Origin of the sequence: Oligella ureolytica DSM 18253, from assembly GCF_000373745.1 — a bacterium.
GTDB lineage: Bacteria > Pseudomonadota > Gammaproteobacteria > Burkholderiales > Burkholderiaceae_B > Oligella > Oligella ureolytica.
In genome coordinates this window covers 1-101,592 of record NZ_KB892313.1, presented here as the reverse complement: position 1 = coordinate 101,592, position 101,592 = coordinate 1, and the positions used below count along the sequence as shown (strand labels likewise).

The 101,592-nt window shown below is 43.8% G+C and carries 99 protein-coding genes, 1 tRNA gene and 1 pseudogene; 68 read left to right on the top strand and 33 right to left on the bottom strand.

Annotation, left to right across the window (positions count from 1 at the left end; translation table 11 throughout):
• Positions 1-198, top strand: a 198-nt coding sequence (locus B092_RS0109190) for an ATP-binding protein (RefSeq protein ID WP_018574948.1), incomplete at its 5' end; no start/stop codon positions are given.
• On the opposite strand, the gene B092_RS0109185 is transcribed toward B092_RS0109190, so the two are convergent.
• Together B092_RS0109185 and B092_RS0109180 are read right to left on the bottom strand one after the other, a co-directional pair.
• Entirely contained in the window at positions 180-419 is a 240-nt protein-coding gene (locus tag B092_RS0109185; protein ID WP_018574947.1) for a type II restriction enzyme, read from the bottom strand. The genes B092_RS0109190 and B092_RS0109185 overlap by 19 nt on opposite strands.
• A complete protein-coding gene (locus B092_RS0109180) occupies positions 412-1,260 on the bottom strand; it encodes a DNA adenine methylase (RefSeq protein ID WP_018574946.1) in 849 nt (282 codons plus the stop codon). Before B092_RS0109180 ends, B092_RS0109185 begins: the two co-directional genes overlap by 8 nt.
• Positions 1,261-1,746: 486 nt before the next feature.
• Between B092_RS0109180 and B092_RS0109175 the strand changes: the two genes are divergently transcribed.
• A complete protein-coding gene (locus tag B092_RS0109175; protein WP_018574945.1) occupies positions 1,747-1,926 on the top strand; it encodes a hypothetical protein in 180 nt (59 codons plus the stop codon).
• Positions 1,927-1,969: 43 nt separating this feature from the next.
• On the opposite strand, the gene B092_RS0109170 is transcribed toward B092_RS0109175, so the two are convergent.
• The 3 genes from B092_RS0109170 to B092_RS0109160 form a co-directional block, all read right to left on the bottom strand.
• Positions 1,970-3,208 carry an MFS transporter gene (locus B092_RS0109170; RefSeq protein ID WP_018574944.1) on the bottom strand — a complete coding sequence of 413 codons (1,239 nt, stop codon included), beginning with the start codon at positions 3,206-3,208 and terminating at the stop codon, positions 1,970-1,972.
• A 62-nt stretch (positions 3,209-3,270) separates the two neighbouring features.
• Complete coding sequence (locus tag B092_RS0109165; RefSeq protein WP_026253702.1) at positions 3,271-4,509, bottom strand: MFS transporter; 1,239 nt, start codon at positions 4,507-4,509, stop codon at positions 3,271-3,273.
• A 132-nt stretch (positions 4,510-4,641) separates the two neighbouring features.
• Positions 4,642-5,427 carry a transporter substrate-binding domain-containing protein gene (locus tag B092_RS0109160; RefSeq protein WP_018574942.1) on the bottom strand — a complete coding sequence of 262 codons (786 nt, stop codon included), beginning with the start codon at positions 5,425-5,427 and terminating at the stop codon, positions 4,642-4,644.
• Positions 5,428-5,633: 206 nt separating this feature from the next.
• Here B092_RS0109160 and B092_RS0109155 point away from each other — a divergent pair, with 206 nt between their 5' ends.
• The 14 genes from B092_RS0109155 (at position 5,634) to B092_RS0109085 (ending at position 21,214) form a co-directional block, all read left to right on the top strand.
• Entirely contained in the window at positions 5,634-6,341 is a 708-nt protein-coding gene (locus B092_RS0109155) for an ABC transporter permease (protein WP_018574941.1), read from the top strand.
• Entirely contained in the window at positions 6,334-7,047 is a 714-nt protein-coding gene (locus B092_RS0109150; protein WP_018574940.1) for an ABC transporter permease, read from the top strand. Before B092_RS0109155 ends, B092_RS0109150 begins: the two co-directional genes overlap by 8 nt.
• Before the next feature lie 192 nt (positions 7,048-7,239).
• Positions 7,240-10,284 (top strand): formate dehydrogenase-N subunit alpha, encoded by a 3,045-nt coding sequence (fdnG, locus tag B092_RS0109140; protein WP_147277838.1) that lies wholly within the window; start codon positions 7,240-7,242, stop codon positions 10,282-10,284.
• Positions 10,285-10,377: 93 nt separating this feature from the next.
• A complete protein-coding gene (gene fdhE / locus B092_RS0109135; RefSeq protein WP_018574937.1) occupies positions 10,378-11,328 on the top strand; it encodes a formate dehydrogenase accessory protein FdhE in 951 nt (316 codons plus the stop codon).
• A 23-nt stretch (positions 11,329-11,351) separates the two neighbouring features.
• The gene (selA, locus tag B092_RS0109130; protein ID WP_018574936.1) at positions 11,352-12,773 is read left to right on the top strand and encodes an L-seryl-tRNA(Sec) selenium transferase; all 1,422 of its coding nucleotides are present in this window, start codon (positions 11,352-11,354) and stop codon (positions 12,771-12,773) included.
• 18 nt (positions 12,774-12,791) lie between these two features.
• Positions 12,792-14,723, top strand: coding sequence for a selenocysteine-specific translation elongation factor (gene selB / locus B092_RS0109125; protein ID WP_018574935.1), 1,932 nt, complete (start codon positions 12,792-12,794; stop codon positions 14,721-14,723).
• Between the two features lie 19 nt (positions 14,724-14,742).
• Positions 14,743-14,838: transfer RNA gene (locus B092_RS0109120), tRNA-Sec, on the top strand.
• A 26-nt stretch (positions 14,839-14,864) separates the two neighbouring features.
• Positions 14,865-15,938 carry a selenide, water dikinase SelD gene (gene selD / locus B092_RS0109115; RefSeq protein WP_018574934.1) on the top strand — a complete coding sequence of 358 codons (1,074 nt, stop codon included), beginning with the start codon at positions 14,865-14,867 and terminating at the stop codon, positions 15,936-15,938.
• A 15-nt stretch (positions 15,939-15,953) separates the two neighbouring features.
• Positions 15,954-16,790 (top strand): pyrroline-5-carboxylate reductase, encoded by an 837-nt coding sequence (gene proC / locus B092_RS0109110; RefSeq protein ID WP_018574933.1) that lies wholly within the window; start codon positions 15,954-15,956, stop codon positions 16,788-16,790.
• Positions 16,791-16,817: 27 nt separating this feature from the next.
• Complete coding sequence (locus B092_RS0109105; RefSeq protein ID WP_018574932.1) at positions 16,818-17,393, top strand: queuosine precursor transporter; 576 nt, start codon at positions 16,818-16,820, stop codon at positions 17,391-17,393.
• A 197-nt stretch (positions 17,394-17,590) separates the two neighbouring features.
• On the top strand, positions 17,591-18,514 hold the full coding sequence (gene livH, locus B092_RS0109100) for a high-affinity branched-chain amino acid ABC transporter permease LivH (protein WP_040608390.1): 924 nt from the start codon (positions 17,591-17,593) through the stop codon (positions 18,512-18,514).
• Entirely contained in the window at positions 18,514-19,743 is a 1,230-nt protein-coding gene (livM, locus tag B092_RS0109095; protein ID WP_018574930.1) for a high-affinity branched-chain amino acid ABC transporter permease LivM, read from the top strand. Before livH ends, livM begins: the two co-directional genes overlap by 1 nt.
• Positions 19,743-20,504 carry a high-affinity branched-chain amino acid ABC transporter ATP-binding protein LivG gene (gene livG / locus B092_RS0109090; RefSeq protein WP_018574929.1) on the top strand — a complete coding sequence of 254 codons (762 nt, stop codon included), beginning with the start codon at positions 19,743-19,745 and terminating at the stop codon, positions 20,502-20,504. The genes livM and livG overlap by 1 nt, the downstream gene beginning before the upstream one ends.
• 8 nt (positions 20,505-20,512) lie before the next feature.
• The gene (locus tag B092_RS0109085; protein WP_026253698.1) at positions 20,513-21,214 is read left to right on the top strand and encodes an ABC transporter ATP-binding protein; all 702 of its coding nucleotides are present in this window, start codon (positions 20,513-20,515) and stop codon (positions 21,212-21,214) included.
• Positions 21,215-21,294: 80 nt separating this feature from the next.
• Here B092_RS0109085 and B092_RS0109080 read toward each other — a convergent pair whose 3' ends face one another.
• The 6 genes from B092_RS0109080 to B092_RS0109055 form a co-directional block, all read right to left on the bottom strand.
• Positions 21,295-22,113 (bottom strand): glutathione S-transferase family protein, encoded by an 819-nt coding sequence (locus tag B092_RS0109080; protein WP_018574927.1) that lies wholly within the window; start codon positions 22,111-22,113, stop codon positions 21,295-21,297.
• A gap of 142 nt (positions 22,114-22,255) precedes the next feature.
• The gene (locus B092_RS0109075; RefSeq protein WP_018574926.1) at positions 22,256-22,876 is read right to left on the bottom strand and encodes an SCO family protein; all 621 of its coding nucleotides are present in this window, start codon (positions 22,874-22,876) and stop codon (positions 22,256-22,258) included.
• A gap of 13 nt (positions 22,877-22,889) precedes the next feature.
• Positions 22,890-24,953, bottom strand: a complete 2,064-nt coding sequence (locus B092_RS0109070) for a M3 family metallopeptidase (protein ID WP_018574925.1) — start codon at positions 24,951-24,953, stop codon at positions 22,890-22,892.
• Positions 24,953-25,822: a bifunctional methylenetetrahydrofolate dehydrogenase/methenyltetrahydrofolate cyclohydrolase FolD gene (gene folD / locus B092_RS0109065; RefSeq protein ID WP_018574924.1), complete on the bottom strand. Its 870-nt coding sequence runs from the start codon at positions 25,820-25,822 to the stop codon at positions 24,953-24,955. Before folD ends, B092_RS0109070 begins: the two co-directional genes overlap by 1 nt.
• Before the next feature lie 24 nt (positions 25,823-25,846).
• Positions 25,847-26,455 (bottom strand): response regulator transcription factor, encoded by a 609-nt coding sequence (locus tag B092_RS0109060; RefSeq protein ID WP_018574923.1) that lies wholly within the window; start codon positions 26,453-26,455, stop codon positions 25,847-25,849.
• Positions 26,456-26,484: 29 nt separating this feature from the next.
• Positions 26,485-28,212, bottom strand: a complete 1,728-nt coding sequence (locus tag B092_RS0109055; RefSeq protein WP_018574922.1) for a PAS domain-containing sensor histidine kinase — start codon at positions 28,210-28,212, stop codon at positions 26,485-26,487.
• 412 nt (positions 28,213-28,624) lie between these two features.
• Between B092_RS0109055 and aceE the strand changes: the two genes are divergently transcribed.
• From aceE to purF, 7 genes are all read left to right on the top strand, one after another.
• The gene (gene aceE / locus B092_RS0109050; protein ID WP_018574921.1) at positions 28,625-31,321 is read left to right on the top strand and encodes a pyruvate dehydrogenase (acetyl-transferring), homodimeric type; all 2,697 of its coding nucleotides are present in this window, start codon (positions 28,625-28,627) and stop codon (positions 31,319-31,321) included.
• A gap of 15 nt (positions 31,322-31,336) precedes the next feature.
• Complete coding sequence (gene aceF / locus B092_RS0109045; protein ID WP_018574920.1) at positions 31,337-33,049, top strand: dihydrolipoyllysine-residue acetyltransferase; 1,713 nt, start codon at positions 31,337-31,339, stop codon at positions 33,047-33,049.
• A gap of 10 nt (positions 33,050-33,059) precedes the next feature.
• A complete protein-coding gene (gene lpdA, locus B092_RS0109040; protein ID WP_018574919.1) occupies positions 33,060-34,826 on the top strand; it encodes a dihydrolipoyl dehydrogenase in 1,767 nt (588 codons plus the stop codon).
• An 88-nt stretch (positions 34,827-34,914) separates the two neighbouring features.
• Positions 34,915-36,213, top strand: coding sequence for a bifunctional tetrahydrofolate synthase/dihydrofolate synthase (folC, locus tag B092_RS0109035; RefSeq protein ID WP_018574918.1), 1,299 nt, complete (start codon positions 34,915-34,917; stop codon positions 36,211-36,213).
• Positions 36,214-36,232: 19 nt separating this feature from the next.
• Complete coding sequence (locus tag B092_RS0109030) at positions 36,233-37,207, top strand: SPOR domain-containing protein (RefSeq protein WP_018574917.1); 975 nt, start codon at positions 36,233-36,235, stop codon at positions 37,205-37,207.
• A 23-nt stretch (positions 37,208-37,230) separates the two neighbouring features.
• On the top strand, positions 37,231-37,719 hold the full coding sequence (locus B092_RS0109025) for a CvpA family protein (RefSeq protein ID WP_018574916.1): 489 nt from the start codon (positions 37,231-37,233) through the stop codon (positions 37,717-37,719).
• 37 nt (positions 37,720-37,756) lie between these two features.
• Complete coding sequence (gene purF, locus B092_RS0109020) at positions 37,757-39,187, top strand: amidophosphoribosyltransferase (RefSeq protein ID WP_018574915.1); 1,431 nt, start codon at positions 37,757-37,759, stop codon at positions 39,185-39,187.
• Between the two features lie 66 nt (positions 39,188-39,253).
• On the opposite strand, the gene B092_RS0109015 is transcribed toward purF, so the two are convergent.
• Genes B092_RS0109015 through map form a run of 4 tightly spaced genes read right to left on the bottom strand, consistent with a single transcriptional unit; the run spans position 39,254 to position 43,834 of the window.
• Positions 39,254-39,727: a disulfide bond formation protein B gene (locus tag B092_RS0109015; RefSeq protein ID WP_026253695.1), complete on the bottom strand. Its 474-nt coding sequence runs from the start codon at positions 39,725-39,727 to the stop codon at positions 39,254-39,256.
• 16 nt (positions 39,728-39,743) lie between these two features.
• Complete coding sequence (locus B092_RS0109010) at positions 39,744-40,427, bottom strand: MarC family protein (RefSeq protein ID WP_026253694.1); 684 nt, start codon at positions 40,425-40,427, stop codon at positions 39,744-39,746.
• Complete coding sequence (locus B092_RS0109005) at positions 40,427-43,048, bottom strand: [protein-PII] uridylyltransferase (protein WP_018574912.1); 2,622 nt, start codon at positions 43,046-43,048, stop codon at positions 40,427-40,429. Before B092_RS0109005 ends, B092_RS0109010 begins: the two co-directional genes overlap by 1 nt.
• A gap of 6 nt (positions 43,049-43,054) precedes the next feature.
• Positions 43,055-43,834: a type I methionyl aminopeptidase gene (gene map / locus B092_RS0109000; protein ID WP_018574911.1), complete on the bottom strand. Its 780-nt coding sequence runs from the start codon at positions 43,832-43,834 to the stop codon at positions 43,055-43,057.
• Between the two features lie 271 nt (positions 43,835-44,105).
• On the opposite strand from map, the gene rpsB reads away from it, so the two are divergent.
• The 16 genes from rpsB to B092_RS0108920 all read left to right on the top strand — a co-directional run bounded on the left by rpsB (position 44,106) and on the right by B092_RS0108920 (position 60,122).
• Positions 44,106-44,879 carry a 30S ribosomal protein S2 gene (rpsB, locus tag B092_RS0108995; protein WP_018574910.1) on the top strand — a complete coding sequence of 258 codons (774 nt, stop codon included), beginning with the start codon at positions 44,106-44,108 and terminating at the stop codon, positions 44,877-44,879.
• A 136-nt stretch (positions 44,880-45,015) separates the two neighbouring features.
• Positions 45,016-45,891 carry a translation elongation factor Ts gene (tsf, locus tag B092_RS0108990; RefSeq protein WP_018574909.1) on the top strand — a complete coding sequence of 292 codons (876 nt, stop codon included), beginning with the start codon at positions 45,016-45,018 and terminating at the stop codon, positions 45,889-45,891.
• A gap of 152 nt (positions 45,892-46,043) precedes the next feature.
• A complete protein-coding gene (pyrH, locus tag B092_RS0108985; RefSeq protein ID WP_018574908.1) occupies positions 46,044-46,763 on the top strand; it encodes a UMP kinase in 720 nt (239 codons plus the stop codon).
• A 24-nt stretch (positions 46,764-46,787) separates the two neighbouring features.
• A complete protein-coding gene (gene frr / locus B092_RS0108980) occupies positions 46,788-47,348 on the top strand; it encodes a ribosome recycling factor (RefSeq protein ID WP_018574907.1) in 561 nt (186 codons plus the stop codon).
• Between the two features lie 19 nt (positions 47,349-47,367).
• Positions 47,368-48,144 carry a polyprenyl diphosphate synthase gene (uppS, locus tag B092_RS0108975; protein WP_018574906.1) on the top strand — a complete coding sequence of 259 codons (777 nt, stop codon included), beginning with the start codon at positions 47,368-47,370 and terminating at the stop codon, positions 48,142-48,144.
• Between the two features lie 34 nt (positions 48,145-48,178).
• Positions 48,179-49,060: a phosphatidate cytidylyltransferase gene (locus tag B092_RS0108970; protein ID WP_018574905.1), complete on the top strand. Its 882-nt coding sequence runs from the start codon at positions 48,179-48,181 to the stop codon at positions 49,058-49,060.
• Between the two features lie 21 nt (positions 49,061-49,081).
• Positions 49,082-50,257, top strand: a complete 1,176-nt coding sequence (gene dxr, locus B092_RS0108965) for a 1-deoxy-D-xylulose-5-phosphate reductoisomerase (RefSeq protein WP_018574904.1) — start codon at positions 49,082-49,084, stop codon at positions 50,255-50,257.
• Between the two features lie 20 nt (positions 50,258-50,277).
• Positions 50,278-51,705: an RIP metalloprotease RseP gene (gene rseP / locus B092_RS0108960; protein WP_018574903.1), complete on the top strand. Its 1,428-nt coding sequence runs from the start codon at positions 50,278-50,280 to the stop codon at positions 51,703-51,705.
• A 169-nt stretch (positions 51,706-51,874) separates the two neighbouring features.
• Complete coding sequence (gene bamA / locus B092_RS0108955; protein ID WP_018574902.1) at positions 51,875-54,265, top strand: outer membrane protein assembly factor BamA; 2,391 nt, start codon at positions 51,875-51,877, stop codon at positions 54,263-54,265.
• A 117-nt stretch (positions 54,266-54,382) separates the two neighbouring features.
• Positions 54,383-54,955, top strand: coding sequence for an OmpH/Skp family outer membrane protein (locus B092_RS0108950; RefSeq protein ID WP_018574901.1), 573 nt, complete (start codon positions 54,383-54,385; stop codon positions 54,953-54,955).
• A gap of 12 nt (positions 54,956-54,967) precedes the next feature.
• The gene (gene lpxD / locus B092_RS0108945; RefSeq protein WP_018574900.1) at positions 54,968-56,044 is read left to right on the top strand and encodes a UDP-3-O-(3-hydroxymyristoyl)glucosamine N-acyltransferase; all 1,077 of its coding nucleotides are present in this window, start codon (positions 54,968-54,970) and stop codon (positions 56,042-56,044) included.
• A 76-nt stretch (positions 56,045-56,120) separates the two neighbouring features.
• Positions 56,121-56,573: a 3-hydroxyacyl-ACP dehydratase FabZ gene (gene fabZ / locus B092_RS0108940; protein ID WP_026253692.1), complete on the top strand. Its 453-nt coding sequence runs from the start codon at positions 56,121-56,123 to the stop codon at positions 56,571-56,573.
• Between the two features lie 57 nt (positions 56,574-56,630).
• Entirely contained in the window at positions 56,631-57,425 is a 795-nt protein-coding gene (gene lpxA, locus B092_RS0108935) for an acyl-ACP--UDP-N-acetylglucosamine O-acyltransferase (RefSeq protein WP_018574898.1), read from the top strand.
• Between the two features lie 12 nt (positions 57,426-57,437).
• The gene (gene lpxB / locus B092_RS0108930; protein ID WP_018574897.1) at positions 57,438-58,610 is read left to right on the top strand and encodes a lipid-A-disaccharide synthase; all 1,173 of its coding nucleotides are present in this window, start codon (positions 57,438-57,440) and stop codon (positions 58,608-58,610) included.
• 39 nt (positions 58,611-58,649) lie between these two features.
• On the top strand, positions 58,650-59,288 hold the full coding sequence (gene rnhB / locus B092_RS0108925) for a ribonuclease HII (RefSeq protein WP_018574896.1): 639 nt from the start codon (positions 58,650-58,652) through the stop codon (positions 59,286-59,288).
• 12 nt (positions 59,289-59,300) lie between these two features.
• A complete protein-coding gene (locus tag B092_RS0108920) occupies positions 59,301-60,122 on the top strand; it encodes a TrmH family RNA methyltransferase (protein WP_018574895.1) in 822 nt (273 codons plus the stop codon).
• On the opposite strand, the gene ppsR is transcribed toward B092_RS0108920, so the two are convergent.
• Positions 60,119-60,949 (bottom strand): posphoenolpyruvate synthetase regulatory kinase/phosphorylase PpsR, encoded by an 831-nt coding sequence (gene ppsR / locus B092_RS0108915; protein WP_018574894.1) that lies wholly within the window; start codon positions 60,947-60,949, stop codon positions 60,119-60,121. The two genes, B092_RS0108920 and ppsR, sit on opposite strands and share 4 nt — an antisense overlap.
• 342 nt (positions 60,950-61,291) lie before the next feature.
• Here ppsR and ppsA point away from each other — a divergent pair, with 342 nt between their 5' ends.
• The 4 genes from ppsA to B092_RS0108890 all read left to right on the top strand — a co-directional run bounded on the left by ppsA (position 61,292) and on the right by B092_RS0108890 (position 65,519).
• Positions 61,292-63,667 (top strand): phosphoenolpyruvate synthase, encoded by a 2,376-nt coding sequence (ppsA, locus tag B092_RS0108905; RefSeq protein WP_018574892.1) that lies wholly within the window; start codon positions 61,292-61,294, stop codon positions 63,665-63,667.
• A 128-nt stretch (positions 63,668-63,795) separates the two neighbouring features.
• A complete protein-coding gene (locus B092_RS0108900; protein WP_174222139.1) occupies positions 63,796-64,125 on the top strand; it encodes an FKBP-type peptidyl-prolyl cis-trans isomerase in 330 nt (109 codons plus the stop codon).
• A 27-nt stretch (positions 64,126-64,152) separates the two neighbouring features.
• Positions 64,153-64,587 (top strand): NfeD family protein, encoded by a 435-nt coding sequence (locus B092_RS0108895; RefSeq protein WP_018574890.1) that lies wholly within the window; start codon positions 64,153-64,155, stop codon positions 64,585-64,587.
• 2 nt (positions 64,588-64,589) lie between these two features.
• A complete protein-coding gene (locus B092_RS0108890; protein WP_018574889.1) occupies positions 64,590-65,519 on the top strand; it encodes an SPFH domain-containing protein in 930 nt (309 codons plus the stop codon).
• 70 nt (positions 65,520-65,589) lie between these two features.
• Here B092_RS0108890 and smpB read toward each other — a convergent pair whose 3' ends face one another.
• Positions 65,590-66,045, bottom strand: coding sequence for an SsrA-binding protein SmpB (gene smpB, locus B092_RS0108885; protein WP_018574888.1), 456 nt, complete (start codon positions 66,043-66,045; stop codon positions 65,590-65,592).
• Between the two features lie 133 nt (positions 66,046-66,178).
• Between smpB and B092_RS0108880 the strand changes: the two genes are divergently transcribed.
• The 3 genes from B092_RS0108880 to B092_RS0108870 are packed head-to-tail and all read left to right on the top strand — an operon-like array spanning position 66,179 to position 68,140.
• Positions 66,179-66,619, top strand: a complete 441-nt coding sequence (locus B092_RS0108880; protein WP_026253691.1) for a type II toxin-antitoxin system RatA family toxin — start codon at positions 66,179-66,181, stop codon at positions 66,617-66,619.
• An 8-nt stretch (positions 66,620-66,627) separates the two neighbouring features.
• Entirely contained in the window at positions 66,628-67,005 is a 378-nt protein-coding gene (locus tag B092_RS0108875; RefSeq protein WP_018574886.1) for an RnfH family protein, read from the top strand.
• Positions 66,998-68,140 carry an enoyl-CoA hydratase/isomerase family protein gene (locus B092_RS0108870; RefSeq protein WP_018574885.1) on the top strand — a complete coding sequence of 381 codons (1,143 nt, stop codon included), beginning with the start codon at positions 66,998-67,000 and terminating at the stop codon, positions 68,138-68,140. The genes B092_RS0108875 and B092_RS0108870 overlap by 8 nt, the downstream gene beginning before the upstream one ends.
• Positions 68,141-68,195: 55 nt before the next feature.
• Here the strand turns inward: B092_RS0108870 and ygfZ are convergent, their stop codons facing one another.
• Positions 68,196-69,188, bottom strand: coding sequence for a CAF17-like 4Fe-4S cluster assembly/insertion protein YgfZ (gene ygfZ, locus B092_RS0108865; protein ID WP_018574884.1), 993 nt, complete (start codon positions 69,186-69,188; stop codon positions 68,196-68,198).
• Positions 69,189-69,395: 207 nt separating this feature from the next.
• Here ygfZ and mltG point away from each other — a divergent pair, with 207 nt between their 5' ends.
• The 6 genes from mltG to moaA all read left to right on the top strand — a co-directional run bounded on the left by mltG (position 69,396) and on the right by moaA (position 74,750).
• Positions 69,396-70,409, top strand: coding sequence for an endolytic transglycosylase MltG (mltG, locus tag B092_RS0108860; protein WP_018574883.1), 1,014 nt, complete (start codon positions 69,396-69,398; stop codon positions 70,407-70,409).
• Complete coding sequence (gene tmk / locus B092_RS0108855) at positions 70,409-71,038, top strand: dTMP kinase (RefSeq protein WP_018574882.1); 630 nt, start codon at positions 70,409-70,411, stop codon at positions 71,036-71,038. The genes mltG and tmk overlap by 1 nt, the downstream gene beginning before the upstream one ends.
• A 15-nt stretch (positions 71,039-71,053) precedes the next feature.
• Entirely contained in the window at positions 71,054-72,106 is a 1,053-nt protein-coding gene (holB, locus tag B092_RS0108850) for a DNA polymerase III subunit delta' (RefSeq protein WP_040608380.1), read from the top strand.
• A 34-nt stretch (positions 72,107-72,140) separates the two neighbouring features.
• Positions 72,141-72,926 carry a TatD family hydrolase gene (locus tag B092_RS0108845; protein WP_018574880.1) on the top strand — a complete coding sequence of 262 codons (786 nt, stop codon included), beginning with the start codon at positions 72,141-72,143 and terminating at the stop codon, positions 72,924-72,926.
• A gap of 26 nt (positions 72,927-72,952) precedes the next feature.
• A complete protein-coding gene (locus tag B092_RS0108840) occupies positions 72,953-73,588 on the top strand; it encodes an ankyrin repeat domain-containing protein (protein ID WP_018574879.1) in 636 nt (211 codons plus the stop codon).
• A gap of 187 nt (positions 73,589-73,775) precedes the next feature.
• On the top strand, positions 73,776-74,750 hold the full coding sequence (gene moaA, locus B092_RS0108835; protein ID WP_018574878.1) for a GTP 3',8-cyclase MoaA: 975 nt from the start codon (positions 73,776-73,778) through the stop codon (positions 74,748-74,750).
• Positions 74,751-74,829: 79 nt separating this feature from the next.
• On the opposite strand, the gene mog is transcribed toward moaA, so the two are convergent.
• Entirely contained in the window at positions 74,830-75,441 is a 612-nt protein-coding gene (mog, locus tag B092_RS0108830; protein ID WP_018574877.1) for a molybdopterin adenylyltransferase, read from the bottom strand.
• Between the two features lie 122 nt (positions 75,442-75,563).
• On the opposite strand from mog, the gene moaC reads away from it, so the two are divergent.
• The 4 genes from moaC to fdhD all read left to right on the top strand — a co-directional run bounded on the left by moaC (position 75,564) and on the right by fdhD (position 78,630).
• On the top strand, positions 75,564-76,046 hold the full coding sequence (gene moaC, locus B092_RS0108825) for a cyclic pyranopterin monophosphate synthase MoaC (RefSeq protein ID WP_018574876.1): 483 nt from the start codon (positions 75,564-75,566) through the stop codon (positions 76,044-76,046).
• Between the two features lie 171 nt (positions 76,047-76,217).
• Positions 76,218-77,135, top strand: a complete 918-nt coding sequence (gene fdxH, locus B092_RS0108820) for a formate dehydrogenase subunit beta (protein WP_018574875.1) — start codon at positions 76,218-76,220, stop codon at positions 77,133-77,135.
• 2 nt (positions 77,136-77,137) lie between these two features.
• Complete coding sequence (locus tag B092_RS0108815; RefSeq protein ID WP_018574874.1) at positions 77,138-77,809, top strand: formate dehydrogenase subunit gamma; 672 nt, start codon at positions 77,138-77,140, stop codon at positions 77,807-77,809.
• Positions 77,810-77,838: 29 nt separating this feature from the next.
• Positions 77,839-78,630: a formate dehydrogenase accessory sulfurtransferase FdhD gene (gene fdhD / locus B092_RS0108810; protein WP_018574873.1), complete on the top strand. Its 792-nt coding sequence runs from the start codon at positions 77,839-77,841 to the stop codon at positions 78,628-78,630.
• Positions 78,631-78,646: 16 nt separating this feature from the next.
• On the opposite strand, the gene B092_RS0108805 is transcribed toward fdhD, so the two are convergent.
• From B092_RS0108805 to B092_RS0108780, 6 genes are all read right to left on the bottom strand, one after another.
• Positions 78,647-79,858, bottom strand: a complete 1,212-nt coding sequence (locus B092_RS0108805) for a molybdopterin molybdotransferase MoeA (RefSeq protein WP_018574872.1) — start codon at positions 79,856-79,858, stop codon at positions 78,647-78,649.
• On the bottom strand, positions 79,858-80,478 hold the full coding sequence (locus B092_RS14110) for a molybdenum cofactor guanylyltransferase (protein WP_018574871.1): 621 nt from the start codon (positions 80,476-80,478) through the stop codon (positions 79,858-79,860). Before B092_RS14110 ends, B092_RS0108805 begins: the two co-directional genes overlap by 1 nt.
• Positions 80,466-80,924 carry a molybdenum cofactor biosynthesis protein MoaE gene (locus tag B092_RS0108795; protein ID WP_018574870.1) on the bottom strand — a complete coding sequence of 153 codons (459 nt, stop codon included), beginning with the start codon at positions 80,922-80,924 and terminating at the stop codon, positions 80,466-80,468. The genes B092_RS14110 and B092_RS0108795 overlap by 13 nt, the downstream gene beginning before the upstream one ends.
• A gap of 5 nt (positions 80,925-80,929) precedes the next feature.
• Complete coding sequence (locus tag B092_RS0108790; protein WP_018574869.1) at positions 80,930-81,181, bottom strand: MoaD/ThiS family protein; 252 nt, start codon at positions 81,179-81,181, stop codon at positions 80,930-80,932.
• A gap of 32 nt (positions 81,182-81,213) precedes the next feature.
• Positions 81,214-81,906, bottom strand: a complete 693-nt coding sequence (locus B092_RS0108785) for a glutathione binding-like protein (protein WP_018574868.1) — start codon at positions 81,904-81,906, stop codon at positions 81,214-81,216.
• Positions 81,907-82,089: 183 nt separating this feature from the next.
• Positions 82,090-82,776, bottom strand: a complete 687-nt coding sequence (locus B092_RS0108780) for a M23 family metallopeptidase (protein ID WP_018574867.1) — start codon at positions 82,774-82,776, stop codon at positions 82,090-82,092.
• Between the two features lie 80 nt (positions 82,777-82,856).
• Between B092_RS0108780 and B092_RS0108775 the strand changes: the two genes are divergently transcribed.
• Genes B092_RS0108775 through B092_RS0108765 form a run of 3 tightly spaced genes read left to right on the top strand, consistent with a single transcriptional unit; the run spans position 82,857 to position 84,624 of the window.
• Positions 82,857-83,258 (top strand): hypothetical protein, encoded by a 402-nt coding sequence (locus tag B092_RS0108775; protein WP_018574866.1) that lies wholly within the window; start codon positions 82,857-82,859, stop codon positions 83,256-83,258.
• Positions 83,251-83,613 (top strand): hypothetical protein, encoded by a 363-nt coding sequence (locus B092_RS0108770; RefSeq protein WP_018574865.1) that lies wholly within the window; start codon positions 83,251-83,253, stop codon positions 83,611-83,613. The genes B092_RS0108775 and B092_RS0108770 overlap by 8 nt, the downstream gene beginning before the upstream one ends.
• 21 nt (positions 83,614-83,634) lie before the next feature.
• On the top strand, positions 83,635-84,624 hold the full coding sequence (locus B092_RS0108765) for a Bug family tripartite tricarboxylate transporter substrate binding protein (RefSeq protein ID WP_018574864.1): 990 nt from the start codon (positions 83,635-83,637) through the stop codon (positions 84,622-84,624).
• Between the two features lie 19 nt (positions 84,625-84,643).
• Here the strand turns inward: B092_RS0108765 and B092_RS0108760 are convergent, their stop codons facing one another.
• Entirely contained in the window at positions 84,644-85,429 is a 786-nt protein-coding gene (locus B092_RS0108760; RefSeq protein ID WP_018574863.1) for an SDR family oxidoreductase, read from the bottom strand.
• An 82-nt stretch (positions 85,430-85,511) separates the two neighbouring features.
• On the opposite strand from B092_RS0108760, the gene B092_RS0108755 reads away from it, so the two are divergent.
• Genes B092_RS0108755 through B092_RS0108725 form a run of 7 tightly spaced genes read left to right on the top strand, consistent with a single transcriptional unit; the run spans position 85,512 to position 92,900 of the window.
• The gene (locus B092_RS0108755; RefSeq protein WP_018574862.1) at positions 85,512-86,882 is read left to right on the top strand and encodes a sigma factor; all 1,371 of its coding nucleotides are present in this window, start codon (positions 85,512-85,514) and stop codon (positions 86,880-86,882) included.
• Positions 86,883-86,896: 14 nt separating this feature from the next.
• Complete coding sequence (locus B092_RS0108750) at positions 86,897-89,824, top strand: monovalent cation/H+ antiporter subunit A (protein ID WP_018574861.1); 2,928 nt, start codon at positions 86,897-86,899, stop codon at positions 89,822-89,824.
• Between the two features lie 18 nt (positions 89,825-89,842).
• On the top strand, positions 89,843-90,187 hold the full coding sequence (locus tag B092_RS0108745; protein ID WP_018574860.1) for a Na+/H+ antiporter subunit C: 345 nt from the start codon (positions 89,843-89,845) through the stop codon (positions 90,185-90,187).
• Positions 90,184-91,797: a monovalent cation/H+ antiporter subunit D gene (locus tag B092_RS0108740; RefSeq protein ID WP_018574859.1), complete on the top strand. Its 1,614-nt coding sequence runs from the start codon at positions 90,184-90,186 to the stop codon at positions 91,795-91,797. The genes B092_RS0108745 and B092_RS0108740 overlap by 4 nt, the downstream gene beginning before the upstream one ends.
• Before the next feature lie 13 nt (positions 91,798-91,810).
• Positions 91,811-92,302, top strand: a complete 492-nt coding sequence (locus B092_RS0108735; RefSeq protein WP_018574858.1) for a Na+/H+ antiporter subunit E — start codon at positions 91,811-91,813, stop codon at positions 92,300-92,302.
• Positions 92,302-92,580 (top strand): K+/H+ antiporter subunit F, encoded by a 279-nt coding sequence (locus B092_RS0108730; protein ID WP_018574857.1) that lies wholly within the window; start codon positions 92,302-92,304, stop codon positions 92,578-92,580. The genes B092_RS0108735 and B092_RS0108730 overlap by 1 nt, the downstream gene beginning before the upstream one ends.
• Entirely contained in the window at positions 92,577-92,900 is a 324-nt protein-coding gene (locus tag B092_RS0108725; protein WP_018574856.1) for a monovalent cation/H(+) antiporter subunit G, read from the top strand. Before B092_RS0108730 ends, B092_RS0108725 begins: the two co-directional genes overlap by 4 nt.
• Before the next feature lie 41 nt (positions 92,901-92,941).
• Here B092_RS0108725 and B092_RS0108720 read toward each other — a convergent pair whose 3' ends face one another.
• The 6 genes from B092_RS0108720 to B092_RS0108695 all read right to left on the bottom strand — a co-directional run bounded on the left by B092_RS0108720 (position 92,942) and on the right by B092_RS0108695 (position 99,549).
• Positions 92,942-93,868 carry a LysR substrate-binding domain-containing protein gene (locus B092_RS0108720; RefSeq protein WP_018574855.1) on the bottom strand — a complete coding sequence of 309 codons (927 nt, stop codon included), beginning with the start codon at positions 93,866-93,868 and terminating at the stop codon, positions 92,942-92,944.
• A 26-nt stretch (positions 93,869-93,894) separates the two neighbouring features.
• Positions 93,895-95,958 (bottom strand): ATP-dependent DNA helicase RecG, encoded by a 2,064-nt coding sequence (gene recG / locus B092_RS0108715; protein ID WP_018574854.1) that lies wholly within the window; start codon positions 95,956-95,958, stop codon positions 93,895-93,897.
• 80 nt (positions 95,959-96,038) lie between these two features.
• Positions 96,039-96,431: a Rid family detoxifying hydrolase gene (locus B092_RS0108710; RefSeq protein WP_018574853.1), complete on the bottom strand. Its 393-nt coding sequence runs from the start codon at positions 96,429-96,431 to the stop codon at positions 96,039-96,041.
• 104 nt (positions 96,432-96,535) lie between these two features.
• On the bottom strand, positions 96,536-97,609 hold the full coding sequence (gene aroC, locus B092_RS0108705) for a chorismate synthase (protein WP_018574852.1): 1,074 nt from the start codon (positions 97,607-97,609) through the stop codon (positions 96,536-96,538).
• A gap of 67 nt (positions 97,610-97,676) precedes the next feature.
• Positions 97,677-99,149 carry a protein adenylyltransferase SelO gene (locus B092_RS0108700; RefSeq protein WP_018574851.1) on the bottom strand — a complete coding sequence of 491 codons (1,473 nt, stop codon included), beginning with the start codon at positions 99,147-99,149 and terminating at the stop codon, positions 97,677-97,679.
• Between the two features lie 16 nt (positions 99,150-99,165).
• Complete coding sequence (locus B092_RS0108695) at positions 99,166-99,549, bottom strand: DUF2069 domain-containing protein (RefSeq protein ID WP_018574850.1); 384 nt, start codon at positions 99,547-99,549, stop codon at positions 99,166-99,168.
• Positions 99,550-99,659: 110 nt separating this feature from the next.
• Between B092_RS0108695 and B092_RS0108690 the strand changes: the two genes are divergently transcribed.
• A complete protein-coding gene (locus B092_RS0108690; RefSeq protein WP_232244189.1) occupies positions 99,660-100,922 on the top strand; it encodes a YihY family inner membrane protein in 1,263 nt (420 codons plus the stop codon).
• Positions 100,923-101,005: 83 nt separating this feature from the next.
• Here B092_RS0108690 and B092_RS0108685 read toward each other — a convergent pair.
• Positions 101,006-101,308: pseudogene (locus tag B092_RS0108685) on the bottom strand (class I SAM-dependent methyltransferase); the annotation flags it as partial.
• A gap of 67 nt (positions 101,309-101,375) precedes the next feature.
• On the opposite strand from B092_RS0108685, the gene B092_RS0108680 reads away from it, so the two are divergent.
• A partial coding sequence (locus tag B092_RS0108680; protein ID WP_018573577.1) for a transposase occupies positions 101,376-101,592 on the top strand: 217 nt, incomplete at its 3' end.

Here is a 101,592-nt window from a genome sequence, read left to right as displayed (position 1 = left end):
ATAGCACATCGTTATGAACGCTTTAGTTTAGCCATTACGTCTAACAAGTCGTTTGAAGAGTGGGATGAGTTATTTGACGATACCACGATGACGGTAGCAGCCATCGATCGACTAGTACACCATGCCACGATGATTCATTTTACAGGAGATAGTTACCGCAAAAAAGAAGCACTGGAAACTCAACAGAACGGGCAGTAAAAAACCGGCCAAGTTAATTGACGCAAAACCGGACAAAGTAGTTGACGTTCTATAGGAAGCTGAGAGCGATGATCAAATTTAGTCATTAGCCTAGCTTCTCTAAATTCATTTATCTCTTTAGATGTGATTTCAAAAAAACCATTTTTTTTAATTTCATCGAGGATTTTATATTTTAAAAAAATCTTTTCCCAATTTTGGTCTAGTTTTGTATTGCTACTCATAGTTTCGTATTAGTACTTCCTCAACATCGCCTCTTTTAACTGCATTTGAGTTAATAGCTCTTTTAGCTTTAATGATGTGGATATCATAATTTTGGTATTGCTCTAGAATAAAACTAGATGCTGAGTTTGAAAGTAAGAATTTGACCCCTTTATTATTGAGTTCATCGCATGCTTCTCGTAATCTTATTTGGTCTTCAATATTAATTCCCCCTTTTACATATCCAGTAAAATTTGAACTTTCAGAAATAGGGTGGTAGGGAGGATCTAAGTAAACAAATGAGTTGTTTGTCGTGTTTTTTAATATTTCTAAATAATCACCACTCATGATCTCAATATTGTTCGCGTTTAAGTAATGACTAACAGCTTTAATAACAGGCTCATTAACAATATTAGGATTTTTATATCTTCCGAAAGGTGCATTAAACTCTCCGGCATTATTAACCCGATACAAGCCATTAAAACAAGTTTTATTAAGAAAAATTATTCTTGAGGCCCTTTCTATAGGACTAAGATTAGAAAAGCTTTCAGTCCTATCAAGACCACGTATTGCATAAAAGTAATCAGATTCATTTTTATGTTTTTTAAGGTCTTGAATTAGTTCTGCAGCGTTGTTTTTGATGGTTAAATATACATTTATTAATTCTTCATTAAAGTCATTGATAATTGCATTTTTTGGTTGAAGATGAAATAAGACAGAACCCCCACCAATGAAGGGCTCAACGTACATATGTCTGTTAATTGTATTTGGCAATAACTTAACAATTTCAGACATTAATTGTCTTTTACCACCGGCCCACTTCACAAAAGGCGTGACCAATTTATTTTTCTGTGTGTTTTTCATGAGCTTTAATATTTTAGATTTAAATTTTAACTCTTAAATTACAATAATATTAGTACCAACGTATTAGTTTAATAGCGGTATAACTAGTTTTTTCTTGTTATTGAGCTGTGATTTTTATTTAAGAGTAGATGTATAGATTGTAACTGTATAAGTATACAGTTAATTGGGTGGTTTTGTATAGTGAATGCACTCTAGCTAAATTGCTTGATTAGTTTAAACTTATTTAAGTTAGTAAAATCAATGAGTAATTTTTATGTTGCGAAATTATGAATATGAAAGACTATAAATTACCATTACGTTTTGTGTGGGGCTTGTTCTTTTTAGCAATACTCTGTTTATTAAGCAGTGAAGCTTTAGCACAGGGAAGAAAATCCTGTGGGTAACCACCCCCTAAATTAACACAGCACGAATTTAGAATTTTCCTTTATAGTTAAATTATCGTTTGTTAGTCTAGCTCAAAGCATTAAGTCTCATCCTGATTTTAAAATGAAGTATCAAGATGAGCCGGATGCACAAAATCGTCGACTCGCCTTTGATCGTATTTTAACCGAGGTTATGCTGGACCGCCGTCGCAGTGACCTTGAGATCTACCGCTTATTTGCGGTTGATGAAGCATTTAAAGCTTCGCTGGGTCAGTCTTTGCAGAATATGCTGGGAGAGTACTAAGCTTTAAAAAATAGGGGTGATCGTAAAATCACCCCAATCCCCATCACCTAATATGCTCCGCCTCTTCAAACTTATCCACCGTTCTCAGTGGCTTAAAGCGCCAGGCCATGGCAGCAGCCACCCCTAAGGTGCAGAGACCTCCAAAGACAGCAGCAGGCACGGCACCGATTAAAGCAGCGCTGGTGCCCGCTCTGAAGGTGCCCAATTCATTAGATGAGCTGATAAACAGCATATTGACTGCGTTGACTCGACCACGTAAATAATCAGGAGTAGAGAATTGTACGAGTGCCGAGCGTATGTATACGCTAATCATATCGCCGGCACCGGCAACGACCAGTGCAGCAAAAGACAACCAGAAAATTGTTGAGAAGGCAAAGACCAGGTTGGCAATACCAAAGACGGCAACGGCCGTAAACATGACTTTACCGACATGGCGATTAAATGGTCGACGGCTCAGGTAAAGCCCGGTACCGATTTCACCAATGGCCATGGCGCTACGTAATAGCCCCAAACCGGTGGAGTCAACCTGTAAAACTTCCAGAGCATAAATAGGTAAGAGAGCGACGACACCGCCAAGTAATACGGCAAATAAATCTAAGGTGATCGTGCCTAAGATAATCGGATTCTTCCAGATAAAGCACAGGCCTTCTGAGAAGCGTTGAAGTACCGTGGTGGAGTTACTTGCGGGGGTGCTATGTTGCTCACTGAATAAGATCGGCACAAAGGTTAATAAAAATATAGCGATGACAAAAAATAGGCAACAAACGGCATAGCTTAAACCACCGATATAAGCATAGAGTAAACCGCCGAAGACAGGGCCGATGATGGTGGCTACTTTCATTAACATGCTATTGGTAGCCAGTGCTTGAGCTAGTCGTTCACGCGGCACAATTTGCGGTAATAAGCTTTGTAGTGCCGGTCCGTTAAAGGCACGTCCCACTCCAAAGAGTAATAAAACAATGTAGAAAGCATAGACCTTATCGTTTTCACTATAAGAGAGCCAGACCAATAAAGCACTACAGACTGCTAAAACAGCTAAGCTAATTGAGAGAACTGTTTTACGATTAAATCGGTCAATGAGGTCACCGGCATAAGGCAAAAACACCAGCATCGGGATAAATTGAGCCAAGCCGACATAGGCTAATGACATAGGGTCGCGAGTGATTTCGTAGATTTGCCAGCCAACCACGATAGCCTGAATTTGCATGGCAAAGACGGCACACATACGTGCAATCAGAAAGGGTAAAAAACCAAGTGTCGCGAAAATATTAGAAGGCTTCAATTTAATACCAATAATGTGTTTTTTAATTTTTTTAATTTTTTAATACGCCGAAAGTACATGTGTTAGCTAGGTGTAACTTCATCAAAGCGATCAACTAGTCTAAGCGTTTTAATGCGGTTAGTAATGAGTGCGACGACAACTAAGGTGCAAAGACTACCCAATACCGCCGTCGGTACAGTGCCTATGAGTGCAGCACTTGTACCTGCACGGAAGCTGCCGAGCTCCGTTGCTGAGTTTGAAAAGAGCGAATTAACGGCATTAACGCGTCCACGTAGATAGTCTGGCGTGGCATATTGCATCAGCGCCAAACGCACATACACGCTCACCATATCTGCCGCACCGGCCACCATTAGGGTGGCAAATGATAACCAGAAGATACTTGATAGTGAAAAGGCTAAGTTGGCACAACCAAAAATTGCTACGGCTATCAGCATGGCTTTACCCACATGGCGTTCAAACGGATAGCGACTCAGATAAATACCGGTAGCGATTTGACCAATTGCCATAGCACTTCTTAGCAGTCCGAGCCCGGCTGAATCCGTATGCAAGATATCTTGCGCATAAATGGGCAGAAGAGCAATAACTCCTCCTAAAAGCACGGCGAATAGGTCGAGACTTATACTACCTAAAATAATCGGCTGCTTCCGGATAAAGCGGATACCTTCAGAAAATCGTTGCCACACGTTACTGCCATTGTTTGTCGGCTTTTTATGCTGATCCCTATACAGAATCGGTACGAATTTGAGTAATAAAATGCCAAAAAGATAAGCGATACAGCAGACCAGATACGTCAACACACCGCCGGCATAGGCATAAAGTACCCCACCAATCATAGGGCCGCTGATGGTAGCTATTTTTACCGTCATGCTATTGGTTGCAATGGCTTGAGCCAAACGTTCACGAGGAATAATTTGTGGCAAGAAGCTTTGTAGAGCAGGCATCATAAAGGCACGGCTGGCACCAAAAAGCAGCAGTGCCACATAAAAACCCATCACATTCGTACTGTTTGTCAAAGACATCCAGACCAATATGCCGCTGCAAAGGGCCGCAACAAACCAACTGATTGCAAGAATGGCTTTACGGCTAAAACGATCAATCACATCCCCTGCATAGGGTAATAAAAGTAGCATGGGGATAAATTGTACTAAACCGACATAAGCTAAAGATAAGGGATCGCGAGTGGTATCGTATACTTGCCAAACCACAACAATGGCCTGTATCTGCATGGCAAATACAGCGCATAGTCTAGCTGCTAGAAAAGGCAGGAAACCAGGCGTGGCGTAAATAGTAGTCGACTTCAAGTGATGGATGGCCTGATGAAGAGGGTATTTTTGATTTTGAGTTTAGTTGCTTGATCTTAACCGATGATGGTCATTTTAGCCATAAAAAAACGGCACCCATAAAGTGCCGTTTTAAAAACATTCGTTTTTTAATTACTCATCATAGACATCATAATCAAAGTATTCTTTGGCGATTTTGTCATAGGTGCCATCGGCGCGAATCTCATCAAAGGCACGATTTAAGTCGGCTAATAAGTCTTTATCCTCCTTACGGACGGCAAACGCGGTACCTTTACCAAAGATAGCCTCATCAGCTGAGGTGGGAATAGGATCACCTAAGACTTCATACTCTGCACCCCGTGGGCTATTTAAAAACTCGTCGGCTACACCACTATCGGCAAACACAGCATCTAAGCGACCGGTGACCAAGTCGTTAGCGGCATCTTCAAAGGTTTTATAGCGGCGCAGGGTGGCGTCAGTGAAATACTTTGTCGCGTAATTATCCTGAATAACGCCTTGCTGCACGCCGATGGTCAATCCCTTAGTACCTTCTTTGGTAGGTTCAGCTTGGGTGCCTTTTTTACCAAATAAAGGGTTGGGCGTAGACCATACTTTTTGAGTAAAAGCCACAGCCCGCTCACGCTCCGGAGTGACACTCATTGAAGACGCAATCACATCAAATTTTTTAGCACGAAGGGCAGGGATAATACCGTCCCAACCTTGGTTTTGGAAAGTGCAGGTGGCATTTAAACGCTCACACATGGCCTTGGCCAGATCAATGTCAAAACCGACAATGTCGCCGTTCGGCGCAGTGGACTCAAAAGGTGGGTAGGTCGCATCGGTACCAAAACGAATGGTACGATCCTGTGCGCTAGCTAAGCTACTGGCAAGTGCAAAGCTGAGTAACGTAGCACCAAATAGCTTTTTAGTTATTGCCATTATTAACTCCTTTTTATTTGAAACTTAGAAAAATAATGTGTAAAACTATAGCCCTGTTTTGCCCTAATTTCTATAGGGGATAAGCATAGGTTTAAGAAAATAGGCTGCATTGTGTCCAAATTGCGCTTTATATAGTGAGCTTACAAGGTTTTTAACGATCGATTGCTTCTTTTCGGTAAAATCACTGCAATAAGAGAAGAGGTCCTATGTTTAATTTAGAAATTATTTGGCAATACATGCCAAGGATTTTGCAAGGCGCTGTTTTAACAGTTGAGCTTGCGGTTATTTCAGTGCTTTGTGCGATTCTGATCGGTCTGGTGGCTGCGTTGATGCAGCTATCCGGTAGTCGTTTGCTTAGTGCGATTAGTGTGGCTTATTCTACGATCGTGCGTGGCGTGCCGGATTTGATTTGGATGTTGATGGTCTACTACAGTGCTCAGCTTGGGCTTAATGCTGTGACCACCGCCTTGGGTTGGAGTTATTTTGAAATTAGCCCCTTTGCCGCGGGTGTCTTTACCCTAAGCTTTATTTTCGGGGCGTATTTTACAGAGACGTTTAGAGCGGCGATTTTGGCGGTGCCTAATGGGCAGATTGAGGCCGGCCATGCCTATGGACTGACATCTTTTCAAGTCCTCAAGGACATCACCTTTCCTTTAATGATGCGCTACGCCTTGCCTAGTGCAAAAAACAACTGGTTAGCCTTAACCAAGTCGACCGCTTTGGTGTCTATTATCGGCTTAGACGATATGACACGTGTTGCCCAACAGGCGGGTAGTTCCACCCAATCTTCTTTTGCCTTTAATTTGATTTCAGCCTTACTTTATTTACTGATTACCTATGTTTCATTAAAGGTGTTTGTGTTTGTTGATAAGCGCTATCAGCGTGGTGTGATAGCAGGAGGGGTCAATGAGTGATACTTTAGCGCTTTTTTGGCTCGCCTTATTGCAATGTCTAAATGCATTGCCTATCACCGTCATGCTCACCGTGGTGTCTGTGTTAATCGGATTCATCATTGCTTTGCCATTATCTGTTATTTCTTTAAACACCGGTTCGTTGAGTGCCCGATTAACCAATGGCTTTGTATTTTTCTTTACCGGTACGCCATTATTAGTACAGCTATATATCTTTTATTATGGGATTCCCAGTCTTGAACCGGTGCGAGACCTGATGCAGCTGCCGGGTTGGGGCTTTTTAAAATCCGGCTATATTTGGGTGTTAACTGCTCTGACGCTAAATACAGCGGCTTATTCAACCGTGATTTTTGCTGGTGCGATCAAAAACACCGATCGTGGTGAAATTGAGGCGGCAAGGGCCTATGGAATGAGTAGAGCGCAAGCACTTAAACAAATTATTATTCCGTCCAGCTTGAGACGTGCTTTGCCTGCCTATAGTAATGAAGTGATCATGACCATGCATGCCACTGCCTTAGCGTCGACGGTGACAATTGTTGAGATTACCGGCGCAGCGAGTTACTTCAATAGTACCTACTATGAGCCATTTATTGCCTATTCGGCAGCGGCGGTGCTTTATCTAATTCTTAATACGCTTTTAGTGGTCACGTTTAGGCGAGTTGAGAGGAGATATCTGGCACACCTCCATTATCGCCGTGGAACAGCCTAGGTTTTACCCTCGCAGTGTCTTAATTATGCAGTTTAAAGACGTACTTCCCTTGTGTAGTCTATTCAATTTGCTAAAAAAACGTTACACTTATTATAAGGGGTAGTGTTTTTAGCACTACCAAGTTTTTAACATCAGTATTGCCTGTCAGAGGTGATACTGACGTTGCTTTACATTAACTGTCTGGAGGCTCGTATGGTAAAAATTACTAGACGACAATTCTTCAAGGCAACCGGTACAGCAGCGGCAGGGTCTAGCTTAACGCTACTTGGTGCGGCGCCAACGTCAGCCGTAGCTGAAGTTAGACAATATAAATTATTGCGCATGACTGAAACGCGCAATACCTGTCCGTATTGTTCGGTAGCCTGTGGATTATTAATGTACGGTATAGGTGATGGTGCTAAAAATGCCATCGATACTATCGTACACATTGAAGGTGACCCTGATAACCCTGTTAACCGCGGCGCTCTCTGTCCTAAGGGTGCAGGTTTAGTTGACTTCATCCATAGTGAGAATCGCTTAAAGTATCCTGAGTATCGTGCTCCGGGTTCTGATGAGTGGGTTCGCATCTCATGGGAAGAGGCAATTGAAAAGACTGCCCGTCTTATGAAGGATGACCGTGATGCCAACTTTATCGAGAAAAATGAAAAGGGCCAAACGGTCAATCGTTGGTTAACTACAGGAATGTTAGCAGCATCTGCATCACCGAATGAAGTGGGTTATATCACTCACAAAGTCGTTCGTCCGATGGGGATGGTAGCATTTGATAACCAGGCTCGTGTTTGACATGGTCCGACGGTGGCAGGTCTTGCCCCGACGTTTGGCCGTGGTGCGATGACGAACCATTGGGTAGATATTAAAAATGCTAACGTTGTATTAGTTATGGGCGGTAACGCCGCTGAAGCACACCCTGTAGGCTTTAGATGGGCAATCGAAGCAAAAACTCGTAACAATGCGACATTGATTTGCGTGGATCCGCGCTTTAACCGTACAGCCTCAGTAGCCGATGTTTATGCGCCTATCCGTACCGGTACGGATATTGTCTTCTTGGGTGCGATGATCAAGTACTTACTTGATAACAACAAGATCCAGCATGAATACGTACGCAGTTACACTGACTTCAGTTACATCGTTCGTGATGACTTCGATTTTAATGAGGGTATTTACTCCGGCTATAGCGAAGAGACCCGTACTTACGATCGTAGTACGTGGGATTACGAGCTTGATGGCGATGGTCAGGTTAAGTCCGATCCGAGCTTAAGACATCCGCGCTGTGTTTATCAGTTGATGAGAAAGCACTATGAGCGTTATACGCCTGAGATGGTTGAGCGTGTCTGTGGTACGCCCAAGGATAAGTTCCTTGAGATCGCCGAGATCTTGGCATCAACTCATGTACCTAACCGTACGTTGACTATTCTCTACGCGTTAGGCTGGACTCAACACTCTATCGGTTCGCAGATTATTCGTACCGCTGCGATGATGCAGTTGTTATTGGGTAATATCGGTATGCCGGGCGGTGGTGTTAATGCCCTACGCGGTCACTCCAACATTCAAGGTCTGACTGACTTAGGATTGATGTCTGACTTATTGCCGGGTTATCTGAGCATCGGTAGAGACGGCGAATCGTATGAGGACTACATCTCGGCACGCGCGCCAAAAGCGATGCGTGATAATCAGCTAAATTACTGGGGTAACTACAGAAAATTCTGGGTCAGCCTAAGTAAAGCATGGTTTGGTAAAGCAGCTCAAGCAGACAATGACTTCTGTTATGACTGGTATCCTAAATTAGACAAACCATACGATATGTTGCGCGCCTATGAGATGATGACTCAAGGACAGATCAACGGTTATATCTGTCAGGGCTTTAACCCATTAGCTGCTGCACCTCACAAGAAGAAGCAATCAGAAGCTTTTGCTAAATTGAAGTTTATGATTGTGATGGATCCGCTACGTACTGAGACATCCGAGTTCTGGAGTAATCAAGGCGAAGAAAACGATGTTGACACAGCTTCAATCCAGACTGAGGTTATTCGTTTACCGACGACTTGTTTCGCTGAAGAAGCGGGTGCTTTAGTTAACTCCGGTCGCGTTTTACAGTGGCACTGGAAGGGCAAAAACCCTCCGGGCGAAGCCAAGAGCGATATTGAGATCATGGCGTTGATCTACAACCGCATTAAAGAGCTTTACATTGAAGAGGGCGGTGCCTTCCCTGACCCAATCGTTAACCTTAATTGGCCATATGCCCAACGTTTAAATCCAACGGCGGATGAACTGGCCAAAGAGATGAACGGTAGTGCGCTCGAAGATATCAGTGCTACGCGTAAAGCCGGTCAGCAATTAGCTGGTTTTGCTGAGTTGCGTGACGATGGCTCTACGGCATGTGGCTGCTGGATTTACTCTGGCTCATTCACGGAGCAAGGCAATATGATGGCGCGTCGCGATAACAGCGACCCGACAGGTATTGGTCAAACCCTTAACTGGGCTTGGGCATGGCCTGCTAACCGTCGTATTCTTTACAACCGTGCATCAGCTGATGCCAGTGGTAGACCATGGGATAAGGATCGTGCCTTAGTTTACTGGAATGGCAAGGCGTGGGTAGGTGCTGACGTACCTGACTACAAAGCCGATGAAGCACCAGAAAACAATATGGGTCCGTTCATTATGAACGCAGAGGGATCTGCTCGATTCTTTGCCCGCAAGGCAATGGCCGAGGGTCCGTTCCCTGAGCACTATGAGCCGTTTGAGACGCCGTTGAAGACTAACCCATTGAACCCGAATCAACCTCGTGCTTTAAATAACCCGGGTGCCCGTGTGTTTAAACGCGACTTGGAAGATATGGGTAAGGTAGAGGACTTCCCTTATGTCGGTACGACCTATCGTATTACTGAGCATTTCCACTATTGGACTAAAAACGTTAAGTTAAACGCTATCGCTCAACCTGAGCAGTTTGTTGAGATTGGTGAGGGTTTAGCTAACAAGCTTGGTATTAAGGCAGGTGACCGCGTTAAGGTATCATCTAAACGAGACTACATCAAAGCCGTTGCTGTGGTAACTAAGCGCCTCATGGCGCTTAATATCGATGGCAATGAAGTGCACCAAGTCGGTATTCCAATTCACTGGGGCTTTGTCGGTGTGGCTAAAAAAGGCTTCTTAGCCAATAGCTTAACCCCTGCAGTCGGTGACGGTAATACTCAAACGCCTGAGTTCAAGTCCTTCTTAGTCAATGTTGAAAAGATTTAAGTTAATTATTTCTTATTAAAGAAGCTAAGTAGGTAGCTCTAGTAAACTGCTCTACAGTAAAATGTAGAGCAGTTTTTCTATTGGAGTATAAAATTGAAAAATATAAGATCGAAAGAAGAAATTCTGGACGATAGTATCGGTTCTTTTCCTCGGATTATTTTGCCCGAAGGCAAGGCAACCTTTACCTCACGTGCAGCGCGTTTAAAGCAACTGGCGCCTGGCAATGTATTAGAAGATTATTTGCAATTAGTAGCGGTTTTATCGGAAGCACAGGCCGATGTTTTTGGCAAATACGCTGTGCCCAGTTTAGATGAGGCACGTATTGACTCATCACAAAAACATGGCATGCCGGCACTGCAACCGGATACCGTCGAACGCGATGGGGTCTGGCTTACTATCCTTGATGATATTTTGCAGTACTTTATCAAAGCCGAAGGCGTACCGGCTGCCGCTCTTGATGTGGCTAATAGCTTAATCAAGCAGATCAAAGAAAACCCCGCTGCGATCGAAGCGATTACCGATCGAATTTTAGCTGATCAGGATACGGATCCTGCGATGGCGCCAGTGATTATGGCTGCTTTGCAAGTCTATTGGACTCAGATGGCACTTGATCTGGGTGTTGACAACTTGCCGGTCGTACAAAAGGAATCCGGTGTTTGCCCGTGCTGTGGTTCATTGCCTGTGAGCAGCGTAGTGCAAATCGGATCCAATCAGGGGGTTCGCTATTTGAGTTGTAGTTTGTGCTCAACATTATGGCATATGGTTCGGGTTGTTTGTACAACGTGTCAATTAACTAAAGACATTAATTACTATCACCTCGAGGGTGGGTCAGAAGCGATCAAGGCAGAATCATGCCCTAGCTGTAATAGCTATCGTAAGATTTTCTATCAAGAAAAAGATCTCTTTGTTGATCCTGTCGCAGATGATTTGGCCAGTTTACAGCTTGATATTCTGATGGGTGAACAGGGTGTCAACCGAGCCAGTGGTAATCCTTTCTTGTGGCAAGCGGCAGATGACGCTGACGAAGCCGAACAAGAATCGTAGCTCATAGAGGAAGTTAGGGATTTATGACGCAGCTTACTAATCAATATTCGTTTCGCGATCTGCCATCGGTTGATAAATTACTAAGTAGCCCGTTTTTTGAAGCGCTTTTAAGTGACTATGGGCATAGCTTAGTCAGTCAGACGGTGCGTGATATGTTAAATGATTTGCGTCAGCAGATTCGACATCAAGCGCCTTTAGGCATTGACTTAAAAGCTGACGACAGCATTAATCAGTTTGCTGAGTTGACTAAGCAACGCCTTCAGCAAGGTAGTCAATCTGCCCTGCGCTCAGTCTTTAACCTGACCGGCATCGTATTGCACACGAATTTAGGTCGTGCGTTATTACCTGATGAAGCGGTGGAAGCCGTGGTAGAGGCCATGCGCAACCCGATGAATTTAGAATATGATTTAGCAACGGGTGGCCGTGGTGATAGAGATGATCTCATCGAGGGACTGCTGTGCGAATTAACAGGTGCTGAGGCAGCAACCATTGTCAATAACAATGCGGCGGCAGTACTTCTCATGCTCAATGCCTTGGCTCACGAAAAAGAGGTGGTGGTATCGCGTGGTGAATTAATTGAAATTGGTGGTGCTTTTAGAATTCCTGACGTGATGACACGGGCTAATACGAGGTTAGTCGAGGTGGGCACTACGAATCGTACGCATCTTCGTGATTACGAAGAAGGCATAACTGAAAATACTGCCATGCTGATGAAGGTGCATACCAGTAATTATAAGATTACCGGTTTTACCAAAGAGGTTGATATTGCTGAGTTGTCAGCCCTGGCAAAAAAACATGGCTTGATGGCAACTGTCGATTTGGGCAGTGGTACCTTAGTTGATTTCTCTAAATGGGGATTGCCGGAAGAAGTCACTGTTCGAGAAACAATCGAAGCAGGGGCGGATTTAGTCACGTTTAGTGGTGATAAGTTATTAGGGGGACCGCAGGCCGGGTTGATTGTTGGCCGTACCGATCTTATCGCTAAGATCAAGAAAAACCCATTAAAACGCGCGTTGAGAGTGGGCAAAATCACCCTTGCCGCCTTGGAGCCGATTTTGCAACTCTATCGACGTCCGGAGTTGCTGGCAGAAAAGCTCACTACCTTGCGTCTTTTTACTCGTTCACAAGCTGATATTAGTCGGACGGCTAATGAGTTATTGCCGAGTCTGCAGCAATGGCTTGGTGAGCAGTTTAAGGTGAGGGCTGAAACCATGATGGGGCAAATCGGTAGTGGGGCCATGCCTGTGGAGCAGCTGCCAAGTTATGGTTTAGCAATTCGCTATGTGGGCGATGGGCGTTCCGGCCGTCATTTGAATGCCTTAGAAGAGCGTTTGCGCCAACTGCCTAAACCGGTGATTGGCCGTATTTCAGATGACGCGTTGTTATTGGATTTGCGCTGTTTAGAAGAGTCACAAAAAGCTCAGTTCTTAGCGCAACTGAGATAGATTGATTAGGTAGTCATCATGATTGTTGGTACAGCGGGTCATATTGACCATGGTAAAACCACCTTAATTCGAGCCCTGACAGGGGTTGACACTGACCGCTTGTCCGAAGAAAAAAAGCGCGGTATTACAATTCAACTAGGCTATGCTTATACCCCGTTGGCTAATGGCGAGATCTTGGGTTTTATTGATGTGCCTGGACATGAGCGACTTGTTCGTACCATGGTCTCGGGTGCTACCGGTATTGATTATGCCTTATTAGTGATTGCGGCTGATGATGGGGTGATGCCGCAGACACGAGAGCATTTAGCGATTTTGTCCATCTTAAATATGACAGCCGGAGCGGTGGTCATTACTAAGGCCAAGTCGGTTGAAGCCGAACGCATTGAGCAGGTCAGACAAGACATTCAGCAGGTAGTCAGTGGCAGTTTTTTAGAAAATGCCCCTGTGTTTGTGACTGATGCCTTGGATTCGGATTGTCAGGGTGTTGACCATTTGCGTGAGCACCTTTTTAATGAAGCTTTAGTGCGTTCAGCACTCAATACAGAGGGTTTATTCCGTTTGTCTGTCGATCGTGTCTTTACGCTAAAAGGGCAGGGAACCGTAGTGACGGGCACTGTGCATGGCGGTAAGCTGGATCTTGATGACCAAGCCGAGGAGTCTTTAGCCATTGATTTACGGCATTTCCCGTCCGGGCGGGTTGTACGTGTGCGTTCTATTCATGCACAGGATCAGTCCTCACGTACCGGGTTGGCAGGTCAGCGCTGCGCTTTAAATATCGGTGGCATGAGTACCGATGACATTGAGTATGGTGATTGGGTTGCCGATGTTCGTGCCTTTACACCCTCTCATCATGTGGATGTTGAATTGCAATTAATGGAATCCTCTGAGCAAGTTATTCAAGCTTGGACACCCTTGCATTTGCATATTGCGTCAACCCATTATCATGTGCATGCGGTTCCTTTAAGTACCGATAAATTAGAGCCCGGACAGCGGGCGAAAGTGCAATTGGTTTCTGACAAGCCTATTTGCTGCATGACGGGTGATCGTTTTATTATTCGTAATCCACAAGCCACACAAACCATTGGCGGTGGCCGAGTTTTACACCCCAATGCGCCTGATCGTAAGCGACGTTCGGCTGAGCGATTAGACTGGCTTGATACGGTACAGGACTTTTTAAATGGGGCCGGTATTGAGGTATTGCTTGAAAAGTCGCCTTTTGGTCTAAGCGAAAAAACACTGTTACGCTTAACCGGAAAAACCCTTGATAAGCTGGAAAGGCCGGTCGATGTGTTTGAGTTGGTTCCCACCGGCTTGCACTCACAAGTGACTTGGATCTTAGCGTCGCACTGGCACGATTTGGCAGCTCAGGTGTTGGCTCGTCTTGCTCAGTTTCATGAGCAATTTCCTGATGAGGTCGGGGTGGAGGTGTTGCGCTTACGACGCATGGCGCTAGCAAAGATGCCCGAACCTTTATGGCAATTACTAGTACGCTATTTGGTTGATCAGGGTTTGGCAGGTCGAACTCGTAGTTTGTTGCATTTGCCTGAGCATATTCCTGTCCTTTCTGAAAAAGAAGCGGTCTTAGCAGAGCAGATCCTGCCTTTGATTGAAGAGGGGGATGCCAATCCGCCTTGGGTGCGCGATATTGCTAAGCAATTAGAGGTCGAAGAAGAAGATGTACGCCAAGTGTTGCGACGTTTAAGTCGTCAGGGTGAGGTTTTTCAAATCGTTAAAGATCTTTTTTATCATCGCAAAGCCTTGCAATCACTGGCTCATACTGTGTTGGGTTTAGTGCCTCAAGATGATATTATCACGGCAGAATTTAGAGATGCCTCAGGTTTAGGTCGGAAACGGGCTATTCAACTCTTAGAGTTTTTTGACCGCGTTGGCTTAACCCGTCGTGTTAAGGAGCGTCGATTAGTGCGCAACCGTTCCTTAGATTGGTTATAATAGTCTGTTAAATTCTTTCGGAAGGTATGCGTAACCGGTGTTGCGGCTGGGCTTCAAATCCAGTTGGGGATGTCAGACATTCCCAGGTAGGTTCGACTCCTGCTACCTTCCGCCAATTAATATTTCCGGATGGTGAGTTTCATGGCCGAAAATAGCTCTACTCAATTGATTGATACCCCTCGTTTAACCTCGTTGTCACATGGTGGCGGTTGTGGTTGTAAAATTGCGCCTGACGTCTTGTCAAAGTTAATGTCTAATATGCCGCAGGGCAAGGCTTTTCCTAATCTTTTAGTGGGTAATGAAACGGCTGATGATGCAGCTGTTTACAAACTAAACGATCAACAGGCCTTAATTGCAACGACTGATTTTTTTATGCCGATTGTTGACGACCCTTACGATTTTGGTCGAATTGCAGCGACTAATGCCTTATCCGATATTTACGCGATGGGCGGTACGCCTGCAATGGCTTTAGCGTTGGTGGCAATGCCTATTAATGTACTACCACATGAGCAAATTGCCGAGATTCTCAAGGGCGGGGCAGATGTGTGTCATCAGGCAGGTATCCCTGTGTCAGGCGGTCACTCGATTGATTCAGTGGAACCTATTTACGGTCTTGCCGCGATGGGGACGGTTCATCCTGAGCGTATCAAGCGTAATTCCTCAGCTCAGGTGGGTGATGTATTAATTTTATCTAAGGGCATAGGTATCGGTATTTTCTCTGCTGCCCTTAAAAAAAATGCCCTATCAGAAGCTGCTTATCAGCTCATGATTAACTCAACCACGCAATTAAATACGCCCGGTGCTAAGCTTGGCCCCTTAGATAGTGTCCATGCGATGACAGATGTCACCGGCTTTGGTTTGTTGGGTCATTCCTCTGAAATTGCTCGCGCCTCGGGTGTTGAGCTGAGCATTGACGTTGCCAAGGTTCCTTTTTTAGAGGGAGCTCGTGAATTAGCACAGCAAGGATTTATTACCGGCGCTTCCGGTCGCAACTGGCATGCCATTTCTGATTATATTGATTTGGCTGATTCCTTGACTGAAGTTGACCGTGCTTTATTGACCGATCCTCAAACATCCGGTGGTTTGTTGTTGGCCGTTAGTCCTGATGCGGTTGACGAGGTGCTGGCTCTATTTGAGTCCGAGGGCTTTGCTCTAGCCACAGTCATAGGGGAAGTGACTCAATCGACTGACACCCCTAAAGTCATTGTGACTTAATTTTATTTGGTGCATATGAAAATAGCGTTTATTGGCGGTGGCAATATGGCTGCCGCTATTATTGATGGAATGTTGGCGCAGGGCAGTTGCACTGCTGATGACTTATTAATCTCAGTTAGCTCCGACGCATCGGTACTCAGATGGCAGTCCAAGGGTGTGCCAAATGTGCAAATTGGTGCCGACGACGCCTTTGCTGATGCCGATGTTTGGATCTTGGCGGTTAAGCCTCAAATGATGCAAGAGGTATTGCAAGATTATCAGCGCTATTTTTCAAGTGATAAATTAGTCATCAGTGTCGCCGCCGGGTTGACAGTTGATAGCCTAGCTTATTTCTTACACGGCCCATGCGATGAGGACTCATTAAAAATCATCAGAACCATGCCTAATACGCCTTCTCTGATTGGAGAGGGGGTGATTGGGGTCTTCTGTTCGGCTGCGGTCACGGATGAAGAGCGTGAGCAGTTTGTTCAGATGTTTAACGCGTGTGGTCGCATCGACTTCTTTGAAGATGAATCCATGCTCGATGCAGTGACCGGATTAAGTGGTAGTGGTGTGGCTTATGTTTATCTGTTTGCTGAGGCATTGGTTGAAGGCGCCATGGCTTTAGGCTACGATCAGGCCACTGCACGAGCCCACGCAGTGCAGACGCTTAAAGGCGGTGTGCTGATGATGGAGCAGTCTACCGAGGAAATTGCTTCTTTACGACAAAGTGTCACCTCTAAAAAGGGAACGACCGAACAGGCCTTGTCCGTATTTGAACAGCGCGACTTAAAAGTCATTGTGGCATCTGCTATGAAGGCAGCTCATGATAAAGCCCAAGAGTTGGCCGTTGAGCTGGCCCCCGAGAAATAACTATTATTCTATTTTTATACTGACAAAATGGATCACTCTCCGGACATTCATATTAAGGCAATTGAGTTTGAGCCACTGGCGAACTATCAACGCATCATTGCACTAGTGATTATGTGTAGCTTAGTGGCTGCTTCAAATTACTTTGTGCAACCGCAGTTTCATATCAATGAGTGGCTAACCATTGGTGCATTAACTTATCCTATTACTTTTTTGGTGACTGATTTATTGAATCGTCGATTTGGCCCACAGGCCGCACGTCGTATTGTGTATTGGGGTTTTGCAGCAGCGCTCATTGTTTCTATCTTTTTGTCTACGCCTAGAATTGCCATTGCCTCAGCCTCGGCTTTTTTAGTTGCCCATGTATTAGATATCTATGTCTTTAATCGTTTGCGTCAACGCTCTTGGTGGTTAGCACCGATGGTGGCCGGTGTATTGGCTTCGATTATTGATACTTATGTGTTTTTTGCCACCAGCTTTATTGGTACGCCGGTTCCTTGGGTGACACTGGCGTTGGGCGACTCAATTATTAAAGTCGGTTTATCACTTTTATTGTTAGCGCCTTTTAGAGCCTTGATGTGGAACTTAGGTGCACAAAAAAATTAAACAACTCAACTAAAGCTGCTAATGACTGAAAATAAAGTCGTTAGTTCTAGAGGTGCCACCACAGTCACGCTGATATACATCATAAACATAGATTTTTTTGGTGTAATGTATCAATAAATAAGTGTTTGTGCCAATAGATAAATCACTTGCTTAAGATTATTATTGGCAATTGTTTTATTTTTGAAGGGCACGAACTTATGGATTTTCTGCCTCAGCTTATCCAGCAATTATTTAATGGGCTTTCACTAGGAGCCATTTATGCATTGATTGCCATTGGCTACACCATGGTTTATGGCATCATAGGTATGATTAACTTCGCCCACGGCGAAGTCTATATGATTGGTGCCTATGTGGGTCTAGTCACCTTGACTGCTATCGGGGTTAATGGTTTTTTACCATTACCTCTATTAATTCTCTTCATGATTTTAGTGGCTGCTGTCGTCACCGGGATTTATGGCTATAGTATTGAGCGTCTGGCATATCGACCGGCACGTAATAGCCCACGCCTTGTCTCGTTGATTGCCGCCATCGGTATGTCAATTTTCTTGCAAAACTGGGTTGCCTTAGGTCAGGGCGCTCGTGATATGGCCGTGCCAAACATCATTTCAGGCGCGTTTAAGCTTGACCTGGGGGTTGGTTATCCCGTTATGTTCTCTTATTCACGGCTCTTGATTATTGCTGTCGTGTTTATCTTAATGATTGCCTTGACGTTATATATCAAGAATTCGCGCATGGGGCGTGCGTCAAGAGCGTGTTCTCAAGACATGCATATGGCTAACCTGCTCGGTATTGATACAAATCGTGTGGTGTCATTTACTTTCGTCTTGGGCGCCATGCTCGCCGCGGTAGGGGGTGTCTTAATTGCACTTTCCATTGGTAAGTTGAATCCGTACATTGGTTTTATTGCCGGAATCAAGGCGTTTACTGCCGCTGTTCTTGGCGGTATCGGTAGTGTTCCTGGCGCTATTTTAGGGGGCTTATTACTCGGGGTAGTTGAGACATTAGCAGCAGCCTATTGGTCCTCAGAATATAAGGATATCGTGGCCTTTGGTTTGTTGATATTGATTCTATTATTCCGTCCAACAGGCCTGTTAGGTAAACCTGAAGTGGAGAAAGTCTAATGGCTGAGAATTTAAAGAGTGCAATTTTTGCAGCGGTACTGACAGCCGTGATGGTTATTCCGATTTTTGGTTTGCAACTCATACGTCAAGGAGCTCAAACAATTATTGTTCCTGATTGGGAATTTGTGATTATGGGGGTTGCGGCTGTATTTGTGGTGCAATTAGTTAAACCGTATATTTTTAAAAATATCGCGAGTGCCGGCAAGAAGTCGCGCTGGGCACTACCTGTTTTAAAACCGCGCACCATTAATTTGCTGCTTTTATTAGTGGTTGTTTTGGCTGCTATTTGGCCTTTTTTCAGCTCGCGATCGCATGTTGATATTGCTACCTTAGTATTGATTTATGTGATGCTCGGCTTAGGACTCAATATCGTTGTCGGTTATGCAGGGTTATTAGACTTGGGTTTCGTCGGTTTTTACGCTGTCGGTGCCTATACTTATGCCTTGTTATTCCATTGGGCCGGTTGGGGATTCTGGGCTGCCTTGCCGATGGCCGGTGCCATGGCGGCATTATTTGGCTACATCTTAGGCTTCCCGGTGCTGAGGTTACGAGGTGACTATTTAGCGATCGTCACCTTGGGTTTTGGTGAGATTATTCGTCTCTTATTAATTAACTTAAGTCAGTGGACCGGTGGGCCTGACGGTATCGCTAATATACCAAAGCCGACCTTGCTTGGTCATGTGATGGCTCGTAGAGCACCGGAAGGTGAGCAGACTTTCCACCAAATGATGGGTTGGGTATATAACTCAAATCATGTGGTTATCTATTTGTATTTATTAGCCTTGGCCTTGGCAGTGATTACGCTCATAGTCTCTAATCGTCTCATTCGTATGCCGATTGGTCGAACTTGGGAAGCATTACGTGAGGATGAAATTGCCTGCCGCTCTCTCGGCTTAAATCCGACCAGCATCAAGCTTTCAGCCTTTACCTTGGGTGCGATGTTCGCTGGTTTCGGTGGCGCATTCTTTGCTGCACGCCAAGGCTTAGTTAATCCGGAATCCTTTACCTTTATTGAATCCGCTCTGATCCTTGCGGTGGTTGTATTAGGTGGCATGGGATCACAACTCGGGGTGATTTTAGCGGCTATCCTGCTAACTGCCTTGCCGGAAGTGGCACGTCAGTTTGCAGAATATCGTATGCTTATTTTTGGTTTGATTATGGTGCTGATGATGGTTTGGCGTCCTCAAGGCTTATTGCCGGCACAACGACCGCAGGTGGAGATTAAGTAATGAGTGATGTTATTTTAGAAGCTCGTGATATCTGCATGCGATTTGGTGGCCTGCTGGCAGTTGATCATGTGTCATTAGATGTTAAAAAAAATGAAATCTTCGCCATCATTGGTCCTAACGGAGCGGGTAAGACTACTGTCTTTAATTGTATTAGTGGTTTTTATAAACCGAGCTCGGGCAGTATTGTTTTAAATGGACAAAATATCACGGGTTGGACGAGTCATTTGGTCGCTAAGCAAGGGCTGGTTCGTACCTTCCAAAACGTTCGTTTATTCAAAAGCTTGACCGTCTTAGAAAACCTATTGGTGGCGCAACACAATAAAACAGCTGGTTTTTTACCCGGTTTACTCAATCTGCCGAGTCATCGCCGCGCTGAAAAAAAGGCCTTAGATAAAGCCGTTTTTTGGCTTGAGTTTATGGGCATCAAGGAGTTTGCCAATCGCGAAGCCGGCAATTTGGCTTATGGTCACCAGCGTCGTTTGGAAATTGCACGCTGCATGATCACTGACCCGAAATTATTGTTATTGGATGAACCGGCCGCCGGCCTGAATCCACAAGAAAAAATTCAATTGGCAGAATTGATCGATCAACTTCGCCGAGATTACAATTTGGCTGTTTTATTAATTGAACATGATATGGGATTAATTATGAATATTTCCGATCGTATTTTAGCGATGGAATACGGTAAACCTTTAATTATCGGTACACCGGAGGAAGTTCGTACGGATCCAAACGTAATTAAGGCGTATCTCGGAGAGTAATGATGGCCATGTTAAAACTGGAAAATATCAATTCGGGCTATGGGGCCATTCAGGCTTTGTATGACGTCAACCTTGAGATTAATCAGGGCGAAATCGTTACGCTGATTGGCAGTAATGGCGCGGGCAAAACGACCACTCTAATGACTATTTGCGGCAATCCTCGCTTACGAACCGGGACGATCAGTTTCGAAGGTGAGGATATTTCTGATCTTCATACGCACATGATTATGCGTAAAGGCATAGCGATTTCTCCTGAAGGTCGCCGAGTTTTTCCGGATTTAAATGTCTTGGAAAATCTTAAGATGGGGGCTTTTTTTCTAAATCGCGAAGAAATTGAGGCCGGTGTTGAGCATGTGTTTGAGCTCTTTCCTCGCTTAAAAGAACGTGCAGGACAACGTTCCGGTTTGATGTCCGGCGGTGAGCAGCAGATGCTGGCCATTGGTAGGGCCTTGATGAGTAAGCCAAAAATGTTGCTATTAGATGAGCCGACACTAGGTCTTGCTCCGCTTATCATTGAGCAGATTTTTGAAATCATTAGAACCATTCGAGATGAAGGGATTACTGTTTTCTTAGTCGAGCAAAACGCTAACAAAGCTTTGCAAATTGCTGATCGCGGCTATGTGTTAGAAACTGGCCGCATTGTATTGCACGACACGGGTGCTAACCTATTACTCAATGATGAGGTGGGTAAAGCCTACCTAGGCCACTAAAAGGATAACGCAGAAGCCCATATATTAATATGGGCTTCTGCTGTTATGGTGAATGGTTGGCGGGTGCTAATGAGACAGTATTAGTTTGGTGTTTTGTCTGTCTTGGTTTCTACTTGTTCAAGATCGGAAGGTGCTTCGTCTACCGCTTGTTCTGAAGCTTGCTCGCTTAGGGTAGGCTCGTCATTGCTTTTTTGAAGGTCTTGTTGATCTTCACCAGCTGCGCTTTGCTCTTCATAACTCAGTGTGGCGGCTGTGATTGACGCCTTTTCTTGTGCCAATTGATAGGTACTACGCTCTTTTACAGCGTTTAAAAACATGTCAATATTTTTGTGATCTGCCTGTAGCTTACCCTCGGACTCTAAACCTAATAAGATGTAAGCAAGATCAATATCAGCGGCACAGAATTGACTGCCACAGGTCCACCCGCTTTCGCCTAGGCTTTCATTGATATAGTTCAGCTGGCGATTAATTTCAGGTTCGATATTGTTAGCCGCGTAGTTCAGTACCGTTTTTTTCATGATAGAACGTGCAAAAAACGGCACTCTGGATTGCCCCAGTTTGTTAATAATACGCTGCTGATCGACTAGCGGAAGAAGGGTACCTTCAAGGTAGTGAACCCATTGTAAATACTGAATATAGTCGGGGTGTGCCATGGGTGGACGCATACCGGAGCGGTCGTAGCTGCTTAAGAGATATTCGCGAGCGGCCCCGTGTGTGGCAATACTGATAGGACCATCTAAAAGCATGGGTGCTTTGCTTAGAGGGTGTGTATTGCTTGCTTCTGAGTCCTTAGTGTCCTCACGGCGATTTATTTTAAAGGTTAGACCAAGTTCACAAGCTAGCCAGATACTACGAAATGAACCTGTAGAAGGGAGGTGGAAAAGAGTGAGCATGGCCATTATCTCCTTTAAACGTTGAAGTGTTGATTGATTTAATGATAAAAATCAGTGTTTTAATTAGTTATCAATGAGGTTGACATAAAGCTTAGCATTGATTATTGCTTTTATAAGCTTTTTACCTACTAACTTTGGGTTAAATTAATTAATTTAGTAACTCAATGATACGATCACGCATCGTCTCGATATCATGACTATTTGAGGCTAGGAAGCTTGCTCGCCCCTGCTGGTCAAAGACATAAATACCTTCTGCATGCATGACATCATACATTGTCGGATACTCAGGGTTTTGAGGTTTCTCGATTTGATAGGCTACTCGGTAACGCTTAGCAATATCGGCAATTTCTCTTTCAGTACCGGTGACGCCGAGGGCACCCATACCGAAGGCCTCTAGGTATTGCGCCAGACGCTTAGGTGTATCACGGTGGGGATCGACACTAATCATGAGAACTTGTACTTGCTCTTGTTGTTGCGCTGTTAGCGAGCTTTTCATAAGCGCCAGCTCAGCCATTGTCGTGGGGCAAACATCCGGGCAGTAAGTATAACCGAAATAAACTAAAACAACTTTACCCTCTAAGTCTTTTGCGGTCAGGCGCTGATTATCGCCAATGGCCAAATCAAACTGTAGTTTAGGCAAATGATTGCGGGTTGAGTAAAAAGAAGTTTCTGCGCTATAGGCCAGTGTACTGTGTGTGCTTGCCACTACCCCCAGACAAGCTAGGGATAGTGACAGAGCAATGCGCGTTTTTTTTAAAAAAATAGTCATTGTTGCTCTCTTCTTAGGCCTCAGCACCTTCTTCGAACATGCCGTAGTGACGCAATAAAGCACTTGCATCTGCTGCACGACCTCGGAAGTTTTCAAAGAACTCTGTCGCAGGGATTGAACCGCCGACTGCCAGCACTTCTTTTTTAAAGTGCTCACCTGATGCAGGGTTGAGAGTGCCTAATTCCTCAGTCGCATTCTCTTCAAAATAGCTATAAGCATCTGCTGAGAGTACTTCAGCCCATTTGTAGCTGTAGTACCCTGCAGAGTAGCCGCCTGCAAAAATATGTGAGAAATTATGCGGGAACCGGTGCCAACTCGGTGGAATAACAACAGCGACTTCCTGGCGTACATCGTCCAATTGCTTTAGGACATCGCTAATGTTGAGCTTATTAACCTGTTGGTGAAGCAACATATCAAATAGTGAGAACTCCAGTTGTCTCACGGTTTGCATACCTGTCTGGAAGTTTTTAGCTGCAACAATTTTATCGAAGAGCTCACGAGGTAGTGTCTCGCCCGTCTGGTGATGGCGGCTAAGCTTTTGAATGACCGGCCACTCATAACAGAAGTTTTCCATGAACTGAGAGGGTAGTTCAATCGCATCCCATTCCACACTTGAAAATGGAGAGGCAGAGGGATCATCAACTTTTGAAAGTAAGGCATGCAGGGCATGACCCATTTCATGGAAGAGGGTGATGACATCATCTAGGCGTAAAAGGCTGGCTTTGTTATTTTGGGGTGGCGTGAAGTTACACGTTAAATACACCACGGGGGTAATTAACTGCTCACCGTGAAGGTGACGTGTACGCTCGTTGGCAACCCAAGCACCGCTTTGCTTGCCACTGCGAGCATGTAAGTCGGTATATAGATGGCCGATTAAGGTGTCACCCTCTTTGAGTGCATAGACCTTGGCGTCTTGGTGCCAAGTCTCAGCGTCAACCGCTTCAAACTTGACGCTAAAGAGCTGTTCAATGATGTCAAAGCAACCCGCAATGACTTGGTCTTCGGGTAAGTATTGCTTTACGTCCTCGTCGGAGTATGCATATTTCTTTTCTCTGAGAATTTCAGACACATAAGCAAGATCCCAAGGCTGTAGATCGCTCATGTTAAGCTCTTTGCTGGCAAATGCTTTGAGTTCAGCAATGTCTTTTTCTGCAAATGGTTTAGCACGCGCAGCCAGACCGCGGATAAAATCAATGACCTCTGCCGGACTATCGGCCATGCGCTTTTCCAATTGCATTGTCGCAAAATCTTTGAAACCTAAGATCTGCGCAAGCTCGGTTCTTAAGGCCAAGAGATTTTCGATGTTTTGAGAGTTGTCATATTTTTTGTCGCCTTGCTCTGAAGCAATGGTAGCATACGCTCTGTACATGCGTTCGCGTAAGGCCGAGCTTTGAGCGTATTGCATAACTGGCAAATAAGATGGCATCTTTAAATTAAAGGTCCAGCCCTTGCCGTCTGCTAAAGCCTTGGCGGCCTCTAATGCCTGCTCTGGAATGCCTTCAACTTCGGTTGCATCTTCAGTCGTATAGGACCAGTTATCTGTTGCGTCAAGTGCATTTAAAGCAAATTGCTGGCTAGTCATCGCCATTTGCTCGCTAATCTCAGCGTAACGCTCTTTAGCTTCTCCCTCTAACTCTACACCACCGAGTTTAAAATCCTTTAAGGCCTCGGTGATAATGCGTTGGCGGGTTTTATTTAACTGTTGAAACTGTTCGCTTTCGTGTAGCTTTTTGTACTGATTAAATAACTCTTTATTTAGACCGATCCAAGTGGAAAATTCAGACACTTGCGGTAATAACGTATTGTAAGCAGCACGAATTTCGTCTGTATTTTGAACGCTATTAAGGTGATTAACAACGTTCCAAGCACGCCATAAGCGGCTTGTGCCATATTCCATCGGCTCAATGAAGTTGTCCCAAGTAGGCTCTTCGATCGACATGGCTTGCTCAATGAGTGCTTTCACCTCTTTGAGCAAAAACTCTAAGGCAGGAACAATATGTTCGGTCTTAATCTGTTCGTAAGCAACGAGTTGCTCAACAGGGTTTAGTAATGGATTATTAGTTAGTTGTTCAGTCATTATTTAAAAAGGTCCTCCAGACCATGTTGGTGCATGGTGGCTTGTATGGTGTTGACCAATAACATGGTGATGGTCATGGGACCCACACCGCCCGGCACAGGGGTAATGGCGGAAGCTACTTGCAGTGCTTCATCGAAATTAACATCACCCACTAATTTGCCGTTGTCTAAGCGATTAATACCGACATCAATCACCACAGCACCCGGTTTGATCATATCGCCGCTAATCATACCGGGACGACCGGTAGCAACGACCAGCACATCAGCTCGTTTGGTGTGTGCTGCTAAATCTTTGGTTTTTGAATTGCAGATAGTGACAGTTGCGTCTGCTTTTTGTAGGAGAAGGGCAATCGGTTTGCCTACAATGTTACTGGCTCCGATGATAACTGCCTCTGCACCTCTTAATTGTACTTCCTGATCCTCGAGCATTTTCATAATCCCATAAGGGGTACAAGGAATTAACTGAGGATCGCCGGTCATTAGAGCGCCGGCATTTAAACGGTGGAAGCCGTCAACATCTTTTTCGGCTTTGATATGCTGAATGACTAGTTGGCTATCTAAATGCTTAGGCAATGGCAGCTGTACTAAAATGCCATTGACCTTCGGGTCCTCGTTTAGTTCATTGATTTTTTCTAGGAGCTCATCTTGCGTGATATCAGCAGCTAAGCTGACAATCGTTGAATCCAGTCCCATTTTATGGAAGGTATTGTGCTTATTGCGGACATACACTTGAGATGCAGGATCTTCGCCAACTAACACGACAGTCAGAGAAGGGGTGATGCCCTTTGCTTTAAGAGCGTCTATCGTGGGTGCTAAGTTTTGTTTGATTTTTTCGGATAAGGCTTTGCCATCAATGATTTTAGCGTTCATTTGAGATTTGGATCCTGTGTTTAACTATTTCTTTAAGACAATTTTCATTAAATCAGCAACGGTGCTGACTTCTAGTTTTTCCATAATATTGGCTCGGTGAGCTTCTACTGTTTTGATACTGATGCTTAAATCATCAGCAATTTGCTTGTTTAAACGACCGGCAACAATGCGTTCAAGAACTTGTTCCTCACGGCCAGTTAGGCGAGCAAGCAAATCGTCAACTTCTTGCAGTGAAAGCGCTTCTTGCATTTGTTCATAGGCTTGGTCTAAGAAACGGGTTATAACCGGGTTGATCTCATCAAGATTAAATGGTTTTTCAATAAAATCAACGGCACCTTTTTTCATTGTAGAAACAGCCATATTGACATCGCCATGACCAGTGATAAAAATAATTGGTAAGGTGGCCTTACGCTCAATGAGTTGCTCTTGTAACTGTAGTCCGGACATGCCTGGCATGCGTACATCAGTAATTAAGACGCTCACAAGATTTGGATTGTACTGCTCAAGAAACTCTTCACCGCTAGCAAAGGTTTGTACTTGATAGTTTTGAGTTTCAAGAAGAAGACGTAAGGAGTCTCTAACTGCATCATCATCGTCTACTACAAAAATCACACTGTTACTATGGTCTATCATAATTACTTTGTTACTCCATGTTGTGAGGATTAATTCTCTGCTTTGCGATAGCAGGGAACTCTAAACGAAAATATGGTGCCGCCGCCCGGATTGTTTTCAGCCCAGAGCCTGCCTCGATGAGCCTCAATCACTGAGCGACAGATATTTAGGCCAATGCCCAGCCCCTCTTTTTTAGTGCTATAAAATGGCTCAAATAAGCGCTCTGCATCTTTGAGGCCATGGCCGCTATCAATGACCTGAACTTGCATTTCTTGACCGACTTGTGAAATATGTACATACAGCTTGTCATGCTCACTCTGAGCCATCGCTTCTAGGCCATTTTTAATGAGATTGAGCAACACCTGTTCAATTAGAATAGGATCAACATAAACCTCAGGCAAGTCTTCGGGTAGATTGACTTCAATTTGTTTATTGTATTTGCGACTCTCTAAAATGGCTAAATCCATGGTGTTGTCGACGATTGTATCTATTTTAACCGCTTGTTGTTCAGGATCATTGCGCCGAACAAATTCACGAATACGAGAAATGATACGTCCGGCTCGTTCAGTCTGAGAAATAGACTTGTCTAGGACTTGCAACAAACGCTCTTTGTCCAGTTTGTCACTTTTAATTAACGCTGCAATGGCTGTATTGTAATTGACAATAGCGGTTAGTGGTTGATTCAACTCGTGGGCTAAGGAGCTTGCCATTTCTCCCAACGTACTGAGGCGACCGCTGAGCTGTACTTTTTCTTGCTGAGCGAGCAGCTTTTTCTCATACTGACGGCGTTGAGAGATGTCGCGAGCAACTTGTAGCCGGACCTTACGGCCATCGGTCCAGTTAAGCGTGCGATGATGCACTTCAAACCAGCTATCAATGTGAGGAATATAAAATTCATTGTTGTCTTCATATTGCTCATCGTGATGATTGGTAGCGGCATTGTAGAGCAGAGCGTGTCCATGCGCTTCGGAACCCCAAAGCCGACGATAGGTGCGGTTGGCAAAAAGCAATTCCGGTCCATTTGCGGTGTCAGCAACGACAGAGATGGTGTCCTCTAAACTTTCCAATACTGTCATAAAACGCTCATGGGCAGCTGTGAGTGCTTCTCTAATGCGCTTTGGTTCGGTGATGTCAGTCATTGATGTCATCCAACCGATTTGCTTACCCTGAGGGTCTCTAAGTGGCGAGACATATAAACGTGCGGTAAAAATAGAACCATCACGACGCCGAGCCTCCATCTCCATGCCGGAACTGGGGGTCTTGCCGCTCAAGACAATGTCTAAATATTTTTGGTGCTGTTCGAGCTTATCCTCGACCCAATAAGGATAAGGAAAGAGTGTCCCTAGCAGCTCCGATTCGTTCCAACCAACCATACGACAGAAGGCAGGGTTCACATAGACCACCCGACCTTGCATATCTAATACCCGCATGCCTGTGGACATAGAGTTTTCCATCGCGCGTCTAAAGGTGGTTTCTAAAAATAGCTGCTCTTCCGCTTCGGAGCGAATTCGAGTGTAATGCCATAAGGTCAATAAACTGATTACGATAGTGAATGACATGGCAACGACTAAGAAAATAAGTAACTGGTGACGAACTTCCTCAGCGTTTGAGTAGAGAATTGCATGCTGATGCTGGATATTTTGAATGGCTATAAATGCAAAAATAACCAGTACATATAGAACGAGCACGAAAACAGGAATGATCCAATGCAGTCTGCGTTTATTATCATCTTTTAGAGCTTGTGGCAGAATAAAAGAAAGATCAGAATGAGTAGACATAAAGAAACCTGTAAAAGCTAAGCGAATGGATCGCAATCTGCAACAACCTTTGTTTATTGCATGGTCCATTTTAGCAATATTAATTATCCTTACAGGATAAAGGTTATCAATCTATTAAATAGATGACTGGTGTGATCCTATTGAATGTCGTATTATTTGTATTTAACCCTATTTGTTTTACATTATGAAAAATAATATTACCATGTGAAAATATCTTGACAAAAAAGGTGTGTTTTCTAGAATTTGCAATGATGGATAAAAATACCCTAATCAAAAGAAACAATTTGTTAATTCATTTAAGTAACTAATTGTTCGCATTTAGCTTTGAACTTGTTTATCCTATGGATATGCAGTTAAGTCACAACATATTAACTATATGACAATAGTTTAACCACTAATTAAGGAGTCTCGAATGAGCAATGATTATTCGGCAACCAGTATTCCAGACATTGACGAAGTCGAAACCCAGGAATGGTTGGAGTCTTTGGAGGCGGTGCTTGATCGTGAAGGCACGGAGAGAGCACATTTTCTAATTGAAAAGCTAACTGATTTGGCTCGTCGCTCAGGATCTAATATTCCTTACTCGCCTTACACAGCGTATGTGAATACGATCCCTCCAGGTCATGAACCAGCTAACCCGGGTAACCTAGAATTAGAAGCGCGTATCCGTGCTTATATTCGATGGAATTCGGTAGCGATGGTCGTCAAAGCCAATCTTCATGAAACAGAAGGTGGTGGTGGTCTTGGTGGTCATATGGCGTCTTATGCTTCATTGGCTACGATGATCGAAAGTGGTCAAAACCATTTCTGGCATGCAGAGACAGAAGATCATGGTGGTGACTTAGTTTATTTCCAAGGACACTCTTCCCCGGGTATTTATGGTCGTGCTTATTTAGAAGGCCGTATCACCGAGGAGCAACTAGATCATTTCCGCCAAGAGGTTGACGGAAAGGGTTTATCATCCTATCCACACCCTCATTTAATGCCTGAGTTCTGGCAGTTCCCAACAGTATCAATGGGCCTCGGTCCAATGATGGCTATTTATCAAGCCCGTTTCTTGAAGTACTTACATGCTCGAGGCATTGCTGACACGACAGATCGTAAGGTTTGGGTTTTCTGCGGTGACGGTGAAATGGATGAGCCGGAGTCTTTAGGTGCTATCGGCTTAGCTGCACGCGAGAAATTAGACAACTTAATTTTTGTTGTTAACTGCAACCTACAGCGCTTAGACGGCCCAGTACGCGGTAACGGTAAGATCATCCAAGAACTCGAAGGTGAGTTCCGCGGTTCCGGTTGGAATGTAATTAAGCTAATTTGGGGTAGCTATTGGGATCCTTTATTAGCACGTGATACCGACGGCGTATTGCGTAAAGTGATGGAAGAAACCATTGACGGTGAGTATCAAGCGTATAAAGCCAATGACGGTGCCTATGTACGTAAGCACTTCTTTGGTAAGGACCCACGCCTTTTAGAAATGGTTAGTCGCATGAGCGATGAGCAGATTTGGCGTTTAAACCGTGGTGGTCATGATCCTAACAAGGTCTATGCAGCGTTTGATGCTGCCATGAAAACAAAAGGTCAGCCGACAGTGATCTTAGCAAAAACCATTAAGGGTTATGCTTTAGGTGAAACCGTTCAGGGTAGAAACCCATCGCACCAGCAAAAGAAATTAGAAGAAGAGTCTTTACGTGACTTACGCGATCGCTTGAATATTCCAATTCCTGATGAGAAGATTGCGGATATTCCTTATTTTAAGCCATCAGAAGATTCTGCTGAAATGCGTTATTTGCGTGAGCGTCGCGAAGCTTTAGGTGGTTTTTATCCACGTCGCCGTACTGACTCTGATGAGCGCCTAACAGTCCCCGGTTTAGAGTACTTTAAGACAGTTACTGATCCGACGCCTGAGGGCCGCGAATTATCAACGACTCAATCGTTTGTTCGTTTCCTAAACCAATTATTGCGTGATAAGCAATTAGGTCATCGCGTTGTGCCTATCTTATCTGATGAAAGCCGTACCTTCGGTATGGAGGGTTTATTCCGTCAAATCGGTATTTATTCTCCTGATGGTCAAAAGTATGTGCCTGTAGATAAAGATCAGGTCATGTATTATCGCGAAGTAGAAAACGGTCAGCTATTACAAGAGGGTATTAACGAAGCCGGTGCTACTTGCTCATGGATTGCCGCAGCGACTTCTTACTCCACAAGTAACCGCATTATGATTCCGTTCTTTGTGTACTACTCAATGTTCGGTTTCCAACGTGTAGGTGATTTACTGTGGGCTGCCGGTGATATCCAAGCTCGAGGTTTCTTATTAGGTGGTACTGCCGGTCGTACGACGCTTAATGGTGAGGGTCTACAACACGAAGACGGTCACAGCTTATTATTAGCTTCTACTGTTCCTAATTGTGTTTCTTATGACCCAGCCTTTGGTCATGAAGTCGCTGTCATTATGCAGCATGGCTTAAAACGCATGGTTCAAGATCAAGAAAACGTGTACTACTACTTGACGCTAATGAACGAAAGCTACCCAATGCCTGGTCTTAAAGAGGGTGATGAAGAGGGCATCTTAAAAGGAATGTATCGCTTTAGCGAAGGTGCCGCAGGTGAGCATAAAGTCAACTTACTTGGTTCAGGTACCATTTTACGTGAGAGCATTGCCGCTCAAGAGTTACTCGAAAAAGACTGGAACATCAGTGCTGATGTTTGGAGTGTAACGAGCTTTACTGAGTTACGTCGCGAGGGGCTTGATGCCAATCGTGAAAACTTACTCAACCCAACAGCGACTCAAAAAGTGCCTTATGTCACTCAATTGTTAGATGACTCTCAAGGTCCTATTATTGCGAGCACGGACTATATGAAGGCAATTGCTGATCAAATTCGTGAGTTTATTCCTGAGGGTCGTTCTTATCGTGTTCTCGGTACTGATGGTTTTGGTCGTTCTGATTTCCGTCATCAGTTACGTAAGCACTTTGAGGTTGATCGTTACTTCATCACACTGACTGCATTAAGAAGTTTGGCTGATGAGGGTAAGATTTCAATGGACAAGGTTGTTGAAGCAATCGAAAAATATGGCATCGACCCTAACAAAGCTAACCCACATTACGCCTAATGGAGAAGCATCAAAATGAGTAATTTAATTGAAGTTAAAGTTCCTGATATTGGTGATTTCGACGAGGTTGACGTAATTGAAGTGCTGATATCGGAAGGCGACCGCATCGAAGAGGATCAAAGCCTGATTACTGTAGAGTCAGATAAAGCTTCTATGGAGATACCATCGAGCGCTGCCGGTATTGTTAAATCTTTAAAAGTCCAAGTGGGCGATAAAGTAACAGAAGGTACTGTTTTATTAGAGCTTGAAGCAGCGGATGGAGCTGCTGCTTCAGAGCCGCCTGCAGCCACTGAGGAAGCACCTACTCCTACAGCAGCACCGGTAGCTGCCGAAGAGCAGAAACCTGCTCCTGCGCCTGCAGCAGCAGGTGGCGGTGTGGTTCAGGTTGTCGTACCTGATATTGGCGATTCTGATGAAGTCGATGTGATTGAGGTGATGGTCTCTGTTGGTGATACGATCGAAGAAGAGCAAAGCCTAATCACCGTTGAGTCTGACAAGGCATCAATGGAAATACCCAGCAGTCACGCAGGTATAGTGGTTGCTGTAAAAGTCCAGGTGGGCGATAAGGTTGCTCAAGGCACTCTCATCCTTGAGGTTGAAACTGCCGGCGCGGCTGCTGCCGGAGCACCTGCTGTTGAAGCCCCGGTGACGGCTGCTGTCGAAGCTGAAGTAGAGCCGGCGGCTACGCTTAGTCCAGGCGTAGAAGCAACTCATGCTTACCCTGTACAACGTGCAGAGCTCTCTGACGACAAAGAGTCGCCAACAGCTTCATACGCTTTAACAGCCAAAGAAATTCGTAACTTACCGCACGCTTCTCCTTCCGTGAGAAAGTTTGCCCGTGAGTTGGGTGTGGACTTGGCTTCTGTCAACGGTACAGGCACTAAGGGCCGTATTGTCATTGATGACGTACGCCAATACGTTAAGAAGGCCTTGTCAATTGGCTATAGCCAACCTTCTGCGACGCCTGCTGCAACTAAAGCAGTTGACGGTGGTGGTCTACAGGTATTGGATTGGCCAAAAATTGATTTCAGTAAGTTTGGTGAAATCGAAACACAGCCATTATCACGTATCAAGAAGATTTCAGGCGCCAACTTACACCGTAACTGGGTGATGATTCCTCATGTGACTAACAATGATAAAGCAGATATAACTGATTTAGAAAATTTCCGTAAATTATTAAATAAAGAGCATGAGCGCGAGGGCATACGCTTTACGATGCTGGCCTTTTTAATTAAAGCAGTGGTAGCCACGCTTAAGAAATTCCCTGAGTTTAATGCCTCTCTCGATGGCGATAACTTGGTTCTTAAGAAGTACTACAATATCGGTTTTGCCGCAGATACACCACATGGTTTAGTCGTGCCGGTGATTCGCGATGCTGATAGAAAGTCAATTATTGAGATTGCCCAAGAAATGGGTGAGTTATCCAAAGCAGCGCGTGACGGTAAATTATCACCGAGCCAAATGCAAGGCGGATGCTTTACCATTTCTTCTCTAGGCGGTATTGGTGGTACTGACTTTACGCCGATCGTTAATGCACCTGAAGTTGCTATTTTAGGTGTATCCCGTTCAGCGATTGAACCTGTGTGGAATGGTACTGAATTCAAGCCGCGCTTGATGTTGCCATTGTCATTGTCTTATGATCACCGCGTTATTGACGGTGCAGCAGCTGCCAGATTCAATGCTCACTTAGGCGCTTTAATGACGGATTTCCGTCGCGTGGCACTATAAGGGGTTAGTAATGAGTGAAATACAAGTAGTAGTGCCTGATATTGGTGATTTTGATGCAGTGGATGTGATTGAGGTGTTAGTTGCCGTCGGTGATGTAATCGAGGTCGATCAAAGCTTAATCACAGTAGAGTCTGACAAAGCCTCTATGGAGATTCCTTCATCACATGCAGGTAAGATCACCACTTTATCTGTCAATGTGGGTGACCAGGTTTCTCAAGGTTCGGTTTTATTAACGCTAGAAGCAGAGGCTGCCCCAGCAGCTGAGGTCAGCGAGCCGGCCAGCACTGAATCAGCACCGACACAATCTGCCGCTCCAACCGCTTCAGCTGCTCCGGCTGCTGCTGCAGGTATCAGTGCTAAGGCCGGTGATGACGCCTATGATGTGGTTGTTTTAGGTGCCGGTCCCGGCGGCTACTCAGCGGCATTTAGAGCGGCTGATTTAGGATTAAAGGTTGCGTTAATTGAGCGCTACTCCACACTGGGCGGCGTTTGTCTCAATGTAGGTTGCATCCCTTCCAAGGCGTTATTGCACAATGTCTCTGTTCTTGAGGCGGCTAAAACACTAAGCACCGCAGGTATCTCATTTGCGGAGCCTGAGGTCGATTTAGATAAGCTGCGCGACGCTAAGGATCAGGTAATTACTAAACTGACCGGTGGTCTGGCTTTTATGGCTAAATCCCGCAAGGTTGATGTGATTGTCGGTACGGCCAACTTCAAGGACGACCATCATTTTGTTGTCGCAAAAGAGGATGGTTCAAGTCAAGAAGTTGCTTTCCATCATGCAATTATTGCGGCTGGTAGTGAGTCAGTTAAACTGCCTTTCCTGCCGGAGGATGAGCGTATCGTTGACTCGACAGGTGCATTAGAATTACGCCAAAAGCCTGAAAAAATGCTTGTTATCGGTGGAGGCATTATCGGCCTGGAAATGGCGACTGTCTATTCAGCGCTTGGTGCACGCATCGATGTTGTTGAGATGATGGATGGCCTATTTGCGGGTGCTGATAAAGACTTAACCAAGGTTTGGGAAAAGCGTAATAAGCATCGTTTTGATAACTTGATGCTTAAAACCAAAACCGTGAGCGCTGACGCCAAGGAAGATGGTATTTATGTCAGCTTCGAAGGGGACAAAGCGCCAACCGAACCTCAACGTTATGATCTCGTCCTTCAGGCCGTTGGTCGTCGTCCAAATGGAGCAAAGATCAGCGCTGATAAGGCAGATGTTCATGTGGACGAGCGAGGCTTTATCCCGGTTGATGGTCAGATGCGCACCAATGTACCGCACATTTTTGCTATTGGTGACATTGTCGGTCAACCCATGCTGGCTCACAAAGCTGTGCATGAGGCGCATATAGCCGCGCAGGTGATTGCCGGTCAAAAGAGTGTTTTTGATGCTCGCGTGATCCCATCGGTGGCCTATACTCACCCTGAAATTGCTTGGGTTGGCTTAACCGAAGAGCAAGCCAAGGCAGAAGGCATCAAGGTAGAAAAGGGCCTGTTCCCTTGGGCGGCCTCCGGACGTGCCATTGCTAATGGCACAGAAGATGGCTTTACTAAGTTGTTATTTGATGCTGAAACTAAGCGTATCTTAGGCGGTGCGATTGTCGGCGATCATGCCGGTGATTTAATCTCTGAGGTTTGCTTAGCCATTGAAATGGGTGCTGATATCGATGATATCGCGTCGACCATTCATCCTCACCCGACCCTTGGTGAGTCGGTTGGTATGGCAGCGCAAGCAGTACATGGTGTTTGTACTGACTTACCGCCCGTAAAGCGTTAAAATAGTCTTTGTTTAGGCTAAGCGTAGAGTGCTTTAATTAAACGCACTCTACGCTTTTTTTATGTTTATTTTCTGTAGTTGCAAATCAATGAGTATCGTCCCCACATCCAATAGCAGCCTTAATCAATGGCTGAGTTATTTAGAACAATTGCATAGCCAAGAAATTGATTTAGGTCTTGACCGTATTAAACAAGTCGCTGAACGACTCGATACCGATTGGGACGCAGTCAAAATAGTTGTTGGTGGGACAAACGGCAAGGGCTCAACATGTGCCATGCTTGAATCGATTTATCTGGCAGCAGGTTATCAAGTAGGCCTGTATACCTCTCCACACTTGATACATTTTAATGAGCGCATTCGTTTAAACGGTTGCCAAGCATCAGACGAACAGATTGTTGAGCAGCTGGATCGTATTGAAAAGGCAAGAGGGGAAATTAGTCTCAGCTATTTTGAATACACGACCTTAGCCGCTATTTTGTTATTCAAAGAGAGCCAAACACAGGTAGCTATTTTTGAAGTGGGCTTAGGCGGTCGTTTAGATGCTGTTAATCTGATCGATGCAGATTGCTCAATCATCACGTCGATTGCTATCGATCACGTCAGCTACTTGGGCGACACTCGAGAGCAGATTGCTTGGGAAAAAGCGCATATTTACAGGAAGGGCAAACCGGCCATTTGTGCTGATCCGGAACCGCCACAGACATTAATAGACTATGCCAAAGAGATTGGTGCGGACTTGCAGTTATTCGGTCGTGACTTCAATTTTAGTGGCGATCAGGTGCAATGGACCTTTGCCGATAGACATCAGCGACGCAATGCGCTGGCCTATCCGTCGCTTAGAGGTGCTAATCAACTCATCAATGCAGCGGCTGCTTTAGCTGCGATTGGCGCATTGAAAATGTCGGTACCTGTACCCAACCAGTCGATAAGACAAGGCTTGTTACAAGTGGATTTACCGGGGCGTTTCCAAATCCTACCGGGTCAACCGACCACTGTGCTTGATGTTGCCCATAATCCACATGCCGCCGCCGTGTTACAGCATAACCTTCATGTTATGTCGTATTTCCCTTATACGACTGCGGTATTTGCTATGTTAAATGATAAGGATGCGGATGAGGTAATCAAAACCCTAGCTAAATCGATTGATTATTGGTATTGTGCTACCTTATCTGGTGGTCGGGGACTCTCAGGACAGGAATTAGCTGATAAAATAAATAGCTTAATACCAAAAGACAAAGACGGCTTACCACAGGTGGAAGTATTTGACGCGCCCAGATTAGCCTATGATGCAGCTAAAGAGCGTAGTCAGCTCGAAGACAGAATAGTCGTTTTTGGTTCATTTTTAACGGTAGCAGATGTCTTAGAACATCTACAATCATCGAATTAATCTAAGGATTATAAGAAATATGGCATTATTCGGTTCAGGTAAAAATCAACGCCCAAGTGAGCAATATGAGCAAAAGCGCAGCAGTTCACGTCAGCAGCAGCGCTATCAGAATGAGCGTGAGATGAAAGAGCAGCGCGTCAGATCACGCAATCGCTTAATTGGTTCAGTGATTTTAGTATTAGCAGCAATTATTATTCTGCCATTGATCCTTAAAACGGGCGATGACTCAAGTAATCAGACAGTTACTAACGCACCGCTTATTTCTCCCGGTTCCAGCATTGGGCAGGGTGAGTTGGTCGTTGAGCACTCATCGGGTACACAAACGCCAAGCGACTCAGAAGAGCCCGGAATGACCCCACAAGGTGCTGAAGAGGGGCTGTCTATCGCTGAAGGCGGCGTATTGTTTGAGGATGATGAAGAAACGCCTTTAGCCGTTGATGAGTCCTTACCCGAAGGTGAAGACGAAGCGGCCTTTGCAGGCACCTCAGGTCTTTCTATTGCAGAGTCAACAGCGGAGCAGAGCGCCATTGAAGCCTCTGAGGCAAGAGAGCGTGCAGAGCGAGAGGCGGCTGCAGCGGCAGAGCGTAAAAAGCAAGAGCAAGCAAGAGCTGCAGCAGCTAAAGCCGAGCAACAAAAGCAGCAGCAAGCCGCAGCGGCCAATAAGAAGCGTACAGACGATGGCAGTAAGGCCTTAGCGATTCTAGAGGGCAGAGCAGCTCAACCTTCTGCTAGTGCGCCCGCACCGGCTGCCAGCAATACAGGTGAGTTCAGTCTACAGGTTGCATCGTACACAAACGCCAATGATGCACGTACTCAACGTGACCGCTTGAGAAGCTCCGGCATTTCTAATGCCTATATTCAAAGTGCTACTGTTAATGGTAATCAAGTCTTTCGCTTGCGTGTCGGTCCCTTCTCTAGCAGAGAGGCTGCGCAAGCTGCGCAAACCCGTGTAAGAGCGTTAAACTTTAGTGATAGCTTTGTGACCGGTCGCTAGCCTTTACAAAAGTTTTTTAAGTTATGACGGCTTTCGATTACGTTATTTTAGGGATTATCCTCGCCTCAGGTCTGTTGGGCCTGTTGCGAGGATTTCTCAAGGAAGTTTTTTCTCTATTAGCTTATATCCTGAGTTTTTTAGCGGCTATTTGGTGGGGACCCAATTTAATCCCTATGCTGGCTCGCTATATTGATCAGGCAGTATTAACCGTAGGTTTGGCTTATTTTCTTGTTTTTATAGGCAGTTTATTAGTGCTGGGACTTCTCAACAAAACCTTAGGTGCTTTGTTGGATGTCACCGGACTGGGCTCTGCCGATCGGGGCTTGGGTTTTTTATTCGGAATTTTTCGTGGCGTAATCATTGTTTTAATTCTCGTTTTAATCGCCGGTTGGAGCGCACTGCCACGAGAGCTTTGGTGGATAGAATCTCACTTTGCTCATATGGCAGTGGATACAATTCGTCAAATTAAAATTTGGTTGCCGGAAGGTATTGCAGTTTATTTACCTTATTAATTTGTTTTAAAATTTAGTATTTTTTAGGCGTATTTTCATGTGCGGTATTATTGGTATTCACGGTTGTTCACCAGTTAATCAATTGCTTTATGATGGTTTGTTGCTTTTACAGCACCGTGGTCAGGATGCCGCAGGTATAGCCACGTACCAAAATAATCAATTCCATCTCTACAAAGCCCAAGGCTTAGTTCGCGATGTTTTCCGAACGCGTAATATGCGCTCTCTGCCGGGAAATAGTGGCATTGGCCAAGTAAGATATCCCTCAAGTAGTGCCACGGGTGATGCCGATGAGGAAGCACAGCCTTTTTACGTTAATGCGCCTTATGGTATTACCTTTACGCACAATGGCTATCTGACGAATTCAGATGAGTTGAGAGAGTCTCTATTTAAGCATGACCGACGCCACATTAACACCAGTTCTAATAGTGAGGTGTTATTAAATGTTTTTGCTCATGAACTGCATGAAGTAAGCAAAAGCAGCACCCTCCAGGTTGACGAGGTATTTAATGCGGTAACTGCTGTCCATAAGCGTGTTAGGGGTGCTTATGCTGTGGTTGCGCAAATTGCCGGCTACGGTATTTTGGCTTTCAGAGATCCCAATGGTATTCGACCGCTTTGTTTAGGTACCCAAGAAACAGACGAGGGAGTAGAGTGGATAGTGGCTTCTGAATCAGTCGCAGTCGAGGGTATAGGTTTTCATTTTGTACGTGATATCGCGCCGGGTGAGGCTGTGTTTATCGACACCGAGGGTAAATTGCACTCACGTCACTGCGCAGACAATGCAATATTAAGTCCATGTATTTTTGAGTATGTGTATTTTGCACGTCCCGACTCTACGATTGATGGCGTTAATGTCTATAATTGCCGCTTGCGTATGGGTGAGTTATTGGCTCAGAAATTAGCGCGCGAACTACGCCTGTCAGAAATTGATGTAGTGATGCCTATTCCCGACTCGTCCAGACCGTCCGGCATGGAATTAGCTTCAACCTTAGACTTGCCGTATCGAGAGGGTTTTATCAAAAATCGGTATATCGGTCGAACCTTTATTATGCCGGGTCAAGCAGTGCGCAAAAAATCCGTGCGTCAAAAACTGAATCCGATGCGCATTGAGTTTAAAGACAAGAATATTCTCCTAGTAGATGATTCCATTGTTCGTGGTACCACCAGTCGTGAGATTGTGACAATGGCTAGAAATGCCGGCGCTAATAAGGTGTTTTTTGCTTCTGCCGCGCCTGCTGTTCGCTATCCTAATTTTTATGGGATCGATATGCCTGATCAAAACGATCTCATTGCGCATGGCAGAACAAAAGAGCAGATCGCAGAAGAAATCGGTGCTGATGATTTAGTCTTCCAAGATCTAGATGATCTGAAGTCATCCATCTTAGAGTTAAATCCCAAAATTGACCGTCTTGATGCCTCTTGTTTTGATGGGGATTACGTGACGGGTGATATTGTATTGCCGGCTTAAATAGGGGTTTAAGGGTGCTTGCATTTCTCGGGGCAGTCAATAACCCCGGGAGTGCCGAAATAAATTTTAAGCTCTTTTAAATAAACTTAAAATCAACACAATAGCAATGACGGCAAATAGTAATAAGGCCCACATTGCATACTCTACACCGAATAGCTCAACCGCAGCATCCATGCACGTTGTGTAAATCCCAAAGAGCCAAGGCAATGCAGCATCAAGCCCGGTTTGACGGGACATAAAGACATCTGCAAAGGTCATGTCGCAAGAAAAACTGGCACTGGCAACGGAGTACTGATACCATGCAGCGACGACACCGCTGACGGATAATCCGGCTGCGATAAATGTGATGATTTTTTGGTAAATAAAAGAACCGGAAAAATTAACCAGTATGCAGACAAGCGCAATGACGATAAAAATCAGTCGCTGAAGCACGCACCAAGCGCAAGGGAGCATACCAAGCACGTGCTGACTGAATAAGGCAAAAGCCACGGCAGCTAGGCAGATAAAAGCGATGATATTGAGTAATTTACGTTGTGTCATGTTTAAATCACTAAAACTAAGCATGTGCAGAAAATCTTAAACTTATCACTAGCTCAACAATACCATTCCACATAATTTGTATCCCGATACAAATCAATAAGAAAGCAATTAGACGCATCACGACAGCCATACCGGTCTGGCCCATTTTAGTCATGATCTTAACCGCGAAACGATTGGACATATAGAGTAAAAAACCAATTAGAAAACACCCTAGCGTGATCCCAATGACTGAAAAGAACTGCTCGCCATTGACACCCCTTTGTAAAGAAGCTCCCACTGTAATGGCCGCGGCAATGGAGCCGGGGCCGGCAGTAAGAGGGAAGGTGAGCGGATAAAAAGAGTTGGCCTTTGCTTTTTCAATATTAAAGTCATCGGCAAGCTTTTCGTGATGTCCGCTATCGGGGTCTTCAGCGTTTAATAGCTTCCATCCGGCGTGCACAACAATCATCCCACCGGCTAACTGCACGATAGGAATGGAAATGCCGAACATTTTTAAAAACAAATTACCGAATAAAGTAGAAACTAATAAAATACAAAACACATAAATGCCCACCTTGCGGGCAATAATACGTCGACCTTCTTTGGAGGCACCCGCTGTCATGCTCCAGAATATCGGCGTGACATAAAGCGGATTAAGTATGGGCAATAAGGTACCGAGCACCAAGAGAAAACTACTTAGTGTAGTAGCGATATATATCATCAATTCGTGACTGATTTAGAAGTTGAAGGAAGTAGTTCATTTAAAACATCAATAATAGCACGTTCAAAGTTGAGTTGTGAGTGTTGGCCCTCTAGGAATTGCCCCTCGATAATAAAAATATCTTCTACCCGCTCACCCAAGGTTAATAAACGTGCCATTCGTAAATTGATTTTAAATTGGCTAAAAATATGGGCTAAGCTATATAGGATACCGGGCGTGTCGGTGGTGTTAATCTGTAGTCGCCAATAGCGTCCACTCTCTTCGCGATCTAATTGCACTCTCGGTCGAACAGGAAAGCTTCTTGAGCGGCGTTGACCGGGGGACGTGGTTGGTAGATCGGCATTATCAATATCCGGTGCGGATAGGGGATAGGCTAAATCCAGTTTACGTGCCAGATTTTTTTCTATGCTTTTTTCAAAGGTCGTGGAGTCACCAATAAAACGAGGACTTTCGACTAAAAAGCTGTCTAGTGCATAGCCATTTAGGCTTGTGTGAATTTGAGCTTCGTAAACATTAATTTGTTGCTCGTGAAAATAGGAAGCAATACGTTCAAATAAGGCTTCTTGGTCTTTAATAAACACCAAGATCTGCATGGCATCCGCTCTATCTGTGGCTCTAGCCCGAACAATTGCTTGCTCCGTGTCTGTGTGCTCAAAGAGGTTGAGTGTATGCCAAGCAATGTCGTCTGCCTCATGCCTTAAAAAATAGGCATTATCCATTTTCGACCAAAACAGATCGCGTTGCTCATCGGTCATGCCCTTAGTTCTAATTAAGGCTTTTGCTTCTTTTTTGCGTTGTTCCAAAATTTGGCTACGATTAAAACTATTATCACCCAATGCACTTGAGCATAAGTAGTATAAGTTTTCTATTAATTTGGCTTTCCAGCTATTCCAAACTTTGGGACTGGTGCCGCGAATATCTGCCACCGTCAGTAGATAAAGCGCTGCCAAACGACTTTGAGTATTTACTTTTGCAGCAAAGGCACGAATGACTTCCTCATCAGAAAGGTCTCTTTTTTGAGCAACATTAGACATTAGTAAATGCTCAGCCACTAAGAACCTCAGAAATTCAATGTGCTTTTCTTGTAGGTTGTGCAGCCTGGCAAACTCGACCACTTCAAGAGCTCCCAGAGCAGAATGATCGCCGCCTCGTCCTTTGGCGATATCATGAAATAATGCGGCAATATACAGTAACCATCGATCTTCAAAGTTCTCCATGACTTGATGAGCTAAGGGATTTTCATCAGCAAACTCACTCAGTGTAAAACGGCGAATATTGCGAATGACCATCAACGTATGCTCATCTACCGTGTACACATGATACAAATCATGCTGCATTTGTCCCACTACTTTATTAAAAGCAGGAATATACGCAGGAAGAACGTTTAAAAAACTCATCAAGCGAAGACTTTGCACAACACGCGTTGGTTGCTGCAAGATTTGTAGAAATAACCAGTGATTAATCGGGTTGTTTCTAAACTGCTCATCAATACGGTCTACTGAGTCCCAAATAAGTCGTTGGGTTCTGACGGAAATGGTTTGAACTTGGTGGTTTTGTTGAAAAACTAAAAAGGTTTTTAATAGTAGTTGAGGTTTACGTTGAAAAATATCATCATGTATGACATCGAGCTCTTCATCAATAATTTTAAAGTCTTCACCTAGCAGCTGCTCATCTACTTGCTGGTTTTCAAAGAAGTAGCTTTCAAATATTTGCATCATAAAGCCGCTGATCACGTACACGGTGCGCGCATCTTGATAGTACATTTGCATGAGTAATTCGCTTGATCGTTTGCTTTGCTCAGCTTGAATACTTAGCTTACGTGCGAGTGCGATTTGGGAATCAAACAGCAAGCGGTCATCATTTTTTTTATTTAATAAATGAAGCTCAATGCGTAAGCGCTGATAATTACTTTCCGCGGTCTTCATTTGTAGCGCTTCATTTTCAGTCATGAAGCCGGCACTGACCAGACGGTGCCATGATGGTGTAATGCCCGCTGCCCGAGCAATCCAATGGATAAACTGAATGTCACGGATACCACCGGGAGATTCTTTGCAGTTGGGCTCCAGTGCGTAGGGCGTATTGGCATAGCGCTTATGTCTTTGCTTGTACTCTAAGGCTTTGGCACGATAAAAAGATGAAGGATTTAATTGCTTCTTGAAGCGTTTTTGCAGTTCTTGAAAATTGCTTTTATTGCCGAGAATAAAACGTGATTCCAATAAACCGGTTTCTATTGTAATGTCTTTGCGCGCTTCTTCAAGACACTCAGTGATGGTGCGTACGCTATGACCAACTTCCAGCCCGAGGTCCCAAAGTGCGGCAATAAAAACTTCCAACAGCTCTTGTTCTGCCAGTGTGGGGAATTCTTTAATTAATATTAATAAATCAATGTCCGAGCTGGGGTATAGTTCACCGCGACCATAGCCGCCAACAGCACATAAACAAGCGTGTTCGGGCAGGGGGTGGTCGGTAGCTACTTCTTTTAAAATGCGATCAACGATCTTACGCAAACTGATCAGCAGTTCATCAGGCCTGCTACGATCGTGCGTGTAAAGTTCAATCGCTTGATCGTATTGTTTGCGCAGTTTTTCTTTGAGTTGAAAGCTTTTCGCGGTGAAGTTCATAGCAGATTATTCAGCTGGTGGTTCCGGCATACCCGGTGAGGCGGATAGGATCTCATAACCATCATCGGTGACGATTAGTTGATGCTCCCATTGGGCAGAGAGGCTGCGATCTTTGGTGACTACTGTCCACTGATCACCCAATAGGGAAGTGTGGTGTTTGCCGGTATTGATCATGGGTTCAATCGTGAAAACCATGCCTTTCACTAGTGTCAGTCCAGTACCAGGTTGGCCGTAATGAAGAATTTGCGGATCTTCATGCATGACCTGACCAATGCCATGGCCGCAATAATCGCGTACCACAGAGAAGCCTGCCGCTTCAGCGTGTGTCTGGATGGCATGACCAATATCACCCAAGGTAGCACCGGGTTTAACCGCACGAATTCCTTTCCACATACACTCATAGGTCGTTTCGACTAAGCGGCGAGCGAGGATTGATGGCTTGCCAATCATAAACATGCGGCTTGTGTCACCAAACCAACCATCTTGCTCAATCGTAATGTCTAAATTAATGATATCGCCATCTTTGAGCTTTTTGTCACCCGGTATGCCGTGACAAACCACGTGATTGACTGAGGTGCAAATAGCGCCGGGAAAAGGAGGGTGACCATAGCCAACAGTTGCTGAGCGAATGCCTAATTCCTCAATACGCTCGCGAGTTAAGCGATCAATTTCGCTTGTTGTTATACCGGCTTTTATATAAGGGGTTAAGTAATCCAAAATGCCGGCAGCTGTCTGCGCGGCGCGACGAACTTTAGCAATATCGTTCGTGTTTTTTAAAGTTGCCATAAAATCGTTTCCAATATGTTTAACAATCGTATATAATTATACACTTTATTTTCTTAGCTAAAACCGTAGCCAAATAAGTTACAAGCCACTCGTTAAGTTACAAGCCACTCGTTCAAGTAATGGGCTGTAGCTGGTGCTAGCGGAAAGTATTCTTTTTATTTTATTTGAAATCGCGTGTGTACCACCCAGGGGTGTTGGTGTAGGCATTTTATTTATATGCGCTACGCTAATCCTGAGTACACACAAGACCAAACCCTTTGGAGATAATCACATGTCATTATTACGTGAAATGCTAGAAGCAGGTGTGCACTTTGGCCACCAAACTCGTTACTGGAACCCGAAAATGGCTCCTTACATTTTCGGTCAACGCAACAAAATTCACGTTGTTAACTTAGAAAAAACAGTTCAAAAGTACCTTGAAGCCATGGAGTTCCTACGTGCCTCAGCTGCTCGTGGCGAAGAGATCCTGTTTGTAGGTACAAAACGCGCTGCTCGCGATATCATCGCTCAAGAAGCAGAGCGCGCTGGCTCTCCTTATGTTAACAACCGCTGGTTAGGCGGTATGATGACTAACTTTAAAACAGTTAAGTCATCAATCAAGCGCTTAAAAGACATGGAAGCAGCTGAAGCTGACGGCAGCACTGAGCTAATGAGCAAAAAAGAAGCGCTTATGTTCAGCCGCGAGTTAGATAAACTGGAAAAATCAATCGGTGGTATTAAAGACATGGCTAGATTGCCTAGCGTTCTCTTTGTTATCGACGTTGGTTACCACAAAATTGCGATTCAAGAAGCGCGTACTTTAGGTATCAAGATTGTTGGTGTTGTTGATACTAACCACTCGCCTGATGAAATCGATTACGTTATTCCTGGTAATGATGACTCTGCTAAAGCCATTGCTTTATATGCTCGTGGTGTTGCTGATGCAATTATTGCCGGTCGTGAGGCTCGTGATGGCGCGTTAGTTGAAATGCTTCAAGAAGAGCAACAGGCTGAAGACGCTGCTGACGAAGTAGCTCAAGATGCCGAGGAAACTACTGAAGAGTAATTTCCTCAATCGTTATTTGCCTTAATACTGTCATTTTATTAGGGTAAATTCACATGAACAGTTGGGCTGTTCTGACTAGAGACATGAATAGCCCCGTCATTAATTAACGGGGCTTTTTTTATATTTGGAGAATTACATGGCTGCAATTACCGCTGCAATGGTTAAAGAACTTCGTGAAAAAACTGATGCACCAATGATGGAGTGTAAAAAGGCTTTGACTGAAGCTGATGGCGATATGGCACGTGCAGAAGAAATTTTACGTGTTAAATTAGGTAGTAAAGCCAGCAAAGCTGCTAGCCGCGTTACCGCAGAGGGTCTAGTAGGCCTTTTTGTTGCTGATGATGCAAAAGTGGGCGCTTTAGTAGAAGTTAACTGTGAAACTGACTTCGTTTCTAAAAACGATGATTTCATCAACTTTGTTAACGACGTTACTAAGTTAGTTGTTGATACTAACCCGGCTGACCTCGATGCTTTAAATGCAACAGAGTTCCGTGATGGTACAGTTGAGTCTGTGCGTGCTGCTTTGGTTGGTAAAATCGGTGAAAACTTATCTGTTCGCCGCTTCCAGCGCTTCGAAACTGAAGACAAATTAGCTTCATACAACCACGGTGGTCGCATTGGTGTGTTAGTTGACTACAGCGGCTCTGACGAGGTTGGTAAGGATTTGGCTATGCATGTTGCGGCTACTCGCCCACAAGCCTTAGATGCTGATGGCGTTCCTGCTGAGTTAATCGAAGCTGAGCGTTCTGTAGCAAAACAAAAAGCTGAAGAAGAAGGTAAGCCTGCAAACATCATCGAGAAAATCGTTGAAGGTTCTGTTGCTAAGTACCTAAAAGAAGTTGCTTTAGTTTCTCAGCCTTTTGTTAAAGACGATAAGCAAACCGTAGAGCAAATGCTCAAAGCTAACGACGCTTCTATCAAAAACTTCGCTCTCTTTGTTGTTGGCGAGGGTATTGAGAAAAAAGAAGAAGACTTTGCTGCTGAAGTTGCCGCTGCTCAAGCTTCTTTATAAACTCCAGCTGGCGAGTTATTAGAGCAACTGCTTTGCGCAGTATCTGATAACAGTAAAACCGAGGTCGATTAGATCTCGGTTTTTTTATGCATGCTCCTATTAGCCATCTAAACTTTGATAAAATAGGGCGATTCTTTTTATATGGTGCGAACATGACAAGTGAAATTGCTTATAAACGAGTTTTATTAAAACTTTCCGGTGAAGCCTTAATGGGTGAAGACTCCTTTGGCATTAACCGACAAACCATTTCTCGCATGACTCAAGACGTTGCTGAGATCGCCAAGATGGGTGTTGAGTTAGCAATTGTGATAGGTGGCGGTAATATTTTCCGTGGTGTAGCCCCCGGCGCTCAAGGTATGGATAGAGCGACAGCAGATTATATGGGCATGATGGCCACTGTGATGAATGCCTTAGCACTTCAGGATGCATTAAAAAGTCATGGCGTTGTTGCCCGAGTTCAGTCTGCTATCAATATCGATCAAGTGGTCGAGCCCTATATTCGCCCCAAAGCGCTTCGATACCTTGAAGAGCAGAAAGTGGTGATTTTCGCCGGCGGTACCGGTAATCCATTCTTTACTACAGATACTGCAGCAGCCTTACGTGGCGCTGAAATCGGTGCCGAGATTGTTTTAAAGGCGACTAAGGTTGATGGAATTTATAGTGCAGATCCTAATAAAGATCCCAAAGCGACACGATATAGTAGTATAAGTTTTGATGAGGCGATTTCTAAGCGCCTCGAGGTAATGGACGCTACTGCATTTGCCCTGTGCCGCGATCAAAAGTTACCAATTAATGTGTTTTCTATTAACAAAAGTGGTGCCTTAGAGCGTGTCATACGTGGTGAAGATGAGGGCACCTTGGTTCACGTTTAATATTTATAGTTTAAGAGAAAAATAATGAGTACAAGTGAGATAATTAAATCGACCGAAAACCGCATGGGTAAATCGATTGAGAGTTTATCAAATAACTTAGCCAAGATTCGCACCGGTCGTGCAAGCCCCGGTTTATTGGATCACGTTCAGGTTGATTACTATGGTTCTATGGTGCCGGTAAGTCAAGTTGCCAACGTTAACGTTATTGATGCGCGTGCACTTAGCGTACAGCCTTGGGAGAAGAACATGATCTCGGTTGTCGAAAAGGCAATTCGAGAGTCAGATTTGGGTTTAAACCCGGTACCTTTAGGTGATTTAATTAGAGTGCCTATGCCTGCCTTGACTGAAGAGCGTCGTCGTGAGTTAACTCGCGTTGTACGTGCTGAAGGTGAAGATGCTAAGGTAGCGGTTCGCAACCTGCGACGTGAAGCTAATGACTCTTTAAAAAACTTGGTAAAAGACAAAGAGATTTCCGAAGATGAAGAGCGTCGCTATCAAGAAGTTGTGCAAAAACTAACCGACAAGTTTGTTGCTGAAATTGATGATTTAATTGCTCGTAAAGAGGAAGAGGTGATGACTGTTTAGCTGATTAGCTTAAACAGTCATGATTCTGGTGAGGGGTTTAGTGTCACAGTCCAAGATTAGTTCGACTCAGGTAGTGCCTGAGGTATCAGCAACACCGCAGCATTTAGCGATCGTAATGGATGGTAATGGTCGTTGGGCAGCTAAACGACACTTGCCCCGCACGGCGGGTCATTTGCGCGGTATCGGTGCCGTACGCCGTACGGTACGTTACTGCGGCCACAAAGGTATTAAGTACCTTACTTTATTTAGCTTCAGTTCTGAAAATTGGCGCCGACCAAAAGATGAGGTGGATTTATTAATGAACCTCTTTGTGCGCTCTTTACAAAAAGAAGTTAAAACGCTGCACAAAAACAATATCTGCTTAAAAGTGATTGGTGATCTTTCGGCTTTTAGCTCGCAAATTCGTGAGTTAATTGCTAAAGCTGAAGACCTGACCAAAGACAATGACTCAATGTACCTAACCATCGCTGCTAATTATGGTGGGCGTTGGGACATTTTGAACGCTTTTCAAAATTACATGAAAGAGCAGGGGGTAGATCCTGAGCGCCGTGTTGATGAGTTGGATTTTGATAAGTATTTAAGTATGTCGTGGGCCCCGGAGCCGGATCTATTCATTCGTACCGGCGGTGAGCAGCGAATCTCCAACTTTTTAATATGGCAATTAGCTTATACAGAGTTATACTTTACACCTACCTATTGGCCCGACATTAAAGATAAGCACCTTGATGAGGCGTTGGCATGGTATTCGACTCGTGAGCGTCGCTTTGGTCAAACTAGTGCTCAACTAGTCAAATAGTCAAATAGTTTTCCCTATCCTATAGAGAGATTGTATGTTGCGAGAACGTCTGATGACGGCAGTCGTATTGTTAGTGATTTTAGCGGTGCTTTTATCACTACAGCAAAGTGTTTATTTTGCCATTTTTTGTGTCATCGCATCCGGCTTGACCTTGGCAGAATGGTGGAGAGTGTGTTTAGACGGACGTTTTAAGCGGCTAGCGTTTGGCGTGGCTACTATCTTAACGATTGTCGTCATTATCTTTAGCTTTAGTCTCGTTACGCGAGGCGATGAGGGGATGGCCAGCACGCAGCTCACGGATACGTCATTAGTGCGTTTTAATTTATGGCTATCCATTATCAGTAGTGCTATTTGGCTATTTGTCATTCCTTTTATTCTAAAAAAAGGACAAACTCAGCACAAAGAAAATCCGTTGTTCCATGGCCTCTTTGCTTTGATTGCGGTCTCTGCCGCTGCTCTCTCTCTCATATTATTTGTGCAGTATTTAGGCTCTTGGTTTGTCTTTTCTTACTTCATCCTGATTTGGTGTGCCGATACCTTTGCCTACTTTGGCGGTCGACACTTTGGCGGAACCAAGTTGGCGCCTGCAATTAGTCCCGGTAAAACCCGTTCCGGCGCTATCTGTGGTGTTCTTGCTGCGACTTTATGGCTAGTGATCAGTGCCTACATGAGCCCTACATCCTTTGGTGGTATTTTATTAGCGCATAGTAATTTACTTGTGCTTCTACTCAGTGCGATTGTTTTATCCATTTATTCAATCGTTGGCGATCTCTACGAATCACTCATGAAGCGTCGAGCAAATATCAAGGATTCAAGCAATATTTTACCGGGACATGGTGGGGTTTGGGATCGTCTAGACTCAGCGTTGGTCGTGACGCCAATGACCTTTTTACTAATATATGTTTTTTTAATTTAAAAGAAATTAGGAATCTTAGAAATGGCAAGACCTCAACGTATTTGCTTATTCGGTGCGACCGGTTCAATCGGTGACAGCACCTTGGATGTTATCGCATCCCACCCTGAGAAATTTGAAGTCTATGCCATGAGCGCGTTTAGTCAGGTCTCTAAATTAATTGAGTTGAGTCTGGTGCACAGGCCTGAGGTGTTGATTTTACCAAGCCAAGAGGCGAAGCAGCAGCTGACCAGTCTATGGCCCAGTGATCGTGCTTTGCCTGAGCTGCGTATTGGGGCGGAGGCCTTGGTAGAGACTGCCATGGATCCAGAGGTTGATACCGTCGTTTGCGCTATTGTCGGCACAGCCGGTTTGGCGTCAGCCTATGCAGCTGCCAAAGCGGGTAAACGCATTCTTTTAGCCAACAAAGAGGCATTGGTGGCTTCCGGTGAGCTGTTTATGAGGGCAGTCAGACAAAGTGGTGCCGAGTTGCTGCCTATTGATAGTGAGCACAATGCCATTTTTCAATGTTTACCTAATCCTGTCGCTCATAGCGAAATTAAGCAAATCATCTTAACAGCGTCGGGTGGTCCATTCAGAGATACGGAGGTGGGCTTATTGGACGGTGTAACACCTGCTCAAGCCTGTAAGCATCCTAATTGGTCGATGGGCCGAAAGATTTCTGTTGACTCAGCCACCATGCTAAACAAAGGGCTTGAGGTGATTGAAGCGAAGTGGTTGTTTGATCTACCCTTAGAGCAAATCAAAGTCTTGGTGCACCCGGAGAGTACGGTGCATTCAATGGTGCATTATTGTGATGGTTCCATTCTCGCTCAGCTCGGCAACTCGGATATGCGTATTCCGATTTCTCATGCGCTGGCTTATCCTAAACGCCTTCTTAATCAGGCACCGGAGTTTGACCTTAGTCAATTCTCACAACTGAATTTCAAATTGCCTGATTTACAGCGTTATCCTTGTTTGGACTTGGCTTACCAAGCATCAGAGGCTGGACAAGAGAGTACCATCGTGCTTAACAGTAGTAACGAAATCGCTGTTGATGCTTTTTTAAATAATAAAATCAAGTTTACTGATATTCCAAAGCTTATCGCCTCAATGTTGGAAAAAAGCTGGCATCAGATGATCGATTCCATAGAGGCAGTTCATGCCTTTGATGAAGAGGTCCGAATTAAATCAGCAGAACAGTTACAGCAGTTTATATAGGCTTATAGAAGAAGTTCTTCATGTTAACAACTATTATCAGTTTTTTAATTACTATCAGTATTGTCGTCGTTTTTCATGAATGGGGGCATTACCTAGCGTGTCGTCTGTTTGGCATCCATGTCGAACGGTTTTCGCTCGGTTTCGGTCAAGTCATCTATAAAAAAACGGATCGTCGAGGTTGTGAATGGGCACTTAGTTCTTTGCCACTTGGTGGTTATGTCAAGCCTCTGTCTATCGATTCTGAGCATTATGCAGCGTATTTAGACAGTCCTGAAGGCTTGCCGGGCAAACCCATCGAAGCAGTCACTCCTTGGCATCGTTTTGTTGTCTTTGCGGCCGGACCCTTATTTAGTTTTATATTAGCGATTTTAATTTATACCGGTTTAAATCTAAAAGGCGAACAGGAGGTGATTGCTGTGTTAGCGGAGCCTCAAACAGCGTCTGCTGCGGCCGATGCCGGATTGCGCCATCGCGATTTAATCATAGGGGTCAATGGTTCGTCGGTTTATAGTTGGTCTCAACTAAATGAAGCGCTATTAGAACCTATTCACTTTGGTCGTGAAGCAACATTGGAAGTGATAAGAGGGCTGGATACTCAATCGTTTCCTGGGCATATTCGTGATTTGGAGCAACAGCTAGCTTCTTATCCTAAAGAGTCGTTGCTCATTCGTTTTGATGCGGTAAACGGCAGTTTAGAAAATCGTAACTTAATGGCTGAAAGTGGCTTATTTATCGATACCTCGCGAGTTAAAGTGGTTGAGGTGATGGCAGATAGCGCTGCCGCAACAGCCGGACTTATCGAGGGCGATATTATTAAGGGCCTTTGTGCGCCACTCCCCCAGCAGCGCGAGAACTCAGCTACTACTTTCAGTCTTCAGGGTTTAATGATGGCATTTAAGGAGCATCCGGATCAAAGCTTATGCTTAAGTGTAGAGCGTAATGGTTCGAATCTATCCATGCCGCTGACGCCTGATTTGGTGAGCCAAGATGGAGAAAGTTTTGGTCGCGCCGGTATGCGCTTATCTGCCGACCTCCCAACAATGACCGTACGTTATGGCGTTATCGACAGTGTCACTAAGGCGGTAGAAAAAACCTATCAATTGGCTGCCATGTCGGTTAAGGTCGTTGGCCGAATTATCACGGGCGATGTTTCGTGGCGAAATTTAAGCGGTCCTCTGACCATTGCTGATTACTCAGGCAAGGTGGCTCAGGCAGGTGTTTGGCCCTTTATTTCATTTATCGCTCTCATCAGTCTGAGTATTGGTGTCCTGAATTTGTTACCTATACCTGCGTTGGACGGTGGACAGATGGTTATCTGTGCTATTGAGGGCGTGCGCGGCAGACCCTTACCTGACAAAATCATTCGCCATATCCATGCGACAGGCTATGTATTATTGTTGATGTTAATGGTTTTAGCATTTACGAGCGATATTTTTAGACTTTTATAAAAAATCCTAAAATAGGCGTTGATAAATGGCATAATTGAGTAGTTTTACTCGTCTGTTGACTTTATTAACATGAAGAGTAAATTTGTCATAAAATTATGTTTTTAACTTTATCGTATTGTCTTGTCGGCTTTTGTTTGTTGGCAGTTTTCTTAAAATTAAAGGATTGTTAATGCGTATACGCCAAAACTTTACCCATAACAAAAAATCCTTAGCATTGAATTTAACAGCATTTTCTTTGGCACTCTTGATGCCATTGAAAAGTTTGGCTTTTTCACCGTTCGTTGTGCAGGATATTCGTGTTACAGGGTTGCAGAGTGCTGAGCCGGGGATGGTCTTTAGCTATTTACCGGTAGGAGTAGGCGGTACTTTTACCGAAGAGCAGGCGACCGAAACTGTACAGCGCCTTTATGCGACAGGTTTGTTTGATGATGTAAATATCCATACGCAAAATCGTATTGTTGACATTCAAGTGGTCGAAAGACCGATTATTACCTCATTAATCTATGAGGGCATGAATGCATTTAATGACAAAGAATTAAATACATCCCTGTTGGCAGTAGGTTTTGGCGAAGGCCGGGCACTTAACCCGGCACTACTGGATAGAGCCAAAGACGAAATTCGTTCTCAATACATTCTCAAAGGGCATTACGGCGCCACAATTGAGCATACGTTGACTCCCTTGCCCGGTAATCGTGTAGGTGTGAGTTTCCAGGTGCAAGAGGGTGGTCGTGCCCGTATTAGCGATATTAATTTTGTCGGCAACGAAGCCTATAGCTCATCTACTTTGCGTAAGCAAATGGTACAAACGACACCGGGCTATATGACTTGGTTGACAGGTAGCCATCGTTTTAGTCGCGAGGGCTTAGAAAGTGATACTAAAAATCTACGCGATTTTTATTTAAATCGTGGTTATTTGGATTTTCATATCAGTGAACCACAAGTAAGCATTTCAACGGATCGTCAAGACATTGCCTTAAATTTTACGGTTGATGAGGGCGAGCAATACACCATCCGTAAGCAGCAACTAGCCGGCGATCTGATGGGTCTTAATGACGAACTGCATGACCTGATCGTTCAGCGTGAAGGGCAAGTCTTTAATAATAGTCGTGCTCAGGAAACCGGTCGCCGCATTGAATCTCGCTTTGGTGAATTAGGTTATGCTTTAGCAGAAGTTAATGTCGTGCCAATTACAGATCCCGAAACAAATCAAGTCGATGTGACTTATTTTGTAAACCCCGGTAACCGCATCTATGTCCGCCGTATCAACATCGGTGGTAACGTTCGTACCCGCGACGAGGTGATTCGCCGTGAGGTACGTCAGCAGGAGTCTGCTTGGTATGATGAGGCGCGTTTAAGTACGTCGAGAGACCGTATTGACCGTTTAGGTTACTTTAATACGGTTGATCTTACGCAGACTGCAGTTCCCGGTACAAGTGACCAGGTTGATATTAATATCGATGTTAAAGAAAAGCCGACCGGTTTGATTAACTTAGGTGTAGGCTATGGTTCTACAGACAAGCTATCATTTATGGCCGGCATCAGTCAGGATAATATTTTTGGTTCAGGTACTAACCTAGGCCTTCAGATTAATACCGGTCGTTATAATCGTTCAGGGGTTATTCATCATACTGATCCTTATTTCACAAGTAGTGGAATCAGTAGAACAACGTCATTATATTACCGCGAAAGTCGTCCATACAACGACTATGTTTACGATATGGATGAGCGGACCTATAGAATTCGTACCTACGGTTTTGGTATGAATTTCGGTGTGCCTATTTCTGAGTATGACCGTGTCTTTGTGGGCGCTACCTTTGAGCAAAACCGTGTCACATTACCTAAAGAAGATCATTTGGGGTATGTAGTCATCCCCGAAGCCTATCGCGAGTTTGTCAAACATTATGGCGAAACTTCTAATGTCTTTTTATTCAACGCAGGTTGGACTAAAGATACACGTGACAGTGGCTTGGCTCCTACTCGTGGCTATCGCACCAGCCTTGATGCAGTGGTTGGTGTTGGTGATTTAAGCTACTGGGTAACCAGTGCCTCCGGTCAGTATTACCTACCATTAGGTAAAAACTTTACCTTAGCATTTAATGCTTCTGTAGATTACGGCCGTTCATTTAACAACTCTAAACCATTCCCAGTGATTAAAAATATGTATGCTGGTGGTATTGGCTCAGTCCGTGGTTATGACGGTGCTTCCTTAGGTCCTCGAGACCCTGTGTCGGGTGACTTCCTAGGGGGCTCAAGCCGCGTTCTTGCTAATGTACAGCTATATTTACCATTCCCGGGGACGAATCAAGACCGCACATTACGTTGGTTCCTCTTTGCTGATGCCGGTAAAGTAAATACCACCGGTTCAGGCACATGTTCTACAGGTAATGACCGATATGGTGGTGTTGTTGAGGATCCGTGCGATTGGCGTTATTCTGCAGGGGTTGGTTTGTCATGGCAGTCACCTATGGGGCCTCTTGAGATTTCATGGGCAAACCCGATTAACTCTAAACCGGGAGACGAAAAGCAGCAATTCCAATTCCAGATTGGTACCTCCTTCTAATATCAAATGGTTACAATCAGTTAAAAAAACATGAGCGTTGATTCTTTATATTTAATATCATAGCTATTTACAAGAATCTTCGACTTTAAAATTAATTCAATCAGAGGTGTTTTTTAGATGAATAATACGTCAAATCAAAGTTTTATTTTACGCAAGTTGCGTGCTATTCTCGTCGCAGCAACATTAGCTTCTTCTGTTGTGCTGGTTCCTACGGTAGTTGCACAAGAGGCTAAAGAGGCTGAAGCACCTGTAACGGCCGACGGTCTCAAGATCGGTTTTGTTAATACTGAGAAAATCCTCCGCGATTCTAAACCGGCTCAAGAAGCTCAAAAAAAGATCGAAGAGGAGTTTGGTAAGCGCGATGAGGAGTTACAGCAATTAACTGAAACTTTACGCACTAAATATTTAGATTTTGAAAAAAATGCGCCAGTCATGTCTGACGCAGACCGCACGTCTGCACAGCGTGAACTGACTGACTTGGATACTGATTTGCAGCGTAAGCGTCGTGAGTTTCAAGAGGACTTTAATCGTCGTCGTAATGATGCTTTCTCGACCATTGTAGAAAAAGCCAATATAGCTATTCATGAGTTGGCAGCAGAAGAGTCTTATGATTTGATTTTACAAGATGCCGTTACCGTGAGCGAGCGTATTGATATTACGGACAAAGTCATTGAAGTTTTAAATAAATAATAAGTAGTAGCTATGTCAAACAACCTTAGTATTCCAATCGAACAGTTATTACAGCAGGTTGATACAGAGGGAGTCCCTTATTCTCTCATCAAGAGCGATAGTCATGCGATACCAGATATTGTAGGCTTAGGCTCTTTATCTCACGCTGAAAGCAACCAGATTAGCTTTTTGTCCAATCCTCGTATGTTTAATTTACTGATGGATACTAAGGCTGCCGCAGTTATTTTGCCACAGGCCGTTGTTGATAAACTGCCTAAAGAATTGCCTTTCGCGGTCATTGTTTGTGAGGATCCTTATCTTCTCTACGCACGAATTTCGCATTACTTTGATGACACTCGAATCGATTTGATTCCAAAAGTTATTCATCCTACTGCAGTAATCGATGACTCTGCCGACATCGCCGATGGTGTGGCGATTGGTCCTTATGTTGTCATCGAAGAGGGCGTCAAAATCGGAACAGGCAGTGTAATTGGTGCGCATTCAGTCATTGCTAAAAACTCTGTTATTGGTAAGGACACCAAACTTTATCCTCATGTGACTCTATATCGTAGCACTATCATTGGTGATCGCTGTCTTTTACATAGCCACGCGACACTTGGCGCAGAGGGTTTTGGTTTTGCTCCTGATAATACCGTCGAAAAAGGCGCATGGTGCAGAATTGCTCAATTTGGACGTGTAGTTGTAGGTAATGACGTTGAGATTGGTGTGTGTACAGCAATTGATCGTGGTGCGTTGGGTGATACCATTATTGGTAATGGCGTCAAACTGGATAATCATATTATGATCGGCCATAATTGTGAAATTGGCGATCATACCGCAATGGCCGCATGCGTAGGTATTGCCGGTTCAAGCATTATCGGTAAGCGTTGCACCCTTGCAGGTGCCGCGATGTTAGCAGGTCACTTGGAATTAGCTGATGATGTACATATTTCCGGTGCCACTGGTGTCATGTCAAGCATTAACAAGCCCGGACGCTATACGTCAGCTTACCCAATTGAAGAGCACAGTGAATGGCAAAAAAATGCTGCTGTCATCAAAAATTTATACAAATTACGCAGAAGAGTACAAGAATTAGAAAAAAAGCTCTAAAAAAAGGGCCTTTTTACTACAAAATCATAGTTTTTTAAAAATAGAGTAGTTTTCGGGAAGAAAAATGAGTAAAGAAGTGCAGTTAGATATAGCCGCAATTATGGAGCGTTTGCCACATAGGTATCCGTTTCTACTAGTGGACAGAGTTTTGGAAATTGTTCCGGGCGAAAGCATCGTGGCAATCAAAAATGTCACTATTAATGAGCCTTTTTTCCAAGGCCACTTTCCACACATGCCAGTCATGCCTGGCGTATTAATTACTGAGGCCTTAGCTCAAGCGGCTGCCTTGTTTACTTTTGTATCTGATGACGGTGAATCTTTAGACCGTGAAAAAACAGCTTATTACCTAGTAGGTATTGATGGTGCTCGCTTCCGCACACCTGTGGTTCCCGGTGACCAATTAGTACTCAAGGTAAAAGCAGATCGTATCAGCAAAGCAATCTGTAAATACACAGCAGAAGCTTATGTCGATGACAATGTTGTGGCATCAGCTAAAATCATGTGTGCTATCCGTAAAATTGAAGAATAAATTTATTCGCAATTTACTAAAGCACATTCCTTAATCCAGATTTTCAAACAGGTTCTTATGGCTAATATTCATTCTACCGCAATTATTCATGATGGCGCACAACTGCACGAGAGTGTTAAGGTTGGCGCGTACTCAATTATCGGACCTGAAGTAATTATTGGTGAGGGTACAACAGTCGGCGAACACTGTATCATTGATGGCCGTACTATCATTGGTAAAAATAATACCTTCTACCGATTTTGTTCAGTAGGTGGTATACCTCAGGACAAAAAATATCACGGTGAGGATACAGCGCTGGAAATCGGTGACGGCAATATGTTCCGCGAGTTTGTTACCATTAACACCGGTACCGTACAGGATTCCGGTACCACGCGTTTAGGTAATAATAACTGGATTATGGCCTATGTTCACATTGCTCATGATTGTCAGTTAGGCAATGAAATTGTTATGTCTAATGGAATTCAACTTGCTGGACATATTCATATCGGCGACTGGGCGATTATCGGCGGTTTGGCTGCTGCCCATCAATTTACCAATATTGGTGCTCATAGTATGACGGGTGGTATGAGTGCAATACGTCAAGATATTCCTCCTTATGTGTTAGGTGCGGGTCAACCTTACAAACCGGCAGGCGTTAACTCCGAAGGTTTAAGAAGACGCGGTTATACAGCGACGCAGATTCAAGCAATTAAAGAAGCGTACAAGTACATTTACTTAAGAAGCTTGAAAGTTGAAGAGGCAGTCGCTGCTATTCGTAACATGCAAGAAAATAGCGAAAAAGACATTGCCGATGTATTAGAGCCTTTCGTTGATTTTTTCGATAAGTCTTCTTCTCGCGGTGTAGGACGCTAACGATAAAAGCAAATGGGTTATAAAATCTCCATGGTGGCGGGCGAACCCTCAGGTGATTTGCTCGCCTCGCGTGTGATGCAAGGTCTGATCGCTCGCGATGCCAAACTTCAATTTAATGGCATTGGCGGTCCCTACATGCAAGCATCCGGTTTACAATTAAATTATCCCATGGATGCTTTATCTGTTTTTGGCTATATCGATGCACTTAAACAGTTACCACGTCTAATTTCTATCTATCATAATTTTAAAAAGCAGACTATCGCAGGGCGGCCCGATGTTTTTGTTGGCGTAGACGCACCTGATTTCAATTTGCGATTAGAAGAGCAACTAAAAAAATCGGGTATACCGACAGTTCAGTTTGTCAGTCCCTCGATTTGGGCTTGGCGCTATCAACGTATTGAGCAGATTCGTCGTGCGGTCGACCATATGTTGGTGCTATTTCCTTTTGAAGTAGAGCTCTATGAAAAAGAGGGAATACCGGTTACCTATGTAGGACATCCCTTGGCACAACAAATTCCAGCAGAACCGGATGCTCGTGCAGCACGTTTACGCTTAGGATTAGATCCTGATAAGCCTGTATTGGCTATTTTACCGGGTAGCCGAAAATCCGAGATTAATGCTTTATCAAAGGTATTTCTTGAAACAGCTCAAAAGCTTCATCAAAAGTATCCTGATTTGCAATTTATCGTACCGTTAGTTAATGAAGCTCGTAAGCAGCAATTTATGGAAATTAGCAAGGGCATTGAGCTGGCTAATTTACACCTCTATTCACAAGCAGTATCTGAACAACCCATTTCTCGTGATGTGATGGAAGCGTGTGATGCGGCATTATTGGCAAGTGGAACGGCTTCGTTGGAAATGGCCTTATATAAAAAGCCAATGGTCATCGCGTATATTTTATCGCCACTGATGGTAAAAATCATGGCATGGAAGTCAGGCCAATCTGCGCCATTACTGCCTTGGATTGGTTTGCCCAACATTTTATTACGAGAATTTGCTGTGCCTGAGCACCTACAGGAAGAGGTCACGCCGGATAAACTGATGGCTTCTTGTGTGCGTGCGCTAGAAGATCGTGAGTATATTCAAGAAGTTCAAACCAAGTTTCAGACACTTTATACGACCTTGGCAGTAGATACACCTCGTTTAGCTGCTGAGCAAATTTGGCGTATCGCCTCCACCAAATAGAACCTTTGACGATTTATTCGTTATTTTATGCAAACAACAATGGCATTTTCCCACTCTAGTTCTTTATCCACTTCATTAGTCGTAGGCATTGATGAGGCCGGACGAGGCCCTTTGGCAGGTTCAGTATTTGCTGCCGCGGTGATTTTGAATTCAAATAATATCATTGAAGGGCTCATGGATTCAAAAAAACTGAGTGAAAAGAAACGTGACTCTCTTGCTGAGATCATCAAAGAAAATGCATTAGATTGGCATATCGCCTCAGCCTCAGTCGAAGAAATAGATCGGATCAATATTTTACAGGCAACCATGTTAGCCATGACTAGAGCATGGCAAGGTATCAGTACTCCACACAGGCAAGTGCTTATCGATGGCAATCAGATACCTAAGCAACTACGTATGGAGTTGCCGGATAATCTTTTAAATGGCCAAGAGGTACAAGCAATTATTAAGGGAGATGATTCTGTACAAGCGATCGCAGCGGCTTCTATCTTGGCCAAAACAGCAAGGGATGCTGAACTATATGCGCTAGATGAAGTGTATCCCGAGTATGGATTTGCTCAACATAAAGGTTATGGTACAAAGCTTCATCTGAGTAAAATCGCGAAGCTTGGGCCTTGTCCAATTCATCGTCAGAGTTTTGCGCCCATCAAGCGCTTTTTAGCTAATACCTCATCCTGATACAGGTGTTTTATGTCTTTTGAACCCAAACTGATCGATTCAAAAAACAATCCTACTTTTAAGCATATTGTAAAAATCGCTAATAATAAAGAAAAAAAGCTCTGCTTATTGGAAGGTATTCACTTGTGTCAAGAATTTTTAAAAAATTCGAGAGGATTAAAGCTTAACTATGCAATTTTTCAGTCGAGTGCATTTAAAAAAATTAGTGAAAAAACAGCGACAACTGAATTAATAGCGCTGTACGAGCAATTTGCTTCTCAGGCCGTTATTTTCTCTGACTCGCTATTTAAGCAATTATGTACCATGCCGAGTCCGCAGGGAATTTTACTGGTCGTGGAGGTGCCTCAACGCGATGCATCAACCATTCCTTTGACAAAAGCTATGGTGCTTTTAGATCGCTTACAAGACCCGGGCAATTTAGGCACGATTATTAGAACGACTGCAGCTGCAGGTATTGAGCATATCATTTTGTCTACCGGCTCGGTAAATCCTTGGTCACCGAAAGTTCTCCGCAGTGCTCAAGGGGCTCATTTCGCATTAACCATTCATAGCGATTGTGATTTGAGGAGCTTAATCACGCGACTGCAAATTCCAGTGTATGCCACCGCACTAAATGACAAAGCAGAGTCTCTTTACGGTAGTGTAATACCCGAAAAATGTGCTTGGCTATTTGGCAATGAAGGGCAGGGGGTTAGTGATGAGCTGTTGGCGCAAGCTAGCAAACACATTTATATCCCTCAGAGTCATCAGGTTGAGTCTTTAAATGTGGCTGTAGCTTGCGGCATTGCGCTATTTGAACAGCGCCGACAGCTGTTGGCTCAAGCAGCTACTTAGTAGCTCTTACGGTCAAGATTTAATATCTTTAAAACCGTGGTTGAAATCTCTTCGATTGATTTGGTTGTGGTCGATAACCAAGAAATGTTTTCTCTGCGCATCATGCGCTCAGCCTCGGCTACCTCATATTTACACTGACTTAATTCAGCGTAGACACTACCCGGACGACGCTCTTGACGAACCTCATGTAAACGCTCCGGATTAATGGAGAGTCCAAATAGTTTATGGCGATGAGGCAACAGGGTATTAGGTAGTGTACCGCGAACAAAATCTTCGGGAATCAGAGGGAAATTAGCGGCTTTTACTGAGTATTGCATAGCTAAATATAGACTTGTCGGTGTTTTACCACAACGAGAAACACCCACAAAAATGACATCAGCATGCTCCAGATCGTGAACAAACTGCCCGTCGTCATGGGCTAAGGTAAAGTTTATCGCTTCGATACGACGTCGGTAAGCATCAGACGTGGCATTGATATGAGAGCGCCCGATCCCAGGATCAGATTTTGTATTGAGACTTTCTTCTAGTTGATGGACACAGGCAGCAAATATATCCATATAAATGCACTTACTCGTGCGTAAAAAAGTATTAATATCTTCGTCAACGATCGTACTGAAAACAATAGGAGGCAGATCGTCACGCTCTGCAACCTCATTAATCTTTTGTGCAACATCTTTGGCTCGCTCCGGGGAGTTAACAAAGGGTTCGCGTTCTTGATCAAAACTAAATTTATGAGTAAACTGCGACAACACTGAATGACCAAAAGTCTCAGCGGTGATGCCGGTACCGTCAGAAACTATAAATACTGTGCGTTTTTGTAATTCCATGGATAAAACCTTTTCCTCTGTCGTCCAGAATGGGCTACAATGTAGCCTAAAAATGTTACGGATTAATGATGGTTAAAATTTACTTTAAATGATGGTTAAAATTTACTTTAAATAGTATTACCGTTTAAGAAAGTGCCACTTAAGAAAGTACAATTTAAGGGAAAACCACTTAAGGCAATACAATTTAAGGGAAAACCACTTAAGGGAAAACCACTTAAGGGAAAACCACTTAAGGCAATACAATTTAAAAGGATACATCACGATACACCAAAAGGCTTATTTGTTTAGCAAAACAGCGTTTTTTTGAACAAATATGCTTTTTTTATCTTTGAGGTACTTTTTATGTCTTATATCCTTTCATTTGAACAATGTCGCATGTGTGATGTCGACGTCGTTGGCGGTAAAAACGCATCTCTCGGTGAGATGATCAGCCAATTAGCGTCTGCCGGCGTCCGTGTGCCCGGTGGTTTTGCTACGACAGCACAAGCCTTCCGTGACTATTTAAAGCAGTCAGACTTGGACAAGCGCATTAACGACCGTCTTAATCGCTTAAATCCTGACGATGTTCGTGAGTTAGCTGAAGCCGGCCAAGAGATCCGTCAGTGGATTATCGACACTCCTTTCCATCCTGAACTTGAAGCACAAATCCGCACAGCATTTGCTGAGCTAGACGCCGATGGCAAAGGCACATTCGCTGTACGTTCTTCTGCTACGGCTGAAGACTTACCTGACGCTTCATTTGCCGGCCAACAGGAAACTTTCTTAAACGTTGCCGGTATTGATGACATCTTAGACAAAATCCATCACGTTTTCGCTTCTTTATACAATGACCGCGCTATTTCTTACCGTGTTCACAAGGGCTTTGCCCATGCTGACGTTGCTTTATCAGCAGGTATTCAGCGCATGGTCCGCTCTGATTCTGGTAGCGCAGGTGTGATGTTTACCCTTGACACCGAGTCTGGTTTTGAAGACGTGGTGTTTATTACCTCATCTTACGGTTTAGGTGAGACCGTCGTTCAGGGTTCAGTTAACCCAGACGAGTTCTACGTATTTAAACCCACACTAGCCCAAGACAAATATTCAATTATCAGCCGCCGCATTGGTTCTAAACTCATCAAAATGGAGTTTAAAGAGGATCGTGCTCCCGGTGAAAATGCTGTCCGTGTCGTTGATGTCCCTACCTCTGAGCGCAACCGCTTTTCTCTTACTGACGAAGAGGTACTTGAGCTGGCTAAATATGCTGTCATCATTGAAGAGCACTACCAACGTCCTATGGATATTGAGTGGGGTCGTGATGGTGTTGACGGTAAGATTTACATTCTTCAGGCGCGCCCTGAGACGGTTAAATCTCAGCAATCTAAGCAAGATGTACAGCAGCGTTTCAAATTAAAAACGACAGGTGATGTCTTGATTACCGGTCGAGCCATCGGTCAGAAGATTGGTGCAGGTACTGTACGTATTGTGCATGATATTTCTGAAATGGATCAGGTACAAGCCGGTGACGTATTAGTAACTGACATGACTGACCCTAACTGGGAACCTGTGATGAAAATCGCCTCAGCGATTGTTACTAACCGTGGCGGTCGTACGTGTCATGCTGCAATTATTGCACGTGAATTAGGAATTCCTGCCGTTGTTGGTTGTGGCGAAGCGACTGAGGTACTAAAAGCAGGTCAAGAGGTGACGGTTTCTTGTGCTGAAGGTGATGAGGGTCGCATTTACGATGGTTTATTAGAAACTGAAGTCGAGGAAATCAAGCGCGGTGAAATGCCTGAGATTCCAATCAAAGTGATGATGAACGTCGGTAACCCACAATTAGCTTTTGACTTCTCTCGAATTCCTAACAAAGGTGTTGGTTTAGCACGTTTAGAGTTCATCATTAATAACAATATTAATGTTCACCCTAAAGCTGTTTTAGACTACCCTAATGTGGATTCTGAGCTTAAGCAAGCGGTTGAATCAGCTGCTCGTGGTTATGCCAGTCCACGTGCTTTCTTCGTAGAGAAGTTAGCTGAAGGCGTTGCTACTATCGCTGCTGCTTTCTATCCAAAATCTGTTATCGTTCGTATGTCTGACTTTAAGTCAAACGAGTACCGCAAATTAGTAGGCGGCTCCCGTTACGAGCCTGAGGAAGAGAACCCAATGTTAGGTTTCCGTGGTGCTTCACGTTACCTATCAGAGGATTTTGCTGAGTGTTTCCGCATGGAGTGTGAAGCGCTTAAGAAGGTGCGTGATGAAATGGGTCTGGATAACGTCGAATTAATGATCCCATTTGTGCGTACAGTAAGCCAAGCCGAACGCGTTATTGATCTATTAGCTCAAAACGGCTTAAAGCGTGGTGAAAATGGCCTACGCATTATTATGATGTGTGAAGTTCCATCTAACGCCATCTTAGCTGAAGAGTTCTTAGAGCACTTTGATGGTTTCTCTATCGGTTCTAACGATATGACTCAGTTAACCTTGGGTCTGGATCGTGACTCTGGCATGGAAATACTCATGGCGGACTTTGACGAGCGCGATTCGGCTGTTCAATTCATGCTTTCACGCGCTATTCAAGCGTGTATCAAGGCCGGTAAATATGTCGGTATTTGTGGTCAAGGTCCTAGTGACCACCCGGATTTAGCACTTTGGCTGCAACAAGAAGGCATTATGTCAATGTCCCTCAACCCGGATACGGTAGTTGATACTTGGCAGAAACTAGCTGAGCAACAAGGCTAATTACGCTATTTAGCGTTCAGCTTAAGTCCCGTTAATCTTCATTGATTGGCGGGATTTTTTTATGTGCGTGACCGTATTCAGGTAAACTATTTTCACAACATTGTATTAACCGTTAAATGGATAAATTGATGACTGAGTTAATTATCGAAGATATAAATTTAGGCACTGGCGACGAAGCCAAAGCAGGCCAAGAGGTAACCGTACATTACACGGGCTGGCTATTGGATGGTGGTCAAAAATTTGACTCAAGCAAGGATCGTAATCAGTCTTTTTCTTTTCCACTGGGTGCAGGTCATGTCATTAAGGGGTGGGATCAGGGTGTCCAGGGCATGAAAGTCGGTGGCGTCAGGAAGCTTACTATTCCTGCTAATTTAGGCTATGGTGCGCGCGGCGCCGGTGGCGTTATTCCGCCTAATGCCACACTCGTTTTTGAGGTTGAGCTATTAGCAGTTAATTGATTTATTAATTAACTAAAGGGGCTGCTTATGTGGATTTGGTTTGCCGTGGCTGCCATTGCTTTGATTCTGGAGTTGTTTAGTGGCACCTTTGTCTTATTATTACTTTGCATCGGTGCGATAGCTGCAGGTCTAGCGGCCTGGCTTGAGCAGAGTATCATTATCCAGTTAGCGTTACTGGCAATTATCCCTGTCATTGGGGTGTTTGTATTGAAGCGTATGGGTAAATTTCACTTACGTAACCCCTTAGCCAGCGAAACCGATTCAAACTTAAATCTTGATATTGGTAAATCCGTTTATGTCGACAAGTGGGTGACCGAACGCCGTCTTGCTCATGTTAAGTTTCGGGGAGCACAATGGCAAGCCAAACCTGCAGACAGTTATATTCTGCTTAGGAGTGGACAGCATCAAATCGTTGCTATACGCGGAATTATCTTAATAATAGAGCCTATAGGAGGCAGCTAGTTATGTTTGATTTTGATACGTCGCTCGGGTTTTGGGTTATTATCATTGTCCTTGCTGTTATTTTCTTATTCAAGTCAATTGCTATTGTGCCTCAACAGCATGCTTGGGTCATTGAGCGCTTAGGTCGTTTTGATCGTGCCTTAAGTCCGGGACCTCGCCTTGTCATTCCATTCATCGAGCGTATATCGTACAAGCATTCTCTAAAAGAAATTCCATTAGATGTTCCCAGTCAGGTGTGTATTACTCGCGATAACACACAGCTGCAGGTTGACGGCGTTATTTATTTTCAGGTCACTGATCCGATGTTAGCGTCTTATGGTTCTTCGAACTATATCTTAGCCATTACACAGCTTGCACAAACGACACTACGCTCAGTGATTGGTAAGATGGAACTGGACAGGACTTTTGAAGAGCGTGATTATATTAATAGTAAGATTGTTTCGTCCTTAGATGAAGCTGCTGCTAACTGGGGTGTTAAGGTCTTACGTTACGAAATCAAGGATCTCACGCCACCTAAAGAGATTCTTCATGCCATGCAGGCTCAAATTACTGCTGAGCGTGAGAAGCGAGCCTTAATTGCTGCCTCTGAGGGACGCAAGCAGGAGCAAATTAATATTGCAGAGGGTGAAAGAGCTGCAGCTATCGCTCGTTCAGAGGGTGATCGTCAGATGCAGATCAATCAGGCACAGGGGGAAGCTGAGGCTTTTGTTACGGTTGCCGACGCTACCGCAGAAGCAATTAAAAAAGTAGCACGTGCTATCAATGAACCTGGCGGCATACAAGCGGTTAATTTACAGGTAGCGGAAAATTATATCGATGCTTTTTCTCAGTTAGCACAAAAGGGCAATACGCTGATTATTCCATCGAATCTTTCGGATATTAGTGGCTTAGTTGCCAGTGCAATGACCGTTGTCAAACAATCTAAAGACTAAGTAGTTCGGGTGGCGATAGGGGACGCGTCTCACCACTCGATACTCTCATCACCCGATATAAGCAATGTATTTAATAACGAGTGTCGTTTTTCATGATGCGTGCTTTTTCACGTTCCCAATCACGGTCTTTGATGGTTTCACGCTTATCATGCTGCTTCTTACCTTTGGCAAGTGCCAAGGTCATTTTTATGCGACCTTTTTTAAAGTAAAGGTTTAATGGGACGAGCGTATAGCCGCGTTGCTCCACACGGCCGATTAGCTTATTAATTTCACGCTTATGCATCAGTAATTTGCGTGAGCGAGTAGCATCCGGCCTGATATGGGTTGAGGCTGTTTCTAGTGGGCTAATATGCATATTAAGTACAAAAAGCTCGCTGTCACGGATAATTATGTGACTCTCTGCGATTTGTACGCGACCGGCGCGTATGGACTTAACCTCCCAGCCCTCAAGGACAATACCTGCCTCAAATTCTTCTTCGATGAAATAATCGTGTCGTGCTTTTCTATTATCAGCAATCCTGGTCATTCTATTTAATTCTGTGTTTTATTTGCTATTGATCGTTAAAATATAGATCATATGTTATTAAGTACCAATCATCTATTCTAATAAGAAGTGATGATTTTCGCCATCATTCATTCAAATTATCAATTTTATTTATATGCATACCGTAAAACGCAGTGTATTAGTCCCTTATAGTGCTGAACAAATGTTTAAACTCGTCGCTGATGTAGATAAGTACAAAGAGTTTATGCCTTGGTGTGGCGGCTCTGAGGTTAAGGAGCATTTGGATAATGGGCTGATTGGCTCTGTTACCATTGCACTTTCTAAGATTAAGCACACTTTTACTACTCGTAATACGCACGATTACCCAAATCGAATTCAACTTGAATTGATCGATGGGCCATTTTCCTCACTGCATGGTGACTGGGTTTTTACTGCCTTAGCCGATGATGCGTGTAAAGTTGAGTTTACACTAAATTATGCTTTTAACAGCAGGCCACTCGAGTTTATTTTAGGTCCTATTTTTAATAAAGTCGCCAATAGCTTCATTGACTCTTTTACTAAACGAGCCGAACAGCAATACGGTGAGGCTTTTTAGCGTTGACTATGATCACAATTACAATAATATATGCGGCTGATGCCCAGACTATATGGCAGCATCAACTACAAACTTCTGCAGGCTGTACGATAGAACAGGCGCTCAAACAAAGTGGTTTATATGCTGATTTTCCTGACTTGACTAATTGCATAGAGGCTGTGGGCGTTTTTGGACAGGTGAAATCCCTGAGTGATATTGTCACGGACGGTGATAGAGTTGAAGTTTACAGAAGATTAAACTTTGATCCTATGGAATCGCGCCGGCGTCGTGCAGCACATAAGCAAGCCGGCATTCTTAAGAAAAAGCACTTTAAACCTGATCGTTCAAAGCGTTTTGATTATATAGAACATAATGACAATACCCACAAAAGGAGGGAGTATGAGTGACGTTGTACTATTTTCAACCATAGATAGTGGTGACAAGCGTATTGCCGTAGCGACCTTAAATCGGCCCAAGGCTTTGAATAGTCTCGATTTAGAGATGACTGAGTTACTAACTCAACAATTAAGAGCTTGGGCGTCAGATGACGCTATCGTCGCCGTCATTTTGGACTCAAGCGGTGACAAGGCATTTTGTGCCGGCGGTGATATTACCAGCGTGTATCAAGGCATGTTAGACAATCAGAGCGGCCAAGTGATGAACAATCACTACGCTATCGATTTTTTCAAAACAGAGTACGCGCTAGATTACTATTTACATACGTATAAAAAACCGATTATCGTCTGGGGTCGCGGTATCATCATGGGCGGAGGTATTGGTCTATTATCGGGAGGTAGTCATCGGGTGGTGAGTGATGATGCTCGATTGGCGATGCCTGAAGTTACCATCGGTCTATTTCCGGATGTCGGTGGGAGCTGGCTATTACCTCGTTTAAATGGCCAAAGCGGCCGCTTTTTAGCAGCTACCGGTGCGATTGTCGGCAGTGATGATGCCTTATTTACCGGTCTTGCTGATTATGCTATACCAACAGACACTTGGACTGATTTTATTCAGGAATTGGCAGCCCAAACATGGCCAACTTACCCATGTAAGCGACGAACCCGAATTGAGCGTGATGACTTAATTCATGATGTATTAAGTAAGTATGCGCGTATTGAGGCTAAATCGCCTGGTCCATTACAAAAGAATTTTACTTTAATTAATCAGATTTGCTCTGTGCGTGATTATCAGCGTGTTTATCGTGAAATCGAAAAGCTGGCTGATCATGAGGATGACTGGCTTGCTAAAGCAGCGACGACGATGTTACGAGGCTCTGCATTTACGGTAGGTTTGGCCTTGACCTTGCAAGATTACGCTAAAAATATGTCGCTAAAAGAGGTGTTTGAATTAGAGTATATCGTTGCGTTGCATTGTGCATCTGATGGCATGTTTCAAGAGGGTGTGCGCGCTTTATTGATTGATAAGGATAGAGATCCCCAGTGGCGCTATCAATCAATTGAAGAAGTCGATATCAATGATATTTATGATTATTTTGAAGCGCCGTGGCATGACAATGAGGAATCGCCACTACAACTGGATTAAGCTGTGACCTTCGTTTAAAAAGAGGTGCTCTAAAAGCACCTCTTGATAATTAGGATTAGTTTTCCGGTTTTTCTAAGGGATAGGGTGGTGCCTGAACGGTCAGTTCGGGACCATCTTCTGCTCCCAAACATAGGATCTCACCCGTACTGCCATCAACCGCTTCTAAGCGAGTTTCAAATAAGATCCAAGTTCCTTTGTTATCAGGTAGATGAGCAATATTTACGACTTGCCCGGTTGGTCGATCACCTTGGTAAATATCTGCACCGACATTGATATCAGCGGCGTCTTGTCCGGTGTATGCAATATAAGAACGACGCTTTAGCGTACCGCGATAGTGACTGCGAGCGACCACCTCTTGTCCGGGGAAACAGCCTTTTTTGAAGTTTACCGCACCAATGGCATCGTAATTAATGCTCTGCGGAATAAACTCTTCACGATTAGCAAGTTCCACCCAAGCAATAGCATGGATAATATCAAGTGCTGTCCAATAAGCGGCATCAGCAGAAATATACTCAATCCCGCTGCTATCGGGACGCAATTCCTGTGGATTAAATTTCGCTGTATTTTGAGAGTTTAGTACGAGAAGATAACGCTGTTCACTGCCACGTGCAGGAAAACGTATCCAGTGCTGCTCGTTTTGTTGGTGAACAGCGAAACTTGTCTTGCCTCCCAATGCCTCAGGAGCGTATTGAAGGCCTTTATCTTCAGACCACAATCCCAAAACAAGGACATTTAATTCTTCCAGCTCAACCTTATTCCTAAACACAAACATTTTTAAGCGCTTAAGTGTAGGCTCTAAGATGTCTTTTTTAATGAGTAAATAATAGCTATCGCTTGCCTCCGCATCTTGCCAAATTAGAAAACTGGCTAAGCTACGACCCTTAGCATTACACCAAGCACTAAGCTGCGCTTGGTCTGGAGTAACAAGGGTTATGTCTTGAGTGAATTGATTTTGCAAAAATTCTAAGGCATCAGCACCGCTGACTTTAAATACTGAGAAATCATCCAGTCGTGCATAATTAACTTCTGGAGAAGAAGAATTCGGCATAAATAACTCCGGTTATTTTTAAAAAAAATTCTTATTGTCATTTATTATTATGCCATGAGGCTGATTTTTCAATGCGAATAACAACATAGCGATTAAGTTCAAAGGGTTTAGATATCGACTTAACTGCTAGCAATTTTGAATACTGACTATCTATCAACTAACCTGTTAAAATCATTTTTTCGATTAAAAAATCATACAAAAATAGAGATGAAAAAATTCCTTAAGTATTTCCTTTTGCCTTTATTCGTACTGGGATTGATTGCAGCCGGAGTAGGGGCTTACTACGCTTATAACTGGTCAAAAACACCTGTTACCATCAATGGCAGTGTCTACGATTTTCATATCAAGCGTGGTGATTCCTTGCGTAGCGTGGCTACGTTGCTTGAGGATGAGGGTGTCTTAACCTTTTCTGATCTATTGATTTTATATGGTCGATACACAGGGCAAGATCGTATGATCAAGGCAGGTGCATACGAAATCAAGGCCGGTGATACGCCTCTAGATGTGCTTGAGCGCATCGCCAGCGGTGATATGAGCCAGCGTCGTATTGCCTTAATTGAGGGGTTTACGACTCAGCAGTTTATCGAAAGGATTCAGGCCAATCCTGATATTATTGTTACTTTAGATGCTGAGAAGCCTGAGGAGTTACTAGCGAGTTTAGGTAGTCCATACGAATCACTCGAAGGCCTGTTTTTTCCCGATACCTATGTATTTGTGCCCGGCGATACGGATTTTGATATTTTGCGCCGTGCCTATGTTCAATTCCAAAGCCATTTACAAGCGTCTTGGCAAAGTCGGGATCCGAGTATTCCTTTAAAAAGTCCTTATGAACTGTTGATTATGGCTTCTATCATTGAAAAGGAAACGGGCTTAGCGGCTGATAGAGAAAATATCGCGGGAGTTTTTATGAATCGCTTAGAAGCTAATATGCTTTTACAAACCGATCCGACGGTAATCTACGGTATGGGCGATAAGTACGAGGGCCGAATTCGTAAGGTCGATCTCCAAACGGACACACCTTGGAATACTTATACGCGCAAGGGCTTACCGCCTACGCCCATTGCCAATCCCAGCTTAGCCTCACTAAAAGCAGCAAGCCAACCGGCCAAACATGATTATTATTATTTTGTTTCTCGCGGCGATGGCAGCAGTGCTTTTGCAAAAAATCTGCAAGAGCATAATCGTAACGTCAGACGTTTTATTCTTAATAAAGGTGAGTAGTGAAGGGTTTTTTTCTAACAATTGAAGGAGTTGATGGTGCCGGTAAAAGTTCACATATGGAGTGTATTTCATCGTGTTTTAAAGCACATCGATATGCTATTGTGACTACTCGAGAGCCAGGTGGTACCCCCTTGGCTGAACGCTTAAGAGAGATCCTACTAAGTCAGAATATGAGTCTTGAAACAGAGCTGTTATTAATGTTTGCAGCTCGTCAAGAGCACATTAATCAGCTTATCAAGCCGGCTTTATCGGCCGGCAGGGCGGTCATCTGTGATCGATTTACCGACTCAAGTTTTGCGTATCAGGGTGGTGGGCGCCAGATGTCGCATCAAAAGATTCAATCCTTGGTTGATTTAGTGCATCCGGAATTAGAGCCTGACCTTACGTTATTATTCGACTTGCCCTTAGAGATTGCGCGTGCACGTATGTTGCGTGAGCGTCAACTGGACCGTTTTGAACAAGAACAAGCAGATTTTTTTGAGCGCGTCCGAGCGGCTTATTTAAAGCGAGCTAATGATGATCCTGAGCGTTTTGTTATTATCGATAGCAGTCAGCCCAAAGAGAGGGTTGCTAAACGGGTATGTCAGGCGATTAATGATCGGCTTAAAATTCATCTTCAGCAATCTTAAGTGTCAGGTACTATTATGAATCAAGTCTCTCAATTTTTACCCTGGCAGCAACACATCGCTCAGCAATGGTTAGAGCAAAATGATCGTTTTACTCATGCGTGGCTTATCCACGGGGATGAGGGTATTGGTAAATTCCAGTTCGCTCATGCTGCCGCAGCCTCAATGCTATGCGAAAATCGCAATGGCCATCAAGCCTGCGGTCAATGCCAAGCGTGTCGCTGGCTTAGCCTTAATCACCATCCGGACTTAAGAATTGTCGTACCTGATGCTATGTATGAGCGTTTAAGTATTGCGCCAAGTGAAGAGCAAACAAGCAGTGATTCCTCTAAAAACCAATCCAGTCAAATTCGCGTACAACAAATTCGCAATCTCGATCAAAAGAATTTCTTTACCCTGACTAGTCATCGAGGCGGTGCCAAGGTACTAATTATTTATCCGGCAGAACGACTCAATCATGAGTCGGCCAACGCTATTTTGAAAATCCTTGAGGAGCCCTTAGGGGATACGCGATTTTTATTGGTTTCCAACAATATTCGAAAGTTATTGCCAACCATTATTTCACGTTGTCAGCGGCTTCATTTACCTATTCCTGATACCGAGCTAAGCGTAGAATGGCTTAAAACACAGGGAGTTCGCGAACCGCACCTTGCTTTAACGGCAGCCGGTGGCGCTCCGCTGAGAGCATTGCAGGAGAGTGAGTCCGACTATGAGCCGGTGCGTTATTGGCTCGGTGAGTTTGTGAGAAGCCTGGCCGATCGGGAGTTGCTTGACATCCAGCCTTATATAGATAAACTTGATAAAATTGAAACTAGGCAGTGGATTGATAGTTTACAGCGTTTATTATTGGATCTTCAGCTTAACCATCATGGTCTTGCTTCTCGTTATTTTCCTAGTTTAGAAGCGCATACAAAACAAATAGCGGGTGGGCTGAGTGATATTAAAATAGCCGATTTATTCAGTTGGCTTAGCAAAGAGCAGGCTACTTCTGCTCATAGTTTTAATAAGCGTCTGTTGATACAAGCATGCTTACAACGCGTCATGCTCGTCTTCTTAGCACGCGCACATTAAGAATTATTGTATTGAGTAGTATTAAGTAAAAATTATGTTTATCGATTCACATTGTCATTTAAATTTTCCCGAACTTCTTGAAGATCTTGATAGTATATTAGCCTCTATGAAGGCCAATGATGTGGGTGCTGCACTATGTATTTCAGTATCAGAGCCTGACTTCCCAAGCGTATTGAAACTTGCAGAAGAGCATGATCATCTATGGGCCAGTATTGGCATTCATCCACAGTACGAAAACACACCAGAACTCAGTGAAGAGGATCTGGCTAACTATCTGACACATCCCAAAGTGGTCGCGGTGGGTGAGACCGGTCTAGACTATTTTCGAAGCGAAGAGCCTTTAGAATGGCAACGAGATCGTTTTAGAACTCATATCCGCGCAGCCATTGCCGCTGATGTGCCTTTGATTATTCATACGCGCGCAGCCAAAGAAGACACCATGAGAATTTTACGCGAAGAGGGGGCTGAGCGTTGTCGCGGTGTGATGCATTGTTTTACCGAGGATTGGGAGATGGCTCAACAAGCTATGGAGCTTGGTTTTTATATTTCCATGTCGGGTATTGTGACATTTAAAAACGCCAAAGAGGTTCAAGAGGTTGCGCTTAAAACACCTTTAGATCGCTTATTGATAGAAACAGATTCACCTTTTTTGGCGCCGGTTCCTTATCGCGGCAAGCGAAACGATCCTTCTTTAGTGATTCATGTGGCTGAGAAAATTGCCGAACTGAAACAAATTCCACTTAAACTAGTCAAAGAAGCGACAACTCAAAACTTTTTTGATTTATTTAAGAAAGTAAAAAAACCTGTTTCTGTCGATTAATCTTTTTAATTCACAAAGAGAAAAGTATGATTAACGCGTTTAAATCAAAAATCAGTATCCTGATCAGTGCCTTGCTGCTGGTTTTCACGATGAGTGGCACAGCACTCGCAAATGATTGGTGGGTAGACGTTCGCAATGATCGAGTGAACAACATCAATGAAGCCATCAGTCAAGGTCAGGACCCTAATATCCTCAATGGCGATGGTCACACGGCTTTAATTTATGCTTATAGGGAAGGTGCTTTAAAAAGCTTTGATGCTTTGCTTCAGCGTCCTGAAGTCGATATTAATAAGAAAAACAGCTACCATGAAAGTCCTATCATGTATCCTGCCTTAGCCGATGATGTTGAGAGAGTTAAAGCACTCATTGAAAAAGGCGCCGATTTAAATCATTTAGGCTGGTCACCCATCCACTATGCTGCCATCAAAGGCAATGCCAAGATCGTTCAGCTTTTATTAGATCATGGTGCATGGCCCAATTCACCGGCTCCCGATGGCTCTAACCCGCTAATGATGGCAGTTAGTTCGGGCAATACCAAATCGATTGAGGCATTAATCCAAGCGGGTGCAGATCCCAATGCGGTGAATTTTGATGGTGTTAGTGCACTTGACCTTGCTAAAGAAAGAAATAATCGTATGATAATAGAATTGCTAAATAAATAAAATAGCAAGCTTAATTACACCTTTCAAAAGCACCTTAATTTTACCCGACTATTACAGTCGGGTATCTGCTATAATTGAAATACCATACACGCTTTGAGTTGCATACAGATTGCACAGAACACCTGTACAAAATAGCGGAGCGATTAGATTTTGAGTTTACCATTTTAACCAGGAGGAGAACGTAATCATGTTAATTGATCGTTTCAATAGACGCATTGAATACTTACGTATTTCCTTAATTGATAAATGCGATTTGCGCTGTACTTACTGTATCCCTGAGGGGTTCACAGAGTTTGAGCACGCCGAAAATTATCTTACCTTTGATGAGATTGAGCGAGTTGTTTCTGCTTTTGCTCGTCTTGGCACCTCACGTTTCAGACTGACGGGCGGTGAGCCTTTGTTACGTAAAAATGTCGTTGATTTGGTTAGTCGTCTATCCGCTATCGATGGGGTCGAAGATCTCTCAATGACAACCAATGGCACCCAGCTTGCTCGTCTCGCACAGCCTCTCAAAGATGCCGGTCTCACTCGCTTTAATATCAGTTTAGACTCCTTAGACTCTAGCGTTGTCAAAAAAATCAGCGGTAGTGACACACTAACTAAGGTCTTAGAGGCATTAGAGGCCGTTAAAAAAGCCGGTTTTACAAGAACCAAAGTCAATATGGTGCCGCTTCCTGGCGTTAATATCCAAAGCATTGAGGATATGATCCGCTTTTGCATGGATAGCGGCTTCACCTTACGGCTTATTGAAGTGATGCCCATGGGCGTCACCGGTCAAAGCTTAGGTTATGTCAATTTACAGGGTGAGATAGAAAAAGCACAAGCTAAATTTGGTCTGATAGAATCTACCCGCATTCATGGCGGGGGTCCCGCTCGTTACTGGGAAACTGCTGACGGCAGTTTCTCTTTAGGTTTTATTACGCCACGTTCTCAGCATTTCTGCGAAACTTGTAATCGCGTACGTATGACAGCGGATGGGGTTTTACATTTATGTTTAGGTCAAAATGACAGTTTTGATTTAAAACCCTACCTACGCTCAGGCTGTTCAGACCACGAACTAGAAGAAGCCCTGCGTTTGGCGATTGAACTCAAGCCTGAAAAGCACGAGTTTAACGAAAAACCCGAACAAGTCATTCGCATTATGGCAAAAACCGGCGGCTAAAAAAGAAGAGGACTAATCAGATCAATCAACATTAGTCCTCTTTTTGTGTCTTAATTAGATATAGTACCTATCTAATTAACTATAAAGGCTGCCATTTTTCGCCCGGATACACCGCATTACAGACATCGGCTCTACATCTGACTTTTAAGCCGCTAACTGACTCAATACAAAATGGAACCGAGGCAAAAATACCATGAACTTTTTGTTTGCCAGAGTCATCTTTTAGACCCCCTAAAGTTTCAGCAATCGCTTTAGGACGACCGGGTAAATTTAAAATGACGCTACCACCGCGCAAGACACCTACTTGGCGAGAGATGATACCGGTAGGAATAAAATTTAAAGAGATCTGACGCATTTGCTCACCGAATCCTGGTATCACACGCTCAGCAACAGCTAACGTCGCTTCAGGTGTCACATCACGAGGGGTGGGGCCGGTGCCACCCGTCGTCAGAATTAAATGACATTTCTCCTCATCGGCTAATTTTCTGAGTGTGTCAGAAATAAGCTCCTGCTCATCAGGAATCAAGCGTTCAATATACTCTATCGGATTGATCACCGCAGCATCAAGCCAAGACTTAAGGCCAGGCACGCCTTCATCAACGTACTCACCTTTAGATGCTCTATCACTGACTGATACAACACCCACCTTGAGAGTTTCTAACTCAAAACCGACGTCATTAGTATTACTCATCAATTAGTATCTCCAATACTGATAATTCGAAAATTTACGCTGTTTACTATATCACGCATAGACTCAGCAGAAACCTTATAATGAATCAGTTTATAAGTAGTCAATTTAATTTCGGAATAATTATGTCGGAACAAAAACTTAGTCATTTTAATGAACAAGGCCAGGCACATATGGTTGATGTTGCCAACAAAGATACCACTAAGAGACAAGCAGTTGCAGAGGGCTCGATCCTGATGAACGAGATTGCTTATAATTTATTGGCCTCGGGACAAAGCAAAAAAGGCGATGTTTTTGGTGTTGCCAGAATTGCAGCCATTCAAGCAGCTAAACAAACAAGCAATCTAATTCCTCTCTGCCATCCCTTGGCTTTGACACACATCAACGTAGACTTTGAACTTTTCCCTGAAGAAAAAAGAGCATTTATTGAAGTGACCGTAGAAACACTCGGCAAAACCGGGGTCGAAATGGAGGCTTTAACCGCTGCCAGTGTCGGATTGTTAACCATTTACGATATGCTCAAGGCAGTAGATAAGGGCATGATTATTCAAACGGTGCAACTTGTTAAAAAAAGTGGTGGTAAATCTGGCGATTTTGAGCGCAGCTAGCAGTTAAACGGCTGTTTTTTTGTTGCTAAATAGTGTCTCATGTGTTTTTAGGGAATACATGGATTACTTTTATTGCCCGAAGATATATAATGGAAGCGATCTGCGTAATAATTATGTAATAAGCATGGTTATTATGCTTAAATGTTTTAACGATTTTTAAGGAGAAGTGTGATGGCGCTACAATCACTCGATATTAAGCGACGCTCGGCGACGTCAACTGTTACGCCTCCACCTCAAGTACGTAAGCCAGTTGTTGAAGTAGCGAAGTTAATTGATACGACAACCTGTATTGGCTGTAAGGCCTGTCAAGTAGCCTGTTCTGAGTGGAATGATCTGAGAGATGATATTGGCACTAACGTTGGTGTCTACGATAACCCAATGGATTTGACGCCCAAATCTTGGACTGTCATGCGTTTTAGCGAAACTGAGGAGTTCGGTAAGCTAGAGTGGCTTATCCGCAAGGATGGCTGTATGCACTGTGCGGATCCGGGCTGTTTAAAAGCCTGTCCGTCACCCGGTGCCATTATCCAGTATGAAAATGGTATTGTCGATTTTCATCAAGAAAACTGTATTGGCTGTGGTTACTGTGTGGCCGGATGTCCTTTTGATATCCCTCGCATCTCAAAAGAAGATCACAAAGCCTATAAGTGTTCTTTATGTTCAGACCGTGTTGCTGTTGGTCAAGAGCCTTCCTGTGTTAAAACCTGTCCGACCGGAGCGATTCGTTTTGGCTCCAAGGAAGATATGAAGCACTTTGCCGAAGGCCGCATCAAAGACCTTAATAGCCGTGGCTTTGAAAATGCCGGTTTATATGACCCTGAAGGTGTTGGCGGTACGCACGTTATGTATGTATTGCACCATGCGGACAGACCAGACCTATACAGTGGTTTACCAACCGATCCTAAAATCAGTTCTACAGTTCAAGTCTGGAAGGGTATATTAAAACCTCTAGCGACTGTAGGTATTGCTGCTGCCGGCTTCTTAGGCTGGTTACACTACATCACTATCGGTCCCAGCCGAACTGATGAAGAAAAGCACGAGGTGCTAACCGATAGCGGTAAAGTACTTGAAAGTAAAGAGGAGGCGTAATCATGACACAGCCTAACATAAAAGTTGAAACCGTTATTCAACGATATCGCAAGGTCGAACGAGTTAACCACTGGGTAACTGCCGGTTGTTTCATTCTGCTCGCAGTTTCCGGTTTGGCCTTCTTTTATCCTGCTTTCTTCTGGTTGACCGGTATTTTCGGTACGCCACAATTGGCTCGCATGATCCATCCGTGGATTGGCGTTGTCATGTTCATCAGCTTTACAATCATGTTCTTCCGCTACTTCAGACATAACTTCCTTAACAAGGAAGATAGGAAGTGGTTAACCTCCGTTGGAGAAGTCTTAAAAGGTAGAGCGGTTGGTGATGTAGGCAAGTACAATGCCGGACAAAAAGCGATGTTCTGGCTAATGAGCATCTGTATGATTTGCTTATTAATCACAGGCGTTCTAGCATGGCATACGTATTTTGGTCAGGTTGTTCCTATCCCTGTTAAGCGCGTTGCCTTGTTATTGCATGCCGGCTCGGCCTTAGTATTAATCGCAGGTATTATTGTTCATGCCTATGCTGCTATCTGGGTTCAAGGTACCATTCGCGCGATGGTCGAGGGCGTTGTTAGCCAAGCCTGGGCTCGTACTCATCACCCTCGTTGGTATCGCGAGGTGATGGCTAAGCGTGAACAAAAAGCTAGATCCGAAAGCGGTACTGCTTTATAAATCTTCTATTAGCAGGTAAAATTAGCTTCATGAATCCATTATCTGAAGCATCTATATGGCGTCTTGAGGATGGTGTAATCACACCGACTCAAGACGTTCTCATTCAAGAAACCCCTGTATCACTCGTGTACAACGGGGTGTCTCACATTGTTCTTATGGCGACGCCTCACGATCTGGAGGCGTTGGCATTAGGCTTTAGCTTAAGTGAAGGCATTATCAAAAGGCCTTCTCAACTGTATGACGTTGAGGTATTTGAGAGCGAACAGGGCATGATTGTCGATATGGAGATTGCTTCTGAAGCGTTTGTAGAGCTTAAGCATCGACGCCGTAATATGCAAGGCCGCACAGGTTGTGGACTCTGTGGTATTGAAAACTTAGAGGCGGTCAAACCTGAAATAGCCACCATTGATTATCATATAAAAATAACCTCAGACGCCATTGAAAAGGCCTTAAAGCAATTCAATCAAATGCAGCCCTTACGTGAATCCACAGGTTCTGTTCATGCTGCTGCTTGGGCCAACCAAGATGGAGAAATCAAATTAAGTTTTGAGGATGTCGGTCGACATAATGCCTTAGATAAATTGATTGGCCACGCCATGAAGCATCAAATTAACTGGAAAGAAGGCTTTGTTGTCGTATCCAGTCGTGCCAGTTACGAGATGGTATTAAAATCTGCGTTGAGTGGTATTTCTTGTTTGGTAGCGGTATCAGCACCAACTCAGTTTGCTGTTAATCTGGCAAAAGAGGCCGGTTTAACCCTAGTCGGTTTTGCCCGACCTCATCGCCAAATAGTTTACAACGGCATCGAAAACTTGATTTAGAGGTTAGTTTTGCTACTTAGTCATGCGTACCAATTAATGGATACACGTTGACTAAATCGCCACGTTTTATTGATTGTGCGGTTGGCACCTCAACCAATACATCACCATAGCTAATTCCTGAAAGCATATGTGAATCTTGAGTTGTCAGCAGTTCAGCCCAAGCCCCATACTCATCATTTTTAATGATTGCACGCCTAAAGTCTCGTCTTATTGATTTGTTATTAGGGACATCAAAATCAGCTCTTGCTTTAAAACTAACCGGTCGTGACTTTTCAATACTCACGCCGGCAATACGTTTCATTGCCGGAATAGCTAGCAATAGGCTGGTAGCATAGCTTGCGACAGGATTACCGGGTAGAAGAAACACCTTGGTACCGCTGCCTACTTTGCCCCAACCAAACGGCTTGCCGGGCTTAATGGCCATTTTCCAATGCTCAATCTCACCTAAGTTATCGAGTGCTTGTTTTAAATAGTCCTTTTCGCCGACGGAAGCGCCACCCGTGAAAATAAGTACATCCTCAGTTTCCATCGCTTCAGTAATATGTGCTTTAAGAGTCTCTAGATTGTCTTCAATTGCGCCACCGCTGCGAACTTCAAGGAATTTAAATCGCTGCAAAATACTTAAGAGCATTGGGCGATTAGAATCATAAATCTGATTGATTTCCAATGCCTGACCTAAGGGAGTCAGTTCATCGCCCGTGGAAAAGACAGTCACTTTAAGCTTTTTAAAGCAGGGGACAGTCGCATAGCCCTGGCTTGCCAACAGACCGATTGCCGCAGGAGTAATCAGACGATTCGCATCGAGTAATAAGGCACCTTTTTGGAGCTCTTCACCTTGACGGCGAATATTTTTATCTATAGCAAAGGGCTCTTCGATACGGATAACATCCTCATCGCGCGACACTAACTCTTGTTGAATTACCGTATCACAATGATTAGGAATGCCTGCGCCCGTAAAAATTCGTACGGCTTCACCGGCCTGTAAGGTAAATTGGGCGCTCTCATCGCCAGCTGAAATCATGCCGATGACTTTCCATTGGCGACGATTGACGTCATTAACTGCATAGCCATCCATTGCGCTATTATCAAATTGGGGTGCAGGGTAGTTTACTTTCAGATCTTGAGCCAACACTCTGCCTGCCGCTTCAAGTATAGGTACTTCCTCAAACGCCTGGGTCATCGTGGCATTGGATAATAAGTCATCAAGGGCGTCGTAGTAATCTCTCATTATTGTCCTTTTTGATAATTGCCTTGTAATAGGCTGGTGTCATTGATATTAGTAAATTGATCGCTATTGCTGTATTTTATCGTGCCATAATCACAGCTTTTTATAAAGGTCATCACGCGGTTAAGCTCGCTAGGACCGTCTAAAAAATCTTTTAGTTTAGTCATTACGCTCATTTTAAGCTGCATAATCACCGGGTGCTCTTTGCTTTCTGTCACCGCGATAACCATTTCTTTGTCTGGTTCATTAATAAGAAAATGGTAAAAATCCGATACTAACTCATCCGGTAAATAAGGCGTATCACAAGGCAAAACCTGTACATACTCAATATCATTGGGAAGAGTAGAGATTGCACTATAAATACCTGCTAATGGCCCACGCATCGCATAAGTCTCTAAATCGCTAACCACAGGATAACCAAAATCGCGATACTGTGCTAAGGACTTATTTGCACTAATAACAATGTGTTTAGTGTATGGCTGCACTTTATCAAGCGCATAACTCAGCAAAGGTCGTTGATGCAATGGCATCAGACCTTTTTGTTGGTATCCCATGCGTCGACCTAAGCCGCCGGCAAGAATAATAGCTGCAAAAGAGGGGAGTTCAGTCCTTAGTTCTGCCACGACTCACTGTGCTCTAAATCAGACTGCTTCATTTCTACCCAGTGCTCATCACCATTAAGAAAATGCTCTTTTTTCCAAAAAGGTGCGCGAGTCTTTAAGTAGTCCATAATAAATTCGTTGGCCTGATATGCTGCTTTGCGATGCTCGCTGGCGGTTAGTACTAAGACAATATTCTCACCACTATTGATGCGACCTACACGATGGATCACCCGAGTGTAGAGTATGGGCCATTGTATCTGTGCTTGTAGAATAATTTTCTCGATTTCTTTTTCAGTTACACCGGGAAAATACTCTAAAAACAAATGACTTAGGGGGGTTTCATAATCATGTGCACGCACACGTCCTGTAAAGCTTACTAATGCACCGGCATTATTGATGGAAGACTCGGCTTGACGAACCTCATCATCCAAATTGAAACTTTGCTCTTGAATTGAAATGCTATACATATCACTTAACCTCCGGTCACCGGCGGTAAGAGAGCAACAACGGCGTCAGAGGGTATTTGCTCAGAATGATCATGAATAATTTCACTATTAATGGCTACTTTATATACATTAGCAGCGGAGAGGGTGGACTGCCAGGGCTCACCACGCTGCCTCAAATGGACTAAAAGCTCATCAACCGTACCGCCTTGCCATTCAATTTGCTCAGTAGAGCAATTTAATTCCTCACGCAGCTTAGCCATATAATTAATAGTTAACATATTTTCTCTTATTTAAATTTAAAAAAGTGTAATTACTCAGTTCTTCCATAAAGATGCTTTCTAGCTTCCTCTGTGACCGGTTTACCCTGATCAGGATTGTATTGTGCAATCAGTGCATAAGCCGCTTTTGTGGCCGGACGCTCGTCAATACGCTTGATCCAGGCTTGAACATGAGGGTAATCATCTAAATTGATGTTTTGTCTATCGGCATACAGAGCCCATGGGTAACAAGCCATATCAGCGATTGTATAGTCATCACCGATGATAAAGTGTTTGCCCGCTAATTGATCATTTAACACACGATATAAGCGACGTGTTTCGTTTTCATAGCGCTCAATCGCATAAGGTATTTTCTCTGCAGCAAATCTATTAAAGTGATGATTTTGACCGAGCATAGGGCCAAAGCCACCCATCTGCCAATATAGCCACTGCAATGTCTCATAGCGTTTGGGAGCGGATTTTGCTAAAAACTTACCCGTCTTATCAGCAAGATATTCCAGAATGGCTCCGGATTCAAAAATAGAAATAGCGTCGCCACCGCCAATAGGATCATTGTCAACAATCGCAGGGATGCGATTATTAGGAGCGACCTTTAGGAACTCAGGATCAAATTGCTCACCTTTGCCGATATTAATAGGACGAATATTATACTTAAGATTGCTTTCCTCAAGAAATAAAGTCACTTTATGGCCATTAGGTGTGGTCCAGTAATAAAAATCTATCATTATTAAAACTCCTATCAATGATTAGGGTGCTAACCAGAATAGTTTATTGTAGCAAAAAGCCGGTTTTAATATGATATTCAATCTTGATGATTTACGCATAATGTATATTATGTAAAGTACGATATTAATAATTAAATATGATTTTTCCTTCTTTATTAAATCATCAGCCGTTCGACTCTTCTGCTACTTTAAGATGGTACGAACTCTTCCATTTGTCTGACGGTTAACACGACCATTTTTCAAATGAGATGTGCTCGTGTCATTGAGTACTAAGATATGCTCACTTGAACTTTCACCGGTTAATGGATTAAGTGATAAACCATTTTTGCGAATTTCATAATGTAAATGAGGCCCGGTAGACAAACCGGTATTGCCAGAGTAAGCCACGACATCACCCCGATTTACCCAATCACCGAGTGTGACGTTAAATCTATCTAAGTGTGCATACACCGTCCGATAAGTTGAATTGTGCTTAATCACTAGTAAGTTGCCATATCCGCCTTGCTTGCCGGCAAAGATAACCTTGCCGTGCTGAGCGGCTTTGACCTCTGTACCTACTGGTACCGCGTAATCAATCCCTGTATGCATACGCTGAACGTGAGTAATTGGATGTAAACGCCAACCATAATTAGAAGAAATGCGACCGCTGTCAACCGGTCTTTTGATAATATGTTCAAAACCAATGTCTTCTCTGAATTGTGCTGCACAGATACTTGAACGACAAGCCCCTGTGAAAGCCACATCATTATCCAGAACTGGTAAAGGGCCTAAATCGGCATCAACATCACTTGCTTCAGCCCACGAGTTATGGGCTGACAAGGTCAATAACAAAACAAGAAGAATTCTTAAAAGCTGAGCGTAGTTAAACATTAAGAAGGCGTTTTTTATGCACACATAGTCTTTAAGTATATTAAACTATGCCTACGATCGACAAGTAAAATCTTAGTTTCATGCAAGTTAAATCCTTAAAAATCATTAGCTTACTGATTGCCCCCCTGCTTTTGGCGGCCTGTGTTAAGCAAGAATACCCACTATCTGTTAAAAATGACCTGCTTTCCATGTGTATGGAAGGCATTATGTCCGGCCAAACACCGGTACTTGACAAGAAACACAAACAAGAAAATGTGTCAAAAAACTTGGAACTCTGCGAGTTTCGTTTGGCGAATTTTATAAAAGACGTAGATTACGAAGATTACCAACGCTATCAGCTAAACCTTTATCAGAGCTTCGAGAGAGCATTTCGTCAAAAGTACGTGTTAAGTGATGTCTACAATAACTTATCGGACAACGATCAAAAAGTATTTGCGAGTATTTCTAAAATCATGCTTGGCTTAGGAGAAAAAGATGAATAACCGATTCACTAAATTTATTACTACTGTCCTATTACTTTTTAACGCCCAAGCGTCTTTAGCACAAGAAGAAGCCGTAGCAACTTACAGTGATCAAGACATGCAAAAGGCTACCGTTATGTGCATGACAGCAGAGTATGTGCAATTTCATCAAGAATACCCGGCTGAAGATGATGTCATGACAATTTGTCAGGCGCGCTTTAAGCAATTAACACAAGAAGTCCCTTATGAGGAGTATCAGCACTGGGTTTTAGCCACCCCCTACAGTCCTTACCCTCCTGCTGAAACTGCAGCTATCCTCGAAAAATACAATCGCATCATGCTGGGGTTGGATTCGCAAATACCGTTTATTAATTAACCTTAGTTTTGGAAGTTTTAAATGAAATCAATTCTTGTCAAAAAAGCAATTAGCGCAACATTAATGCTTAGCAGTTTCGTTGCCTTCAGCGCCGCCCAAGCCCAAGATGCAAACGCTTGGCCAAATAAAGAGATTCGCTTAATCGTGCCCTTTGGTCCGGGCTCTACACCCGATCAGATCGCGCGTATCGTAGCGACTGAAGCTTCAAAAACACTCAATCAAAGCATCGTAGTGGATAATCGTCCCGGTGCCGGGGGTAATATAGGTACCGGCGCAATTGCAAGAGCCAAACCGGATGGCTATACCTTTGGTATCAGCATCAATGGGCCTTTGGTTTATAACCAGTTTTTATACAAAAATCTAAATTACGATCCTAATAAAGACCTTTACCCGCTTACTCTTGCCGTTACACAGCCTAATGTTATTGCTGTCTCAACTGCCAGTGGCATTGAAAGTTTGGAAGAGCTGGCTGAAGAAATCAAAAAGGACCGTAATGCACTAAACTACGCCACTCCGGGAACTGGTTCAGGCTCTCATCTGATACAAGCCCTTTTCCTACAAGCGATTGATGGTGAAGCGACAGCCATTCCTTATAGCTCATCACCACAAGCATTAAACTCATTAATTGCCGGCGATACACAATTTACCGCATTAGCACCAATAGCACTGGTACCTTTGGCTGAGGATGGTCGTTTGAAATTATTAGCACAAACGGGTGCTGAAAGAATCGAAGCCCTCGCTGATGTACCAACAATCAAAGAAACAGGCACAGCGGATATTGTGGGTGCGGCTTGGTCTGGTTTTGTTATTTCAAATAAAGTACCGCAAAACATCAAAAATCAACTACAAAAAGCCTTGTATGATGCACTTAATGAACCTTCTGTTATTAAGGCATTAAGAGCTCAATACATGGAGCCAACGCCATCCACACCTGAAGAGTTTAAAGCCTATATGCAAGAAGAAACTCATCGTTGGAAACCATTAATCGAAAGCTTGTCGCTCGAGATGTAAAGGCCTCACATAACTCTGGCTAAAAGCTGGCAGTGAGTCCCCCGTCGATCGTTAAAATCTGACCATTAACATAGGATGCAGCCTCAGACGCTAAAAAAACGGCTGCTCCTGCCAGCTCTTCCGGTTCTCCCCATCGCTTCATGGGCACGCGCGCCACATGCCTTGCTTTTTCTTCTTCCGTTGACATCATTGACAGGTTTTGTTCGGTCGCAAAAAAACCCGGCGCGATGCCATTGCTCGTAATGCCTAGGTGGGCATATTGCACAGCTAAACTTCTCACCATGCCCTCTAACCCCATTTTAGTGATCGGATACACTGTATCCCCTGCTCTAGCCAGGCGTCCGGCGATGGACGAAATAGTAATAATACGACCCCAGCCTTGCGCTGACATTAAAGAAATAGCCTGCTGTGAAAGATAGATCGCTGCACTTAAGTTTTGATGAACCATGAGCAAAATTTCATCTTGATTAAAATCATTTAGTGATTTTCTTATGCGCATTCCGATATTATTGATTAAAATATCAAGTGCGCCGTATTTGTTATTAATTTCTTTAATCGCACCGTCAATTGCTTCAAAATCTGCTAAATCTGCACATAGGTAGTCGACACTCAACCCCTCCTCTAAGGCTTGTTGCTTTAAACGAATTAAGGTGGATTTATTGCGGCCATTTAAAATAACATTAGCACCGCTTTTTGCAAAGGCCATTCCCATGGCTAGACCTAAGCCGCTGCTAGAACCTGAAATTAACGCGTTTTTACCATGGAGACTGAAGTTGTTTAAAAAAGGAAAGGCTATCTCTGCCATAGCTACTTACTCTCAACTATAATATTTTTCTTACGAGACAAACTTAAGTTTACATCTAAAAACCCAGTACAAAGCATGCCTCATGAAGTTAAACAAAAACAGTTCACAACATCTTCAAAAGTTATTGTTTGCAATCGCAAAAAAGCATAAAAAGGCGTTGCAGCAACTATTTGATTCCGAAGCTGAGTCCATGATGACTCTAGCTCGGCAATCGCTTATTCATGAGCAATCTGCTCAGCAAGTCCTATTAAAAACCTTTGTTATTATCTGGGAAAATGCGGATAGTTATACTGAGGATATTGGCTCTGCCCGAGGCTGGATTTACAGTGTTTTACGTCATCAAATTCGTGAGCATTACAGAGAAAACTATCAAACGCATGCCCTCGCCCTTGCTAAGGAGCCGGCATTTAAGCCGATAGGCATGCGAGAGGTGCAAGAAGAGTTAAATCCTGAAATTCAAACTGAAGAAACCTTTCATTATTATTTCGAACAACTCACCGAAGAGCAGCAAAGCTCGTTACTTACTGTTTATTTAAGCCCTGATTTGCAGGCAGTTACTGCTACGCGCATGGGCATTCCTTTAGGTCGTCTCAAAGAAGATCTAAGTATCGGTTTACATCATCTAGCTCGTTCACTACCACACTTACCCCGCCATGAAGAGGGTCTGTTGCTCGGTGAATTTGTATTAGGCGGCATGAGCGAAGGTGATTTGCGTCAGGTCGACGACATTATTGACAAGACAAAAGATAGTACTTATATTATTTTGTTATGGGAAGAGTTATTTACTGAGTTTATTGCTCAACTACAGCCATATTCCCTAGATTCAAGTGTTTGGAAGTCATTGAGCAGCAAGCTCAAAGCACTTCATCATCAACAAAAAGAGCAAGAGCGTAAGGAATACGACTCTGCTTATCACGATGGTCCCTCAGAAGCAGATCAAGCTCTTCAGCAAAAAGTAGCCACATTGACCAAAGACGGTAAAAAAATGCCTTTAGGTCTACGATTGCACTTTTTATGGCGATCAATTAAGTTTTGGCAATGCCTGGGCTTGGCATGTTTACTCTTTGCTTTGGCTGTTCTTTTTTGGCCTTCCTCGTCCAACTCATTACATTGGGTTGCCGTTTTATCCGATCGTTCTGCCAACCCTACGGTTGGATGGACTTTAAAAATCAACCAAAAAGGTCAAGCGTTGATTACACCCGCTTACCAACAAGTAGGCCAATCAAATGTCGATTTGCAGCTATGGAGCAGCAAAGACAAAGGGCGCACGATGCAGGCAGTTGCTATTTTGGATGCCACCAAGACCAATGCCTTTGAATTACAAAATTTAGGCGAGATTCAGCCAAATCAGATTTTTTACATCAGCCTAGAACCCAAAAACACGCCAAGTGCCAGCAAGCCACGCGGCAGCATACTTTTTCAGGGTCCAGTTGTTAGCTTAAATACAGAATAAAGGAAGTTTTTTACATGTTTTTAGTTTACATTACTCTACTTCCTTTTTTTGCTTCGCTTGTTGCTGCTTTGTTGCCAAGGAATACACGCAATCGCGAGTCTTTATTATCATTAGTGACAGCACTCGCCTGTTTTGCTCTAGTCCTTTCACAGACACAGCATATTTTAGGCGGTGGTGAAGCGCTCGTTGAGCATTACGCTTGGATCCCCTCTTTAGATCTGGCCTTTACCTTCCGTATGGATGGCCTATCTTATGTCTTTGCACTCATTGTCTCAGGCATGGGCGCATTAATTTCACTCTATGCTCGCTACTATCTTGATCCGGCTGATCCCAGAGCGCGATTTTATGCTTATTTTTTGATTTTTATGGGCTCCATGCTCGGCTTAGTTCTATCAGGAAACGTCATTCAAATGGTGGTTTTCTGGGAGCTGACAAGCATGGCTTCTTTTCTGTTGATTGCTTATTGGTACCATCGAGCCGATGCTCGTCGTGGTGCAAGGTTGTCATTAACCATCACCGCGACCGGTGGTTTTGCTCTCTTAGCTTCCGTTCTGATGATGGGCTACGTGGCCGGCAGCTATGATTTAGAGGTTATTTTACAATCCGGTAATTTAATCAAATACAGTCAATATTATCCGGTTATTCTTATTACCTTTGCGATTGGCTGTTTAACCAAGAGTGCACAGTTTCCTTTCCACTTTTGGTTGCCCAATGCCATGGCAGCGCCCACACCGGTGTCTGCTTACCTACATTCGGCGACCTTAGTCAAGGTCGGTATTTTTGCATTAACCCGCTTTTGGCCTATTTTGTCAGGCACTGATCTTTGGTTCTATGTGGTGGGTGGTGCCGGGATCATTACCTATGCCATGGGCGCCTATAACGCCTTATTTGAAAAAGACCTTAAAGGAATTTTAGCTTATTCAACCATTAGCCATTTAGGCATGATTTGTACCCTACTTGGCTTAAATAGTGCCTTAGCAGTGATTGTGGCTATTTTCCATGTGCTTAACCACGCAACCTTTAAGGCCTCTTTATTTATGGTTGCCGGTATTGTTGACCATGAAACGGGGACTCGCGATATCACTGTTTTAGGTGGGTTACGCAAATTCATGCCGATCACCACTATTTTAGCCATTGTTGCGACCGCAGCCATGGCTGGTGTACCGTTATTAAATGGTTTTATCTCCAAGGAGATGTTTTTCACAGAAACGCTATTTGTCGATACAGCGCCGATTAATCCCTACATACTGCCTGTCTTCGCGCTATTTGGCAGTATTTTTAGTGTCGCTTACTCTTATCGCATGATCGCAAGCGTATTTTTCGGTCAATCGACGATAGAAAACCTGCCCAAACAGCCTCATGAACCACCAAAACTGATGCTTGCACCTATCGCTATTTTAGTGAGTATTTGTGTGCTTGTCGGTCTCATGCCCCAATCGACTATCGGTGCATTTGTTGAAACTGCTACTGCGTCGGTGTTAGGTGAAAACCACGATGTTGAGTACAGCTTAGCGATTTGGCATGGCTTTAATTTACCACTGCTCATGAGTGTATTTGCACTAGTCGGTGGTGTGCTACTGGCCTTGATTATGAATCGTTCACTAAACGAACACACAGATATCACGCCATTTACACAGCGTTTAGATGGTCGTCGTCTGTATGATAGGCTGATGGATGCGGTTGATGCGTTTTCTTATCATGCCGTTCGATGGACATCTTCAGAACGCATGCAAGTTCAATTGCTGTGGGTTGTTCTTATTACCATCACCGTTGCCGCCTTACCATTAGTGGGACGCTATGATGCTCCAAAACCCACGTTGGCTGAGGTGAATTGGTACTTCTTGGCGCTCTGGATTGTGGGCTGCTTGGGCGCTGTGCTTGCAGCTCATCATGCTCAATATAATCGCTTCCGAGCAATTATCTTTTTAAGTGCAACCGGTATCGTCGTCGTGGCTACCTTTGTGTGGTTATCTGCCCCTGACTTGGCCTTGACTCAATTAGTCGTCGAAGTGGTGACTTGCGTCTTATTATTACTGGGTTTGCGCTGGCTGCCACAGCCTAAGAAGAGCACCAGTGAGTTAGACGAAGATCCTGTGCTGGCATTAAGACGTCGCCGTGACTTACTGATTGCCATCGTTGCCGGTTCAGGAATGACGCTATTAACCTATTTCTTAACGATGCGTCCAAAAAACACCAGCGATATTGGCAATGTGATTCTTTCCAAATCGCTACCCGAAGGCCATGGTACTAACGTAGTTAACGTCATCCTTGTTGATTTTCGTGGCTTTGATACCTTTGGTGAGATCACCGTTTTAGCCATTGTCGCGCTCGCTGTCTACGCCCTCTTACGACGATTCAGACCACCGCAAGAAATGCTTCAAGCCTTGGATCCGGCAAGCGATGAACTGACCACGGACCTTCGCCGTATTAAAGAAGACGGCAAGCTGCCAAAAGGCACTATGCTTGTGCCTAACGTTATCGCTCGTATGTTGATGCCTATTACCACCTTAATCGCTTTTTATTTCTTCTTCCGTGGTCACAACTTACCGGGTGGAGGTTTTGTGGGTGGCCTGATTTTTGCTACGGGTGTTCTAACTCAATTTATTGTTAGCGGTATGCTTTGGGTCGAAGATAAATCTAGAATTAGACCACAAAACTGGCTGGGTTTTGGTTTGGTTTTAGCCCTTTCTGCCGGCGTTTTACCCATGCTATTTGGTAAACCTTTCTTAACAGCCATGATTTGGGAACCCGCACTGCCTTTCTTCGGCAAAATACAGTTATCCTCTGTCTTAATCTTTGATTTAGGTGTGTTTTTAGTCGTTGTGGGCACGACAACTTATATGTTGGTCGCGTTAGCTCACCAATCGCTACGCTACTTCCGTAAAAATATTTATGGTGAAGCCGCTGCAGAGCATATCACTCCATCAGTCACAAGAAAATAACAAAGGGAACGTTTTAAAATGGAAATAGTTTTTGCCTTATCCATTGGTGTTCTTACCGGTTCCGGAGTATGGTTAATTTTACGCTCACGAACTTTTCAAGTGATTATGGGCTTATTACTTTTAAGTTATGCGGTGAATTTATTCATTTTTGGCGGTGGATTACTAAGTGTCGGTTTACCTCCGCTAATTGATCCTGATGTCGCGTTTAACAGCGAAGATTATGCAAATCCCGTCCCCCAAGCCTTGGTGTTGACAGCGATTGTGATTGGTTTTGCTACAACCGCCCTTTTCTTAGTCTTATTATTGGCTCAACGTGGTTTAACAAATACTGACCATGTCGATGGCTCGGAGGGCAAGGAATGAATGACTATGTAGGACACTTTCCTATTCTATTAATTATTATTCCGCTGTTTGCCGGTGCCTTAATCATACTTCTAAAAGAAAAAAGACGTGAATTAAACACTTTAATTTCTTTTGTTTCTGTACTGGCTCAATTGTTTATTTCTATTAACTTACTTATTTACACAAGCAGTTATTTAGAAGATGAACTCAGCAATAATATTGCGGTGTATCTATTAGGTAATTGGCAGTCGCCCATCGGTATTGTTTTAGTTGCCGATCAGCTGGCGACACTCATGCTTTGCCTGACAGGATTCTTAGGACTTGCGGCTTTAATCTATTCTACTGCCATGTGGAATCGAGTGGGGATCCATTTTTATTCCCTATTTCAGTTTATTTTAATGGGCCTTAATGGTGCTTTTTTAACGGGTGATTTGTTTAACCTATTCGTATTTTTTGAAGTCTTTTTAGCTGCCTCCTATGGTTTGCTATTACACGGCTCCGGCGAAAGACGAGTAAGCTCCAGCATGCTCTATGTCACCGTTAATATGTTGGGAGCATCGCTATTGTTAATCAGTATTTCGATGATTTACTCAATCACCGGGACACTAAACTTGGCTGAACTGGCTGCCAAGGCAGGTGCTTTAAAGGCAGAAGATAGGTTGTTGTTTGAAGCTGCGTGTTCAATCCTGGGCGTTGCCTTTTTGGTCAAAGCCGCCGCGTGGCCATTGAACTTCTGGTTACCAAATGCTTATTCAGCAGCCAGTGCTCCGGTTGCTGCCATGTTTGCCATCATGACAAAAGTGGGTGTTTACGCACTCCTAAGAGTTGGTTCGTTATTATTGCCATCCGGAGCTCCTGCAGCATTTGGTGGGGATTGGATGTTCTACATCGGTATTGCTACACTTATTTTTGGTATTTTAGGGGTCTTAACAGAAAAGAATTTAGGTCGCTTAGTCGGTTATAGCATTATATTATCTTCGGGGGTACTGCTATCTGCCTTGGGGATGCCGGGTGTTTCTATGACAGGGCCTACCTTATACTATTTAGTCAGTTCAGTCCTTGCCTCATCTGCGCTCTTTTTATTGGTCGAACTGATAAGCCGTGTTGATACTTATGAGAGCTCAGTACTTTCTGTGAGTATGGAAGCCTTTGGTTTAGCAGAGCATGAGGCTACAACAGATTATACCGAAGAGGTTTTCGGCATCAAGGTCCCCGGCGCATTTGCTTTTTTAGGGGTCTCATATATTGTTGCTGCACTTGTTCTAATTGGCTTACCACCACTATCAGGTTTCATAGGAAAAATCGGTTTGCTATCCAATGCACTCGAACTAAATAACTATGAATTATCTGGAATTCATACTTGGTTGTTATTAGGTTTTGTCATATTTTCAGGGTTAGCCGCCTTGATTTCTTATATGCGCGCAGGCGTTTTAAAGTTTTGGGCGCCAGACAAAGTGTCAATTCCTACCCTTAGCTTGAGAGAAGCCATTCCTATCGTACTACTTTTAAGCGCTTGTGTTTTGATAAGCATTTTTGCTAATTCAGTGATGGAATTAACCAATAATATAGCCCTTTCACTGGATGAGCCTTTTCACTACATTAACGCAGTTATGCAAAAGCAGCCAGTATAAGGAGGACATTGATATGAGAAGTTTATTCTTTTGGATTCCGATGACCTGCGGACTGTTTGTGGCATGGATTATGCTGACAGGCAGTTTATCCTTGGGGTCACTAGCTCTTGGTTTTATACTCTCGTTTGGCATTGTTCTTTTTTCAACTCGTCTTCGGCCTGATCGTGCCTATCCTCGTCGAATTCTGGCGATGATTAAGCTTTTCTTTATCGTACTAAAAGACGTGTATGCATCAAATCTTGACGTAATAAAACTAACACTTAAATCTAGGCCCGATAATCAACCAGTCGCCGACTTCGTTAATATTCCGCTTAACATCAGGGATCCTCATGCGATTGCTTTATTGGCCTGCATTATTAATTATGTGCCGGGGACTGTATGGAGCGGTCTTACTGAAAATGATTATATTTTACACTTACATGTATTTGGTTTAGAAAACGAAGCCGATTGGCATCGTACAGTACATGAACGCTATGAGCCTTTGTTAATGGAGATTTTTGAATAATGAGTCTGCTTGATATCGCCTGCTATTTTGCTATTATTTGTTTTTCTCTGAGCAATCTACTTACTTTGTATCGCGGAATCAAAGGACCCACAGCACAAGATCGCGCCTTAAGTGCTGACGTCACTTATGTTAATACCATGCTCTTGGTTTTTACGTTAGGTATTTTATTTCGTACCCCATGGTATTACGATATCGGTCTTTTAATTGGTCTTTTAGGTTTTGTAACGACCTTAGCGATGGCTAAATTTTTATTACGTGGAGAGGTAATTGAACCATGACAGTTGACATTCCATTATGGGTTGAGATTATCGCCAGCGTTTTAATTATCTTAAGTGGGGTGGTCACTTTAATCGGTAACTTTGGTCTTGTCACCCTAAAGTATTTTAGAAGGCGCATCCATGCTCCTACCTTAGGTAACAGCTTGGGTTTATGGTTTTTAATGTGTGCGTCTATACTGATTTCTTATGTGCTAGGTGATCGTCTGTTTTTTCACGAGATGCTGGTGGTAATTTTTATCTTCATGACCTCCCCTATTTCATGGACACTTCTCATGCGCTCCTATGTCTTGAGAGAGGCTCGTGATAATCATGAAGCGTGATGGTTGGATGAGCTTATTTAACGATAAATAAGCTCATTAAATTATTTGCCAAAATTTTCCGGCAAGCAATTCTCAATTGAGTTCGACAGAGCAATGATGGCCGGTTGACGCGTGTAACTTTTACGCCAGACTAACACAATCTCTCGAGACGGTGTCGGTGCTTCAATAGGGATATATTTAATTTTATCTTGGCGCTTACTATAACCACCAAAAACCAAGGCACTTTCAGGCAACAGAGTAATCCCAAGTCCGGAAGCCACCATATGACGAATCGTCTCCAGAGATGACCCTTCAAAGGAGCGTTGAATACCATCTATCGACGAGGCAAAGGGGGACATTTCCGGACACGCTTCAAGTACCTGGTCTCTAAAACAATGCCCATTACCTAATAACAACATTGTCTCATCTTTTAATTGCTCCGTTTTGATACTCTTTAGTGTTGCCCAACGATGGTCATGCGGTACTGCTAAGACAAATTTCTCTTCGTATAAACTGAGAAAATCCAGTCCACTATCAGGCACTGGCGATGCCATAATGGCGCAATCAATCTCACCTTGACGAAGCATTTCAACTAGGCGCTGAGTAAAGCTTTCTTGTAATACAAGTGGCATATTTGGATTTTCTTCCATATGCGTAGGCATTAAATAAGGCAATAAATAAGGTCCCACCGTATGAATGACACCGACTTTTAAGGGACCTGTCAGAGGGTCATGACCTTGTCGCGCAATTTCTTTAATTTCGGAACTGGCCTCAAGCACCTTTTGAGCTTGGTTAATAATTTGCATACCGATCGGTGTGATGCCAACTTCGCTGCCACCCCGTTCAAAAATCATCACCCCGAGCTCATCCTCTAGTTTTTTAATCGCGACAGACAAAGTGGGTTGGCTGACAAAGCAAGTTTCTGCTGCTCGACCAAAATGACGTTCACGTGCAACGGCAACAATATATCTTAATTCTGTTAATGTCATAAAATTTACCTTAATTTAATAAGCGGTTAAGAGCGCAAATAGTCTGCACCCATTCCAACCCAGCGTTTTTGATGTTTTAAAGCCATCTCTACATTATTTTTAATAAACTCCGGCGCAAAAGCTCTGGCCTCCTCAACAATAGCAACATCTTCGTCAAGGTCAATAAAACGTGTCAGCGCTGTCCCTGACTGTTTGATCCCTAAAAACTCGCCGGGACCACGCTGTTCTAAATCTCTTTGTGCTATTTCAAAGCCATCCGTTGTTTCATACATGGCTTTTAATCGTAGCTTAGCTAACTCAGACAAAGGCTGCTGATAAAGTAACAAACAAATCGCTTTATCATGACCTCTACCGACTCGACCACGTAATTGATGCAACTGAGCTAAGCCAAAACGTTCGGCATGTTCAATCACCATAATATTGGCATTTGGCACATCCACACCAACCTCAATAACTGTTGTGGCAACTAACAAATCAATGTTATGCGCTTTAAAATCGGCCATGATTTGATTTTTTTCATCACTTTTTAAACGTCCATGTACTAAAGCGACCCGTATACCTTCCAGTTCTACTTGCAGTCGTGCAAATGTTTCCTCTGCTGTTTGTAACTGCAGGGTTTCGCTTTCTTCTACCAAAGGACATACCCAATAGACCTGTTTGCCTTCTAAACAGGAATTTGCAACTAAAGTCAACAGCTCATCTCGGCGCCGATTATCAAGTAGTTTAGTTTCCACCTGCTGACGACCGGGCGGTAACTCATCAATCACTGAAACATCTAAATCAGATAAAAATGTCATTGCTAAGGTTCGAGGGATAGGCGTGGCACTCATATTTAGCTGGTGCGGATAAATTGTTGTATCAGCGTCTTGCTCCTCTATGACTAAACCCTTTTCACTGAGACTCAAACGCTGTCCTACGCCAAAGCGATGTTGTTCATCAACAATCACTAAACCTAACTGATCGAACACCACTTCTTTTTGTATTAAGGCTTGGGTACCAATAATGAATTTAGCTTGGCCACTGGCAATATTTTCATAAGCCTGTCGCTTTTCCTTGGCCTTGACACTGCCGCTTAACCAGCACACCGTTACTCCCGAACCTTCCAACCAGCTTACGATTTTTTGATAATGTTGCTCTGCTAAAATCTCGGTTGGTGCCATCAATGCCACCTGCAAACCTTGTTCAAGTGCAAAGGTCGCAGCAAGTGCCGCAACAATTGTTTTACCGCTACCTACATCGCCCTGAATCAGGCGATGCATAGGAAACTGCCTTTGCAGGTCGTGTTCAATTTCCTTTAATACACGCTGTTGAGCTGAGGTTAATTGAAAAGAAAAACGTTCTAACACCTGTTGGTATAGCGTATCGCTTTGTGTATTGAGCGAATGAGCTTTTAGAGAGCTGCGTTTTTCTCTGGCCACAAACATGGCAATTTGTTGTGCCAGCATCTCATCGAACTTTAGACGCTCCCAAGCAGGATGATTTTTAGATTGCAAAGACTCAATATCCGTTCCTAATGGTGGTCGATGAAGCAATTGAATGGCTTCATTAATCTCCATCAAATCAAAACGCTCACGTAATACAGGTGATAACGTGTCCTCTAATAGACAATTCTGCAGATGCTTTTGAATCTGCTTACTTAGTACTTCTTGGGTTAATCCTGACACCGTAGAATAAACCGGCACTAAGCTATCACCCAAAGGCTCTCCAGCTTTAAGTAGCTTGGGGTGAATCATTTCAAAGCCCCATTGGAAACCGCCACGAATCTCGCCACGAATTCTAAAAAGCCCCTTTTTCTCTAATGCTGCTTTTTGATTAGGATAAAAGTTTAACCAACGTAATTGAATAGAACCGCTTTGATCGCTGAATGTCGCTGTGAGCTGTCGACGCCCACGCATCACGACCTGTATATTAGAGATGGTGCCTTCGAGCTGAACCTTCATACCCGGAGCCAATTCAGAAATTTTATGGATCCGGCTATGGTCCTCGTAACGCAAAGGTATATGCAACACAAAATCCATTGGCCTTACCAAGCCAAGCGTATGCAGCTTTTTTTCAGTTGCTGTTAATGTCTTTTTGTTGCTTTCTGCCATAGAAATTAAAACTACTTAATCCACGTCAAAACTAGTCTCAACGCCAAAGGTGTCAAGACTGATTACTTAAGTTGTTTAAATTACTTATTCAAACCCAAAATGGCATCAATTTCGAATTGAGCGCCTTTTGGTAAGGCAGACACTTGAATAGTAGAGCGTGCCGGGTATGGTTCAGGAAATAACTCTTGCATCACACTATTGGCAATGCCGAAGTTGTTTAAATCAGTCAGGTAAAGACCTACACGTACGATATCCTCTAAACTACCACCCGCTGCTTCAATTACGGCTTTTAAGTTTGCCATGGATTGTCTTACCTGCTCTTCAAACTGGTCGGAAACCAGCTCTCCGCTAACCGGATCCAAGCCTAACTGGCCGGAAATAAAGACGGTCGCCGGCGCTGTACTAACGACAGCTTGTGAATATGGGCCAAGTGCTGCTGGTGCTTTATCAGTAAAGACGATTTGTTTAGTCATATTAATCCCTTAGTTTCTCGTATGGAGAGTTGATACTTAACTAATCAATATAGTTTTATTTAATAAAAACTATAGTTTGATTAGTTAAATTGTATCAGATTCAACTAAGGTAGTTGATGATATTCACCATAGGCAGCTTGACGTAAACTATGATCCATCAAGATAATTGCCAGCAAAGCTTCAGCGATAGGCGCCGCTCTGATACCAACACATGGATCATGACGACCAAGTGTTTGCACCATAATTTCTTCATTGACCGTATTGATTGATCGGCGCTCTACCCTAATACTTGAGGTCGGTTTAATCGCTAAAGAAACGGTGATATCTTGACCGCTCGAAATGCCGCCTAAAATGCCACCGGCATGATTACTCAAGAAACCGTCGAGTGTGATCTCATCACCATGCTCTGAACCACGCTGACTGACCGCTTCAAAACCAGCACCAATCGCGACCGCTTTGACAGCATTTAGCCCCATCATGGCGTGCGCAATATCGGCATCAAGCCGATCGTAAATGGGCTCTCCCAAACCATGCGGTACTTTTTGGGCAACGACTTCGATACGTGCACCAATCGAATCACCATCACGCCGTAACTGATCCATAAACTCCTCAAGCTGAGGGACGATATCGGAATTTGGCGCAAAGAATGGGTTATTGGACACTTCATCCCAACTTTGGAAAGGAATGGAGATCGGACCTAGCTGACTCATATACGCACGAATTTCAGTACCATAGCGTAAGGCTAGGCATTTCTTGGCAATCGCACCCGCAGCGACCGTCGGCGCAGTCAAGCGTGCAGATGAACGACCGCCACCACGAGGATCCCTAATGCCGTATTTGTGCCAATAACTATAATCGGCATGACCCGGTCTAAAGCGGTCCGTAATCGCCGCATAGTCTTTGCTGCGTTGGTCTTGATTACGGATCAGCAAAGCAATAGGCGTACCAGTTGTTTTGCCCTCGTAAACACCGGATAAAATCTCTACCTGATCAGGCTCTTGACGTTGCGTCACATGACGAGATGTGCCCGGACGGCGACGATCTAAATCATGCTGAATATCAGCTTCAGTCAGCTCCACTCCTGGAGGACACCCATCAATTACACACCCTATCGCCGGACCATGAGACTCACCAAAGTTTGTTACGGCAAATAGACGACCAAGAGTATTACCAGCCATTCGACTTCCTATGCGAAAATTTTAAAATCTATGTAGATGATTATTATACTTATCTAAATACGCTTCGCTATGAGGAGCAGCTTAATGCCATATTTTGTTTGTCAATAGGACTAGGTTCGGCATAGCGCTCCGCACCGTCATGCTCAATAAAGGGGTTTTGTAATATCTTAATTAGATAATCCAAAACCTCAGCAGACCCATTTTCTGCTGCATCAATCGCTTCTTGAGCCATGTAAGTACGTAAGGTATAGAGCGGATTGATAGCATTCATCATCGATTGCCGTTCGGTGGCACTTAAATCGTCTTGATCTCGACGGGCTTTATAACGTATCAACCAAGCCTTGGCCTCCTCCGGGTTCTTAAACAAATCCAACCACTGCTGTTCGTTGCTATCAATATCGGCTAGGCGACGAAAACTCAGCGTAAAATCAGATGATTGCTTAGCCATCAACATCCAAAAGTCGTTAAAAAGGTCATCATCTTCAGAGGTCAGTTCAATAAGTCCAAATTTTTTAGCATGGATTTCAAAAAAGCTATCGTAAAAATAATCAGCGTATTTGTCTAATACCGATCTTAATTCGTCCTCCTTGAGGCCTAATAAGGTAAAGCAATGCGCTAGTTGATGTAGATTCCACAAAGCAATATTGACTTGCTGACTAAAGGCATAACGACCCTGGTGGTCACTGTGATTGATTACCCAATGAGGATCGAAGTTCTCCATAAAACCGTAAGGGCCATAATCAATGGTCAGCCCTAAAATTGACATATTGTCAGTATTCATAACGCCATGCACAAAGCCGATGCTCTGCCAATGAGCCATTAAAACAGCGGTACGATGAATTACGATATCCAAGAAATCCAATACCTTGTCTTTAACATCGTCATGGGTCGCTTTTAATTCATCAGCAAAAAACCGATCGCACACGTAGTCCAATAGCTCTCGCAAAAGATCGGGTCGCTTATTAGCATACCAATGTTGAAACGAACCAAAGCGCACAAAACTTGGTGCCACTCGAGAGACAATAGCTGCTGTCTCAACACGCTCTCGACGGACACGGTCTTGTGACGTGCTAATACTTAGCGCTAAGGTGGTCGGAACACTAAGTCCATCCATGGCTGCGCTGGCTAAATACTCGCGAATACTGGAGCGTAGCACTGCCCTACCATCACCCATACGTGAATAAGGCGTCAGCCCGGCACCTTTTAATTGAATCTCCCAAGGCATGGCAGAAGAAGCTGATTCAATGGCACCGAGCAAATGGGCCCGGCCATCACCTAGTTGCCCCGCCCAAACACCAAATTGATGACCACTGTAAACGGCCGATAAAGTCACCCCACCAGGCAAATCCGCTTGTCCCGACATAATTTCTAAAAACTCGGGACTCTTCCACATACCAGGGCTAATCTCTAAAAGCTCAGCAACCCTAGGATTAACATGCAGTAATTTGACCTCATGCCTTAATCCCTGCATTTGTAGGCGAGTGTAAAACTCGGGAGAAAGTTCAGCAAATGAATTACTAACCTTGAGTGATTTCATCATAAGTTGCCCCTACTCTTTATTGGCCGGTCTTTTTACGTTGCTTAGCTACTTTCTTTGCGGGACGCAGGTACATGACTAATACATAAAAAACGATTAGCGACAACAAGGTTTCAAGCATCGCTAATTGGCGCGATATCACCGTTGGGTCGCTATACCAGCGCACCACCCCTTCCATAAAATAAAGTAACACCAACATCGAAGTCCATTGCATAGTATATAAGTTACCACGCCATAAGCCGTACAATGGAAATAACAGGGGGACGATTTTTAATACTAACCACGTGCCGCCCGGAATCACCGGTGCTAACACCCACTCCCAAAGTACACATAGGATAATGAGCAATACTGTGCAAACAAAAGCGATATAACGATAAAGAGGATTTAAAGGAACCGTAGTCATAGTTTAAAGATTGTCATATATCAACAAGCTATTGTATGCTATATTTTTTACAACGTAGTTATTCAGAAGAACAAACACCGCTAATCATCAAATTAATAAGTCAACATAGCATGGATAAAATGCAGCAGCCAACACCCGAAGATAGAATCTCAGCCAATAATATTTTTATTAAAAATCATAGAAGCTCATTAGGCGATTGGCGTTTTTATAAAAATGCGCTGATGTTTGCCATCTCAAGGCTAATCAATGAGGGATTGACTAGTAAAGCCGCTAGCCTTTCCTATACGTCAATTACATCGGCTGTGCCTTTATTAGCCGTTATTTTGTCATTATTTACTGCTTTTCCAATTTTCAATGACTTTAAACATTACTTAGATGAGTTTCTAACGGATAGTCTTTTTCCCGAAAGTATCTCCGATCAGGTCCTGACGTATTTGAACGTCTTTGCTGATGCCGCATCGGGACTTACTGCCATCGGCACGGTTTTTTTAGTTGTCACCTCAATTATGTTGATGATGACGGTAGAAGACGCACTTAACCAAATCTTTCAAATCAAAAAACCGCGCCCTTTACTCCAGCGCATTTTGATTTATTGGGCAACTTTATCCATTGGACCTTTTGCCTTAGCGCTTAGTCTCTGGGCGAGTGCCATGGTTTTACAAGAAACCGTCGGCTCAGGATTTTCTTTTTTAACAAGCTTTTTAAGTTTTATTGTACCGGTAATTTTTTCCGGTATTTTGATGAGTTTGCTTTATTTTGTTGTACCAAACCGTCGAGTTCGCTTTACAGATGCGATGGTTGGCGGCTTTTTTACAGCGATCATTTTTGAAATGATGCGTATGGGTTTCACTATATACCTAAGCTACTTTCCATCTTATACCCTAATTTATGGTGCATTTGCTATTTTTCCAATCTTCCTAATCTGGATCTATATCTCTTGGCTGCTAGTCTTACTAGGCGCTTATATTACTTCTCTCATGCCCCAAATTCGTCGCGGCGTCATTGCACATGACAATCTTTCTGGTTCTCGTTTATTGCTGGCTGCGCAAGTGTTAAGGGCCTTATATGTACAGAGAAAAGACCAGAAACCAAGCCTAACAGAAGCCAAGTTACTATCAATCATTCCCAGCGGTTATTTTAATCTTAATTTTGTCTTGGGAGCCTTGGCGGATCTAGGTTATATTATTCGTGGCGTCGATGGTAAAGAGCAGGTTTGGGCCTTGATTTGCGATGATGACCACTCATTTAAGCCATTAGTAGACTACTTTTTGTTTGATGGGCGCATGGATTTTGTCCTACATGATGAAAAAATCCACGACGCATTACAACGCTCATTCGACAATGAACAAGTTCCAATCAGTGCCATTTATTAGCTTAATAAGGGCGCTAACCAGCTTATCGTTTGAGCAGTGATTGCTAGCCACTGCTCAAGTCATGATGCTTGTGAGCTCATTAATTAATCGCTTTGAATGTACATATAGTGACGAGACCATGGCAGTTCTTGTGCGGAACGGCCCGCCTTGCGACATACAATCTGATAGATTGATGCATCATCGTGTTCAAAAGTATAGGCACATCCGGCTAAATACACCCGCCAGATACGGAATTTCTCTTCACCGACCATCTTGAGTATCTCGGCAGAATGCTTCTCAAAGTTTTGAGTCCAGATTTCCAATGTTCGGACATAATGACGGCGTAAGCTCTCAACATCAATAGCCTCCAGACCACCGCGCTGTGCGGCTTCTAATGCCAAGCTGAGACCTTTGCAATAACCCCTCAAACTTCCTAAAATATAGCTTGTTTTCTTGCATTCTTACTTTAGTCCTATGAGTAGTTTCTTTCAACAAACCGCCAAAGCCCGTATTGCCAAACACCTTGATCGTTTTCCGTTACTTAAGTTAGATCAAGTGATTGATTGGCGACCGATTGAATGCTACCTCAATTCACAAAAGCAGCGTCGATTGACGACTCAACAAGGTCGTCCGAGTTATCCCGTGCTCGCCATGTTTAAGGCAGTCCTATTGGGTCAATGGCATAGCCTCT

What these genes read in the sequence shown, in the direction of transcription:
- B092_RS0108840 (WP_018574879.1), top strand. Translation starts at nt 72,953, where the DNA reads ATGATTAACGCGTTTAAATCAAAAATCAGTATCCTGATCAGTGCCTTG.
- B092_RS0108760 (WP_018574863.1), bottom strand. Translation starts at nt 85,429, where the DNA reads ATGGCAGAGATAGCCTTTCCTTTTTTAAACAACTTCAGTCTCCATGGT.
- B092_RS0108765 (WP_018574864.1), top strand. Translation starts at nt 83,635, where the DNA reads ATGAAATCAATTCTTGTCAAAAAAGCAATTAGCGCAACATTAATGCTT.
- aceE (WP_018574921.1), top strand. Translation starts at nt 28,625, where the DNA reads ATGAGCAATGATTATTCGGCAACCAGTATTCCAGACATTGACGAAGTC.
- B092_RS0108750 (WP_018574861.1), top strand. Translation starts at nt 86,897, where the DNA reads ATGTTTTTAGTTTACATTACTCTACTTCCTTTTTTTGCTTCGCTTGTT.
- B092_RS0109105 (WP_018574932.1), top strand. Translation starts at nt 16,818, where the DNA reads ATGGATCACTCTCCGGACATTCATATTAAGGCAATTGAGTTTGAGCCA.
- mltG (WP_018574883.1), top strand. Translation starts at nt 69,396, where the DNA reads ATGAAAAAATTCCTTAAGTATTTCCTTTTGCCTTTATTCGTACTGGGA.
- selA (WP_018574936.1), top strand. Translation starts at nt 11,352, where the DNA reads ATGACGCAGCTTACTAATCAATATTCGTTTCGCGATCTGCCATCGGTT.
- B092_RS0109150 (WP_018574940.1), top strand. Translation starts at nt 6,334, where the DNA reads ATGAGTGATACTTTAGCGCTTTTTTGGCTCGCCTTATTGCAATGTCTA.
- B092_RS0109005 (WP_018574912.1), bottom strand. Translation starts at nt 43,048, where the DNA reads ATGAACTTCACCGCGAAAAGCTTTCAACTCAAAGAAAAACTGCGCAAA.
- map (WP_018574911.1), bottom strand. Translation starts at nt 43,834, where the DNA reads ATGGCAACTTTAAAAAACACGAACGATATTGCTAAAGTTCGTCGCGCC.
- pyrH (WP_018574908.1), top strand. Translation starts at nt 46,044, where the DNA reads ATGACAAGTGAAATTGCTTATAAACGAGTTTTATTAAAACTTTCCGGT.
- B092_RS0108690 (WP_232244189.1), top strand. Translation starts at nt 99,660, where the DNA reads ATGGATAAAATGCAGCAGCCAACACCCGAAGATAGAATCTCAGCCAAT.
- B092_RS0108790 (WP_018574869.1), bottom strand. Translation starts at nt 81,181, where the DNA reads ATGTTAACTATTAATTATATGGCTAAGCTGCGTGAGGAATTAAATTGC.
- ppsA (WP_018574892.1), top strand. Translation starts at nt 61,292, where the DNA reads ATGTCTTATATCCTTTCATTTGAACAATGTCGCATGTGTGATGTCGAC.
- aceF (WP_018574920.1), top strand. Translation starts at nt 31,337, where the DNA reads ATGAGTAATTTAATTGAAGTTAAAGTTCCTGATATTGGTGATTTCGAC.
- B092_RS0108780 (WP_018574867.1), bottom strand. Translation starts at nt 82,776, where the DNA reads ATGTTTAACTACGCTCAGCTTTTAAGAATTCTTCTTGTTTTGTTATTG.
- lpxA (WP_018574898.1), top strand. Translation starts at nt 56,631, where the DNA reads ATGGCTAATATTCATTCTACCGCAATTATTCATGATGGCGCACAACTG.
- livM (WP_018574930.1), top strand. Translation starts at nt 18,514, where the DNA reads ATGGCTGAGAATTTAAAGAGTGCAATTTTTGCAGCGGTACTGACAGCC.
- mog (WP_018574877.1), bottom strand. Translation starts at nt 75,441, where the DNA reads ATGAGTAATACTAATGACGTCGGTTTTGAGTTAGAAACTCTCAAGGTG.
- livG (WP_018574929.1), top strand. Translation starts at nt 19,743, where the DNA reads ATGAGTGATGTTATTTTAGAAGCTCGTGATATCTGCATGCGATTTGGT.
- B092_RS0108720 (WP_018574855.1), bottom strand. Translation starts at nt 93,868, where the DNA reads ATGACATTAACAGAATTAAGATATATTGTTGCCGTTGCACGTGAACGT.
- ppsR (WP_018574894.1), bottom strand. Translation starts at nt 60,949, where the DNA reads ATGGAATTACAAAAACGCACAGTATTTATAGTTTCTGACGGTACCGGC.
- dxr (WP_018574904.1), top strand. Translation starts at nt 49,082, where the DNA reads ATGGCAAGACCTCAACGTATTTGCTTATTCGGTGCGACCGGTTCAATC.
- frr (WP_018574907.1), top strand. Translation starts at nt 46,788, where the DNA reads ATGAGTACAAGTGAGATAATTAAATCGACCGAAAACCGCATGGGTAAA.
- B092_RS0108900 (WP_174222139.1), top strand. Translation starts at nt 63,796, where the DNA reads ATGACTGAGTTAATTATCGAAGATATAAATTTAGGCACTGGCGACGAA.
- fdhD (WP_018574873.1), top strand. Translation starts at nt 77,839, where the DNA reads ATGAATCCATTATCTGAAGCATCTATATGGCGTCTTGAGGATGGTGTA.
- B092_RS0108970 (WP_018574905.1), top strand. Translation starts at nt 48,179, where the DNA reads ATGTTGCGAGAACGTCTGATGACGGCAGTCGTATTGTTAGTGATTTTA.
- B092_RS0109055 (WP_018574922.1), bottom strand. Translation starts at nt 28,212, where the DNA reads ATGTCTACTCATTCTGATCTTTCTTTTATTCTGCCACAAGCTCTAAAA.
- B092_RS0109075 (WP_018574926.1), bottom strand. Translation starts at nt 22,876, where the DNA reads ATGACTATTTTTTTAAAAAAAACGCGCATTGCTCTGTCACTATCCCTA.
- B092_RS0109160 (WP_018574942.1), bottom strand. Translation starts at nt 5,427, where the DNA reads ATGGCAATAACTAAAAAGCTATTTGGTGCTACGTTACTCAGCTTTGCA.
- fdxH (WP_018574875.1), top strand. Translation starts at nt 76,218, where the DNA reads ATGGCGCTACAATCACTCGATATTAAGCGACGCTCGGCGACGTCAACT.
- B092_RS0109025 (WP_018574916.1), top strand. Translation starts at nt 37,231, where the DNA reads ATGACGGCTTTCGATTACGTTATTTTAGGGATTATCCTCGCCTCAGGT.
- bamA (WP_018574902.1), top strand. Translation starts at nt 51,875, where the DNA reads ATGCGTATACGCCAAAACTTTACCCATAACAAAAAATCCTTAGCATTG.
- B092_RS0108710 (WP_018574853.1), bottom strand. Translation starts at nt 96,431, where the DNA reads ATGACTAAACAAATCGTCTTTACTGATAAAGCACCAGCAGCACTTGGC.
- smpB (WP_018574888.1), bottom strand. Translation starts at nt 66,045, where the DNA reads ATGACCAGGATTGCTGATAATAGAAAAGCACGACACGATTATTTCATC.
- rseP (WP_018574903.1), top strand. Translation starts at nt 50,278, where the DNA reads ATGTTAACAACTATTATCAGTTTTTTAATTACTATCAGTATTGTCGTC.
- selB (WP_018574935.1), top strand. Translation starts at nt 12,792, where the DNA reads ATGATTGTTGGTACAGCGGGTCATATTGACCATGGTAAAACCACCTTA.
- folD (WP_018574924.1), bottom strand. Translation starts at nt 25,822, where the DNA reads ATGAACGCTAAAATCATTGATGGCAAAGCCTTATCCGAAAAAATCAAA.
- rpsB (WP_018574910.1), top strand. Translation starts at nt 44,106, where the DNA reads ATGTCATTATTACGTGAAATGCTAGAAGCAGGTGTGCACTTTGGCCAC.
- B092_RS0108880 (WP_026253691.1), top strand. Translation starts at nt 66,179, where the DNA reads ATGCATACCGTAAAACGCAGTGTATTAGTCCCTTATAGTGCTGAACAA.
- B092_RS0109070 (WP_018574925.1), bottom strand. Translation starts at nt 24,953, where the DNA reads ATGACTGAACAACTAACTAATAATCCATTACTAAACCCTGTTGAGCAA.
- B092_RS0108890 (WP_018574889.1), top strand. Translation starts at nt 64,590, where the DNA reads ATGTTTGATTTTGATACGTCGCTCGGGTTTTGGGTTATTATCATTGTC.
- B092_RS0109015 (WP_026253695.1), bottom strand. Translation starts at nt 39,727, where the DNA reads ATGACACAACGTAAATTACTCAATATCATCGCTTTTATCTGCCTAGCT.
- B092_RS0108845 (WP_018574880.1), top strand. Translation starts at nt 72,141, where the DNA reads ATGTTTATCGATTCACATTGTCATTTAAATTTTCCCGAACTTCTTGAA.
- lpxD (WP_018574900.1), top strand. Translation starts at nt 54,968, where the DNA reads ATGTCAAACAACCTTAGTATTCCAATCGAACAGTTATTACAGCAGGTT.
- holB (WP_040608380.1), top strand. Translation starts at nt 71,054, where the DNA reads ATGAATCAAGTCTCTCAATTTTTACCCTGGCAGCAACACATCGCTCAG.
- ygfZ (WP_018574884.1), bottom strand. Translation starts at nt 69,188, where the DNA reads ATGCCGAATTCTTCTTCTCCAGAAGTTAATTATGCACGACTGGATGAT.
- B092_RS0109030 (WP_018574917.1), top strand. Translation starts at nt 36,233, where the DNA reads ATGGCATTATTCGGTTCAGGTAAAAATCAACGCCCAAGTGAGCAATAT.
- selD (WP_018574934.1), top strand. Translation starts at nt 14,865, where the DNA reads ATGGCCGAAAATAGCTCTACTCAATTGATTGATACCCCTCGTTTAACC.
- recG (WP_018574854.1), bottom strand. Translation starts at nt 95,958, where the DNA reads ATGGCAGAAAGCAACAAAAAGACATTAACAGCAACTGAAAAAAAGCTG.
- B092_RS0109175 (WP_018574945.1), top strand. Translation starts at nt 1,747, where the DNA reads ATGAAGTATCAAGATGAGCCGGATGCACAAAATCGTCGACTCGCCTTT.
- B092_RS0108770 (WP_018574865.1), top strand. Translation starts at nt 83,251, where the DNA reads ATGAATAACCGATTCACTAAATTTATTACTACTGTCCTATTACTTTTT.
- B092_RS0109185 (WP_018574947.1), bottom strand. Translation starts at nt 419, where the DNA reads ATGAGTAGCAATACAAAACTAGACCAAAATTGGGAAAAGATTTTTTTA.
- B092_RS0108795 (WP_018574870.1), bottom strand. Translation starts at nt 80,924, where the DNA reads ATGTATAGCATTTCAATTCAAGAGCAAAGTTTCAATTTGGATGATGAG.
- lpdA (WP_018574919.1), top strand. Translation starts at nt 33,060, where the DNA reads ATGAGTGAAATACAAGTAGTAGTGCCTGATATTGGTGATTTTGATGCA.
- folC (WP_018574918.1), top strand. Translation starts at nt 34,915, where the DNA reads ATGAGTATCGTCCCCACATCCAATAGCAGCCTTAATCAATGGCTGAGT.
- B092_RS0109080 (WP_018574927.1), bottom strand. Translation starts at nt 22,113, where the DNA reads ATGGCCATGCTCACTCTTTTCCACCTCCCTTCTACAGGTTCATTTCGT.
- proC (WP_018574933.1), top strand. Translation starts at nt 15,954, where the DNA reads ATGAAAATAGCGTTTATTGGCGGTGGCAATATGGCTGCCGCTATTATT.
- B092_RS0108695 (WP_018574850.1), bottom strand. Translation starts at nt 99,549, where the DNA reads ATGACTACGGTTCCTTTAAATCCTCTTTATCGTTATATCGCTTTTGTT.
- B092_RS0109085 (WP_026253698.1), top strand. Translation starts at nt 20,513, where the DNA reads ATGTTAAAACTGGAAAATATCAATTCGGGCTATGGGGCCATTCAGGCT.
- B092_RS0108755 (WP_018574862.1), top strand. Translation starts at nt 85,512, where the DNA reads ATGAAGTTAAACAAAAACAGTTCACAACATCTTCAAAAGTTATTGTTT.
- B092_RS0108725 (WP_018574856.1), top strand. Translation starts at nt 92,577, where the DNA reads ATGACAGTTGACATTCCATTATGGGTTGAGATTATCGCCAGCGTTTTA.
- B092_RS0108730 (WP_018574857.1), top strand. Translation starts at nt 92,302, where the DNA reads ATGAGTCTGCTTGATATCGCCTGCTATTTTGCTATTATTTGTTTTTCT.
- B092_RS0109180 (WP_018574946.1), bottom strand. Translation starts at nt 1,260, where the DNA reads ATGAAAAACACACAGAAAAATAAATTGGTCACGCCTTTTGTGAAGTGG.
- B092_RS0108775 (WP_018574866.1), top strand. Translation starts at nt 82,857, where the DNA reads ATGCAAGTTAAATCCTTAAAAATCATTAGCTTACTGATTGCCCCCCTG.
- B092_RS0108875 (WP_018574886.1), top strand. Translation starts at nt 66,628, where the DNA reads ATGATCACAATTACAATAATATATGCGGCTGATGCCCAGACTATATGG.
- B092_RS0109060 (WP_018574923.1), bottom strand. Translation starts at nt 26,455, where the DNA reads ATGATAGACCATAGTAACAGTGTGATTTTTGTAGTAGACGATGATGAT.
- B092_RS0108785 (WP_018574868.1), bottom strand. Translation starts at nt 81,906, where the DNA reads ATGATAGATTTTTATTACTGGACCACACCTAATGGCCATAAAGTGACT.
- B092_RS0109010 (WP_026253694.1), bottom strand. Translation starts at nt 40,427, where the DNA reads ATGATATATATCGCTACTACACTAAGTAGTTTTCTCTTGGTGCTCGGT.
- livH (WP_040608390.1), top strand. Translation starts at nt 17,591, where the DNA reads ATGGATTTTCTGCCTCAGCTTATCCAGCAATTATTTAATGGGCTTTCA.
- rnhB (WP_018574896.1), top strand. Translation starts at nt 58,650, where the DNA reads ATGGCATTTTCCCACTCTAGTTCTTTATCCACTTCATTAGTCGTAGGC.
- B092_RS0108950 (WP_018574901.1), top strand. Translation starts at nt 54,383, where the DNA reads ATGAATAATACGTCAAATCAAAGTTTTATTTTACGCAAGTTGCGTGCT.
- lpxB (WP_018574897.1), top strand. Translation starts at nt 57,438, where the DNA reads ATGGGTTATAAAATCTCCATGGTGGCGGGCGAACCCTCAGGTGATTTG.
- tsf (WP_018574909.1), top strand. Translation starts at nt 45,016, where the DNA reads ATGGCTGCAATTACCGCTGCAATGGTTAAAGAACTTCGTGAAAAAACT.
- moaA (WP_018574878.1), top strand. Translation starts at nt 73,776, where the DNA reads ATGTTAATTGATCGTTTCAATAGACGCATTGAATACTTACGTATTTCC.
- B092_RS0108745 (WP_018574860.1), top strand. Translation starts at nt 89,843, where the DNA reads ATGGAAATAGTTTTTGCCTTATCCATTGGTGTTCTTACCGGTTCCGGA.
- B092_RS0108740 (WP_018574859.1), top strand. Translation starts at nt 90,184, where the DNA reads ATGAATGACTATGTAGGACACTTTCCTATTCTATTAATTATTATTCCG.
- B092_RS0108895 (WP_018574890.1), top strand. Translation starts at nt 64,153, where the DNA reads ATGTGGATTTGGTTTGCCGTGGCTGCCATTGCTTTGATTCTGGAGTTG.
- B092_RS0108870 (WP_018574885.1), top strand. Translation starts at nt 66,998, where the DNA reads ATGAGTGACGTTGTACTATTTTCAACCATAGATAGTGGTGACAAGCGT.
- purF (WP_018574915.1), top strand. Translation starts at nt 37,757, where the DNA reads ATGTGCGGTATTATTGGTATTCACGGTTGTTCACCAGTTAATCAATTG.
- B092_RS0108805 (WP_018574872.1), bottom strand. Translation starts at nt 79,858, where the DNA reads ATGAGAGATTACTACGACGCCCTTGATGACTTATTATCCAATGCCACG.
- B092_RS0108920 (WP_018574895.1), top strand. Translation starts at nt 59,301, where the DNA reads ATGTCTTTTGAACCCAAACTGATCGATTCAAAAAACAATCCTACTTTT.
- aroC (WP_018574852.1), bottom strand. Translation starts at nt 97,609, where the DNA reads ATGGCTGGTAATACTCTTGGTCGTCTATTTGCCGTAACAAACTTTGGT.
- B092_RS0109155 (WP_018574941.1), top strand. Translation starts at nt 5,634, where the DNA reads ATGTTTAATTTAGAAATTATTTGGCAATACATGCCAAGGATTTTGCAA.
- uppS (WP_018574906.1), top strand. Translation starts at nt 47,368, where the DNA reads ATGATTCTGGTGAGGGGTTTAGTGTCACAGTCCAAGATTAGTTCGACT.
- B092_RS0108815 (WP_018574874.1), top strand. Translation starts at nt 77,138, where the DNA reads ATGACACAGCCTAACATAAAAGTTGAAACCGTTATTCAACGATATCGC.
- B092_RS0108700 (WP_018574851.1), bottom strand. Translation starts at nt 99,149, where the DNA reads ATGATGAAATCACTCAAGGTTAGTAATTCATTTGCTGAACTTTCTCCC.
- B092_RS0108735 (WP_018574858.1), top strand. Translation starts at nt 91,811, where the DNA reads ATGAGAAGTTTATTCTTTTGGATTCCGATGACCTGCGGACTGTTTGTG.
- moaC (WP_018574876.1), top strand. Translation starts at nt 75,564, where the DNA reads ATGTCGGAACAAAAACTTAGTCATTTTAATGAACAAGGCCAGGCACAT.